Source organism: Pseudonocardia sp. ICBG601, assembly GCF_020496245.1.
The window spans coordinates 1-96,459 of record NZ_JAHLJA010000031.1 but is presented as its reverse complement, the minus strand read 5'-3'; the positions used below and the strand labels follow the sequence as shown (position 1 = coordinate 96,459).

Annotated in this window: 88 protein-coding genes, 2 tRNA genes and 11 pseudogenes; 49 read left to right on the top strand and 52 right to left on the bottom strand. The window is 72.3% G+C overall.

The window, feature by feature from the left end:
- Both KPL57_RS11545 and KPL57_RS11540 read left to right on the top strand, forming a co-directional pair.
- Window positions 1-2,320: hypothetical protein (locus KPL57_RS11545; protein ID WP_226351593.1), on the top strand; the 2,320-nt coding region annotated here is incomplete at its 5' end.
- A complete protein-coding gene (locus tag KPL57_RS11540; protein WP_226351592.1) occupies window positions 2,320-3,438 on the top strand; it encodes a peptidyl-prolyl cis-trans isomerase in 1,119 nt (372 codons plus the stop codon). The genes KPL57_RS11545 and KPL57_RS11540, both read left to right, overlap by 1 nt.
- 32 nt (window positions 3,439-3,470) lie before the next feature.
- Here the strand turns inward: KPL57_RS11540 and KPL57_RS11535 are convergent, their stop codons facing one another.
- Window positions 3,471-4,268, bottom strand: coding sequence for a transposase family protein (locus KPL57_RS11535; RefSeq protein ID WP_226350737.1), 798 nt, complete (start codon window positions 4,266-4,268; stop codon window positions 3,471-3,473).
- 214 nt (window positions 4,269-4,482) lie between these two features.
- Between KPL57_RS11535 and KPL57_RS11530 the strand changes: the two genes are divergently transcribed.
- Entirely contained in the window at window positions 4,483-5,427 is a 945-nt protein-coding gene (locus tag KPL57_RS11530; protein WP_226351591.1) for a fumarylacetoacetate hydrolase family protein, read from the top strand.
- A gap of 225 nt (window positions 5,428-5,652) precedes the next feature.
- Window positions 5,653-6,601 (top strand): annotated as a pseudogene (locus KPL57_RS11525) (IS5 family transposase).
- A 197-nt stretch (window positions 6,602-6,798) separates the two neighbouring features.
- Here the strand turns inward: KPL57_RS11525 and KPL57_RS11520 are convergent.
- From KPL57_RS11520 to KPL57_RS11495, 6 genes are all read right to left on the bottom strand, one after another.
- Window positions 6,799-8,010, bottom strand: a complete 1,212-nt coding sequence (locus KPL57_RS11520; protein ID WP_226351590.1) for an MFS transporter — start codon at window positions 8,008-8,010, stop codon at window positions 6,799-6,801.
- An 11-nt stretch (window positions 8,011-8,021) separates the two neighbouring features.
- Window positions 8,022-9,158 (bottom strand): GNAT family N-acetyltransferase, encoded by a 1,137-nt coding sequence (locus KPL57_RS11515; protein ID WP_226351589.1) that lies wholly within the window; start codon window positions 9,156-9,158, stop codon window positions 8,022-8,024.
- A 45-nt stretch (window positions 9,159-9,203) separates the two neighbouring features.
- Window positions 9,204-10,370, bottom strand: coding sequence for a 50S ribosomal protein L11 methyltransferase (locus tag KPL57_RS11510; RefSeq protein WP_226351588.1), 1,167 nt, complete (start codon window positions 10,368-10,370; stop codon window positions 9,204-9,206).
- A 191-nt stretch (window positions 10,371-10,561) separates the two neighbouring features.
- Window positions 10,562-11,347, bottom strand: coding sequence for a hypothetical protein (locus KPL57_RS11505; RefSeq protein ID WP_226351587.1), 786 nt, complete (start codon window positions 11,345-11,347; stop codon window positions 10,562-10,564).
- Between the two features lie 72 nt (window positions 11,348-11,419).
- Complete coding sequence (locus KPL57_RS11500; RefSeq protein ID WP_226351586.1) at window positions 11,420-12,634, bottom strand: ATP-grasp domain-containing protein; 1,215 nt, start codon at window positions 12,632-12,634, stop codon at window positions 11,420-11,422.
- Between the two features lie 263 nt (window positions 12,635-12,897).
- On the bottom strand, window positions 12,898-13,695 hold the full coding sequence (locus tag KPL57_RS11495; RefSeq protein ID WP_226351139.1) for a transposase family protein: 798 nt from the start codon (window positions 13,693-13,695) through the stop codon (window positions 12,898-12,900).
- Window positions 13,696-13,921: 226 nt separating this feature from the next.
- On the opposite strand from KPL57_RS11495, the gene KPL57_RS11490 reads away from it, so the two are divergent.
- A complete protein-coding gene (locus tag KPL57_RS11490) occupies window positions 13,922-14,347 on the top strand; it encodes a hypothetical protein (protein ID WP_226351585.1) in 426 nt (141 codons plus the stop codon).
- A 10-nt stretch (window positions 14,348-14,357) separates the two neighbouring features.
- On the opposite strand, the gene mobF is transcribed toward KPL57_RS11490, so the two are convergent.
- The 11 genes from mobF to KPL57_RS11435 all read right to left on the bottom strand — a co-directional run bounded on the left by mobF (window position 14,358) and on the right by KPL57_RS11435 (window position 26,099).
- Complete coding sequence (gene mobF / locus KPL57_RS11485) at window positions 14,358-18,767, bottom strand: MobF family relaxase (RefSeq protein WP_226351584.1); 4,410 nt, start codon at window positions 18,765-18,767, stop codon at window positions 14,358-14,360.
- A gap of 232 nt (window positions 18,768-18,999) precedes the next feature.
- Window positions 19,000-19,890, bottom strand: a complete 891-nt coding sequence (locus KPL57_RS11480) for a hypothetical protein (RefSeq protein ID WP_226351583.1) — start codon at window positions 19,888-19,890, stop codon at window positions 19,000-19,002.
- Window positions 19,887-20,564, bottom strand: a complete 678-nt coding sequence (locus KPL57_RS11475; protein WP_226351582.1) for a hypothetical protein — start codon at window positions 20,562-20,564, stop codon at window positions 19,887-19,889. Before KPL57_RS11475 ends, KPL57_RS11480 begins: the two co-directional genes overlap by 4 nt.
- Window positions 20,561-21,526 (bottom strand): hypothetical protein, encoded by a 966-nt coding sequence (locus KPL57_RS11470; protein ID WP_226351581.1) that lies wholly within the window; start codon window positions 21,524-21,526, stop codon window positions 20,561-20,563. Before KPL57_RS11470 ends, KPL57_RS11475 begins: the two co-directional genes overlap by 4 nt.
- Window positions 21,523-23,457 carry a type IV secretory system conjugative DNA transfer family protein gene (locus tag KPL57_RS11465; protein ID WP_226351580.1) on the bottom strand — a complete coding sequence of 645 codons (1,935 nt, stop codon included), beginning with the start codon at window positions 23,455-23,457 and terminating at the stop codon, window positions 21,523-21,525. The genes KPL57_RS11470 and KPL57_RS11465 overlap by 4 nt, the downstream gene beginning before the upstream one ends.
- A gap of 1 nt (window position 23,458) precedes the next feature.
- Entirely contained in the window at window positions 23,459-23,965 is a 507-nt protein-coding gene (locus KPL57_RS11460) for a hypothetical protein (protein ID WP_226351579.1), read from the bottom strand.
- A gap of 5 nt (window positions 23,966-23,970) precedes the next feature.
- On the bottom strand, window positions 23,971-24,555 hold the full coding sequence (locus KPL57_RS72010) for a WhiB family transcriptional regulator (protein WP_374203698.1): 585 nt from the start codon (window positions 24,553-24,555) through the stop codon (window positions 23,971-23,973).
- Window positions 24,552-24,941, bottom strand: a complete 390-nt coding sequence (locus KPL57_RS11450; RefSeq protein WP_226351578.1) for a hypothetical protein — start codon at window positions 24,939-24,941, stop codon at window positions 24,552-24,554. The genes KPL57_RS72010 and KPL57_RS11450 overlap by 4 nt, the downstream gene beginning before the upstream one ends.
- A complete protein-coding gene (locus KPL57_RS11445; RefSeq protein WP_226351577.1) occupies window positions 24,938-25,240 on the bottom strand; it encodes a hypothetical protein in 303 nt (100 codons plus the stop codon). The genes KPL57_RS11450 and KPL57_RS11445 overlap by 4 nt, the downstream gene beginning before the upstream one ends.
- A 293-nt stretch (window positions 25,241-25,533) precedes the next feature.
- The gene (locus KPL57_RS11440; protein ID WP_226351576.1) at window positions 25,534-25,764 is read right to left on the bottom strand and encodes a hypothetical protein; all 231 of its coding nucleotides are present in this window, start codon (window positions 25,762-25,764) and stop codon (window positions 25,534-25,536) included.
- Window positions 25,764-26,099, bottom strand: coding sequence for a helix-turn-helix domain-containing protein (locus KPL57_RS11435; RefSeq protein WP_226351575.1), 336 nt, complete (start codon window positions 26,097-26,099; stop codon window positions 25,764-25,766). Before KPL57_RS11435 ends, KPL57_RS11440 begins: the two co-directional genes overlap by 1 nt.
- 162 nt (window positions 26,100-26,261) lie before the next feature.
- Here KPL57_RS11435 and KPL57_RS11430 point away from each other — a divergent pair, with 162 nt between their 5' ends.
- Window positions 26,262-26,597 (top strand): helix-turn-helix transcriptional regulator, encoded by a 336-nt coding sequence (locus KPL57_RS11430; RefSeq protein ID WP_226351574.1) that lies wholly within the window; start codon window positions 26,262-26,264, stop codon window positions 26,595-26,597.
- 144 nt (window positions 26,598-26,741) lie between these two features.
- Window positions 26,742-28,130, top strand: coding sequence for an XRE family transcriptional regulator (locus KPL57_RS11425; RefSeq protein ID WP_226351573.1), 1,389 nt, complete (start codon window positions 26,742-26,744; stop codon window positions 28,128-28,130).
- 12 nt (window positions 28,131-28,142) lie between these two features.
- Here KPL57_RS11425 and KPL57_RS11420 read toward each other — a convergent pair whose 3' ends face one another.
- From KPL57_RS11420 to KPL57_RS11395, 6 genes are all read right to left on the bottom strand, one after another.
- Window positions 28,143-29,054, bottom strand: a complete 912-nt coding sequence (locus tag KPL57_RS11420) for an aminoglycoside phosphotransferase family protein (protein ID WP_226351572.1) — start codon at window positions 29,052-29,054, stop codon at window positions 28,143-28,145.
- A gap of 45 nt (window positions 29,055-29,099) precedes the next feature.
- Complete coding sequence (xerC, locus tag KPL57_RS69585) at window positions 29,100-30,425, bottom strand: tyrosine recombinase XerC (RefSeq protein ID WP_226351571.1); 1,326 nt, start codon at window positions 30,423-30,425, stop codon at window positions 29,100-29,102.
- A gap of 111 nt (window positions 30,426-30,536) precedes the next feature.
- Window positions 30,537-30,612: transfer RNA gene (locus KPL57_RS11410), tRNA-Arg, on the bottom strand.
- Window positions 30,613-30,681: 69 nt separating this feature from the next.
- Window positions 30,682-30,771 (bottom strand) — tRNA-Ser (locus tag KPL57_RS11405).
- A gap of 99 nt (window positions 30,772-30,870) precedes the next feature.
- Complete coding sequence (locus KPL57_RS11400) at window positions 30,871-32,877, bottom strand: acetoacetate--CoA ligase (RefSeq protein WP_226351570.1); 2,007 nt, start codon at window positions 32,875-32,877, stop codon at window positions 30,871-30,873.
- 59 nt (window positions 32,878-32,936) lie between these two features.
- The gene (locus KPL57_RS11395; protein ID WP_226351569.1) at window positions 32,937-33,980 is read right to left on the bottom strand and encodes an aldo/keto reductase; all 1,044 of its coding nucleotides are present in this window, start codon (window positions 33,978-33,980) and stop codon (window positions 32,937-32,939) included.
- Window positions 33,981-34,070: 90 nt separating this feature from the next.
- Between KPL57_RS11395 and KPL57_RS11390 the strand changes: the two genes are divergently transcribed.
- Window positions 34,071-34,688, top strand: coding sequence for a TetR/AcrR family transcriptional regulator (locus tag KPL57_RS11390; protein ID WP_212567615.1), 618 nt, complete (start codon window positions 34,071-34,073; stop codon window positions 34,686-34,688).
- Here KPL57_RS11390 and KPL57_RS11385 read toward each other — a convergent pair.
- Window positions 34,660-35,361, bottom strand: a complete 702-nt coding sequence (locus KPL57_RS11385; protein WP_075309056.1) for a dienelactone hydrolase family protein — start codon at window positions 35,359-35,361, stop codon at window positions 34,660-34,662. The two genes, KPL57_RS11390 and KPL57_RS11385, sit on opposite strands and share 29 nt — an antisense overlap.
- Before the next feature lie 60 nt (window positions 35,362-35,421).
- Between KPL57_RS11385 and hisC the strand changes: the two genes are divergently transcribed.
- Window positions 35,422-36,474: a histidinol-phosphate transaminase gene (gene hisC / locus KPL57_RS11380; RefSeq protein WP_226351568.1), complete on the top strand. Its 1,053-nt coding sequence runs from the start codon at window positions 35,422-35,424 to the stop codon at window positions 36,472-36,474.
- Between the two features lie 10 nt (window positions 36,475-36,484).
- On the opposite strand, the gene KPL57_RS11375 is transcribed toward hisC, so the two are convergent.
- Window positions 36,485-37,159, bottom strand: a complete 675-nt coding sequence (locus KPL57_RS11375; protein ID WP_020621680.1) for a response regulator transcription factor — start codon at window positions 37,157-37,159, stop codon at window positions 36,485-36,487.
- A 216-nt stretch (window positions 37,160-37,375) separates the two neighbouring features.
- On the opposite strand from KPL57_RS11375, the pseudogene KPL57_RS11370 reads away from it, so the two are divergent.
- Together KPL57_RS11370 and KPL57_RS69580 are read left to right on the top strand one after the other, a co-directional pair.
- A pseudogene (locus tag KPL57_RS11370) lies at window positions 37,376-38,285 on the top strand (IS5 family transposase); the annotation flags it as partial.
- A 338-nt stretch (window positions 38,286-38,623) separates the two neighbouring features.
- The gene (locus KPL57_RS69580; RefSeq protein ID WP_226351567.1) at window positions 38,624-40,252 is read left to right on the top strand and encodes a glycoside hydrolase family 16 protein; all 1,629 of its coding nucleotides are present in this window, start codon (window positions 38,624-38,626) and stop codon (window positions 40,250-40,252) included.
- 67 nt (window positions 40,253-40,319) lie between these two features.
- Here the strand turns inward: KPL57_RS69580 and KPL57_RS11360 are convergent, their stop codons facing one another.
- Genes KPL57_RS11360 through KPL57_RS11345 form a run of 4 tightly spaced genes read right to left on the bottom strand, consistent with a single transcriptional unit; the run spans window position 40,320 to window position 44,938 of the window.
- A complete protein-coding gene (locus tag KPL57_RS11360) occupies window positions 40,320-42,383 on the bottom strand; it encodes a M3 family metallopeptidase (protein WP_226351566.1) in 2,064 nt (687 codons plus the stop codon).
- Window positions 42,384-42,409: 26 nt separating this feature from the next.
- Window positions 42,410-42,934 carry a GNAT family N-acetyltransferase gene (locus tag KPL57_RS11355; RefSeq protein ID WP_226351565.1) on the bottom strand — a complete coding sequence of 175 codons (525 nt, stop codon included), beginning with the start codon at window positions 42,932-42,934 and terminating at the stop codon, window positions 42,410-42,412.
- Window positions 42,931-43,410 carry an SRPBCC family protein gene (locus KPL57_RS11350; protein ID WP_226361376.1) on the bottom strand — a complete coding sequence of 160 codons (480 nt, stop codon included), beginning with the start codon at window positions 43,408-43,410 and terminating at the stop codon, window positions 42,931-42,933. The genes KPL57_RS11355 and KPL57_RS11350 overlap by 4 nt, the downstream gene beginning before the upstream one ends.
- Window positions 43,403-44,938 carry a GMC family oxidoreductase gene (locus KPL57_RS11345; RefSeq protein ID WP_226351563.1) on the bottom strand — a complete coding sequence of 512 codons (1,536 nt, stop codon included), beginning with the start codon at window positions 44,936-44,938 and terminating at the stop codon, window positions 43,403-43,405. The genes KPL57_RS11350 and KPL57_RS11345 overlap by 8 nt, the downstream gene beginning before the upstream one ends.
- A 19-nt stretch (window positions 44,939-44,957) precedes the next feature.
- Here KPL57_RS11345 and KPL57_RS11340 point away from each other — a divergent pair, with 19 nt between their 5' ends.
- Window positions 44,958-46,214, top strand: a complete 1,257-nt coding sequence (locus tag KPL57_RS11340) for a M18 family aminopeptidase (protein ID WP_226351562.1) — start codon at window positions 44,958-44,960, stop codon at window positions 46,212-46,214.
- Here the strand turns inward: KPL57_RS11340 and KPL57_RS11335 are convergent.
- Both KPL57_RS11335 and KPL57_RS11330 read right to left on the bottom strand, forming a co-directional pair.
- Window positions 46,211-46,624 (bottom strand): YccF domain-containing protein, encoded by a 414-nt coding sequence (locus KPL57_RS11335; protein WP_226351561.1) that lies wholly within the window; start codon window positions 46,622-46,624, stop codon window positions 46,211-46,213. The genes KPL57_RS11340 and KPL57_RS11335 overlap by 4 nt on opposite strands.
- 83 nt (window positions 46,625-46,707) lie before the next feature.
- On the bottom strand, window positions 46,708-47,061 hold the full coding sequence (locus KPL57_RS11330; protein WP_226351560.1) for a hypothetical protein: 354 nt from the start codon (window positions 47,059-47,061) through the stop codon (window positions 46,708-46,710).
- A gap of 30 nt (window positions 47,062-47,091) precedes the next feature.
- Here KPL57_RS11330 and KPL57_RS11325 point away from each other — a divergent pair, with 30 nt between their 5' ends.
- On the top strand, window positions 47,092-47,526 hold the full coding sequence (locus KPL57_RS11325; protein WP_226351559.1) for a hypothetical protein: 435 nt from the start codon (window positions 47,092-47,094) through the stop codon (window positions 47,524-47,526).
- A gap of 79 nt (window positions 47,527-47,605) precedes the next feature.
- Here the strand turns inward: KPL57_RS11325 and KPL57_RS11320 are convergent, their stop codons facing one another.
- Window positions 47,606-48,136 carry a DinB family protein gene (locus tag KPL57_RS11320; protein ID WP_226351558.1) on the bottom strand — a complete coding sequence of 177 codons (531 nt, stop codon included), beginning with the start codon at window positions 48,134-48,136 and terminating at the stop codon, window positions 47,606-47,608.
- A gap of 36 nt (window positions 48,137-48,172) precedes the next feature.
- Between KPL57_RS11320 and KPL57_RS11315 the strand changes: the two genes are divergently transcribed.
- The 5 genes from KPL57_RS11315 to KPL57_RS11295 all read left to right on the top strand — a co-directional run bounded on the left by KPL57_RS11315 (window position 48,173) and on the right by KPL57_RS11295 (window position 50,356).
- On the top strand, window positions 48,173-48,631 hold the full coding sequence (locus KPL57_RS11315) for an SRPBCC family protein (protein WP_226351557.1): 459 nt from the start codon (window positions 48,173-48,175) through the stop codon (window positions 48,629-48,631).
- A 53-nt stretch (window positions 48,632-48,684) separates the two neighbouring features.
- On the top strand, window positions 48,685-49,107 hold the full coding sequence (locus KPL57_RS11310) for a DUF6194 family protein (RefSeq protein ID WP_226351556.1): 423 nt from the start codon (window positions 48,685-48,687) through the stop codon (window positions 49,105-49,107).
- A gap of 9 nt (window positions 49,108-49,116) precedes the next feature.
- Entirely contained in the window at window positions 49,117-49,311 is a 195-nt protein-coding gene (locus tag KPL57_RS11305) for a hypothetical protein (RefSeq protein ID WP_226351555.1), read from the top strand.
- Between the two features lie 35 nt (window positions 49,312-49,346).
- A complete protein-coding gene (locus KPL57_RS11300) occupies window positions 49,347-49,847 on the top strand; it encodes a hypothetical protein (RefSeq protein WP_226351554.1) in 501 nt (166 codons plus the stop codon).
- 77 nt (window positions 49,848-49,924) lie between these two features.
- Window positions 49,925-50,356 (top strand): GNAT family N-acetyltransferase, encoded by a 432-nt coding sequence (locus tag KPL57_RS11295; RefSeq protein ID WP_226351553.1) that lies wholly within the window; start codon window positions 49,925-49,927, stop codon window positions 50,354-50,356.
- Window positions 50,357-50,502: 146 nt separating this feature from the next.
- On the opposite strand, the gene KPL57_RS11290 is transcribed toward KPL57_RS11295, so the two are convergent.
- From KPL57_RS11290 to KPL57_RS11280, 3 genes are all read right to left on the bottom strand, one after another.
- Window positions 50,503-50,841 carry a MarR family winged helix-turn-helix transcriptional regulator gene (locus KPL57_RS11290; protein WP_226351552.1) on the bottom strand — a complete coding sequence of 113 codons (339 nt, stop codon included), beginning with the start codon at window positions 50,839-50,841 and terminating at the stop codon, window positions 50,503-50,505.
- Between the two features lie 95 nt (window positions 50,842-50,936).
- Complete coding sequence (locus tag KPL57_RS11285; RefSeq protein ID WP_226351551.1) at window positions 50,937-51,317, bottom strand: hypothetical protein; 381 nt, start codon at window positions 51,315-51,317, stop codon at window positions 50,937-50,939.
- A 107-nt stretch (window positions 51,318-51,424) separates the two neighbouring features.
- Window positions 51,425-51,811: an alpha/beta hydrolase gene (locus KPL57_RS11280; protein WP_308252846.1), complete on the bottom strand. Its 387-nt coding sequence runs from the start codon at window positions 51,809-51,811 to the stop codon at window positions 51,425-51,427.
- Between the two features lie 208 nt (window positions 51,812-52,019).
- Between KPL57_RS11280 and KPL57_RS11275 the strand changes: the two genes are divergently transcribed.
- The gene (locus KPL57_RS11275; protein WP_374203696.1) at window positions 52,020-52,850 is read left to right on the top strand and encodes a transposase family protein; all 831 of its coding nucleotides are present in this window, start codon (window positions 52,020-52,022) and stop codon (window positions 52,848-52,850) included.
- Between the two features lie 8 nt (window positions 52,851-52,858).
- On the opposite strand, the gene KPL57_RS11270 is transcribed toward KPL57_RS11275, so the two are convergent.
- From KPL57_RS11270 to KPL57_RS69570, 7 genes and pseudogenes are all read right to left on the bottom strand, one after another.
- Window positions 52,859-53,236 carry a hypothetical protein gene (locus KPL57_RS11270; RefSeq protein WP_226351550.1) on the bottom strand — a complete coding sequence of 126 codons (378 nt, stop codon included), beginning with the start codon at window positions 53,234-53,236 and terminating at the stop codon, window positions 52,859-52,861.
- 1,290 nt (window positions 53,237-54,526) lie between these two features.
- Window positions 54,527-55,351 (bottom strand): MFS transporter, encoded by an 825-nt coding sequence (locus KPL57_RS11265; protein WP_264197983.1) that lies wholly within the window; start codon window positions 55,349-55,351, stop codon window positions 54,527-54,529.
- Window positions 55,326-55,649: a hypothetical protein gene (locus tag KPL57_RS66265; protein ID WP_264197990.1), complete on the bottom strand. Its 324-nt coding sequence runs from the start codon at window positions 55,647-55,649 to the stop codon at window positions 55,326-55,328. Before KPL57_RS66265 ends, KPL57_RS11265 begins: the two co-directional genes overlap by 26 nt.
- Before the next feature lie 240 nt (window positions 55,650-55,889).
- Complete coding sequence (locus KPL57_RS11260; protein WP_226351549.1) at window positions 55,890-56,318, bottom strand: RidA family protein; 429 nt, start codon at window positions 56,316-56,318, stop codon at window positions 55,890-55,892.
- A 124-nt stretch (window positions 56,319-56,442) separates the two neighbouring features.
- A complete protein-coding gene (locus tag KPL57_RS11255) occupies window positions 56,443-56,616 on the bottom strand; it encodes a hypothetical protein (RefSeq protein WP_226351548.1) in 174 nt (57 codons plus the stop codon).
- A gap of 448 nt (window positions 56,617-57,064) precedes the next feature.
- Window positions 57,065-57,256 carry a hypothetical protein gene (locus KPL57_RS69575; RefSeq protein WP_226351598.1) on the bottom strand — a complete coding sequence of 64 codons (192 nt, stop codon included), beginning with the start codon at window positions 57,254-57,256 and terminating at the stop codon, window positions 57,065-57,067.
- 124 nt (window positions 57,257-57,380) lie between these two features.
- Window positions 57,381-57,791: pseudogene (locus tag KPL57_RS69570) on the bottom strand (EamA family transporter); the annotation flags it as partial.
- Between KPL57_RS69570 and KPL57_RS11240 the strand changes: the two are divergent.
- Together KPL57_RS11240 and KPL57_RS11235 are read left to right on the top strand one after the other, a co-directional pair.
- Window positions 57,790-57,927 (top strand): annotated as a pseudogene (locus KPL57_RS11240) (hypothetical protein); the annotation flags it as partial. The pseudogenes KPL57_RS69570 and KPL57_RS11240 overlap by 2 nt on opposite strands.
- A gap of 527 nt (window positions 57,928-58,454) precedes the next feature.
- Window positions 58,455-58,982: an aminotransferase class I/II-fold pyridoxal phosphate-dependent enzyme gene (locus KPL57_RS11235; protein WP_308252845.1), complete on the top strand. Its 528-nt coding sequence runs from the start codon at window positions 58,455-58,457 to the stop codon at window positions 58,980-58,982.
- Here KPL57_RS11235 and KPL57_RS11230 read toward each other — a convergent pair.
- Window positions 58,971-59,809 (bottom strand): IS5 family transposase gene (locus KPL57_RS11230; RefSeq protein WP_226351546.1). Its coding sequence is split into 2 segments (ribosomal slippage): window positions 58,971-59,062 and window positions 59,062-59,809, totalling 840 coding nucleotides; the frame shifts between segments, so codons are not numbered across the junction. The genes KPL57_RS11235 and KPL57_RS11230 overlap by 12 nt on opposite strands.
- Between KPL57_RS11230 and KPL57_RS11225 the strand changes: the two genes are divergently transcribed.
- The gene (locus KPL57_RS11225; protein ID WP_226351545.1) at window positions 59,808-60,140 is read left to right on the top strand and encodes a hypothetical protein; all 333 of its coding nucleotides are present in this window, start codon (window positions 59,808-59,810) and stop codon (window positions 60,138-60,140) included. The two genes, KPL57_RS11230 and KPL57_RS11225, sit on opposite strands and share 2 nt — an antisense overlap.
- Before the next feature lie 393 nt (window positions 60,141-60,533).
- Window positions 60,534-60,851: pseudogene (locus KPL57_RS11220) on the top strand (winged helix-turn-helix transcriptional regulator); the annotation flags it as partial.
- A 54-nt stretch (window positions 60,852-60,905) separates the two neighbouring features.
- On the opposite strand, the pseudogene KPL57_RS11215 reads toward KPL57_RS11220, so the two are convergent.
- Window positions 60,906-61,619, bottom strand: a pseudogene (locus KPL57_RS11215) (MBL fold metallo-hydrolase).
- Between the two features lie 30 nt (window positions 61,620-61,649).
- Here KPL57_RS11215 and KPL57_RS11210 point away from each other — a divergent pair.
- Window positions 61,650-62,729, top strand: coding sequence for a Xaa-Pro peptidase family protein (locus KPL57_RS11210; RefSeq protein ID WP_226351597.1), 1,080 nt, complete (start codon window positions 61,650-61,652; stop codon window positions 62,727-62,729).
- Here the strand turns inward: KPL57_RS11210 and KPL57_RS11205 are convergent.
- From KPL57_RS11205 to KPL57_RS11190, 3 genes are all read right to left on the bottom strand, one after another.
- The gene (locus tag KPL57_RS11205) at window positions 62,716-63,876 is read right to left on the bottom strand and encodes an ABC transporter permease (RefSeq protein WP_226351596.1); all 1,161 of its coding nucleotides are present in this window, start codon (window positions 63,874-63,876) and stop codon (window positions 62,716-62,718) included. The two genes, KPL57_RS11210 and KPL57_RS11205, sit on opposite strands and share 14 nt — an antisense overlap.
- A gap of 42 nt (window positions 63,877-63,918) precedes the next feature.
- Window positions 63,919-64,857: an ABC transporter ATP-binding protein gene (locus KPL57_RS11200; protein WP_226351544.1), complete on the bottom strand. Its 939-nt coding sequence runs from the start codon at window positions 64,855-64,857 to the stop codon at window positions 63,919-63,921.
- 2,121 nt (window positions 64,858-66,978) lie between these two features.
- Window positions 66,979-67,644: a response regulator transcription factor gene (locus KPL57_RS11190; RefSeq protein ID WP_075306083.1), complete on the bottom strand. Its 666-nt coding sequence runs from the start codon at window positions 67,642-67,644 to the stop codon at window positions 66,979-66,981.
- A 105-nt stretch (window positions 67,645-67,749) separates the two neighbouring features.
- Here KPL57_RS11190 and efp point away from each other — a divergent pair, with 105 nt between their 5' ends.
- The 11 genes from efp to KPL57_RS11140 all read left to right on the top strand — a co-directional run bounded on the left by efp (window position 67,750) and on the right by KPL57_RS11140 (window position 77,568).
- Complete coding sequence (gene efp / locus KPL57_RS11185) at window positions 67,750-68,310, top strand: elongation factor P (protein WP_020625794.1); 561 nt, start codon at window positions 67,750-67,752, stop codon at window positions 68,308-68,310.
- A gap of 1 nt (window position 68,311) precedes the next feature.
- Entirely contained in the window at window positions 68,312-68,731 is a 420-nt protein-coding gene (nusB, locus tag KPL57_RS11180) for a transcription antitermination factor NusB (RefSeq protein ID WP_020625793.1), read from the top strand.
- A gap of 653 nt (window positions 68,732-69,384) precedes the next feature.
- Entirely contained in the window at window positions 69,385-69,831 is a 447-nt protein-coding gene (locus KPL57_RS66250; protein ID WP_264197979.1) for a P1 family peptidase, read from the top strand.
- Window positions 69,804-70,601 carry a P1 family peptidase gene (locus KPL57_RS66245; RefSeq protein ID WP_308252844.1) on the top strand — a complete coding sequence of 266 codons (798 nt, stop codon included), beginning with the start codon at window positions 69,804-69,806 and terminating at the stop codon, window positions 70,599-70,601. Before KPL57_RS66250 ends, KPL57_RS66245 begins: the two co-directional genes overlap by 28 nt.
- Window positions 70,598-72,214: an ABC transporter substrate-binding protein gene (locus KPL57_RS11170; RefSeq protein WP_226351543.1), complete on the top strand. Its 1,617-nt coding sequence runs from the start codon at window positions 70,598-70,600 to the stop codon at window positions 72,212-72,214. The genes KPL57_RS66245 and KPL57_RS11170 overlap by 4 nt, the downstream gene beginning before the upstream one ends.
- 1 nt (window position 72,215) lies before the next feature.
- Window positions 72,216-73,178 (top strand): ABC transporter permease, encoded by a 963-nt coding sequence (locus KPL57_RS11165; protein ID WP_226351542.1) that lies wholly within the window; start codon window positions 72,216-72,218, stop codon window positions 73,176-73,178.
- Complete coding sequence (locus tag KPL57_RS11160) at window positions 73,175-74,092, top strand: ABC transporter permease (RefSeq protein ID WP_226351541.1); 918 nt, start codon at window positions 73,175-73,177, stop codon at window positions 74,090-74,092. The genes KPL57_RS11165 and KPL57_RS11160 overlap by 4 nt, the downstream gene beginning before the upstream one ends.
- Window positions 74,092-75,099 (top strand): ABC transporter ATP-binding protein, encoded by a 1,008-nt coding sequence (locus tag KPL57_RS11155; RefSeq protein WP_226351540.1) that lies wholly within the window; start codon window positions 74,092-74,094, stop codon window positions 75,097-75,099. The genes KPL57_RS11160 and KPL57_RS11155 overlap by 1 nt, the downstream gene beginning before the upstream one ends.
- Window positions 75,092-75,862 (top strand): ABC transporter ATP-binding protein, encoded by a 771-nt coding sequence (locus KPL57_RS11150; RefSeq protein WP_226351539.1) that lies wholly within the window; start codon window positions 75,092-75,094, stop codon window positions 75,860-75,862. The genes KPL57_RS11155 and KPL57_RS11150 overlap by 8 nt, the downstream gene beginning before the upstream one ends.
- Window positions 75,859-76,824, top strand: a complete 966-nt coding sequence (locus tag KPL57_RS11145; RefSeq protein ID WP_226351538.1) for a P1 family peptidase — start codon at window positions 75,859-75,861, stop codon at window positions 76,822-76,824. Before KPL57_RS11150 ends, KPL57_RS11145 begins: the two co-directional genes overlap by 4 nt.
- A 120-nt stretch (window positions 76,825-76,944) precedes the next feature.
- Window positions 76,945-77,568 (top strand): TetR/AcrR family transcriptional regulator, encoded by a 624-nt coding sequence (locus KPL57_RS11140; RefSeq protein WP_226351537.1) that lies wholly within the window; start codon window positions 76,945-76,947, stop codon window positions 77,566-77,568.
- 5 nt (window positions 77,569-77,573) lie between these two features.
- Here the strand turns inward: KPL57_RS11140 and KPL57_RS11135 are convergent, their stop codons facing one another.
- Genes KPL57_RS11135 through KPL57_RS11125 form a run of 3 tightly spaced genes read right to left on the bottom strand, consistent with a single transcriptional unit; the run spans window position 77,574 to window position 81,003 of the window.
- Entirely contained in the window at window positions 77,574-78,770 is a 1,197-nt protein-coding gene (locus tag KPL57_RS11135; RefSeq protein WP_226351536.1) for an amidohydrolase, read from the bottom strand.
- Complete coding sequence (locus tag KPL57_RS11130) at window positions 78,767-79,486, bottom strand: gamma-glutamyl-gamma-aminobutyrate hydrolase family protein (RefSeq protein WP_226351535.1); 720 nt, start codon at window positions 79,484-79,486, stop codon at window positions 78,767-78,769. The genes KPL57_RS11135 and KPL57_RS11130 overlap by 4 nt, the downstream gene beginning before the upstream one ends.
- An 11-nt stretch (window positions 79,487-79,497) precedes the next feature.
- Window positions 79,498-81,003 carry a CoA-acylating methylmalonate-semialdehyde dehydrogenase gene (locus tag KPL57_RS11125; RefSeq protein ID WP_226351534.1) on the bottom strand — a complete coding sequence of 502 codons (1,506 nt, stop codon included), beginning with the start codon at window positions 81,001-81,003 and terminating at the stop codon, window positions 79,498-79,500.
- A gap of 299 nt (window positions 81,004-81,302) precedes the next feature.
- On the opposite strand from KPL57_RS11125, the gene KPL57_RS11120 reads away from it, so the two are divergent.
- Window positions 81,303-82,886, top strand: a complete 1,584-nt coding sequence (locus KPL57_RS11120; RefSeq protein ID WP_226351595.1) for a PucR family transcriptional regulator — start codon at window positions 81,303-81,305, stop codon at window positions 82,884-82,886.
- Between the two features lie 144 nt (window positions 82,887-83,030).
- On the opposite strand, the gene KPL57_RS11115 is transcribed toward KPL57_RS11120, so the two are convergent.
- Window positions 83,031-83,522, bottom strand: coding sequence for a transcriptional regulator (locus tag KPL57_RS11115; RefSeq protein ID WP_020625790.1), 492 nt, complete (start codon window positions 83,520-83,522; stop codon window positions 83,031-83,033).
- A 601-nt stretch (window positions 83,523-84,123) separates the two neighbouring features.
- On the opposite strand from KPL57_RS11115, the gene pyrR reads away from it, so the two are divergent.
- From pyrR to KPL57_RS11060, 13 genes and pseudogenes are all read left to right on the top strand, one after another.
- The gene (gene pyrR / locus KPL57_RS11110) at window positions 84,124-84,717 is read left to right on the top strand and encodes a bifunctional pyr operon transcriptional regulator/uracil phosphoribosyltransferase PyrR (protein WP_226351533.1); all 594 of its coding nucleotides are present in this window, start codon (window positions 84,124-84,126) and stop codon (window positions 84,715-84,717) included.
- On the top strand, window positions 84,714-85,658 hold the full coding sequence (locus tag KPL57_RS11105) for an aspartate carbamoyltransferase catalytic subunit (protein WP_226351532.1): 945 nt from the start codon (window positions 84,714-84,716) through the stop codon (window positions 85,656-85,658). Before pyrR ends, KPL57_RS11105 begins: the two co-directional genes overlap by 4 nt.
- On the top strand, window positions 85,655-86,947 hold the full coding sequence (locus KPL57_RS11100; protein ID WP_226351531.1) for a dihydroorotase: 1,293 nt from the start codon (window positions 85,655-85,657) through the stop codon (window positions 86,945-86,947). Before KPL57_RS11105 ends, KPL57_RS11100 begins: the two co-directional genes overlap by 4 nt.
- Window positions 86,944-88,038 (top strand): annotated as a pseudogene (gene carA / locus KPL57_RS11095) (glutamine-hydrolyzing carbamoyl-phosphate synthase small subunit); the annotation flags it as partial. The gene KPL57_RS11100 and the pseudogene carA, both read left to right, overlap by 4 nt.
- A 680-nt stretch (window positions 88,039-88,718) precedes the next feature.
- Window positions 88,719-92,030, top strand: coding sequence for a carbamoyl-phosphate synthase large subunit (gene carB, locus KPL57_RS11090; protein ID WP_226351530.1), 3,312 nt, complete (start codon window positions 88,719-88,721; stop codon window positions 92,028-92,030).
- The gene (pyrF, locus tag KPL57_RS11085; protein WP_226351529.1) at window positions 92,027-92,860 is read left to right on the top strand and encodes an orotidine-5'-phosphate decarboxylase; all 834 of its coding nucleotides are present in this window, start codon (window positions 92,027-92,029) and stop codon (window positions 92,858-92,860) included. Before carB ends, pyrF begins: the two co-directional genes overlap by 4 nt.
- A 484-nt stretch (window positions 92,861-93,344) precedes the next feature.
- Window positions 93,345-93,660: pseudogene (mihF, locus tag KPL57_RS11080) on the top strand (integration host factor, actinobacterial type).
- 33 nt (window positions 93,661-93,693) lie between these two features.
- Window positions 93,694-94,284 (top strand): guanylate kinase, encoded by a 591-nt coding sequence (gene gmk / locus KPL57_RS11075; RefSeq protein WP_226351594.1) that lies wholly within the window; start codon window positions 93,694-93,696, stop codon window positions 94,282-94,284.
- A 38-nt stretch (window positions 94,285-94,322) separates the two neighbouring features.
- Window positions 94,323-94,591, top strand: a pseudogene (gene rpoZ, locus KPL57_RS11070) (DNA-directed RNA polymerase subunit omega).
- 9 nt (window positions 94,592-94,600) lie between these two features.
- A pseudogene (locus KPL57_RS66240) lies at window positions 94,601-94,795 on the top strand (flavoprotein); the annotation flags it as partial.
- Between the two features lie 76 nt (window positions 94,796-94,871).
- Window positions 94,872-95,462, top strand: a pseudogene (locus tag KPL57_RS66235) (phosphopantothenoylcysteine decarboxylase); the annotation flags it as partial.
- A 79-nt stretch (window positions 95,463-95,541) separates the two neighbouring features.
- Complete coding sequence (locus KPL57_RS66230; protein WP_308252843.1) at window positions 95,542-95,820, top strand: phosphopantothenoylcysteine decarboxylase; 279 nt, start codon at window positions 95,542-95,544, stop codon at window positions 95,818-95,820.
- Window positions 95,821-95,837: 17 nt separating this feature from the next.
- On the top strand, window positions 95,838-96,459 hold a 622-nt coding region (locus KPL57_RS11060), incomplete at its 3' end, for a hypothetical protein (RefSeq protein WP_226351528.1).

Genomic DNA, 96,459 nt, shown 5'->3' with positions numbered 1-96,459 from the left:
GTCCCGGGTGAAGGTCGAGACCGGGGTCGAGTCGTTGCTGCCGTCGTCGGACCCGTCGGTGCAGCGCTACACCGAGCTCGCCCGCTCCTTCGGTGGCGACCCGATCGTCGTGCTGCTGCGCGCCCCGCAGGCCCCCGGCCTGCTCGACCGGGACGTGCTGCCGCGCGTGCTCGGCCTCGAGGGGCAGCTGTCGCAGCTGCCCGACGTCGCCTCGGTCTACGGCCCGGCGACGACGCTGAACCAGCTGGCGTCGCAGTCCCAGAAGCTGCTCGCCGAGCTCACCGGACGTCGCGACGGGCTGCAGCGCGCCGCGGCGATCACCGCCCGGCAGCGCGGCGAGGACCCGGCCGCCGCCGCGAACGCCGCCGTCGCGGCGTTCGACGCCCGGTACGGCCCGCTGATCGTGCAGGGCCTGCCGGTGGGTCTGCCGACCCTGCGCAACCAGCGCTTCATCGACCACTCGATCATGGGTTCGGGCGGTGAGCCGCGCCCGCAGTGGCGCTACGTCGTCCCCGACAACCGCTCGCTGGCCGTGCTGGTCCGCCCCCGCGAGGGGCTCGACCAGGCCGGGACCGAGCAGCTCGTCGCCGCGGTGAACGACACCGTCGCCCGGGCGCAGCTGCCCGCCGAGGCCACCGTCTCCGGCGTCCCGGCCATCACCGCCTCGCTCGGCGTCGCGGTGGACCGGGAGGCGCCGGTCCTGGGCGCGGTCGCAGTCGTCGCGATCGGGCTCTGCCTGTTCCTGATGCCCTGGACCCGGCGGCGGCGACGGCTGATCCCGCTCGCGGTGACCCTCGCGGCGACCGCGGCGACGCTGGCCGTGCTGGGCTGGATCGGCCGCCCCGTCTCGCTCGGGGTGGTCGCGTTCCTGCCGGTCCTGGTGGGGCTGGGCAGCTACTACCCGACCTACTTCGCCCGCGGGGCACGGCCGCGCACGGTCGTCGTCGTCGCGGCGGGGACGGCGGCCGGGTTCGGTGCGCTGGTGCTCTCGCCGCTGCCGTTCGTGCGTGACCTCGGGTCGACCCTGGCCCTGGGCGTCGCGTTCGCGGTGGCGCTGGGCTGGTTCGTCTACCGGCCCGGTGGCTGGGCCGGCCCGGACCGGCCCGCGTCCGCCGCGCCGGCCGACCCCGCGACCGATGCCGCCGCCGACCCGGCCGACCCTGCCGACACGGACCCGGCCGCCCCCGACGCCGACCCGGCCGACGCCGGTGCACCCGCCGGCGACGACGCGGCGGCGCCGGACGGTCCCGGGCCGGTCGCCCGCCCGGGCCGGTCGCGGCTGGTCGCCGTCGTCCTCGCCGGGCTGGTCGCGGTCGGCGGCTGGGCCACGCTGCCCTTCCTGCCCCTGCAGACCAGCGTCGACGCGTTGTCGGCCGGGCTGCCCGCCGTCTCCGACGCCACCCGGGTGGAGCAGATCCTGGGCTCCGGCGGCGAGCTCGCCGTCGTCCTGCGGTCCACCGACGGGAAGGGCGACGTGCTCACCCCGCAGGCGTGGACGTGGATGACGACGGCCCAGCAGTCGATCGTGCGGCTGCACGGCGACCAGGCGCGGCCCGCGCTCTCGGCGCCCACGCTGCTGTCGTTCCTCGGCCCCACCCCGGACCAGGAGCAGATCCGGGCCGGCGTCCGGCTGCTGCCGCCGTACCTCACCGGCGCGGTGCTGCGGCCCGACGGCCAGGTCGCGGTGCTGTCCTTCGGCGTCCGGCTCGACGACCTCGACCGGCTCCGTGGGCTGACCGACGCGATCACCGCCGAGCTGCCCCCGGCCCCGCCCGGCTTCGTCGCCGAGGTCTCCGGGCTGCCCGCCGTCGCGGTGCAGGGCTACGAGCTCGTCTCCGCCGACCGCTACCTCGCCGGCACCGCCGGCCTGGTCGCCGCGGCGCTGGTGCTCGGGGTCGGGCTGCGGCACCGGCGCGACGCGCTGCGCGCCGCACTGGCCGCCGTGCTGGCGACCGGCGCCAACCTGTTCCTGCTCTGGGGGTTCGGCATCCCGCTGAACCCGCTCACCGTCGCGCTCGGGTCGCTCACCGCCGCCGTCGGCTGTGAGTTCACCGTGATGACCTGCGACGCCGTCCGCACGCGCGACCCGCGCCTGCGGACCGCGGTGACCCTCGCCGCCCTCACCTCGGGCACCGGGTTCGCCGTGCTGGCGTTGTCCGACCTCGCCCTCATGCGCGAGTTCGGGCTGCTCCTGGCGTTGTCCGTACTGCTGTCCTACCTGGCCGCACGGGTCGTGGTGCGGGCGTTCCCGCCCGCGCACGGCCCGGCCGACCCCGCGCGGAGTACCCCCGCCCGGGAGAAGCTCGTTGGAGTGATGTGATGCGAGTCAAGTCCACACTGGCGTGGATCGCCGGCGCCGCCCTCGACCGGGTCCGGACCACCTGGACCGGCCGGATCGTGGCGGGAGTCCTCGTCCTCGCCCTCGTCGCCGGGGTCGGCGGCGGGGTCTGGTGGAAGATGCAGCAGGTCCCCGACGGCGCGGCGCTGGCTGTCGGCGACCGGGTCGTGACCGTCACCGACCTCGACGACCGGGTGCAGACCCTGCGTGCGCTCTACGGCGTCCAGCCGCCGGTCGAGGACCCGGTGAAGATGGACGGCTTCCGCCGCGACGCGGCCAAGGCCGTCGCGCTGAGCATGGTGCTGGAGGACCGGGCGACCGAGCTGGGCGTCGGCGTCGCGGACGCGAAGGTCCGCCAGACCCTCGACCAGTACATCACCCAGCAGCTCGGCAACGGCCCCGGTGCGCGCGACGACTTCGTCAAGGTCCTCGGCAACGTCGGCACCACCGAGGACAAGGTGATGAACGAGGTCCGCCAGCAGATGGTCGTCGGGGAGCTGTTCGACAAGGTCACCAAGGACGTGACCGTCACCGACGACGACCTGCGTGCCGAGTTCCCGAAGTATGCCCAGCGGCTCGGGACCCCGGAGAAGCGCGAGCTGTCCAACATCGTCGTCGCCAGCAAGGAGGCCGCCGACAAGATCGCGGCCGAACTACGGGGCGGCGCCGACTTCGCGACCGTCGCGCGGGCCACCACGATCGACAACGCCACCCGCGCGAACGGCGGGGCGCTGGGCCCGATCAGCGCCGACCAGCTGCAGCCCGACTACGCGAAGGCCGCCTTCGGCAGCCCGGCCGGCCAGGTGTTCGGCCCGGTGCAGAACCAGTTCGGCTGGAACGTCGGCCGGTCGGGGGCGGTGACACCGGGCGTCCCGGCGAACTTCGACCAGGTCAAGGACCGGCTCCGCGAGCTGGTGCTGTTCGACCGCCGGATCGGCCTCTGGGGTCAGTGGATGACCGACTCGCTGGCCGACGGCGACGTCCGCTACGCCGATGACTACCGCCCCGCCGACCCGGACACCGCGCCCACCGGCGCGAGCCCGGGCCTGCCCTCGGGCACGCCGCAGACGGTCCCGCCCGCGCCGGGCGGCGGCGGGTGAGTGAGCCTTTTTCAACCTGACGTTTGTGCTGGTCAGGTAGCTGTGATCATGAGGGTCTGGACCGCGGCGACGAGCTGGGTGGCCTGGTTGGGGCTGGAGCGGATCTTGCGGAGGATCTTCCAGTTCTTCAGCTCGGCGTTGACCCGTTCACCGGGTGCCCGTCGTCGGGCGTGGGCGGCGTTGACCGCTTTCTGATTCGCTGACAGGGGCCGGTACCGGCCGGTGTCGAGGTCGCGGCGGCGGCGTCGGTGGGGGACGGTGATCGCGGGCCCGCCGCCTTGGTAGGCGGTGTCAGCGATCGCCCGCACCCCGGCGGTGTTGACCGCGTCGATGATCCCGTGGGCGCGGGCGGCACCCATGTCGTGCCGGGCTCCGGGTAGCGGTGGGGAGATCCACACCAGCCTGCCGACGGGGTCGGCGATGACCTGCACGTTCAGGCCGTGGCACTTGTGTTTGCCGGAGTAGAACGCCCGGTCGTAGCCGGATGTCATGCCGACCCGGTCGATACGCAGCAGCGTGCCGTCCAGGATCACGAACGCCTTCCCAGCGGCGACGGTGATGGCCTGTTCCAGGGTCGGGGCGAGCGCGGCGAGCAGACCGATCGCCTCGGTCAGGTACCGGTACACCGTCGCGGTGCTCACCGCGAACCCGCAGGCCAGGGCAGCGTAGGTCTCGCCCTTACGCAGGTAGGCGAGCACCAGCAAGGCCTGCCGACCGGCTGAGAGCCGGCGCCAGCGTGTTCCACGCTGACGCCGATGCCCCCGGAGAAGATCAGCAAGATCACGGACGCTACGGCTGGACACGTTCATCCCGGATGGGTAGGACAGCACACGGGGCTCCTGGCAGACGACGGTTCGACACCCATCCGTCTACCAGGAGCCCCACCCCGGCCGGCCTTCACGCCCCTGACCAGCACAAACGTCAGGTTGAAAAAGGCTCAGTGGGGCACCGCCAACGCCATGAACGAGTTCGTGGCGCGCCGGTCGTTCAACGACGTCGACAAGGGCCTGTTCGTGGCCCCGCCGGTGTGAGCGGGGGATCGCGATGCGCATCGCCACGGTCGAGCAGCCCGACGGGGTCGTCCGCTGCGGCGTCGTCGACGGGGAGACGCTGCGCCGCTTCCCCGCCGGGACGACGGTGCTGGACCTGCTGCGCACCGGCACCCTGGCCGAGGCCGGGGCCGCGGCCGACGACCCCGTCCCCCTCGCCGGGCTGCGGCTCCTGCCGCCGGTCCAGGCACCCACGGTGCGGGACTTCGTCGCCTTCGAGGAGCACGTCGAGGGGATGGCGGCGGGCGCAGGAGTCGGCGCCGAGTGGTACCGGGCACCGACGTTCTACTTCACCAACCCCTACGCGCTGGTCGGCGCGCACGACGACGTCGCGGTGCCGCCGGGCTGCGAGCGCCTCGACTTCGATCTGGAGGTCGCCGCGGTGATCGGCCGCGGCGGCGCCGACATCGCCCCGGGCGACGCGGGGGCGCACATCGCCGGCTACACCGTGCTCAACGACTGGTCGGCGCGGGACCTTCAGTTCCGCGAGATGGCCGTGCGGCTCGGCCCCTGTAAGGGCAAGGACTTCGCCACGACGCTCGGCCCCGTGCTCGCCACCGCCGACGAGCTGGAGCCGCACCGCGACCCCGACGGTTTCCTCTCGCTCGGCATGACGGTCTCGGTCAACGGGGACGTCGTCGGTCGCGACCTGCTGTCCAACATGGGCTGGCCGTTCGAGGAGCTCGTGGCCTACGCCAGCCGCGGCACCGAGGTGCGTCCCGGTGACGTCCTCGGCTCGGGGACCTGCGGTAACGGCGGCTGTCTCGCCGAGCTGTGGGGGCGGGGCCGTACCGACCTCCCCGCTCTGGCCCCCGGCGACGTCGTCGAGATGACCGTCGACGGCCTCGGCACCCTGCGCAACACCGTCGTACCCGGCCGCGCCCCGCACCTGATCCCCGGCGCGCGGCCCCGGCCGCGTCGCCGTCCCGTCCCCGGCTGACCCCACACCGTCGAGAGGCCTCTGCCGGTCGAGTGGCCCGGACCACGAACAGGCCCCACCGGAGTCCGGTGGGGCCTGTCGTGTCGTGTGCGCCCGAAGGGATTCGAACCCCTAACCTTCTGATCCGTAGTTGGCGCGCCCGCACCCGCAGGACTGGATCCCCAGGTGCGAGCTTGCTCCCCTGGCGACAGAGCAGGCATCAGCGGCATTAGAGCGTGTTTGGAAATGGTGGGTGTGTCGGGATGGTCGACACGGCTGGGGTGCTCCATCGTGGTCGGCATGCAGGAACGACCGCGCCGGTACCCCTCGGACACCAGTGATGCCCAGTGGGTGGTGATCGAGCCGTTGTTACCGCCGCTCGCGCGGCGGGGGCGGCCTGTTGCTCATGCTCGTCGGGACGTGCTGGACGCGATCTTGTATGTCGTGCGGACCGGGTGTGCCTGGCGGGCGTTGCCGGTGGACTTCCCGCCCTGGCAGACCGTCTACTGGTACTTCAACCAGTGGGAACAGCAGAAGGTCACCGAGAAGATCCTCCCGGTCGTGCGGGGGCAGTTACGTATCGCCGAGGGCCGTGATCCGGAGCCGAGTGCGGGGATCATCGATTCCCAGTCGGTCAAGGGCGCCGACACCGTCGGCCAGGACTCCCGCGGCTACGACGCCGGGAAGAAGACAGGCGGACGGAAACGGTTCATCGTGACCGACACCCTCGGTCTGCTGCTGACCACGATGGTGTGCTCGGCCTCGGTACAGGACCGCGACGGCGCCAAGCCGATCCTGCTCAACCTCTACCTGCGCACCAGGGTGCGGTTCGTCTACGCCGACGCCGGCTTCGCCGGGCGACTGCTCGACTGGGCCGCCACGATCCTGCAGACAACGATCGAGATCATCCGCAAGCCACCCGAGCAGCGCGGATTCACCGTCCTCCCACGAAGGTGGGTGGTCGAACGGACCCTGGCCTGGCTCACCGCACACCGACGCCTGGCCCGAGACTACGAACGCCACCCCACCACATCCGAAGCCATGATCCGCTGGGCCGCGATCAACACCATCACCCGCCGCATCGCCCGTGGATACCCCGCCACCCGCCAGCAGAAACACACGACACCCTCAACCCACTAGAATTTCCAAACACGCTCTGAGCGTCCTGGAACTCGATACCACCGATGCCGACTAATTGACCTTCAACGCTCGCCCCGACCAGATGCACCAAGCTGACCTCTAGTTCATGCATCGAATACCCGAAGCTCTCGCTCTCTGTGTACCGAAATTCGGCCAAGTCGTTGTCGAGCGCTTGGATCAGTGCGACGACCATTGGATCGCGGGCGGCCACCGGGCGGACTTCGGTTCTTGTGGGCTGGTCCATCATCATGATCAAGTGATCATCTCATGGTTCAGTCGGTGCCCGCGGCGCGGTGCCGCCGCGACGAAGGTGGCGCACCACACGAGCGCCGTAACGGATGCGATGCCGAACATCAGTCCGTACCCCCCCGTGAGGTCGAACGCGATGCCTCCCAGCCAGGTTCCGGCCGCGGCGCCGAGCGCGCTACCGACCTGTACGAGGCCGGATACCCGCCCGAGTACAGGTCCCGCGAACATGTCGCCGGTTCCGGCGCTGCGGGCACCGATCACCCCGCCAACCACGAGGCCCAGTCCGGCAGACAGGACTGCGACCAACCACTGCGCCGGAAGCTGCGCGGCCCCGATGAGCAGCGCGATGTAGGCCAACCCAGCGGTCACCCCGACGCGCTCCCGCCCCCACCGGTCCGATGCTGCCCCTGCGGTGAGCTGTCCCGCGATGTAGCCAAGCGACGCGATGCTCAAAATGAACCCGGCGGAAGCCACCGAATAGCCGGAGGTCACCAGGAATGGTGCCAGGTGCTGGAAGACGACGAAGTCGAGCACGCTCGCGGCTACAGCGGCGATGAACAGGAACCAGAACGCTGGGAACGCCAAAACAACACCGATCCCAACGATTCTTGCCGGGGCCGCTTCAGGCCCGTCGGCTCGAACAGAGGTGGGTGTACGTCGATGTAACAGGAGGAACGCCAGCGCGACGACGCCGGCGACGATCCCGGCGACCAGGTAGGCAACCCTCCAGCTGTATGCGGAGATGATCTGGCCGAGCAGGTTGAACAACAAGAAGTTCCCAAGCCCAACGCACGCATAGGCTAGGCCGAGCGCTCGGCCGCGAAACTCGGTCGGGTACGAGTTCGACACCATGACCTGGGCGGCGACGATCAGCACGGTCGTCGCTGTCGCGAGCACGAGGACGTACAGAACATAGAAGTGCCACAGCGCCGTCGCCCGCGACGCCATGCTGAGTCCCACGCCGACGATGATGAACCCGGCGGGCACGGCTCGCCCTGGCCCGTACCAGTCGACGAACCTGCCCACGAGCGGCGCGGACAGCGCGCTGCATAGCAAGTAGACCGAGTACATGCTCGATGCCTCACCGCGGGTAATTCCAAGGTCGCGGGTGAAGGCGAGCGAGAACAGCGAAAAGCCTTCGACTAGCCCGAAGATCGTGCCCAGGGCCAGCCCGCCCAGCAACGCCGTCTGCCAGAAGGACAGGCGCTCCCGCAATCCCGCCGCCATTAGGCGCCGCCCACAGCGAACCGCGGCGGCCCTGTGAAAATCTCGGGAATCTCCAGCTTGTTGCTCTCGTATGCTTCTGCGATCCGATTGCGGGTGCGGCAGTGCTGATCCAGGCTGGCAATTCCCTCGCGGACGAGCTCGCGACCGTCCGGGCCAACGCCAGTGAACCAACTGACCAACGACTGCGGATGGAATCCCATCCGGACCTTGAAGCCGTACATGCTGCGACCCATCTCGATCCGCCTCACGCCGAGGCGTTCGGCGAGCTGCAGGGTCTGAGCGTATAGCGCGTAGTAGGTACCAAGTTCTTTATGGTGGTCGTAGTTGAGTCCTGCGATCCAGGCGTAGAGCGTGTCTTCGAAGTGCATCAGGACGAAGCCGCCGAGCAGTTCATCATTCAGCCAGATGCTCACGAAATACACGTACTCACGCAGATTCTCGAATATGCTGTACAGGTTCTCCGGCGGGTTGATCGTCGCGACCCCGTGTCGGGCGCACACGTCCTCGACGAGCTTCGCGAACCGCTCGACGTCGCCGGACTCGATGGTCGTTCGGATGTGCGCGCCCGACCTGAGCGCCTTCGTAGACAGCCTGCGGAACTCCCGGCGGAACTTCTGGCTCCGCAGTGTGTCCAGGTGCGCCTGTGCTGTGCCCGCGAAGTCGACGCCGCTGGTTGCTTCGGTGTAGACGGGGCTGAAGCCACGCTTCTCCAGCTCGGAGCCAAGCGGGTCGGACTCGGGGACTCCGGGGAAGCCGAAGACAGGCACGCCGAGGTGGGTCGCGACCTCACCCACGGCGCCGACCAGGTCGTCGACGATCTCTGCGGGGTCGATGACCGAGCAGACTCCGTTAAAGTAGGAGTACCACGAGTGCCCGACCAGCATCCGCGTGTGCAGGATCGGGTGGTCAAAGTCGTAATCGGGGCCGTAACCGACGTAGTGTGGGTCTTCCTGCACCTCGTAGAACGGTGCGACGGCATCGAGGCGGCCGTCGGTCCGGTGGCAGAAGTGGCGGGCATTGAACAACGGCGCCGGCGGCGCCGTCTCGTACGCTGTCAGCCACTGATGACTGTGGAAGACCGACCCTCCCGCTCGGATTACGACATCGTTCCATTCCTCGGCATCCACGTCGTTCATCGAGTCGTGCACAGTCCAGCCTGAAACCACTGTCACTCCTTACATCTATCGGGGGCGCAGGATCCCGATGTCCTCGAGTACCTCAGCTAGGAGCGCGACGGCCAATTCCATGCCTGCCCGAGCGGCGGGACCGGCCGGGATGCGCGCGGCCGCCAACTCAGCTGGCGTTTTCCCCGTGGAGAGCTCACCACCGAGAGCGTGCATGTCGCGGCCCACGGTGCGCACGTGCTCCTCCCCCTGGACCGACCAGAACTCGTCGGGCATCAGCCGCAGTCGCGAGCAGTAATCCGTCCACACGGCCGTGTCGTGGATCTTGCGGACCGGGCCAGCTCGCCATAGACCGTCTAGATCGAGCCTGGTGAGCGGTGCTGCGTAGGCGATCCCGGGCCTGCCAGGGACGAGGTTCATAGTCGAGCAGAAGTACGTTGTCCGACCGTCGGTCCGACGCGTGCCCGACAGTTGGTCAACGATGTCATCCGGGTCAGATCCGGTGATGCTGGCGATCCGCTCTGCGGTGATTGCATCCCGCAGCCGCATCGGCACCGCGGAGTCGGCGGCGATGGAGATCGCGTGCTGCGGAAAAGTCTCGCGAAGTTCAGCGAGCACCTCGGGCTCGGCTTCGCCCATGCTCTGAAACCGCATCGTCACCCGTCGCGGCGGTCCTGCGGCCAGCTGCTTCCAGAACGTCCGGATCAGGTCGAGTCCGTCCGGGCCACCGTTCCCGGCCGTCGGGTAGGGCATCCCGGAGGGCACGGGGACGCCCGGAAGATTCGTTATCACGTGATCGAACTCGGCAAGGTCTACGTCGGAAAAATTCCGAACCTCGGTGGTGACCTCAGCGCCGCCAGGGTTGAGCGCGCAAGTCATCTCGGTAGCCCGCACCGCGTCTGGGAGGACGTCGATCGCGCGGACCGAACCCGCGGTCCGCACGGCGGCCGCCGTCGCGACCCCAGAGCCGGAGCCGATGTCGAGTACGGCGTCCCGCGGTGTTGCGGCGAGGACAGCTTGAGTGAACCGGAGTGAGTCCTCGCCCAAGTGGACCTCGTGCTCGGTGCTGTAGTCGCGGTCAGCGGCGATCAGCAGCCCGGCGAAAGCGCTCAGGCGCCACCGCCCGGTGCGGTAGACGCCGCCATTGGATGCCACGAGGCCAGCGTCGACCAACGCGCGCCCGATATCGTCACGGATCGACGGATGCCCGACGTCGAAGCCCATGTGCAGCAGTCGAGCCAGCTCGTCACGAGGGTATGGCGCAGCTCCCCCTGGGGAGGCGTCGGTCAGCGCCTCCCCAGCGAGCCACGGTTCCCACGTATTGAGACACCGACGACGGCGCCCGTCGAGCAGACCAGGCAGGTCTACTCCCCGGAGCACTTCGGCGACAGTAGAAACCGCGGGGGACCCGACGATCATCCGAAGTGCCGCTCGTGGGCCTCCGGGTACAGGTCCTCCATGCTGGAATGGTCAACGGGCTGGGTCAGGTCCGACTCGGTGGCGAATGTGTAGCAAACGATCATACGCTCGGCGTCCTCGGAAAGCGGCGCGACCCGGTGCAACGCGGTGTCGGCCTTGAGCAGGTACGCATTGCCGACCCCCGGGTGTCGGCGGACCAACGGACCCTTCGCGACGAGTTCGTCTACCCGCGGGTTCTCACGATCCCACGGGGCGCGCGCGATGAAATCGACACTGCCGCCGATTGTCTCGTCCGGGATCTTGAAGATCCAAACGAGCGCCCAGGTGTAGTCGTCCCAGTGCCATCCGTGCACGTCTCCGGCCTCGTGCAGCCGGGCAGCGATGTACTCCTCGGGAGTGTAAGGAACCGGCAAGACGGTCTCACCGACGATCTGCTCGAGGTAGCTTCGTAGCCCGCGGCTGTGGAACAACTCCGGGACGACGGCGCTGCCAGCCGCAAGCGCGTCACGGTCGAGGTTGGAGTACTTGCGCGGAGTGTGGCCGCTCTGGGCAACGACGATGTCGCGCCGCTTCGCCTGTTTGTTGAATAATTCCTCGACCTCGCCGAGGGCGGTGTCGAATACCCAAGGCGGGGTGAATTCGACAACCTCGGCAAAGTCGGTCTCCTGATAACTGCGACGCAGATCGAAGATCTGTGACTGCATCGCTTCAGACGCGAAGTGCTCGTCAATGGCCTCACGGATGGTGTCCAGCGACTCCCGGATCGTGGCGACTACAGGCATGCCTCTCCTTCGCTTCCTCAGTTTCACGGATACGAGCGAGCAAGAATCACTCGCCGAATGCCGGTGTCGACATTAGTACGTCTTCGGCAAGGAGTCTTTCTTCTTCGCACTACCAGGAGGTGAACAGATGGCGTCGGCGGAAGGATCGCAGGTGATAGCCAGTCCGCTCTCGAAGTTGTCGAGGTGCCGCTGACAGCAGTCGGCAGATTCCGCTCGGACAACGGCAAATCCGATGCGATCGAGGAAGGCGTGCGGCGGCGTTCGGAGCACGGTTCCGAGTTCCACCTCGCGCGTGAAATCGTACAGCCAAGGAGCGGACCTGATCTTCGGGTCCAGATAGAGGCCCGCCAGCCTGCTCTCCGCCACGGGGTAGAAGAAGCGGATCGCGGCGGCCGCCAGCCCGCCTCCTTCGGTCCCCTCGGGCATGTCAGGGAGGTCCATCCCGCATACTGCGGCGGCGGCCTCGACAACCTGGTCCCGTCCGGTTGCCAGGCGTACGAGCAGTGGAATCAAGTCCCCACCGGGCCTCGCTCCGATCTCAATCACGCGCGGTCCAGTACGGGTCAGGCGCAGCTCCGTGTGGGTCGCACCCCAGGTGATCTCGACGGCAGCATGCGTGGCTTGAACTACGGAGACGATCGCCGAGTCGTCCGCGGTCACCGGCTCCCTCGGCGCGACCACGTGCCCAATCTCCTCGAAGTACGGTGCAGGCCCGAGGGACTTTCGTGTAACAGCCAGGATCTCGGGGACGCCGTCGCGGACCACGCACTCCACCGAGATCTCTGGCCCATCCAGATACTCCTCGACCAGGAGTCGCCCACCAGTCGAGCCATAGACGCCGTGTCCAGAGTTGGCGGCGACGGCGTAGGCAGCGTCGAACTCAAAGTCGGCGTCAACCCGGATCACGCCGATGCTCCCGGCGAGAGCCTGTGGCTTTAGCACTACTGGGTAGCCGAGCTCCTGGGCTGCGGCACGCGCCGCGTCACTGGAGTCGACCCGAATGCTTCGGGCTGACGGGACGTTGCCGGTTTTCAACCGCGCACGCATCTCGGCCTTGTCTCGGCACGCACGGGCGGTCGAGATCGAGTTGACACGAAAACCAGCGCCTGCACCGACCTCTGCCGCCGTCTCGACCGCAAACTCATCGTAAGTGAATATTCCGTCGAAACAATTGAGGTTTCGACGGACATACTCTAAAACGACTGCCGGATCGCGGTGATCAATGCCGACGTGTCTGTCGACAACCGCCTTCTGCGATTCGCTGGCAGAAGCGTCGAGTAGTGTCACCCGAAAATTACGTGCCAATGCTTCGAGCGAATATCCCCGGTAAACCGGATCGCCAGCACCTAAGAGCAACAGCCTCGGCAACATCTTCCACTCCAATACCATCTAATGCTTTGCGATCCCCTAGCCCCAGCGAGTGAATCTACACGCCGGGCCGTCAGGGCGCGAAGGGCTGTGACATAGAACATTTCAAGCCGCAGGTATCCGGACCCGGCGTGGTAACCGGCCCCTCCGCGAGTGAGCCTTTCCCAACCTGTTTGTGCTGGTCAGGCGGTGGTGATCATGAGGGTCTGGATCGCTGCGACGAGCTGAGCAGCCTGGGAGGGGCTGGAGCGGATCTTGCGGAGGATCTTCCAGTTCTTCAGCTCGGCGTTGACCCGCTCACCCGGTGCCCGCCGTCGGGCGTGAGCGGCGTTGACGGCCTTCTGATTCGCTGACAGGGGCCGGTACCGGCCGGTGTCGAGATCGCGGCGTCGGCGTCGGTGCGGGACGGTGATCGCGGGACCGCCGCCCTGGTAGGCGGTGTCAGCGACCGCCCGCACCCCGGTGGTGTTGACCGCGTCGATGATCCCGTGGATCCGGGCAGCGCCCATGTCGTGCCGTGCCCCCGGTAGCGGCGGGGAGATCCACACCAGCCGACCCGCGGGGTCGGCGATGACCTGCACATTCAGCCCGTGACACTTGTGCTTCCCGCTATAGAACGCCCGGTCATAGCCCGAGCCCATGCCGACCCGGTCGATACGCAGCAGCGTCCCGTCCAGGATCACGAACGCCTTCCCGGCCGCGACCGTGATGGCCTGCTCCAGGGTCGGCGCGAGCGCAGCGAGCAGCCCGATCGCCTCGGCGACATACCGGGACACCGTGGACTTCCCGACTCTGAATCCGCTGGCCAGGTCGGTGTAGGTCTCGCCCTTACGTAGGTGCGCGAGCACGAGCAGGGCCTGGCGGGCCGGGGTCAGGAGCCGCCACCGGGTCCCGATCCGGCGACGATGTCCGCGCAGCAGCCCGGCCAGGACACGAACCGTGCGAGTGGACATCGACATCCCGGATGGGTAGGACAACACGCGGGGCTCCTCGGTAGGCGGTGGCGCGACAGCTATCCGTCTACCAGGAGCCCCACCCATCTCACGACAAGCCACGCACCTCACACCCCTGACCAGCACAAACAGGTTGGGAAAGGCTCAGTGGGCTGCAGGTGAGGCCCCAGCAGGTCGACAGTTGGTGGCTGAGACACGACGGTCCGGGGCGTTACCATCATCAGCGTCGGTGGTTTCTGTCACCCTGGGGTGCATGGTGGCGACTGCTGAGCAGGTAGCGCGGATCCCGGCGGGGAACCTGCGGGTGCCCCGCGGCGAGTTCGCCGCGGTCTGGGCCGCCGCGAAGGACCGAACCACGCAACAGGGCGAACGTGGAGTCCAGGACTGGTACGCCGCCGGTGTCGTGGCGACGTGCCGGTGGCTGGCCGGTGCTCCGCACCGCACGTCGTGGGGCCAGGTGCAGCAGCCGGCGGCCCCAGTGACCCGTTCGCGTGCGACGGCCTATGAGGAGCTGATCGAGGCCGAGTGCATGGCGGTCGAGCTGCTCCCGGTACGCCAGCCCGACCTCGTCGCAGACCGCCCGGGCTGGTGTGAGGGGATCCGGGCGACGCTGTGGTGGGCCTGGCGGGGCGAGGGCCCGGCTCCCCTCGCCGTGCCCCGCCAGGCCGACACCGACTGAATCAGACCTGCTACCGGTCGCTGTACTCGTCGACCTCGTCGTCCGCCGTGCTGTCGTGCTCGGCCACTGTGTGGTCGTCGGTGTGCCAGCAGTTCAGCTCGGCGGCGCGGGCGAGGTCCTCGCCGGTGTCGCGGTAGCGGATCTCGTCCAGGACCCGGCCGGCGTGGTCGAGGTGCCCCGTCGTCTCGGCGGCGTCGGGGACCCGGACGACGTCCTCTCCGCTGGGTCGTGGTTCGCGCTCTGCCCGTTCCCGGACGTCGTCCCATCCGGCGTCGGCAACCGGGGCCGCGGGGGCTGTGCGTTCGTCATCTGCGGTGTGGGGCCGCTGATCGTGGTCGGTGTGGTCGATGTCGTCCTCGGTGATCTCGCGGTGGGCGTCGTCCTCGGCGATCGCGGCCTCGTGGGCGGCCTTCCACTCCTCAGCGGTGGCCTGCTGGGCGGGGTCGTCGTCGGCGTCGCGTGCGGACAGCTCGGCCTTGGACAACTCGGCCTGCACCCGTGTTTGAGAGGTGTGGGCGAGCCAGGCGGCGCGGGCGTCGTCGATCTGCTGGAGCTGCTCGGCGCGGGCGTCGAGCACCGCGGCCAGGGCGGTCGCCTGGTTCGCCTCGTCGAGGATCCGTTGCCGCTCGGCGGGGTCGGTGAGGGCGTCGGCTTCGGCGCGGCGCAGCGCGGCGGTCTGCTGGTGGGTGGCGGCGCTCTGGCGGGTTCCGGCGAGTTCGTTCGCGACGTAGCGGGGTGCGGCGGCGAGTTCGCGCTGGTAGGCGCGGATGCGGGCGCGGAGCTGGCCGTTGGACAGTTCCAGGTGCTCGCGGTCGATCTCCGGCCGGCCCAGAGTCCGCCACGCGGAGCGGTAGGCGGCGAACTCCTCGACCTGCCCGGGCTTGGGCGCGGGTCCGAGGGCGTCGTCGGGGTCGTCGTGGCCGCGCATCTCGCGGTAGGCGGCGACGCGGCCGACGGCGGCGCTCCACTCGGCCTGCTGGTCGGCGTCGGCCGGGCACGCGCCGAACGCGGAGACTGCCCAGGCGGGTGGGTCGGCGGCGGCGTCGCGGCCGAGGGTGGCGGCGCGGTCGTCGGCGGCGCGAGCGAGGGCGGTGAGGTAGTCGTGCCATTCGGGGTTGTCGGTGTGGGGTGTCCATTCCGCCCAGGTGTCGCCGACAGGGTCGAAGCGGTGGCCCTCGCGGATGCGGGAGTACAGGACGTTGGTCAGGTTCCGCGCCCCGGTCAGCGGGCCGCGCTCGACGGCGTCGACGAGCACGGCCTGGGGGTCGAGGCCGGCGAGTTCGGCCCGGCGCAGCACGCGGGTCAGCGAGGCGGCGCCGTCCTCGGCGGCGATCTGGGCGCGTTGGTGGTCGGTGAGGGCGCCGTGGGCGACGAGTCGGTCGAGGTGGTCGCGGGTGCGTTCGGTCGCGGTCAGCTGGGCGGCGTCGGCGAGCAGCTCGGCCGCGGTCCGGGCGCTGGCGGCGTTCTGCGCGGATTCGGTGGCAACCGCGACGGCGGAGCGGGACAGGGAGGTTTCGGTGGTGTCGAGGATCGCGGCGAGGGTGGCGACGGGGTCGCGGTGCAGGGCGTGCCGCGCGGTGCCGTCGGCGGGGTCCTCGGGTGCGGTGCGGGTGGTGACGTGGGCGGTGTTGGTCTGCCGTCCGCGGGACATGCCGACGTAGAGGGCGGCGGGGCCGGTGCCCGGGGTGACGACGGTGTGGGTGGTGTCGACGGTGGTCCCCTGGGCGGCGTGCACGGTGGCGGCGTAGCCGAGGGCGAGGTCCTCGACGACGTAGGACGCGGGCAGGACAAGCCTCTGCCCGAGCCCGCCGGCCCCCTCTGCCTCGGCGGCGGCGCCGTCGGTGCTGGTGTCGGTGGTGACCTCGATGGCGCCGTCGTCGCGGACGGCGGTGATGCGGTAGGTCTCGCGGTTGATCGGGCCGCGGCGGTTTCCGTGGCGTCCGGCGAGGTGCCAGGCGTTGCGGCGGGCCTGCACGAGGTCCCCGACCCCGGCCACGACACCTTGACGGCCGAGCCAGACGCCGTCCTCGGCGACGCGGCCGAGGCGGACCAGCTCGGCGCGCAGCTGGGCAGAGACGCGGGCGGCCTGGTCGTTGGTGTCGACCAGCAGCAGCGAGTGGTGTCCGGCGAGGGTGTCGGCCAGCCACCCGCGGGCGGCGGAGGCTTCGGCGTCGTCGCAGGTTCCGGAGTCGAGGATGCGGCCGTGCTGGTGGTAGGTGCGCAGCACGGTGTCGTCTCCGGCGCGCAGGCGCAGGCTCGCCTCCTGCTCCCATGGGTGGGTGAAGCGGCGGGCGTCGGTGAGCTCGTAGCGGGACCCGGCGGTGGCGAGCAGGTCCATGCCGCCGCCGGCGCCGACGGCGGAGAGCTGGCGGTGATCGCCGACCAGCAGCAGCTTCGCCCCAGCAGTGTCGGCGTGGCGGTGGATCGCGGCCAGCGCAGCGGTGTCGGTCATCGCGGACTCGTCGACCACCAGCAGATCCCCCTCACCCAGCCGCCACGCCTCGTCCTCGTCCCGGGTTCGGCCGGTGTGGAGGCGGTCCTGGGTGGCGAGCCAGGCGGTGACGTTGCGGGCGTCGAGCCCTTCGCCGGTGAGGACCTCGGTCGCCATCTGGCTCGTGGCGAGCCCGAACACCCGCCCCACCGGCCCCGACCCGCCGCCGTCGGCGCGGTCTCGGAGGGTGGGGTCGGTCCAGGCGCGGGCCAGGGTGCCGACGACGAAGGACTTCCCGGTCCCGGCCGGGCCGACGAGGGTCTCGATCCGGGCGCCGGAGGTGAGGATGCAACGCACGGCGGCGGCCTGGTCGACGCCCAGCTCGATGCCCTCCTCACCGAGCCGGTCGAGGAACCGGCGGGCCGCGCGGACCGGCAGCGCCGCCCCGTCCCGGGCGGCGGTGGCGGCGAGGAGGAACCGTTCGGTGTGGACCTGCTCCGGTGTCGCGTACAGCGCGCCGCCCGGGGCCTGGTAGGCGGACTGGCCGTTGGCGAGCAGCAGGTCGTCGGGGAGCAGCTCGGCGGCGGGTTTCGCGGTGTCCATCGTCAACGAGTGGTGGAGGGCGGCGTCGGTGAGCTGGTCCAACAGGGCTGCGATCTCGGCGCCGTCGGAGACGCCGAGGTAGTCGGGCAGGGCGGCGTTGACCGCCCGGGTGAGGTCCGCGGTCGTCCAGTGCGTCTTGCGGTTCCCGACCTCGGTCAGCGCGAGTTCGATCACCGCCCGCGGGTCGAACGTCATCGGCTCCACACCCTCGCGGCGCGCGGCCAGGGCAGTGTCGGCGATCCCGGCCAGACCGCCCTCGATGTCGGCGCGCAGCCGGACCTCGACCCGGGAGAGCAGGTCGTCGCGGGACTCGCCGTCGTGGGACTTCCCGGACCTCGTGAGCAGGGTCGCCTGCTGGGTGAGGCGCTCGTGCTCGTAGCCGTTCGGGGCGCGCCCGTAGCGGGCCTCGAACGCCTCGACCAGGTCGGCTGCCTTCGCCGTCAGGGCGTGGCGACGGCTCGACAGCAGTGACATCGCCTGCGCCGGGACCCCGACCACTTCGCGGGCCTTGCCGTCGGGGCGCATCGCCAGCAGCACCCCGATCGTCGCGGTCAACCGCTCCTCACAGGTCCGTTCCCCGACCGCGGCCGCGCCCGGGCGCCACCGGTGGATCGCGCGGGAGTCCAGGGTCCGCCAGGTCCCGTCCGGGCACTCGACGCGGTTGAGGATCGTGTTGTGGATGTGCAGCTGCGGATCCCGATCCCGGGAGTCGTGCTGGAAGAACGACGCCACGGTGAACGCGTGCGCGTCCACCCACCGTCCCGCCGCGCCGCCGTGGTGCCCGACCCGGGAATAGCCGGCCTTGTCCTGCAAGTAGGCCAGGGCGGCGTTGTTGCCCGCCCAGATCGCATCCTCGACCGCCTGACGAAACTCGCCCCACGCCGCCGCCGTGGCCTCGTCGCCGGCCTGGCGGGCGGCGACCTCGCGGGCCTCGAACGCGGTGTGCAGCAGCGTCACCGACTTCTGCACGCTGAACGTCGCATCGAGGAACGCGACGTTGTGCCGGGCCGCCTTCCCCGCCTCGGTACGCAGCTCGGCGCGGCGTTCCGCCGCGGCGTCCGGCTCGCGTTCCAGCGCCGCCGCGTACAGGTCGTCCTCGGACAGGTACTTGCGTCCGGTGTGTCCCAGGGTTGGGACGCTGTCCCACTGGGAAGGATCGCGGAACCCGGCGTCCCGGGGGTCGAGGAAGCGTTCGTAGAGGGCGCGCATGTCCTGGGCGTCGACCAGGCCGGTGAGGCCGAGGCGCTCGGCCCCGGCGCCCCACCACCGCCCCGGCGGCTCACCCTCGGCGACCGCACCAGTGTAGTAGTTCTCCCGCCCCGTTGCGACCTCCTTCAACAGGTACTCCGGGCTGTAGCCGTTGACGACCTTCAGCACCCCGACCACCCCGAAACGATCATGAAACCGGTCGCGGCCCGCACGGGAGCGGCGTCGGGGTTCGCGGTCCGGCCGCAGGCCGGACCGCACCCTCGGATCGTGATGCCAAGGTGTGCTGCCTTTGATCTTGGGGTGCTCTTGCTCTGTTCGGTGTAGTCGCTCTCGGTTCTGGTCTTCTGCTCGCTCTCGCTGCTGGTGCTGCTCGTCTCGATGTGGGTGCTGCTGGTCTGGCTGCTCGGGTTCATGGCTGAGTCCTGTTCTGGGGCTCGTCGGGGACGAGGTGCAGGCCGCTCGCGGCCTGCGTGGGGGTGTCGCGGAGCTGCTGGAGCGCTCGGGCGGCGGTGCCCCGGCCGACGTCGGCCATCTCCTGCAACTCGCGCACGGTCGGGAGGTCGCCGTGGCGCTGGCGGTGGGTCGCGGCGGTGGTGCGGGCGCGCTGCTGCGCGCTCGCACCACTCCCGCCCGTTCCACCGGCCCCGGAGCTGTCCGGCCGGACGGCGGGGCGCGGCGCCGGGTGGGACACCGGCCGCGGCGGGCCCGGGATCACCGGCCCGTCCAACGCGGGCGGGACACCCGGGCCGCGTCCCACCCCGTCGGGGTGTTCCACCGGTGTCCGGCCGGACCGGTCAGGCGAGGGAACGGTGATGGTCGCCCGGACCCGCGGCCCCGGCCCGGCGTCGGGCTCCGGGGCGGCCGTGGCGGTGTCGGCGAGGAGGTAGAGCAGGTGCGCGACGACCGCGGCGGCGACCGCGGGCCACGCCCCGACCCCGAACCGCAGCCCAGCCGACACCTCCAGCTCGCCGCCCGCGGTCACCGCGTCCGAGGCGAGGTAGACCGCCTGCGCCAGACCCGAGAGTCCGGCGGAGACGACCACCACGCTCCAGGCGTAGCGGGCCGCCGAACCGGCCAGCCGCGCCGTCGCCGCGTAGGCGACCAGGTCCAGGCCGTCGGTTATCAGCGGGTAGATCCACGCCACCCCGACCGGCACCCGCGCGGGCACCGCGACCTCGAACAGGCCATGCGCAGTCGCCACCGCCGCGCCGAGCGCGACGGCCAGCCCCGGCAGCCACACGGCCGTCCGGCCCCAGCGCCCCGCGCTGCTGCTCGTGCTGCTCGTGCTGTTGGCGCTCATCGGAGGACACCTCCGATCGGGCCGGTCGCGGCCGGGGCGGGTTCGGGCGGCGACTGCTCGCGGCTGCATGCCCACCAGTCGGTGATCGCGGCCGCGTGCTCCAGACCCGGCACCGGGACCGGTGCCCCGCCCGGGGCGCTCCAACCGGGGCGGGTCTGGTGGCGCTCGATCGAGCACGACCCCGCGCTCTTACGGACCCGGGCGACGACGCCGGGGCGCTGGCGGTCGTGCCAGTCCCCCGCCCCGGCCACCGAGGCGTCAGGGCCTTGGTAGGCCGCGCACCAGGCGTGCATGAGCCACAGCAGTTCCTCGACGACGTCGGGGTGCCACAGCCAGCACTCCGGCAGCACCGATGCCCCGTCGGGGTAGCGCAGGAACACCGCCCCCAGCCACACGGTCAGCTCGTCGAGCAGCCCGGCGACGTCGGCGGGCTCGGTGGGGGCGAGCAGCCACGACGGGGCGGTCGCCTTCTGCCAGCGCCCGACGACCGCGGCCAGGGTGTCCGCCGTACGCGCGGCCATCTCCTCCAACCGCTCCACCCGCTCCACCACCGGCTCCAAGCCGTCGACCCGCCGGTGAAGCTCGTGGACCTCGCGGGCCAGACCGGCCACCACGACCTCCGACGCCCCAGGGGTGGGCCCGGCCGGGTTCTGCGGGAGCGGGGGCGTGCTCATCGCTCCCACCCCGCCCCGTCCACATCCACCGACGACGGCCGTCCGGTGGGCGGGGTGTCGTCGTGCTCGACGGCGACGGCGGCGGCCTGGGTCTGGCGGACCAGGTCCGCGACGCGACGCATCTCGGTCTCGGTCAACGGCCGGATCCCGCCCTCCGCACCGTCGTCGAGGGTGAACCACAACCCACCCACCGACCCCGCCACGCCGCCCCGGTCCGGGCCGTCGGCGCGGTCGGGGTTCTCGTCGCGCTCGACGGCGTCGATGACCTCGCTCCAGTGCTCGGCGTGCAGCATCGACTCGATGTCGGCCACGTCCCGCACGACGTCGTGGCCGGAGTCGTGGTCGGGGTTACGGTCCGGGGTGTCCACCGGTGCCTCCTGCTCGTCGCGCGTCTCGTGTGCCCGGCGGTCGCCGGGGTGGTTCTGCTCGCGTGGGTGCTCGTCGAGCGCGGCGACCTCGGCCGCGGCCTCGGCGGTGGCCTGGTGGGCGTCGTGGACGGCGCACGCTTCGCGGTGCGAGCGCTCCCGGCCCTCCCGGGCGAGCGTCACGAGCCGCGGCTGCGGGTCACAGCCGGTGGTGTTGGTCAGCTCGTCGAGCCCGACCGTGTGGGCGCGGTAGCCCCACATCTCGGCGTCGGAGTGCAGCCCGGCCAGCCGGGCCGGGTCGGTGATCGCCGACGTCCCCCGGGCCTCGCGTAGCGCCGCGACCGCGGCGGAGTCGGCCCGGGTGCGGGCGGCGGCGACGGTCTCGCCGCCTGCGAAGTCGACCCACCCGAAGCGGGCGCGGGCGTCGTCGAGGTCGAACTCGTCCAGCCGCCACCCCGACGACGGCCGGCCGTGCGCACCGGTGGCGTCACGCAGGTAGGAGGCCACGACCTGTTCCGCGTCCGCCCGCCCACCGGGCAGCTCGGCGGCCAGCCGCTCCACCGCCTGTCCGGGGGTCCACATCTCGTAGCCGCTCATCGGGTCCACCGCCCGTCACCCGCGCCACCCGCCGGGCCGGCCGGACGACCACCGTCGGGGCCGGGTTCGTGCAGCACGGTCGCCCCGGCGGCCTGGTCGTGCTCGGTGTCGCGGCGGATCGCGCGGAGCTCGGCGAACATCGCGTTGGACGACCGCACCCGCTCCGCCGCCTCCCCGAACCGGCCCGGCCAACGGCCGGCGAGCACGGTCAGGGCATGTTCGAGCTGGAGGTCCGCCCAGGCTCGGGCAGTCTCGCTGCGGCGGTGCCAGCGGGTCTCCGCCTCGATCCGCCGCAGCAGCCGAGCCCGACGCCGCACGTCGCGGCGCTTCCACGCCATCTGAGCGCGGCCGATCACCGGCGCGATCCCGCGCCGGATCACCACCACCCGCCCCGCCGGCAGGTTCGCGATCTGCGCCGGCGCCAACACCGGGACCTTGCGCACCGACCGGGACGCGACCCGACCGTGCTCATCGGTCGTCGACACGCGCTCGTCGCGCTCCCCGGCCAGGGTGGACCAGAACTCCAGATCCGCCTTGTCCCGCGTCCCACCGAAGATCATCACCGCGGCGGTGTTGTTCAGGATCGTCGCGGCCTTGTGCTCACCCCACCGGGCCAACAGCTGGGCGCGGGACTGGAACGCACACAGGATCGTCACACCCCGCCCGCCCATGTCCGCGGTCCACGACTCCAACGGGACCGGACTGATCAGGGCGGCCTCGTCCAGGAACAACCCCAGCGGCGGATCGAGCCGGCCCTTGGGCTGTCCGGCGGCGAGCCGTCGGGCCTCGCGGGCGATGTGCCCGGTCAGCGCGCAGACCAGGGGTGCGGTCTGGGCCTCCTCGGCGCCGAGCAGGAACACCGTCGCCCGGTCGTGGAGGAGGCGGGCGACGTCGAAGCCCTCCCCCGGCTCCGCAGCCGCCGCGGCGGCCGGGTGGGTGAGCCACCCGAGAGCCGGCATCACGCTGGAGGTGATCGAGGAACGAGTCCGCTCGTTCGTGGTCAGGAACTGCATGACGTCCTGCTCGAACGCCGTCACCCCCGACCGACGCAGCAGCGCGGGGACCTCGCGGCCGGCCGTGTCGGGATCGGCGACCCAGCCCAGGACGTCGGCCATCCGCTTGTGCCCGAGGGCGGCGGCGTGCAGCAGCGCGGCCAGGACGCGGCGGGCCTGACCGTCCCAGAACTCCCGATCCCCACCCGCCCCGGACGCGACGGCGGCGAGCATGTCCGTGGCCCGCTCGGTGGCCGTGACGGGGTCAGCGCAGCCGGTGAACGGGTCGAACGTGATCGTGCTGGCCCGGCCGCCGAGGCCGGCGGGGTTGAACACGAACACCTCACCCCGGTCCTGGCGACGCAGCGGCGCGCACAGGTCGAGCAGATCGGTGCGGGTCGAGGTCACCAGCGCGGCGCCCGGGGCGTCGAGGACACGCCCGGCCAGCCAGCCGGTCTTGCCGGTGCGGGGGCCGCCGACGACGATCACGACGTCCTCGACCAGCGCCCACACCCGCAACACGCCGGTGCGGCACAGCTCCACCGCGGCCTCGCTCGTGGCGAGCCGGAGCCGCTGCCACCGCGGGAGCCCTGCCAACGACGGCCGCACCGTGCCGGTGCGACGGCGAACCGCGAGGGTCCCGGCGTGGCGGACGATGTCCAGCGACGAGGCCACCCCGACCTTGCGGCGCGACCGCGCGGCCCATCGGGACACCGTCGCCGAGGAGCGCGACCAGCGGTGCCATACGATCACCCCGGCCAGGCCGACCACCGCGACAAGCGCGGGCCAGGACAGGGCGGTGACGATCGTCGCCGCCGGGAGCAGCGCGACCACCGCGAGACCGGCGGCCAGCGCGCGGGCGCCACGCGCCCAGGCGAGCAGAGCACCCGCCGCGAAGACGGCGAGGACGAAGCTGGTGGAGCTGAACAGAACGCTCATCTCAGTCGTCCCATCCGGTCCGGGCCGCCCACGCCGCGATGTCCGCGCGGTGCCGGGCACAGCCCTCGGCGTGCCCGGACTCGACGTCGGTCGGATGCGACCCGTAGGGCCCGGTGTCGGTGACACGGGCGGAGCAGCTGGTGCAGCGCCACGACACCGACTCCCACCGCGGCGCAGCAGCTCCGCCGCGTTCGGCGACGTGCTCGAACGCCAGCACCTCCGGCTCATCCAGCCCCTCGAACCCGAGCACCGACGCGACCTCCGCCCACGAGCGTCCGGCGCCGCGGGCGTCCAGGGCGTACTCCCGGCCCTGCGCAGCGGCGACCCGCCGGACCTGCACCGCCGCCCGCAACCCCGCGAGCGGATCCGACAGGACCAGGCGGGTCACGCTCGTGTCGCCGATCGGCTCGCGGGTCTCACGGGTGCCGAACCACTCCACCGCCATGGACCGGATCAGGTCCCGGACCCGCCACACCCGACGCTCCGCGTCGGTCGGCTCACCGAACACGCCCATCACCGCTCACCCCCGACCCGCGCAGCCACGGCGACGCGGTGGTCACGACGCAGCTCGGCCTCCCACCGCTCCGCGGTGCGCCGCGTGACCCCGCACTGCACGGCCACCAGACCGGGCTCGGCCCCGGCCGCCAGCGCGGCCCGACCGGCGTCGCGGTGCCGTGCACCCCGCACCGACACCGGCACCCGAACCCCGACCGGTCGGCCGCGCCGGGCCCGGCCGCGGTGGCGCAGCGCGGTGCGCTGCGCCTCGGTCAACCCGCCCGCGATCCCGTGCGACTGCTCCGCGAGGGCCCAGGTCCGGCACGCGGCCAGGACCGGGCACCCCGCGCACACCGACAGCGCCCGCCGCTCCTCGGCGACCAGGGCCGCACCGGCGGCCGCGGTCGGGAAGAACAGCTCCGGGTCGGCCTCCCGGCACGCCGCCAGGGCCCGCCAGTCCACGTCCTCGCCCCGTGCGGGGCCCAGGTCTACGCTCGTCATCTCGCCTGCCTCCATGTACTGGTTGGTGAGAGCGGCCCGGCGGTCGTGTTCCGCCAAGATCCCGTCGCCGGGCCGCACCATCTGCTTGCTGCTGTCGTTCACTGCGTGTTCCTCTCCGGCCCGCGTGCGGGCGCCTCGAACAGCCCCGGCAACGCGTCCTCGGCCTGCCGCCGCTCCTCCCGGTCCGCCGCCGAGTCCCGCCCCACCCCCGCGCCGGGCACGACGTCGACCAGGTGCGCGAGCCGGACCGGCAACGGCCGGTTGTCCAGCAGGCACACCGCGACCTGACGCGACGGGCACTCCTGCCGACGCACCACCGGCCACCCACACCCCGGGCACCGACCCGCCCCGACCACGTAGTGCTCGACCACGACCTGCAAACGGTCCGTCCGCCCGGTCGGGCGCAGCAACCGCGGGTCCAGGTCCTCGGGCTGCGCAACCCGCTCGCGGACCGTCCACTCCGGCGACGGCGTGGGGCGGGCGCTCACGCCGACCACCCGGTGCCCTCGTCCAGCGACACCCCGGCACCGGCCGCGGTCAGCCCGTAGCGCAGCCCCGCCGCCTCGATCGGCTCCGGGACCCGCCCCATGTGATCCGGGCAGAGCACCGAGCCGTCGGTGTGGGAGAACTCCGGCGACCGGCCGGCGCGGGCGGGCCACCCCAACGGCGGGGCGTCCATGACGGGGCCGGGGCAGCCCGGGCACACCAGATCCGTCACGTCGATCAGGTCGGTCGGGTCGTCGGCCAGGTCCACGACGGGCGGGCCGGGCAGGAAGATCACGCTCACGCTGGCCTCCGAAGAGGTCGAGGAGGGTCGGCCGGTCTGGCCCCCCGGTGGCGGCGTCCCGTCCGTCACCGCGCCATCAGGCGCGCACGGCCTCCGAGGCTCGGACTCAAGGGCCGGCCGAAGGTCGGTCGCGCAGCGACGCGTAGCGCCAGCGGAGCGCCCTTGAATCTGAGTGAGGCCGGGCCAAACTCGGGTCGGACGGCCCTCCGCCCCGCCGAAGGCGGGTCCCTCCGGGTTCTCGGCCCGCCCGGCCGTGAGGGCGAGGTCTCCCGCTCCGGGCTCGACGGCCGCGGTCACGACCCGGCCCCCACGGTCTCGGCGCCGTTCAGTGCCGGCGTCGCCGCCTGGTCGAACGCCGAGACGAACGTCGAGATCGCGTCCGGCAACCCCGAGCCGACCGGCGTGGCGACGAACAGCACCAACGCGATCAGGGAGAACGCGACTGCACCGGCGGCCACCCGCGCCTTCGCGCAGATCACCGCACCGGCGACCATGAACAGGATCAGCACCCCGACGCTGCCCATCAGCCCGCCCCGCCCACGATCGTGACGTCCGCGGCCGCGGCCCGGGCGAGCGCTGCGACCTGGTCGTGCCGCCACTGCTCGGTCCAGGAGCCGAGGTCGATGCAGCGCCCGGTCGTGAGGATGTCGGCCACCAGACGCTCCAGGACCGCTCCGGGGACCACGTAGCGCCCACCGATCTTGAGTCCGGGAAAGGTCCCCCGCCGCAGGTGCCGGTACAGCGTCGACTCGTCAAGCCGGAGCATCGCCGCGGTCTCCGCCGCGGTGTAGAAGGCGGGCCTGCTCGCCGTCGCGTCGGCGGCCGGAACCTCCGCCGTCGAGGTCTTCGTCGTATCCACTCGTGCCTCCCCTGTCGTGGCCTGCCAGCCGATCCAGCAGTGCCAGTTTCACGCTCATATTGAGCGTAGATTGATAGTTCGTCAACACGGCTTCGCGCGTGAAGTGCGCGCGGTACCGCGCTCTCGCTACGCTCGCCGCACCTCGACAGGGTGGGAGCGCACGTGAATCAGGACTGGTCCGCCGTGTCGGACGCGATCAAGGTCCGCCTCGACGAGCGAGGCATGACGATGACCGATCTCGCGTCGAAGTCGGGGGTCTCGCTGACGACCGTCCGAGAGCTGGTGCACGTCCTGAACACCCGTCGGCGTCAGCCCAGGACGCTGGTCGCCCTCTCCGTGGCGCTCGGATGGCCTGCCGAGCATCTCGGCACCGTGCTCCGCGGCCGTCGGACCGGCGACGATCCGCGGCACGACGACCCCGTGGACGTTCGCGGGGAACTCCGCGACCTCCGACGCCGGGTCGAGGCCCTCGAACGCGCCGTCGACATGACGTCCTGACCCGTTCATCCCGCTCACCTCCCGGAGCTGCCGCGTCGGTTGTCCTGACAGGAACCAGAGTGGATTTCCGGATTCACCCGCGACAGGGCGCAGTGGGGGGCACACTCGGTCAGACGGCGCACTGATCCGGGGGGTGACCGGCGCGTGGCGAACGAGCGGCTGTCCTCGTTGCTGATCAAGGCGGGTTTCCTCGACCGTGCCGGGACGATCGGCCGGAAGCGGTTCGCCCGCGCCGTCAGCGAGTCCCCGGCCGCGCGGGCCGCCGGCCGGAGCTACTCCCACACCTACGTGAGCCGGTGGATCGCCGGGACGGTCCCTCGTGACGACGCGACGCGGACGGCGATCGCGCAGGCGGTGGGCGCTGCGCTCGGACGCACGGTCGCGCTCGACGAGCTCGGATTCCGTCGGCCGACGACGGCGGACCCGCAGGCAGGTCTCGCCTACCCCGGCTCGGCGGAGGACGGGGTCGTGGCGACCGCGCAACTCCTCGACGCCGATCTTGCGAGCGCGCCCGTGGTGCTTAGTGCACCGACGAACGTCGCGGCCTGGAACGAGGCGTCGGTCTCCTGGCTGGTGGGGTCACAACCACCGGTCGGCGATCGCGCCGAGGGCCCGTCGCGCATCGGGCTGTCCGACGTTCAACGGCTCCGGACGATGCGCGAGACCTTCGACCGTCTGGACAGCACGTTCGGCGGCGCACACGCCCGGAACTCACTGGTGCAGTACCTCCGCACGGAGCTGCCGCTGCTCCTGCGGGCCGCAGGCACCGCAGACGTGCGGCGCGCCCTGTTCGCAGCCGCCGGAGAATCGACACAACTGGCCGCATGGATGGCGTACGACGCCGGGCTCCACGGACTCGCGCAACGCTATTTCATCCAGGCACTCGGACTGGCCGACGCCGGAGAGGATCGTCTGCTCGCAGCGAGCATTCTGGACGCGATGAGTCATCAGGCGAGTTTCCTCGGTCGCTATCGCGAGGCCGCGAACATGGCGCGGGCTGCCCGCCTCGGGACCGACTCGATCGGCATTCCGATCCTCACATCGCATTTCCACATCATGGAGGCCCGGGCGCTGGCGCGGATCGGTGACGCCGACGCGTGCGACCGCGCGATGGGATCGGCGGTACAGCATTTCGAGCGGCACCGGGCCGGGGACGAACCCGCCTGGATCGGCTATTTCGACCAGGCCGAGATCGCAGCGGAGATGGCGCACTGCCACCGAGACCTCGGCCGCGCCGACGTCGCGGTGGAGCACGCGCAGCGGGCGCTCACGTCCGCGTCCGGCGACTACGTCAGGAGCGACTTCTTCGTGGCGATGGTGCTCGCCGACTCCTTGATCGACCGGGGCGATCTCGACGAGGGCTGCAGGGTCGCGGCGGACGCCCTAGAGGTCGGCGAGGGACTCCGGTCGGCACGGTGCAGCAGCTATGTGGATGAGTTCAGGGAACGGCTGGTCCGGCACCGGCGCAGCACGGCGGTGCGGACCTTCGCCGACTCCGCTCAACACTTTCGGCTCTGGCGACCGTCGGAATGACGGTCCGCGTGATCAGTAGGCTCCCCAGTCCGTTCGGGGAGCGCCGTTCCGGATGTCGGAGATGCGACGGCCGGCCTCGCGCGCAGTCGCCTGGGACTCCGTGGCCTTCTTGCTCAGCCACGAGGTCATCGCGATCTCACGCATGTCGGCCAAACACTCGAAACCGGACCACTGAGTGACGTCGTATCCATAGGCACGGACGAAGTCCGCGTACTCGGATCGACTGTGCCAGCCGAGACGCGTCGCGAACAACGCCGTCTGGATCAGATCCCACTCGCGTGGTCCGGTGGCGAAACTGTCGAGGTCGATCAGCACCGGATGTCCGGCGGTGTCGACGAGCACGTTTCCCACATTCGCGTCCCCGTGAATGGCCCCGTACGGCAGTTCGAACGGCAACCGCGGGAATGCCTCGCGCGCCCACTCGATCCGTTCCCGGAGGAAGCAGGCGTCGTCCGGCGCGAGCCCCGGGAAATCGGGCAGGTCGGCCCCGGCCGGCCCGAACGGTTCGATCTCCGGGAGGTCGAGGCCGTCGGGCGTCGGGAGCTGGTGGAGTCGGCGGATGACGGCGGCGACGTCACTGATCGGCGCGTACGTCGTTCCCGGGGCGACGGACTCCCAGAAGGTGACGGCGCAGCCGTCGACCTCGACCGGCTGCTCGACGTCGACCGCGCGGGTCGCCGGGAACCGTTCAGCCGCCAGCCAGCGGGCGACCCGGATCTGCTTCTCCGCGGTGGCGAGCGGTGCCGACGGCGACGCGACCCGCGCGATGAGGTTACCGGCGATCCGGAACACGGCGTTGGAGCCGATCCTGATCAGCTCGACAGGGCCACGCGGCAGGTCCGCCCGGTCGACGGCCTTGGCCAGAACGCGGCGGGCGAGCGGTTCGGTGAACGACGACGGGGCGCCCGTCGCGAGGTCTGCCATGCCGTCGTCTCCGCTTCGGCCGGACCGGATCGGTTCAGCCCAAGCCTACGCAGGCTCGGCGACATCGCCAGCGCTGCGCGGTGGCCTGCGGACCACCGGCATCCGGCCGCCGATCACGCCGGCCGCACCCTCGTCCGCGGCCGTGACCCATGCTGCGTAGTGCCGCAGTGTGGTAGTGCCGTCGCCGTGGCCGAGTCGTCCGGCGACGGTGCGGAGGTCAACACCCGCGGTCAGGAGTTCGGTCGCCGAGTAGTGGCGAAGCTCCTTCAAACCGGTGTCGATGTCGAGCTTGGCGACCAGCCGCGCGTACCGCCGGGTGAGCGACGAGGGGTCGCGGGGGCGGCTCATGTCCGGCGTCGCCGAGAACAGCCATGTCCGGTCGGTCACGGTCAGCCCGAGCAGGGCGAGCCGTTCCGCGCAGTCCGCGCGGTGCTGGCGGAGCAGCTCGACGGTGGGCGGGTCGATCGAGACCCGGCGCATCTGGTGGGTCTTCGTGTCCTTGACGACCATCCCGCCGGGGACCCGGACGTAGTTCTCGTCCAGGCGGACGACGCCCGCAGTCAGGTCGATGTCCTCCCACTGGAGTGCGACGACCTCGCCCCGGCGGGCTCCGAGCACCGCGGACAGCCAGACGTAGAGACCCCACTCCGCAGCCGCGTCCCAGGCCGCCTCGACGATGCGGGCCATCTGCGCGCTCGTCGGCGGGCGCGGCTGCGGCCTCGCCTTCGACGGCGGCCGGACCGACGGCATGGGGTTGAACGCGATCCAGCCCCAGCGCACCGCGGCGCTGCACGACCCGGAGAGGATCGCGTGGATCGACCGCACACTCGACGCCGCGTAGGGCTTGCACACGTGCCGCTTGCAGCCCGCGACCGCGCAGTCGTGCGGGCCCTCGGCCGCGTGCTTCTCGACGAACGGCCGGCCGTTGCACAGCGCTCGGCACCTCCGCAGGCGGCTGTAGAGCGTCTCCAGGCGCTGCGACGCCTCCCGGACGAACAGCACCAGCGGGACGTCACCGAGGTTCGGGAGGATGTACATCCGGATCTGGGACTCGTAGGTCATCCGGGTGGTGGCGTCGATCTCGTGCTGCTGCATCCAGCGTTCGAGCAGCGCTCCGACGGTGGCCTTGGTCCGCGCGACCTTCAGTTCGTCCGCGTCTGAGAGGAGCCGGGTCCGGATCTTCTCGGCCTCGCGGTAGGCGGCCTTCTCGGCGCGGTCGCCGTCGCCCTCGATGTCGACGCTCTCGCACAACACGATCCGCTCGCCGGTCGAGGGATCCTCACCGGCCGACACACGGACCTCGTAGCACCGGGCCCGGCGGCGGATGCTGCCGCGCTGGCGCTTGACGGGGGCGTCGGATCGGCTGGCCACGTGGCGGAAGCTAGCAAGGTTCGTGGACCGGTTCGTGGACCGCGATCAACTTCTACCGGCGAAAAGAGATCCGGCTCTGACCGTTGTCGCTGGTCAAAGCCGGATCTCGTGTGGTGCGCCCGAAGGGATTCGAACCCCTAACCTTCTGATCCGTAGTCAGATGCTCTATCCGTTGAGCTACGGGCGCGTTGCTGTTTCCAGCGTAGCAATCTTCAGTTGTCGGCCGGCGACCGGTGTATCGACCGCCGTGCCGGTGCGGAGGCTCCGGGATTTGAACCCGGGATGGGGGGTTACCCCAAACCGCATTAGCAGTGCGGCGCCATAGACCAGACTAGGCGAAGCCTCCCCGGTGCCTGACGGCCACCAGCGAGGACAACACTACACGCGCGTTCCGATCCTCCCGAACCGGGGTCCCCCTGACCGAGGGACCCCGGTCCGGCGCAGGTCAGGCTCCCGCGAGGGCCACGAACGGGGTCAGCGCGTCCGGGTTCTGCAGCGCGCCGGCCGACACCGCCTTCTCCGGTGCGGTCCCGGAGAGGATCTTCTTCACCGGCACCTCGCACTTCTTGCCGTTCAGGGTGCGCGGCACCGCGTCGACGACGACGAACCGGTCCGGCACGTGCCGCGGCGAGAGCTCCTTGCGCAACAGGGTGCGCAGGGTGGGCTCGACGTCGTCGAGGGTGGTGCCGTCGTCGAGCACCAGGAAGCAGAGCAGGGTGCCCTCCTCGCGGGCGCCGAGCGCGGTGGTGTCGATCACCAGCGAGTCGGCGACGCCCTCCACGTTCTCGACGACGGCGTAGAAGTCCGCGGTGCCCATCCGGACCCCGCCGCGGTTGAGGGTGGAGTCCGAGCGGCCGTAGATCACGTAGGAGCCGCGCGGGGTGCGGCGGACCCAGTCGCCGTGGCGCCAGTTGCCGGGGAAGTCCTCGTAGTAGGACTCGCGCAGCCGGGTGCCGTCCGGGTCGTTCCAGAACATGACCGGCATCGACGGGGTCGGCGTGGTGATGACCAGCTCGCCGACGTCGTCGAGCAGGTCGGTGCCGTCCTCGGCCCAGGACCGGACGTCGGCGCCGAGCGCCGCGCAGGACAGCTCCCCCAGCCAGACCGGCACGGTCGGGGCGCTGGTGAGGAACGCGGCACACACGTCGGTGCCGCCGGAGACCGAGCAGATCTGGATGTGCGCCCCAGCGGCCTCGCCGATCCAGCGGAAGCCGTCGACCGACAGCGGGGCGCCGGTGGAGCCGAGCGCGCGCATCGCGGAGAGGTCGTGGTCCTCGCCGGGACGCAGGCCGGCCTTCATGCAGGACTGCACGTACGGGGCGGAGACGCCGAACAGCGCCACCCGGTGCTTCGCGGCGAGTGCCCACAGCGCGCCGAGGTCGGGGTGGCCGGGGCTGCCGTCGAACATCACGATCGTCGCGCCCACGAGCAGGCCGCCGACCAGGAAGTTCCACATCATCCAGCCGGTGGTGGTGAACCAGAAGAACCGCTCCCCCGGCTCGAGCCCGTGCTGCAGGCGCATCGCCTTGAGGTGCTCGACGACGATCCCGCCGTGCCCGTGCACGATGCCCTTCGGCAGGCCCGTGGTGCCGGAGGAGTAGAGCACCCAGAGCGGGTGGTCGAACGCGACGGCGGTGAACTCCAGCGGGCCGGTCTCTGCGGTGAACTCGGCCCAGGTCGTCGTGCCGTCGAGGGCGGCGTCGGGGTCGAGGTAGGGCACGAGGACGGTCGCGCGCAGCGTGGGCAGCCTGGCCTGCAGGTCGGCGACCTTGTCCCGGACGTCGAAGCCCTTGCCGTTGTAGCGGTATCCGTCGACGGCGACGAGCACGGCGGGCTCGATCTGGGCGAAGCGGTCGTGCACCGCGCGGGCGCCGAAGTCCGGCGAGCACGACGACCAGATCGCCCCGAGGCTCGCCGCGGCCAGGAAGGCGACGAGGGTCTCGACGCTGTTGGGGGCGAGCGCGACGACCCGGTCGCCCCGGCCGACCCCGGCCCGGGCGAGCCCGGCGCGGGCGCGGGCGACCTGGTCGCGCAGCTCGGCGTGGGTGACGGTGCGCTCCAGGCCGTCCTCTCGGACGAACTCGACGGCGACGTCGTCGTCGGCGCGGCCCGGGCCGGGGGTCAGGGCGTGCTCGGCGTAGTTCAGCGTCGCGCCGGGGAACCACTGCGCGCCGGGCATGTCCCGCGAGCCGAGCGTCGCCGTCGGGAGGTCGTGGAACAGCACGCCGCAGTACTCGGCGACGGCCGACCAGAAGCCCTCCAGGTCGGTCACCGACCAGCTGTGCAGCTGCGCGTAGTCGGTGACGTCGGTCAGCGGGGCGCCCCGCTCGTCGCGCGCCCAGGTGGCGAAGCGGACGATCTCGGTGTCGCCGGTCCGCGTCGGGTCCGGGCTCCACAGGAGCTCGGGGACCTCCGGGTCGGTGACGGTCTGCGGTGACGGCACGGGCGACATGACCCGAGCATCCCCGACGGCACCGGCCACGCACCAGTGGTCCGGTCCCACCGGGACGGTCAGGCCGCACCGACGATCGGCGGCGCGAGCCGGGCGAAGCCCTCCTGCCGCTCGTAGGGGAAGTGCGGGTACGGCGCGGGCCGACGGGACACCGCGTCCAGACGGGCCAGCTGGTCGTCGTCGAGGCGCCACCCGACGGCGCCGAGGTTCTGTTCCAGCTGTTCCGGGTCCCGGGCACCGATGATCACCGAGCTGACCGTCGGCCGGGTGGTGAGCCAGTTCAGCGCGATCTGGGGCACCGTCGCGCCGGTCTCGGCGGCGATCGCGTCGAGCACATCGACGACGTCGTGGAGCAGGTCGTCGGGCACCGGCGGGCCCGCCTCGGCGGTGGCGTGCAGGCGGCTGCCCGCAGGCAGCGGGGCGCCCCGGCGGATCCGGCCGGTCAGCCGCCCCCAGCCCAGCGGGCTCCAGACCAGCGCGCCGACCCCCTCCTCGCGGCCCAGCGGCATCAGGTCCCGCTCGTAGTCGCGCCCGACCAGCGAGTAGTAGACCTGGTGGGCGACGGGCCGTGCCCACCCGTGCCGGTCGGCGAGGTCCAGGGCCCGCACGAGCCGTCGCCCGGGGAAGTTGGAGACGCCGGTGTAGCGCACCTTCCCCGCGCGGACCAGCTCGTCGAGGGTGGAGAGGACCTCCTCGGGCGGGGTGCCCGCGTCGTAGGCATGCAGCTGGAACAGGTCGATGTGGTCGGTCCGCAGCCGACGCAGGGCGTCCTCGACGGCCCGGACCAGGCGCGGCCGGGAGGTGCCGGCGTCGTTCGGGCCGGGGCCGGTGGGCAGCCCCGCCTTGGTCGAGATCAGCACCTCGTCGCGGCGGTGCGCGACGGCCGCGCCGAGCACCTCCTCCGAGGCTCCCGCGGAGTAGACGTCCGCGGTGTCGAACAGGGTCACCCCTGCGTCGAGACAGCGGTCGACCATCCGGCGCGCATCGGCGACGTCGACCGATCCCCACGCCCCGAACAGCTCGCCGCTGCCGCCGAAGGTGCCCGCGCCGAGGCTCAGCACCGGGACCTGCAGCCCACTGCGTCCCAACCGTCGGTACTCCATGACCGTCTCCCCCCTAAAGGAACTGTGGTTCCGTTTGAACGTACCACGCCAAACGGGACCCTGGTTCCGTCAAGGGCTAGGGTGGGCGCCGTGGCACCGGAGATGAGCAGACCGGGGGGCCGGACCGCGCGGGTCCGGTCGGCCGTGCTGGCGGCGGCGGGCGACGCCCTGATCGAACTCGGGCCGACCGGGCTGGACCTGGCAGAGCTCGCGCGGCGGGCCGGGGTCGGCAAGACGACGGTCTACCGGCGCTGGGGCAGCGTCGCGGCGGTGCTCGAGGACATGGTGTCGGACATGGTCGAGACCTCCGCACCGCGCGCGGACACCGGCTCCCTCGACGGCGACCTGCTCGCCAACGCCGAGCTCGTCCGCGCCACGCTGGCCGACCCGCGGCAGGGCAGGCTGCTGACCGCGCTGATCTGCGCCGCCGTCGGCGACGCGGGGACGGCGCGGGCGCTGCGCGGCTTCTACGACGCCCGCACCGCCGCCTGGGAGCCGTGCGTCACCGACGCGGTGGCCCGCGGCGAGGTGCCCGACGGCACCGATCCGGCCGCCGTGGTGCGGGCGGTCTCCGCCCCGCTCTACCACCTGCTCCTGACCCGCGGCGCACTCCCGGACGCCGACGACGCGCGGCGGGCCGCCGTCGTCGCCGGGGTGGCCGCGCGGGCCGGGGCGTTCGTCAGCGCAGGTGCGCGTCGAACCAGTTGAGGACCCGCTGCCACGCCTCGGCGGCGGACTCCGGGTCGTCGTCGAAGCGGTAGCCGGTGCTCGGGTAGACGACGACGTCGGTCGCCTTCCCCGAGGACGCGGCGGCGTCGCGCAGGCGGGCGACGGCGTCGGTGTCCGACGCCTCGGAGTAGATGCCCAGCCAGGGGCAGGTCAGCTCCGGCGCGGTCTCCACCAGCGCGGGCAGGCTGGACCACGGCGAGGACTCGATCCCGCTGCCGGCGACGGTGATCGCCGCGCCGAGGGTGCGGTTCGCCGCCACGTGCAACGCGACCGTGCCGCCGAGGTCGAAGCCGAGCACGCCCATCCGGTCGGCCTCGAAGCCCTGGTCGCCGAGCCAGCCGAAGGCGGTGTCGCAGTCGTCCATGACCTGGCGCGGGTCCAGGCTGCCGACGTGCTCGGCCACCGCGGCCTCCGAGCCGTCGGCGAGGTCGCCACCGGCGTCCGCGTCGCGGTAGAGGTGCGGCGCGACGGCCAGCCAGCCGTCCGCGGCGAGCCCGGTGACCAGCAGCCGGATCGAGTCGGTGACCCCGCGCGCCTCCTGCAGCACCACGATCCCGCCGCGGGCGGCACCGTCGGGTTCGGCCACGGTCAGGCGCAGCTCGCCCCCGTCGGTCAGCGGCACGCCCTCGGTCCGGACAGCGGTGGTCGTCATGTCGTCACTCAACCAGAGCACCGGCCCGCGTTTCGACCCCCGACGGATACCGTTGCCGTCATGACGCTCATCCGCCCCGATCTGGACACCCTGCCCGCCTACGTGCCGGGCCGCACCGTCCCCGGGGCGGTCAAGCTCGCCAGCAACGAGGTGGCCGCGCCGCCCGCTCCGGCGGTGCTGGCGGCCGTGGCCCGTGCCGCCGCAGGTGGCAACCGGTATCCGGACCTCGGCGTCGTCGAGCTGACCGGCCGCATCGCCGACCTGTACGACCTCGCGCCGGAGCGGGTCGCGGTCGGCTGCGGCTCGGTGACGCTGTGCCAGCAGCTCGTGCAGATCGGCTGCCTGGGCCCCGGTGACGAGGTGCTGTTCGCCTGGCGTTCGTTCGAGGCGTACCCGATCGTGACCCAGATCGGCGGGGCGGAGATCCGCACCGTCCCGCTGGACGCCGCCTACCGGCACGACCTCGACGCGATGGCCGCCGCCGTCACCGAGCGGACCCGGGTGGTGTTCGTGTGCAGCCCGAACAACCCGACCGGCCCGGCCGTGCACCGCGACGAGTTCGTCCACTTCCTGGGCGCCGTGCCGCCGGACGTGCTGGTGGCGCTCGACGAGGCCTACGCCGAGTTCGTCACCGACCCCGACGCCGTCAGCGGCCGGCCGCTGCTCGACCAGCACCCGAACCTGGTCGTGCTGCGCACCTTCTCCAAGGCCTACCGGCTGGCGGGACTGCGGGTCGGCTACGCCCTGACCTCCACCGAGATCGCGACCGCGCTGCGCAAGGTGGCGCCGCCGTTCGGGGTCAGCTCGATCGCCCAGGCGGGTGCCGTCGCCGCACTGGAGCACCGGGAGGAGATCCTCGCCGACTGCGCCGCCGTCGTCGCGGAGCGGGACCGGGTGGCCGCCGGGCTGCGTGGGTCCGGGTTCACCGTCCCGGAGAGCCAGGCCAACTTCGTGTGGCTGCCGCTCGGGGACCGGACCGCGGCGTTCGCGACGCACTGCGGCGAGCGGAAGGTGATCGTGCGCCCGTTCGCCGACGACGGGGTGCGGGTCACGGTGTCCACGCCGGAGGAGAACGACATGCTCCTCGACGTCGCGTCGTCCTTCGGGCCCTGAGAGCCGGTGCTCAGCCGTCCAGCTGGTAGCCCAGCCCCCGGATGGTCCTGATCCGTTCGGGACCGATCTTGCGCCGCAGGTAGGACACGTAGACCTGCACCAGGTTGGCCGACACCGGTTCGGTCCAGGCCCGCCGGCCCAGGTCGTCGAGCGCGACCGGCTCGCCCGCCCGTTCGGCCAGCGCGAGCAGCAGCGCGTACTCGGTCGGCGACAGCGCGACCCGGCGGCCGTCGACGAAGACCTGTCCGGCGTCGACGTCGACGGACAGGCCGCCGTGGCCGAGCACCGTCGGCGCCGGCAGGCCCGCGGCGGCACGCAGCCGGAGCCGGATCCGGGACGCGAGCTCGTCCGGGACGAACGGCCGGATCAGGAAGTCGTCGCGGTCGCCGCGCAGCATGCCGATCACCCCGGCCCGCCGTTCGCGCGGCACGACGGTGATCACCGGGGTCGGTGGCGACTCGGACTGGACGGCGCCCAGCAGCACCGAGGGTTCGGGGCCGGGCAGCTCCATGTCGAGCACGAGCAGGTCCGCGCCGCGGGAGCGCAGGGTGTCCAGTAGCTCGATGCCGTCGGCGACGACGACGAGATCCACGCCCTCCGCGGCGAGGTCCTGACGCAGCCCGCGGCCGAGCGCGGCGGTGCCCGCCGACGGCGGCAGCGCCAGCAGCACGCAGAGCGCGCGCATCTCGGAACGCGGTGCGGGGATCGGGAGGGACGGCGTGACGGGGGGAGCGTGATCGTTCACAGATCCTGCGGAGGTCGGGGAGCGGGGAGGTCGTGCGGGGAGCACCGGGGAGGCACGGCCACTGTTCCGCGACCGGTAGCCCGTCACAATCGGCTAACGGTGCGACGTACCGTGACCGTGTAGCCCGAATGGGTGCACCTGAGAGCGTGTTTGGAAATGGTGGGTGTGTCGGGATGGTCGACACGGCTGGGGTGCTCCATCGTGGTCGGCATGCAGGAACGACCGCGCCGGTACCCCTCGGACACCAGTGATGCCCAGTGGGTGGTGATCGAGCCGTTGTTACCGCCGCTCGCGCGGCGGGGGCGGCCTGTTGCTCATGCTCGTCGGGACGTGCTGGACGCGATCTTGTATGTCGTGCGGACCGGGTGTGCCTGGCGGGCGTTGCCGGTGGACTTCCCGCCCTGGCAGACCGTCTACTGGTACTTCAACCAGTGGGAACAGCAGAAGGTCACCGAGAAGATCCTCCCGGTCGTGCGGGGGCAGTTACGTATCGCCGAGGGCCGTGATCCGGAGCCGAGTGCGGGGATCATCGATTCCCAGTCGGTCAAGGGCGCCGACACCGTCGGCCAGGACTCCCGCGGCTACGACGCCGGGAAGAAGACAGGCGGACGGAAACGGTTCATCGTGACCGACACCCTCGGTCTGCTGCTGACCACGATGGTGTGCTCGGCCTCGGTACAGGACCGCGACGGCGCCAAGCCGATCCTGCTCAACCTCTACCTGCGCACCAGGGTGCGGTTCGTCTACGCCGACGCCGGCTTCGCCGGGCGACTGCTCGACTGGGCCGCCACGATCCTGCAGACAACGATCGAGATCATCCGCAAGCCACCCGAGCAGCGCGGATTCACCGTCCTCCCACGAAGGTGGGTGGTCGAACGGACCCTGGCCTGGCTCACCGCACACCGACGCCTGGCCCGAGACTACGAACGCCACCCCACCACATCCGAAGCCATGATCCGCTGGGCCGCGATCAACACCATCACCCGCCGCATCGCCCGTGGATACCCCGCCACCCGCCAGCAGAAACACACGACACCCTCAACCCACTAGAATTTCCAAACACGCTCTGAGAGTGCGGTTGCTCTGTTCGGCCCAGCAATACTGCCGAAATGGCGGGATCTTGCTCTTCGGCGCTCTCCGACGACCTGTCGGCGCGGAGACGCAACCACCCTTCTCAGCGAGGGTGTTCACAGTCGGTCACCCTACCTAGAGTCCCCCCTCATGCGACGGAAGAGTTCCGCTGCGGCTGATCAGGTCGACCCCCGCGACCTGATCGCGCGACTCGCCGCCGAGCACAGCTCCCCCTCTGTGCCGTCTCCCCGGGGCAGGCATGCCGCGTCCTCCGCCCCGGCGGACGACACGGCCCGATCGGCCGTACCCGCGGCCACCCAGCTCATGGACCGGGTGAGCGCCTCCGGGCGGCACCGCGTCCTCGACGACGACGACCGCGACGCCCGCTCCGGCTCCGACCCCGACGACACCGGTGCCGCCGTCACGGCGGACTCCCCCACCGGTGCCGCGGCGACGGATGCCGGGCGGATCACCTGGGCCGACACGGCCGACCCCGGCCCGTGGGCACCACGCAGCCGCACGACCGGCACCGGGTCCCACGCGGTCACCGGAACCGGGGCGCACACCGTCACCGGGACCGGGCCGCACGCGGTCACCGGGACCGGGGCGCACGGTGCCACCGGGGACACCGCGGTGGCCGGGGACGCGACGGTCACCGGGACGGGCGCGCACGCCGTGCCCGCCACCCGGACGCCGGGCCGTCGCGCACGGCGGGTCGGGTCGTCGTCGGCGGCGGGGCTGTCCGGCGTGGAGCTGTTCGGCGGGGCTCCCTCCCCGTCGACCTCCCCCGTGCCCGACGGGCCCGAGACCCTGCAGGCCGAGGTGCCCGCGCCGCGCACCGAGGTCGACGGCGGGGTCATCGCCGGGCTGCACGAGCCGGACGGCTCCGGTTCGCTGTCGGGGACGGGCTCGGTCGTCGCGATCGACCGCGCCCGTCCCACCCGCTCCCGCATCCGCCGGTTCGCCCCGCTGGGCGTCGGCGCCGCCGCGGTGCTCGCCGCGACGATGGTGCTGACGCTGCTGCAGCCCGGTACCGAGGACCCGTCGCTGTCCGCGGCGATGGTCAACGACTCGTCGCGCCGGTCGGCGTCGGACACCACGCTGTCGGCCGGGCCGGTGCTGGCCAACGGGGGCGGCTCCGCACTCGGCGACGCCGCGCAGGGCGCGTCCGGCCAGATCGGTCAGGCACTGGCCGCGCAGGAGGCCGCCGAGCGTCGTGCCGAACAGCGCCGTCGCGAGGCCGCCGAACGGGCACGGGCCGCCGCGAACTCCGGCGGGTCCGGTGGTGCCCCCGCCGGTCCGATCGGCGGCGCCGTCCAGGTCGCCGGCGACGGCATCCAGGCCGCGCTGAAGATGGGCTGGCAGGCCATCGGCGGCGACGAGTTCCTCGGGTCCACCCTCGGGAGCAACTGGTCGCCCTACAACGGCGAAGGCCACGACGGCCAGGGCAAGCGCACCTCCGACGCGATCTCGGTGGAGAACGGCAACCTGGTCATCCGCGGCGACTCGCAGGGCAACACCGGCGGCATGGCCTGGGGCACCCCGCAGAAGTACGGCAAGTGGGAGATGCGCGCCCAGTTCCCCAAGGGCGACAAGCAGTACCACCCCGTGCTGCTGCTGTGGCCGAGCGAGGTCTCCTGGCCGGAGGGCGGCGAGATCGACTTCGCCGAGACCACCAGCGCCAGCGACGACGTGTCCTTCTTCCTGCACTACGGCAGCTCGAACTCGCAGAAGGACGCCAAGAAGCAGATCGACATCACCCAGTGGCACAACTACGCCGTGGAGTGGACCCCGGACGCGATCGTCGGCTACATCGACGGCGTCGAGTGGTTCCGCTCCGAGGACCCGAGCACGTTCCCCCCGGGTCCGATGCACGCCACGATCCAGCTCGACTACTTCCCCGACGGCGGCTCGCCGGAGCCGTCGGAGATGCGCGTCGCCTGGATGCGTCAGTACAAGTAGCGCTCCCCACCCGACCGCCCGCCGCCCGGCGCTCCCCACCGGACGGCGGGCGGTCGTGTGTACCGGGTCAGCCGGCCAGGCCGCGGCGCGCCAGCAGCGGCGCGATCTCCGGGTCGCGGCCGCGGAACGAGCGGTAGGCCTCCATCGCGTCGACGGCGCCGCCGCGCGACAACACCTCGCGACGGAACCGGTCGCCGTTCTCCCGGCGCAGTCCGCCGTGCTCGCCGAACCAGGCGACGGTGTCGGCGTCGAGCACCTCGGCCCAGATGTAGGAGTAGTACGCCGCCGCGTACCCGCTGCCGCCGAACACGTGGTTGAAGTACGTGCTGCGGTAGCGCGGCGGGACCAGCGGGTGCGCGGCCCCGGCCGCCTCCAGCGCCTGCTGCTCGAACGCGAGCACGTCGGTGATCCCGGCGGCCTCGGCCGGGGACAGCCGGTGCCACGCCTGGTCCAGCAGCGACGCGGCCAGGTACTCCGTCGTCGCGAAGCCCTCGCCGTACCCGCGCGCGGCCTGCGACGCGGCCAGCAGCTCGTCGGGCAGCGGCTCGCCGGTCACGTGGTGACGGGCGAACGAGGTGAGGACCTGCGGGTCCTCCAGCCACATCTCGTTCACCTGGCTGGGGAACTCGACGAAGTCGCGCGGCACCGAGGTCCCGGAGAACGTCGGGTACTCCACCTCCGAGAACAGCCCGTGCAGGGCGTGCCCGAACTCGTGGAACAGGGTGCGGACCTCGTCGAGGGTGAGCAGCGCGGGCTCCCCGGCCGGGGGCTTGTTCAGGTTCAGCGTGTTCAGCACCACCGGCCGCGTCCCGAGCAGCGACGACTGGTCGACCAGCGAGTTCATCCACGCACCGCCCCGCTTCGACGGCCGCGACCACAGGTCGGCGCCGAACAGCCCGAGCGGCTCGCCGTCGCTGTCGGCGTCGAGGTTCGTTCCGCCTGCGCTGCTCTCCCGGACCTCCCACCACCGCACGTCCGGGTGGTAGGCGGGCAGGTCGGTGCGCTCGGTGAAGGAGATCCCGTACAGCTCGGACGCGGCGCGGAACACGCCGTCGGTGAGCACCCGGTCGAGCTCCAGGTACGGGCGCAGCGCCGCGTCGTCGACGGCGTAACGCTCGCGGCGCACCCGCTCCGCCTCGAACGCCCAGTCCCACGGCTCCAGGTCGCCCTCGACGCCGCCGGCAAGCTCCGCGGCCTCCCTTTCGGCGTTGGCGACCGCCGCGGGGACCAGCGACTCCAGCATCGCGACCGCGGCCTCCGCGGTCCCCGCGGTGGCGTCGTCGATCACGTACGACGCGTGGTCGGGGTACCCGAGCAACGCGGCCCGCTCGGCGCGCAGCCGCACGATCGCCAGCACGATGTCGCGGGTGTCGTGCTCCCCGGCCTGCCCGCGGGTCGTCGAGGCGCGGAACAGCTCCTCGCGCAGCGACCGGTCGGTCAATACCGCGAGCGCGGGCTGCGCGGTCGGCAGGACCAGGGTGATCAGCCAGCCGTCGTCGTGGCCGCGTTCGGCCGCGGCGGACGCGGCGGCGGCGATGGCGTCCTCGGACAGGCCGTCGAGCCGGGACCGGTCGGTGACGTGCACGGCCGCGGCGTTCGCCCCCGCCAGCAGCGCCGCACCGAACCGGGTGGTCAGCCCGGACAGCTCCGCGTTCAGCTCGCGCAGCCGAGCCTGCTCGTCGGGGCCGAGCCGGGCCCCGGCGCGCACCATGTCACGGTGGTGGCGCTCCAGCAGCCGCAACGACTCGGCGTCGAGACCGAGGTCGTGACGACGGGCGTGCAGCGCGTCGATCCGGGCGAACAGCCCCGGGTCCAGCGCGATCGCGTCGGCGTGCGCGGCCAGCATCCGCGCGACGTGGGCCTCGATCTCGCGCACCGCGGGCGAGGAGTCCGCCGAGACCCGCGTGTAGAACAGCCGCGCCACCCGGTCCAGCGTGGCGCCGGAGCGCTCCAGGGCGACGATCGTGTCGTCGAAGGTGGGCTCGCCCTCCCCCGCGACGATCGCCGCCACCTCCGCGCGCTGCTCGGCCGTCCCGGCCTCGAACGCGGGCAGGTAGTGCTCGTCGGTGATCCGGGAGGTGTCGGGCAGACCCCACGGCAGCGCGCTCGGGGCGAGGAACGGATTGCTCATGGGCCCGACCCTACGGCCGGGGACCGTCAGGAACCGGCCAGTTCGCGACGCATCGCGAGCCGCGGCCACACGTCGAGACCGCGCGCGGCCTCCTGCTCCCGGATCGCCCGCAGCCCCGGGCCGGGCGCGATCAGCTCACGGAAGCCGAGCCGCGCCCAGTACGGGCCGTTCCACGGCACGTCCCGGTAGGTGGTCAGGGTCAGCGCGGGCAGCCCGCGGTCCCGGGCCCAGCCGGCGAGGTGCTCGACCAGCCCCTCCCCGATCCGCCGTCCGCGCTGCGACGGCAGCACCGACACCTGCTCGACGTGCGCGCAGCCGTCGACGAGATCGGCGATGAGGTAGCCGACCAGCGGCCCTGCGTCCCCGGTTCCGCCTGCGCTCCTCTGGGCCACCCACGCCCGCCCCGCCACCACATAGGCAGCCAGCACCGCGGCCGGTGGCGGATCGTCGGCGGCGACGACGTCGAGCCCGATCGCCCGGAAAGACTCCCCCGCCGCGCGCTCGATCTCACGCAGGGTGGGCACGTCGGCGACGCGGGCGGCACGGATCACGCCTGCGGATCCTCCACCACCGCGCGGATCCGTTCCAGGGTCGTCCGCATCCCCGCACGGTTGGTGCGCCCGCGGGCCCACCCCACCAGCGCCCAGTAGACCCGGGTGGCGGCCGAGGGCTCCATCCGGAAGGACTCGGTGACCTCGGTTCCCTCGGCGCCGTCCGGAGCGGTGGCCGGGGTGAACCGGTAGTGCCAGTGGATGACCCGCCGGTCACCGGGCAGGAGCACGACGAAGCCGAACTCGCGGCCCGGCTCGCAGGCGGTGATCTCGCACGTCGACCAGTAGGTCGGTCCGCGGCCGTTGCGGACGACCTTGCCGCGGAACCGGACGCCGACGGCCGGGCCGGTCGCGCCGTCCAGCCACTGCGCGTCGACGGTCTCGGGTGAGAACCGGCCGGTGTTGCGGATGTCGGAGACCAGCTCCCAGATCCGCTCGGGCGGTGCCGTCATGTGGACGGTGACCTCGTCATGCACGACGTTCCCCCTCGGTGCCGCATACCAGGTCGGCGGCGCGCTCCCCGATCATGATCGCGGTCGCGGCCGGCCCGCGCCGCGGCACGCGGGGCAGGACGGAGGTGTCCGCCACCCGGAGCCCGCCCAGGCCGTGCACCCGCAGGTCGGAGTCGACGACGGCGTCCGGTCCGGTACCCGCCGAAGCGCTGCCGGACAGGTGCACCGAGGTCGTCAGGTGGTCGCGGATCCAGCCGTCGAGCCGGGTGTCGTTGCCGAGCTCCCAGCCGGCGGGGCCGCCGTCGTCGGGGCCGGCTCGGTCCCAGCCCGCGGCGCGCAGGACGTCCGCGGCGATCCGCACCGCGGCCCGCATCCGGTGCCGGTCGGAGGTGGTGCGCAGGTAGCGGAAGTCCAGCCGGGGCGGGTCGTCGTGGTCCGGGGAGGTGATGGCGAGCATCCCGCGGCTGTCCGGGCGCTGCACCGCGCACATCAGGTGCGCGGGCCCGCCAGGCGCGAACGGGTGCGCGAACAGCAGGATCTCCAGGTCACCGGCCGGGTCGGTACCGGAGTCGAGGTGGAGCGCGGCCTGCGCGGCGACGGCGTCGGCGGGCGGGTCGGGCAGGCCGCTGCGCAGTGGCAGGAACACCGCGGGATGGTCCGACCAGCCGCGTCCGACCCCGGGCAGCTCGTGCACCACGGCGACGCCCGCGGCCCGCAGCGTGTCCTCCGGGCCGATCCCGGAGCGCTGCAGCAGCGCCGGGGTGCCGACCGCGCCCGCGGTCACGACGGTCTCGGCCGCGTGCAGGGTGCGCCCGCCGACACGCACCCCGGTGACCCGGCCACCCTCGATCACCAGGGTCTCGGCCGGGGCTCCGCCGAACACGGTCAGCGTGTCCGTGCCGCCGCTCGCTGCGCCTGCGCTCCTCCCGGCCGACTCCGCGTACCCCCACGGCGGGGGCAGGTAGGCAGTGGCGGCGCTGACCCGGCGCCCCTCGACGGCGTTGGTCGGGATCGGGCCCGCGCCGGGCGGGCCGCCGGCGTTCTTGTCCGGCTCCTCGGGATGGCCGAGCACGAGGCAGGCGGCCAGGAACGGGTCGGTCGTCGCGGCCCGCAGCCGGCCCGAGGGGCGCGAGATGCGCAGCGGGCCCGCGTCGCCGTGCCGGTCGGAGGTGCAGAAGTCGAGGTCGCGCTCCAGCCGCCGGTAGTACGGCAGGACGTCGTCGTAGGACCAGCCGGGGACGCCCCAGTCCGCGAAGTCCGCCGGGACGGCGCGCACGAAGTAGCCGCCGTTGATCGCACCGGAGCCGCCCAGCACGCGTCCCCGCGGCACGGTGCACTCCCGCCCCTGGCACAGCGTCGCCCGGTAGGCCCAGTTGAGGACGTGGCCGGGCGCGGTCGCGGCGAGCGACGCGATCGGCATCGAATCCGGCGGGACGACGACGGCACCCGCCTCGACCAGGGCCGTACGCACCCCGCGCTCGGCGAGCCGGCCCGCGAGGGTGCACCCCGCGGATCCCGCGCCCACCACCACCACGTCGAACCCGTTGGTCATTGCTGCCAGGATGCCTCACGTGACCGACGCTGCACGTGACCTCGCCTCGTTCCTCACCGCGAGCCCGTCGCCGTACCACGCGGTGGCCGAGGCCGTCCGCCGGTTGTCCGCCGCGGGCTTCGCCGAGCAGCGCGAGGACGAGCCGTGGGCCGACGGGCCGGGCGGGCGCTACCTGGTGCGCGACGGCACGATCCTGGCCTGGTGGCAGCCCACGTCCGGGCCGGGCGCCCCACTGCGGATCTTCGCCGCGCACACCGACTCGCCCGGGTTCAAGGTCAAGCCGAACCCCGACGTCGGCGTCGCCGGGTGGCGCCAGGTCGGGGTCGAGGTCTACGGCGGCGCGCTGTGGAACTCCTGGCTCGACCGCGACCTCGGCCTCGCCGGGCGCCTCGCGCTCTACGACGGCCGCGTCGTCCCGGTCCGGGTGGACCGGCCGCTGCTGCGCATCCCGCAGCTGGCGATCCACCTCGACCGCGGCGTGAACCAGGGCCTGACCCTGGACCCGCAGCGGCACCTGCTCCCTATCTGGGGTCTCGGCGACCCGGACGGCGGCGACCTGGTCGAGTTCCTCGCCGTGCGGGTCGGCGAGGACCCGGAGGACGTCGCGGCGCACGACCTGTTCACCTACGACCTCACCCCGCCCGCCACCCTGGGCCGCGACGACGAGCTGCTCGCCGCCCCGCGGCTGGACAACCGGGCCTCGGTGCACGCCGGGATCAGCGCGCTGCTCACCGCGGTCGAGCGGGACCCGGGCACCGTCCCGGTGTTCGTCGGGTTCGACCACGAGGAGATCGGCTCGGCCAGTGCGACCGGCGCCGCCGGGCCGCTGCTGGAGACGGTGCTGACCCGGCTGGCCGGGGGTTTCGACGAGCGGCACGCGGTGTTCTCGCGGTCGCGCTGCCTGTCGGTGGACGTCACGCACGCCGCGCACCCCAACCACCTGGACAAGCACGACCCGGACCACCTGTCGGTGCCGAACCGGGGGCCGTCGCTGAAGGTGAACGCGGTGCAGCGCTACGCCACCGACGCGCCGGGCGCGGCCGCCTGGAAGCGGGCCTGCCGCGCCGCGGACGTGCCGAGCCAGGTGTTCGTCTCCAAGAACACGGTGCCGTGCGAGTCGACCGTCGGGCCGATCATGGCGACCCGGCTGGGCATCCGGACGGTCGACGTCGGCATCCCGGTGCTGTCGATGCACTCCGCGCGCGAGCTGTGCGGGGTGCACGACCCCGGCCTGCTGGCCCGGGCCGGTGTGGAGTTCCTGACCGACGCCGGCTAGACCTGCGCGGCGACCCGGGAGCCGGGCACGTAGACGTCGGTGTCGATGATCCGCGACCCGAGCGGCAGCAGCGACACCGGGATCAGCTTCAGGTTCGCCCAGGCCATCGGCAGGCCGATGATCGTGACGGCCAGCGCGATCGCGGTCACGACGTGGCCGATCACCAGCCACCAGCCGAACAGCAGGATCCACAGGACGTTCCCGATCGCCGACGCCGCACCGGCCCGCGGGTCGCGCACGGCCTCACGGCCGAACGGCCACAGCGCGTAGAGCCCGATCCGGAACGAGGCGATGCCGAACGGGATCGTCACGATCAGCAGACAGGCGATGATCCCGGCGGCCGTGTAGGCGAGGAACAGCCAGAAGCCGGAGAGGACCAGCCAGACCACGTTCAGGATGAGGCGGAGCATGGGTCCAGCATGCCCGAGGTGTCCGGTTCCCCCCTCCGGGATGTTCCGGAGGCCGACCCCGGTTTCCGGTGGGGCGGCATTCCTCACGTCCGACCCGTGACCTCCTCGACGACGCTCTCCCCCGTGCCCGGCCGGGACTCCCAGGCCCAGGTCTCGTGCGAGCGGAGCCGGCCGTCGTCGAGGACCTCGAGGCGGGCCTCGCACCGCCCCGAGCTGGACGCGCCGTCGACGGACACGTGCACGTAGCGGAAGCTCAGCCGGTCGCCCTCGCGGGTGCCGGCCAGGCGGCCGAGCCGGACGTCGCCACCGGAGTACTCGGCCCACACCAGGCCGTCGGACTCGTGGTAGTCGAACACGGTGGCCCGGCCGACCTCGCCGTCGCCGGAGTTGCTGACGCCGGCGAACCGGCGGCCGTCGACGCTGGGTGCGGTGCTCATGTCCCGATCCGACCACGGGAGGATGGCGGGGTGGAGTTCCCCGTGACGTTCCTCCCGCCCCTGGTGCGGACCTGCACCGACTCGGGTGAGGGCCCCTGGAACGAGCTGCTCGGGATCATCGCGCCCCGGGATCCGGACGAGGAGACCCTCCTCGCCGCGTTCGACGTCGTCACCGAGGACCTCTTCGGCGGCTGGACCGCCGACCGCGTCGTCGTGTTCGCCCTCGACGACGGGCTCGCCGCCCACCATCCGCTGCTGTTCGTCGTCGACGAGCGGACCCTGCACGACGACGGCTTCCCGATCGTCGCGGCCGACCTGCGCCAGGATCCCGGCCGAACACTCCGGATCGCCGCCGCCGATCTGTGGTCGATGGAGAACAACGTGTCGACCGCGAACATGGAGTTCGCCGACTTCGCCGACCACGCGCAGCTGCAGCCCGACCGGGTGTTCCGCGGCTTCTGCTGACGATCGCCACCGTCGGACGGTGAACTCCACCGTCCGACGGCCCCGCCCTACGACGACCCGCGTTCCGCGGAACGCGGCCTCACACGCCGGTGCTGCCGTCGATCCGTTCCCGCAGCAGGTCGGCGTGCCCGACGTGGCGCGCGTACTCGGCGATCACGTGGGTCAGGATCCACACCACCGACACCGCGTTCCCACCGAGGGACCCGGTGCCGTCCGGCCCGGCCTCCTCGACGACCCGGCGGGCCCGGGCGACCTCTGCCTCCCAGGCCGCGCGGGCCTCTGTGAGGTCCGCGCTCCCGAGCTCGAAGCCGCCGTCATGGCCCGTTCCGGACTGCCGCGGGTACAACGACGGCACGTCCTCACCGCCCAGGACCTGGCGGAACCAGTTCCGCTCGACGGACGCCAGGTGCCGGACCAGCCCCAGCAGCGTGAGCGACGACGGCGGCACCGACGCCTCCCGCACCTGCTCGCCGGTCAGTCCCTCGACCTTGCCGATCAGGGTGGCGCGGTAGAAGTCGAGCCAGGCCGTGAGCGTGGTGAGGGCGTCGGCCTGCATCGGGGGATGGGCGCGGTCGGTCATGTCCGCGATCGTGACAGCGGGGTCCGACATCTTCCGATCCCGGCCGGGCGATGGTCCACTGCGGTCGTGACCGACATCCCGCCCACCGTGGTGCGCAGCAGCCGGACCGTCGCCGCCGACCCTGCGACGATCTTCGAGCTCATCGCCGACCCCGCCCGTCAGCCGTCCTGGGACGGCAACGACAACCTCGCCGAGGCAGCGGACGGGCAGCGGGTCCGCGCCGTCGGCGACGTCTTCTCCATGCTGCTCACCCAGGGCGCGGTGCGGGAGAACCGGATCGTGGAGTTCGTCGAGGGGCGGCTCGTCGCGTGGCTGCCGTCGGAGCCGGGGAAGCCGCCGCCCGGGCACCTGTGGCCCTGGGAGCTGGAGCCCGTCGGCGACGGCACGACCCGCGTGACCTGCACCTACGACTGGACCGAACTCGACCCGGACGACGCGTTCCGCCAGAAGCGCGCCCGCGCCACCACCACAGACCAGCTGCGGGCGTCACTGGACCTGCTCGCCGCCGTCGCCGAGAAAGAGTGATCCGAGACACTGTCGCCGGACGAACGATCATGGAAAGGTGCTCGTCTGGCGGCATGGACGCCGAGCAGGTCATCGCCGTACTCGCCGGGTTCCCCGGCACCCGGATCGTGGAGGGGAACGGGGGCGCGTTCGCGATCCACGACCCGGATCACGACTACGAGCAACGCCCCCGCCAGGGCTGGGCGACTGTCGTGCGGTCCGACGTGAACGACACCGCCTCCAACCTCGACCAACCCGGCGCGTTCCGGCTCAACATCGGGCTGCCGACCGCCCGATACCGAGAGCTGTTCCCAACCGATCCGGGCACCGACCCGACGTCCCGCGACGTGCTGTTCCCGCACCCGGTCTACGCCGCCTACCACTGGGTGGCGGTGGTGGAGCCGGAGACGACCTGGCCGCTGGTGCGGGAGCTGCTCGACGTGGCGCACGACTTCGCCGTCCGGAAACACGCCAATGCGGCCCGGCGACATTCCTAGGCTGCCCTGGTGAAACGTCGGCTGATCACGATGCGCGTCGCCCAGGACGATCTGGCGTTGTCCCCCGGGAAGGCCACCGAGGTGGAGCTGGGGAGCCCGCTGGACTCGTTCGGGCAGGAATGGCTGATGGCCTCGCACACCGTGACCCTGCTCGACGACGGGACGGCGCGGCTGACCTTCGTGCTGGAGCGGCGGGGCTGGTAGCGATGACCTGCGGCGGATCCGACGAAGGGAGAACCGTGGACCCCAGACCACACCGCGTCGTCGAGCGCAGACGGTGGCTCTACTACCTGCTCGTTGGCCTGTGTTTCGGTGTCGTCGACTTCTACTTCCACACCTTCATCCAACGGTGGACCGGTCTGGGCGTCTTCTTCCTCGGGCTCGGAGTGTGGCTCGTACCGCTGCTGCCGGTCGTTCTGAACGAGTCGGCGGTTACCCGCAGGACGAGCCGGGCCGTCGCGGCGGGCATCGCGGTGTGGCTCGCCGCCATCGTGGCGTACTACGCCTACCTCGGGTTCAATCTCGTCGTCATCGGTCGTGCCAGCAGGCCCGAGATGCATTTCACCAGTCATACCGATCCGTACTACTGGTCGAACGTCTCGTACCTCTTCGGTGACGAGGTGCTCGGCGGGATACTCGAATGGTCTCCCGTCGCCGTCGTGGGCGGCGCGGCGATCGGATGGCTCGTGTCCACGATGTATCTGAGAACAACGCGGGCGCACGGGGAAGCACTGTCGTGATGGGTGGCCGTCCGTCCACGTCCGACTTGCTCCTACGGCCTGCGAAACCCGACGACATCGAGACGTTGCATCGATTCGTGGTCGAGCTGGCCGACGAGGAGTCGTTTCCGGGGGACGTGATCGCGAAACCCGCCGACCTGGCTGCTGCACTGTTCGGCCCATCCCCTCTTGCGGAGTCGGTCGTGGTAGCATTGGGCGATCAACTCGTCGGGTTCGCGATATTCTATCCGACGTACAGCACGATTCTCGGGCGGCCCGGTATCCATCTCGAGGACCTGTATGTCGATGGGGCTTTCCGCGGCCGGGGGATCGGCGAGGCCCTCCTCGGACACCTCGCCGATCTCGCGACCGAGCGTGGCTGCGGACGCCTGGAGTGGTGGGTACTCCGCACGAACGTCAGCGCGATCCGCTTCTACGAACGTCTGAATGCCCGGGGACTCGACGAGATCGAGGTCATGCGGCTCGACGGCGGCAGTCTTTTCGAGTTCGGATCCCGGCGCACGGTATAGAGCCGTTCCGGAGGCGTTCGGTCACCGCACAGGGGCCGTGCCCGGTGGAGGAAGCTCGGACGACCGTTCCTGACACCGGAGTAGGTTGCCTGACACAACCAGGACGGCGGTGGGGTCAGGCACTCTCCAGTCGGAACTGTCCTCCCTCATGCCTCCATCGCGTAGGAGCTGTCCATCAGCTCGACCATGGCCTGCTGGAACTCGTGGCGCTTCGTGTCGCTCCATCCGGGTGTCAGCCGAACGAAGGTCTCCTCCTGCCAACGATGCGCGTCGTCCACCATCGAGCGCCCCGCCGAGGTGACCGATGCTTCGCGTCGTCGAGCGTCGCCCGGCGCGACGACCATGGTCAGGTACCCGGCCTTCGCCGCGCTCCCGATCAACCGTGATGCACCACTTTGGTCGAGCCCGATCTCACGTGCAACGTCGTTCACGGTTGCGGGAAGGCCTCGCTGACGGAGTGCATGGACTGCTTCGCAGACCAGCACCAACCGTCCCTGCTCCCCACCTGCGTCGGCCGGGAAGGACCGACGGGCCCAGTGCCGGACGAAGTGAAACAGGACCTGCCCCGGCCCCTGGCTCGTCACTCGGTCGCTGCCATCTCGCGGTCGTTGCAGGCCAGCTCCCGGGCGCCCTCGAGATCCGGCAACCTGAGCGCAGCGGTGACCTTTCCGTCGGACACGCGGAAGACCGTCGCCACCCGCCTGACCTCCTCGCTGTCGGGCCAGGTGGCGTCCTCCTCGACCACCATCAGCTGCTCGCTGACCGGGTGCCAGGACCGAGGGACCAGCGTGATCCCTGACCGCCCCACCCACTCGGCGAACTGCTCAGGCGTGATCGGACCCGCACCCTTCGGGCCCATGACGACGACCGGATCTCCTACGGCTCGCGCGGATCGCTGCAGGTCGCCGGCGTTGACGCTGGCATGCCACTCGTTCACGGCTGCTTCGAGGCTTGGCTCCACGCACCGTACTCTATGCGTTTCGCATATATTCGGCCAGGCGGCTACGACGAGCTCACGTGTGGGTTGCGGTCATGGCTGTGGTCAGGACCGCCTGCCGTCTCGCTGCGTCACGCGTCGACGAGAGGCCCGAGGAAGCCGCGCAGCGCCTCGGCGAGCTGCTCCGGTGCTTCTTCCGCCATGTGGTGTCCAGAATCGATCACGCCACCGGACAGATCGTTCGCCCACGTTCGCCACACCGTGAGGGGATCTCCGTAGAGCTTCTCCATGTCGTCGCGGCTGGACCACAACACGAGCGTGGGGCAGGTGAGCCGGCGTCCCGCTGCCTGATCGGCGTCGTCGTGTGCGCGGTCGACACCGAGACCGGCCCGGTAGTCCTCCACCATGGCTCCGACCGTCGCGGGGTCGTGGATGGCCCGCTGGAACTCCGCGTAGGCCTCAGGGCCCATCTGGTCGATGCTGCCGCGGTACCAGGCGTCGGGGTCAGCGAGGATCACACGCCCGACCTCGGGCTGAGCGAAGAAGAACCAGTGCCACCACTCCGCCGCGAATCGCGCGTTGCAGCGGGCCAGTGAGGTGTTCTCAGTAGGGCCGTCGTCGCTGGTCAGGGATGTGGTGTAGCGGCAGGCCTGTGGGGTGGGTGCAGGGCCTCGGTAGGGAAGATCGGTCCGTTCGAAGATCGCTACTTCCGTACCGAGGTCCTGCGTGTCTGATCCTGTCACCTACACCGGTGTGCTCCCCGTCGCAGCCTCGACCGTGGACTACCTGGCCCGGCTTCTCGCTGGTGAACGGGCCCGTCGCGGGACCCGTCGCGGACGACGAGTGCTGGAGGTGTCCGCGCAGGCGGTGATGGTGCTGCGCTGGTTCCTCGACGCCACCCGCGTCACCCGGTTAGCTCGCGACAGCGGGATCAGCCGCGCGACCGCCTACCGGTACCTGCACGAGGGCATCGACGTCCTCACCGCGGCCGCGCCCGGCCTGCACGGCGCTCTGCTGGCCGCCCGCGCGGCCGGGTACTCCCGGGTACATCTGGACGGCACCCTGATCACCACGACCCGCAGCAGAGCACTCGGCCCCACCCCAGGAGTGGACCTGTGGTGGTCGGGTAAACACCGCTGTCACGGTGGGAACATCCAGGTCATCACCGCCCCCGACGGGTGGCCACTGTGGAGCTCACCGGTCCGCCCAGGTCGGGAACACGACCTGACCTGCGCTCGTGCCCATCCCGGACTCCTCGACCGACTCGCCGAGTTCATCGATGACGACCACGCCGTGCTCGCTGACCTGGGCTATGAAGGCGAGTCCGACCGACTCACCGTCCCGATCAAGACCCGATCCGGGGCCGGGCTCTGCCCGGACCAGCGCACGGTCAACGTGCTGCACTCCGCGACCCGAGCGATCGCTGAACGAGGAAACGCCCTGCTCAAGAACACCTTCCGAGCGTTGAGACACCTCAGCCTCTGCCCACAACGGATCGGCGCGATCACCGCAGCAGCGCTGGTCCTACTCCACACCGAGCACAACCGAACAACATGATCAACAAGCTAGTGAGAACACCTCAGTGTGGCGGTCTCCAGCGCGATCTCCCCTCCGGCGAGGATCGCGAGGAATGTGCTGCCCGGCTGCGCGAGCCGGATGACGCTCACGACCAGCAACATGTTCGTACCGGTGTAGACCACCAGACACGCAGCGATCTCGACGATCGCCCACCAGGAGTCGAATCCGCCGGATCCGGGAAAGATCAGTGTGACCGCGTAAACCAGGTAGACGGCCAGGACGAGGCCGTCGACGTCGAATAGAGCTGTCGATGCGGTGGAGTTCCTGCGGGTCGGAACACGCGGAAGTACAGATGTGTGTAACTGGCGATCACCGTGGCCGCTGCCAGCATCGGCGGTAGCAACAACGCGCCCGCGAATGTCCACACCGAACTCAGGTCGACGTATCTGGTCTCGGCGATGCGCCGCCGTAGTCGTTCGGCACGCAGTGAGATCTCGGCGTGGAACCCGCTCAAGATCACCAGTGTGCCTGCGATCAGCCATGCCGACAGATCGCGTGGGACGCCGCCGAGGACGATATCGACGGTGAGTAGGCACACAGCGGCGAGCTCTACCGCGACGAGTGGCGCTCGGACGCCGATCGGAAGTGACCACAGCTGCCACGCCGCCAGCCACGACCGGAGCGCACTCCGGTCGGTGTCTCGCGCGGCGGATGAGGTCACCGAAATCCCCGAATCGTAGATCGTTTTCTCTCGTGTCAGCATAGACGTCGTCCAGCGGTTTCATCCCTGCTCAGTCGTGTCGCTCTCACTGATCTGCTGGGCGCCACCCGGGCTCGAATGACCCGCCAAGATCAACTAAGGCGCTGACGTGGTGATGCTTCTCGCCTACCCTGTCGAGGTCGCCGCGAGGCGGGGCTCGGTGCCTCGGCGGCTCGCCGTCGGCGGACGGTTGGCGACTGGGCCGTTCGCAGTAACCCGACAGAAGGGGCTGCCCGGAGAGGGGGAGTCGTGCGTAACTGGAACTGGTGACGGAGCGCGGTTCGGTGTAAAGATTCTCCACTCCATCGAAAAGGGGGCGTAATGCGCAACTGGAACTGGTGACTGCAGTGGTTCAGCGGAACGGTGTCTGCGATGAGGGGTGGGTGGCGAGCGTGCGCAACTGGAACTGGTGAATGCGATGACGCGTTGGTCACGATGGTCTGGGAGGTGTCGACATGCGTAACTGGAACTGGTGAGGCGTGGATGCAACGACGTGTCGAAGAAGTGGGCGGGGAGGTGTGGGCGATGCGCAACTGGAACTGGTGAGGTGACCGAGTCGGGGCGGGTGTCGAGCCATCCGGCTGTCGGCGCCGGCGGGGATCGTCGGAAAGGGGAATGCGGGATGCGCAACTGGAACTGGTGAGCGCTGTGATCGACGGACACGAGCGGAGAGGGGAGATGGCTGTGCGCAACTGGAACTGGTGACGTGGTACTGCCGTCCGAGATCGGGAAGAGGCAACTCGTGATATGAGGCTTATTCAGGGTGATCATGGAGCGAGGCGCTTCCCCAGGTCAGCGTCTCAACGCAGCAGTCTGTTGAGCGTCCCTGAATAAGCCTCTATGTAGCCGTGTACGGATCTGAAGCACGCGCCGGCGACGTCCGGCCGGGGAAGGCGCGACGCGCGACGTCGATGAGGTGGCGGGGAGCCGTGAGTCGTCCGCGGCGACCCGCCCCTCAGAGCGCTCGCGCGGGCCGCGACATGGCCACGGCTGCGAGCCCAGCCGAGGCCACCGCGGCGGTCACCGCCACCGCCACGGCGGGGGAGGACCACTCGGCGAGCAGACCGGCAGCGAGAAGACCGAGCCCCTGCGCGCCGATCAGCCCAGCGGCCGCGAGGCCGGTCGCGCGCCCCCGCGCCTCGGCCGGGGTCCGGCGTACGAAGCCGGCCTGTGCCTGGATCAGCGCGGCGGCCACGGCCGCGCCGCTGAGTGCCCACAACACGGTGATCGCCGCGACCGACGGCGCGAGCGCGCTCACCATCAACGGAACGCCGGCGGCCACGGCGAGCGGGAGCATCCACCGTTCCCGGGTCCGCTGGGGGACCCAACGCGTGAACACGATCGCCCCCAGGACACTGCCGGCCGGGATGGCGGCCAGGAGCAGCCCGACGGCGACCGGCCCGGCGCCGAGCTGCGCGGCATAGGGAGCAGCGACCCCCTCCGGGGCGATGTAGGTCCCGGCCAGCCAGACCACGACGGCTAGCGTGCGACGCGAGGGGTCCGCGAAGACCGTGCGCGCTCCGGCAGCGATGTCGCCCGACCAGGAACGGACCGCACCGGCGGCAGGGACAGGCGCGGGACGAGGCGCGACCCCGTAGGCCAACACCGCCGCGGACAGCAGGAAGGTCACCGCGTTCATGACCAGCGCGGCGTGCGGACTCAGCAGGGCCAGCAGCGCTCCGCCGGTCGCGAACCCGGCAACCTGCGCGAGCTGGCCCGTAACCTGACGGACGGCGTACCCGCGTTCGAGCAGGTCACCGCGCAGGATCTCCGGCAACAACGCCCCCTGCGCGGCGCGAGTGCGGTGAACCCGCCAGCACCAGGACCACGATCAGGGCACACAGCACGGGCAGTGGGAGGCCGGGCCACGCCATCGGCATGACGAGCGCCGCTCTGGTGAGGTGACTGCCGATCATGACCCGCCGACGCGGGTACCGGTCGGCGACCCAGCCCAACAGTGCGCCGCCCAGCAGCGCAGGGAGGAAGGTCAACGCGTACACCGCCGCCGACAGGGCCGCTGAGCTGGTGCGCTCGTAGACCAGCACCGAGAACGCCACCCGAGCGAGCTGGTCGCCCAGGATCGAGACGACCTCGGCAGACCAGAGCGCACGGAACTCGCGAAAGCGTGAAGACCTCGGTCAGGCGCCGGGGCCTCGGCACGGCGGCTGCGGAGTCGGCATCGTTCATAGTCGGCCTGCTGACCATGTCACGAACAGCAACGCGTCGGACACTCAGGGTTCGAGCAAGCACACTACTAGGCGATCAACGATCGCGAACAGTCGACCACCGACCCCGGGACGTCGGCGCCGGAGCAGGAACTAGTCGCGCACCGCGGCGACCGCTTCGATCTCGACGAGCTGATCGTCATAACCGAGCACGGTCACCCCCATCAGGGTGCTGGGTGGGTCGTGGTCACCGAAGGCGTCACGGACCACCTCCCAGGCGGCCACGAGATCGGCCTGCTCGCTGGACGCGACGAGCACCCGGGTGCTGATGACGTCACTCAGCGACGCGCCGCTCTCGGCCAACGCGGTTCTCATGTTCTCGACGGCGTGCGCTGCTTGGCCTGCGACGTCCTCGACCGCCGCGGTCGAGCCGTCGGCGTGGAGGGGGCAGCTACCCGCCAGGAAGATCAGTCGTGCGTCCGCGGGCGCGGTCGCGCGGCATAGGCGTACTCCGCCACGTCGGACAGGCGGGCAGAACGGATCAACCTCACGATCGTGGTCATCGGCGACGACCCTAGCCACGTCTGCCGATCCGCGCGGTCCGATTTCAGGCTCCGCCGAGCAGGTCAACCGGTGTGCGCGACGAGCGTGGGGACGGCGTCGGTCGTCGCCGGTTCGGAACCGGGCCTCCGTGGCCGCGGTGCGCTCATCGAAGGTCCAGGGCGGGGGTGATGAAGTCGCGGTAGTAGGCGACGACCGTCGAGCGGGGGATGTCGGGCCGGGTGAGCCACCAGCGTCCGAGCTGTTCGCCGACCCCGCTGATGGCGTAGGCGAAGGCGAGGCTGCGCTCGTCGTCGAAGGTCCCGAGGTGCCGGACCATTCCCGCGATCCGCGTGATGGTCTGCTCACGCAGCTCCGTGAGCTGTGCGTTCAGTTCCGGGGACAGGGCGGTGCTGGGGTTGAACAGCAGTGAGTCGCCGTGCTGCGGGGGCCCCGCGGCTCGACGCCGACCCCCTCCCGGCAGTGAACGGTGCGTTCGCACGGTGGACCCGCCTGACGTCGGCCTCACCGCCCGACCCTGTCGTCCGAGTGGGCGTGCCCACGCGACGTCGACGATGGCCGTGTGTGTGCGTGATCGGACGGCGACGAGCGCGCACGCGATGACCGCGCCGCCGCCGAGGAGTGTCGGCCAGGTGATGCTCTCGTGGAGGATCAGCGCCGCCCAGCCGATGCTCATCACGGGCTGGGCGAGCTGGATCTGGCTGACCTGCGCGCGAGTGGTCCGATCGCGAGGCCGCGGTACCAGGCGACGAAGCCCAGGAACATGCTCACGACGCCAGGTAGGCGAAGGCGAGCCACTCCGCCGGCGTTCCGGTCGGCGGCTGGTCGACGACCGCCCATCCGGTGAGGAGGATGGTCACCGGCGCGGCAGCGAGCAGCGCCCAGGAGATCGTCTGCCAGGCTCCGAGGCGGCGGGACAGGATCCCGCCCTCGGCGTAGGCAAGGGCACAGACGATCACGGCTGCGAACAGCAGGACGTCGGCGGCCTGCAGCTGTCCGACTGTATTTCCCTGGACCGCGCGCGAACAGCACGGCGGCGACCGCCCCGACTGCCGAGGCGACCCAGAACACGCGACCGGGTCGTTCGCCCGTGCGAACGACGGAGACGATCGCAGTGGTGGCGGGCAGGAGTGCGATGACCACCGCCCCGTGGCTCGCGGGCGTCTGCGTCAGCGCGATCGAGGTGAGTAGCGGGAAGCCGAGCACCGCACCAGCTGCCACGACACCGACGCCGATCCACTCCCGTCCGCGTGGACGTGGGGACTGCGAGAACCAGAGCGCCAGACCTGCGAGCAACGCAGCAACCACCGCGCGGTCGCTGCCGACGAACAGCGACGACAGGTGCCCGGACCCGACGGCGAGCCGAGTCAGCGGGACGGTGAACGAGAAGGCGAGGACACCGAGAAAGCCCCAGCTCAGGCCGGGACGAGCCGGCACGACGAACCGCGGTAGCGGACGGCCGGGAAACGTAGTAGCGCTACTATCCTCACTCATGAATCAGCGTAGCAGCGGGCTGGTCGAGGCGGCTCTGGAGACGTGGATCTCCTCCGCCGCGCCGGGTGCGCGCCTGCCGTCGACGCGCGAACTGACGGCGCACCACGGCGTCAGTCCGGTTACGGTTCAAGCGGCTCTGCGATCGCTGGTGTGTCGTGGGCTCATCGAGACCCGCCCCGGCGCCGGGACGTTCGTCGTGCCCAGTGCACCCGTGAGCGCGACCGGTGGACCTCTCCTGGCAGACCGCCACCCTCGGGGCGGCAGGAGCACTCCCGCCGCCGCGTCGAGTGCTCTCCGCACGGTCCGCAGCGATGCGATCTCTCTGCACTCGGGTTATCCCGACCGCAGCCTGCTCCCCGAACGCCTCCTGCGGCCGGCAGTTGCCCGGGCGGGCCGCGGCGACGCGGCACTCGAACGCACCGGGTCGGCGGGGCTCGCGGGGCTCCGCGGCTGGTTCGCCGCCGAGATCGCCGCCGAGATCGCCGCCCAGACGCCCGCCGACGGCACCGGCCCCTCGGCGCGGGACGTGATCATCGTGCCCGGCAGCCAGCTCGGCCTCGCCGTCCTGTTCCGCAGCATCGCGGGACCGGGCGGCGCGATCCTCATCGATCGCCGACCTACTGGGGAGCGATCCTCGCCGCTGGTCAGGTCGGCGTCACTCTCGTGCCCGTTCCCGCGAGCACCGAGGGCCCCGACGTCACCGCTCTCGAGCGCGCCTTCACCGAGACCGGCGCGCGCGGCTTCTACGCGCAGCCCAACTTCGCCAATCCCACTGGTGCGCGATGGTCCGCCGCACGCGCCGCCCACGTCCTCGAGATCGTCCGCACGCACGGCGCGTTCCTCATCGAGGACGATTGGGCCCACGACTTCGGCATCACTGCTGACCCCGTACCGGTCGTCACGAGGGACGACTCCGGGCACGTCGTCTACCTGCGCTCCCTGACCAAGAGCGTCTCGCCGGCCATCCGCGTGGCCGCGCTCGTCGCCCGCGGCCCGCTCCACCATCGCCTCCTCACGGAGCTGCAGTCCCAGTCGATGTACGTGAGCGGACTGCTTCAGGCCGCCGCCTTCGACGTCGTGACGCAGCCCGCATGGCAATCACACCGCCGTGCCCTCCGCAAGCAGCTCCGCGCCCGACGGGACCTCCTCGTCGCCGCGCTCAGAGCGTGTTTGGAAATTCTAGTGGGTTGAGGGTGTCGTGTGTTTCTGCTGGCGGGTGGCGGGGTATCCACGGGCGATGCGGCGGGTGATGGTGTTGATCGCGGCCAGCGGATCATGGCTTCGGATGTGGTGGGGTGGCGTTCGTAGTCTCGGGCCAGGCGTCGGTGTGCGGTGAGCCAGGCCAGGGTCCGTTCGACCACCCACCTTCGTGGGAGGACGGTGAATCCGCGCTGCTCGGGTGGCTTGCGGATGATCTCGATCGTTGTCTGCAGGATCGTGGCGGCCCAGTCGAGCAGTCGCCCGGCGAAGCCGGCGTCGGCGTAGACGAACCGCACCCTGGTGCGCAGGTAGAGGTTGAGCAGGATCGGCTTGGCGCCGTCGCGGTCCTGTGCCGAGGCCGAGCACACCATCGTGGTCAGCAGCAGACCGAGGGTGTCGGTCACGATGAACCGTTTCCGTCCGCCTGTCTTCTTCCCGGCGTCGTAGCCGCGGGAGTCCTGGCCGACGGTGTCGGCGCCCTTGACCGACTGGGAATCGATGATCCCCGCACTCGGCTCCGGATCACGGCCCTCGGCGATACGTAACTGCCCCCGCACGACCGGGAGGATCTTCTCGGTGACCTTCTGCTGTTCCCACTGGTTGAAGTACCAGTAGACGGTCTGCCAGGGCGGGAAGTCCACCGGCAACGCCCGCCAGGCACACCCGGTCCGCACGACATACAAGATCGCGTCCAGCACGTCCCGACGAGCATGAGCAACAGGCCGCCCCCGCCGCGCGAGCGGCGGTAACAACGGCTCGATCACCACCCACTGGGCATCACTGGTGTCCGAGGGGTACCGGCGCGGTCGTTCCTGCATGCCGACCACGATGGAGCACCCCAGCCGTGTCGACCATCCCGACACACCCACCATTTCCAAACACGCTCTCAGAACGCACGCCTCCGACGCGACGATCGAGGGAATCCCTGCGGGCGGCCTCAACCTCTGGGTCCGTCTCCCGGACGGGACCGACCTCGCCCGCTTGACACAGGACGCGGAGCTGCGCGGCCTCGCCGTCGTCGCGGGGAACGAGTGGTTCCCCGCCGAGCCCACGGCCCCGTACGTACGCCTCAGCTTCGCAGGCCCGAACCCTGACGCATTCGACCAAGCGGCGATCATCCTCGGTGAGGTCCTCGCGGAGCAGCGCTGATGGGTCGAGAACGTCCTGACCAGCGGGGATCCGGCCGGGCACCGAGTGGGCAGACTCCTACCGGTCGCTCGCGCAGCAGTTCGGGCTCACCGTCGACGCGCTGGGCCCTACTTCGGCGACGAGGCACTCATGGACGCTCTGGCCGACTCCGCGGATCTGACGACCCTGGTCGGTACCGGTGACCGCTACCCCGGACCGGTTTGCCGCATGATCTGGCGGCTTCACGAGCGCCGAGGCAGCCGTGCGACCGGCGACGGCGATTCTCCTCGGCCACGACGCCTTGGCTACCTACGATGACGGAGGTGTCGAACAGTGACCAGGCCTCGGCGGTCGACGAGGGCGGCCGACCCCTCCCCACCGGCGGGCACGACGCCGTCCACCAACGTCTGTCCGTTGAACGAGGTGCTGGACCGGGTCAGCGGGAAGTGGGCGATCGGTGTGCTCACGCTCATCGGTGCGGAGGAGGTCGCGCGGTTCACCGAGCTCGAGCGAGGCATCCCGGGCATCAGCAGGCGGATGCTCACGTTGACGTTGCGGAACCTGGAGCGGGACGGGCTGCTGACCCGCACGGTGTACGCGACGGTGCCGCCCAGGACGGAGTATCGGCTGACCGAGGCCGCCCGGGAACTCGCGCAGACCCTGTCTCTCCTCACCGACTGGGCCGAACGTCACCGGACGCACGTCCAGGTGTCCCGGCTCGCCTACGACGAGGCCGACCGAGGCCGCAGGACCGTGATCGCCGCCGACGACGAACGCCGGGTCGGCTCACGACCCGAACGCCGCCACGAACTGCTCCACCGACGTCGCCCGGTAGACGGTGTTCGTCCGCTGCACGTCGGCCAGCGGGGCGTGCGACGCCGGGAGTAGCGGTGCCCCGGGTACACCGTCGGGTTGCCCTTCAGCCCCGCCAGCTGCTGCAGCGAGTGGTACATCTGCGCGGTGTCGCCGCCGGGAAGTCGGTGCGCCCGCAGCCCTGCAGGAACAGGGTGTCCCCGGCGACGAGCCGGTCGCCGTCCGGGTCCGGCACCAGGAAGCACTGCGAGCCCGGGGTGTGGCCGGGGGTGTGCAGCAGCCGGATCGCGACGTTCCCGACCTCGACGACGTCGTCGTGGTCGTGCGGGGTCAGGTCGGTCGCCGACAGCCCGGTCACCGGGTCACGTAGTCGGCCTCGGCGCGCTGCACGTGGATCGGCACCGGGTGCGACCCGATCAGCTGCGCGACGCCGACGAGGTCGAAGCCCATCATCGTGCCGCCGACGTGGTCGGGGTGGTGGTGGGTGGCGAGCACCCCGGTCAGGCGCATGCCGTCGGCGTCGAGGGTCGCGACCAGCTCGTCGGGGGAGTAGGCCGGGTCGACGACGACGGCCTCGCGGGTCTCGTCGTCGCCGATCAGGTACGAGAAGTTGACCATCTGGGTGGCCACCTGGTCACCCACGGCGTAGTCCTGGCCCGACAGCAGCTGGCGGAAGTAGAGACCCATGGCCGCGACCCTAGACATAGGGTTCGGGGCATGTCCCACCCCGCCCGGCGCGACACCCTCCGCGCCCTGCTCCCCGCCGCCGGACTGGACGCGCTGCTGGTCACCGACCTGCTCGACGTCCGGTACCTCACCGGGTTCACCGGCTCCAACGCCGCCGCGGTGATCGCCACCGACCCGGGGGAGGACCTGCTCTGCACCGACGGGCGCTACCGCGTCCAGGCCGCCGAGCAGTGCCCCGGCCTGGAGATCCTCGTCGAGCGGCCGAGCGCCCCGGCGGCCGCGGCCCGCGTCCGGGCCGGGCGGACCCTCGGCTACGACTCCGCCACGCTCACCGTCGACGGCCTGGCCGCCGTGCGCGACGCCGTCCCCGGCCGCCGGCTGCGCCGGGCACCCGGCCTGGTCGGGCGGCTGCGCGCGGTGAAGGACGCCGACGAGGTCGAGCGGATCGCCGCCGCCTGCGCGCTGGCCGACACCGCGCTGCGCGGCCTGCTCGACGGCGGCGGCCTGCGCCCGGGACGCACCGAGGCCGACGTCGCGCGCGAGCTCGACGACCGGATGCGCCGCCTGGGCGCCGACGGCCCCGCCTTCGACACCATCCTCGCCGCGGGCCCGCACTCCGCGGTGCCGCACCACCGCCCCACCGGCACCGAGCTGCGCCGCGGCGACCTCGTCAAGATCGACTTCGGGGCGGCGCTCGACGGCTACCACTCCGACACCACCCGGACGTTCTGCCTGGGCCCGGCCGCGGACTGGCAGCGTGAGCTGCACGCCCTGGTCGACGCCGCGGCGGCGGCCGGGCGGGCCGCCCTGGTCGACGGGGCCTCGGTGGCCGCCGTCGACGCGGCGGCCCGGGACGTCGTCACCGCCGCCGGCCACGGCGAGCGGTTCCCGCACGGGCTCGGGCACGGGGTCGGGCTCGCGGTGCACGAGCCGCCGTGGCTCGCGACCACCGCCACCGGCCGGATCGACGCCGGCACCGTCGTGACCGTCGAGCCGGGCGTCTACCTCGACGGGCGGGGCGGGGTGCGGATCGAGGACACCCTGCACGTGGCCGCGGGCGGCCCGGCCAGGGCACTGACCGGGCTGCCCCGCGAGCTCATCGAGATCTGAGCGCCTCCCGCCACGGCACCGTCGCCCCGATCCGCAGCACGGACCGCTCGTACACGCGGGCCCCGGCGCGGGCCAGCAACGCCACGGCGACGATCATGACCAGCGCCGAGCCGGCCACGTGCCAGGCCGAGACGGTGCCCTGGGCGACCATCAGCGGCATGAGCATCGCCGGGAACGGCGGGATCCACGACAGGATCTGCAGCGCCGTCGCGTCCGGCGAGCCGAGGTACCAGAACGAGGCGCCGTACATCGCGAACATCAGCATCATCAGCGGCCCGGTCGTCGAGTTGACGTCCTCCTGGCGCGACACCAGCGACCCGGCCGCGGCGTAGAGGACGGCGAAGAAGGCGTAGCCGAGCACGAACCAGGCCAGCGCCGCGCCGAACACCCCGACCGCGGTACCGGTGATCGTCAGCAGCCCGGTGGCGAGCCCGGTCGCGATCCCGACGACGCCGTAGAGCAGCAGCTGGACCAGCCCGACCGCACCGATTCCCACGACCTTGCCCCAGAGCAGGTCCAGCGGGCGGATCGTGGACAGCAACAGCTCCACCACCCGGCTGGACTTCTCCTCGACCACGCCCATCGCGACGGTCAGCCCGAAACCGACGATCTGCATGAACATCACGATCAGCACCGCGAACGACAGCGCCGACCGCTGCCCGGCCTCCGGGTCGGTGGGGTCGAGTGCGTCGACGGTCAGCCTGGCGGGCGGGGTCGCGGCGGCCAGCTGGGACGGGGTCACGCCCACCACGGCGAGCCCGACGCCGGTGGCCCGGTCGGCCAGCGCCGCGTCGAGGACGGCTCGGGTCGCCGGGTCGAGCTCGGAGTCGACGACGGCCGTCGCGCCCGGTCCCGATTCGTCGCCGAGCAGGGCGACGTCGAGGTCCCCGGCGGCGACGGCAGCCCGGCCGTCGCCGGCGGAGGCGATCTCCCGGACGTCGACGGGTGACCCGAGCCGCTCCGCGGCGGAGGTGACGGCCGCGGCCAGTGCCGGGTCACCGGCGACGCCGACCGAGGGCCGGTCGTCGCCCGTGCCGAACAGCGAGAAGGCGATCATGCTGCCCGCGATGAGCAGGAGCATGATCGCGTTGCTGACCCAGAAGCTGCGTTTGTGCACCTGCACGCGGAACTCGCGACGGGCGACCAGCGCGATGGCGCGCGCGCGCGGGCAGGGTGGTGGACGGGGCGCTCATGCGACGACCTCCCGGTACAGATCGGTCAGCGACGGGGTGGTGACGGTGAAGCCGTGCACCGGACCGGTGGCGAGCGCGGCGGCGAGAACCCGCTGGTCGTCGACGCCGTCGCCGAGTGCCAGGACGGTGCGGCCGCGCTCCTCGGCGAGCACGGTGACCCCGGCCAGCCCGTGCGCCCAGCCGGGCCGGGCGGCGGGGGCGCGCACCTCCAGCCGGGTGCCGCCACCGCGCCGGACCTCGCCGACGGTGCCGACGGTCCGCATCCGGCCGGCCACGAGGATCCCGACCCGGTCGCAGAGCCGCTGCACCAGGTCGAGCTGGTGGCTGGAGAACAGCACCGGCACCCCGGCGCGGGCCTTCTGTCGCAGCACCTCGCTCATCACGTCGACGGCGACCGGGTCCAGCCCGGAGAACGGTTCGTCGAGCACCAGCACGGCCGGGTCGTGCACGAGTGCCGCGGCCAGCTGGACGCGCTGCTGGTTGCCCAGGCTGAGCGCGTCGACGGTGTCGTCGAGCCGGTGGTCGACGCCGAGCTGCTCGGCCCAGCGCAGCACCGCCCGGCGCGCAGCGCCCCGGGCGACGCCGTGCAGCTCGGCCAGGTAGGCGAGCTGCTCACCGACCTTCATCTTCGGGTACAGCCCGCGCTCCTCGGGCATGTAGCCGATCGTGCGGCGGACGTCGAGGTCGATCGGGCGCCCACCGAGACGGACCTGCCCGGAGTCCGCCGCCAGCACGCCCAGGGCGATCCGCATCGTCGTCGTCTTCCCGGCGCCGTTGGAGCCGACGAAGCCGAAGATCTCGCCCGGGCGGACGTCGAAGGTCACCCCGTCCAGGGCGACGGTGCCGCCGTAGCGCTTGGTCAGCGCGTCGATCTCGAGTGTGGCGCCGGTGTCCGCCACCGGCCCGGCCCGGAGCTGCTGCTGCTGTGTGGTCATCGGTCCCTCCCCCGCTGTGGGGACCGACGCTACGAGCCGGGGGTGCCCTCGCGGATCGGCGCGAAGGACGAGATCGGTGCCGCGGCGGGGTCGTCCTCGCGGACGAGCGGGCTGCGGGGCAGCACCGCGCGGACCGTCCACCCCTGACCGTCACCGGGGCCGGTGTACAGCTCGCCGCCGACAGCGCGACCCGTTCCCGCATCCCGAGCAGGCCCAGGCGGGAGCCGGTGTCGTCGGGTCGGTGGCCGGGCACCGGGCCGTCGTCGTCGACCTCCACGACGAGCGGCTCGGCGGCGCCGCCGTGGACGACCCGCACCCGGGTGGGGGTGGGCCCGGCGTGGCGCAGGGTGTTGGTCAGTGCCTCGGTGACGATGCGCCGCGCGAACAGCTCGGCCTCGCCGGCGTCGCCGTGGGGGAGCCCTCGACGGTCACCGCGACCGGCAGCCCTGCCGCGCGTGACGGCGCGACCAGGCCTCCTGCGCGGCGGGGGACAGGTCTGCGCCGTCCGGGTCCGGGCCCCAGGTCGGCGAGGCGGGCAGCGCCTCGGCGACCCGGCGGACCGAGTCGCGATGTGCCCGAGCGCCTCGGCGCGGGCCGCCGGGTCGGCGGCGAGCCGCGCCGCCCCGGCCTGCACTGCCACCGCGGAGACGTGGTGGGCGACGACGTCGTGCAGGTCGCGGGCCACCCGCAGGCGTTCGCGGGTGAGCGCCTCGCGCACGCCCGGCCTCGGTGAGCGCGCGTCGCCGGGTCGCGGTGTCGAGCCGGTGGTGGCGGACCGCGACCCCGGCCGCCCACAGCGGCACCACGGCCAGGAAGCTGAGCACGACCACCGACGCCGGGGTCCCGAGCCGGTGCCACACCCCCGCGAGGGTGCCCCCGGTGAGGACGACCAGCGTCGACACCGCCACTGCCACCGCGGACGTCACGACCGGCGCCGTCGACGCCGCGCCCCACACCAGGAGTATCCAGGTGGCCTCGGCGAACGTGTTGGAGCCGTCGAGCATGGTCGCGACGAACGACGCGACTCCGGCGAGCAGCAGCGCCGGCACCGGCGCGGTCCGCCACCACGCGACGAGTGCGAACTGCACCGCCACGACCAGCGCTGCGGCCGGGTTCCCCCACGGCAGCTGCAGCAGGCGCAGGAACCCGTCGACGACCACCAGCCCGGTGTCCACGTCGCCCGCCGAGGAAACGAGCGCACCGATCAGCAGAGCCGGGACGACGAACGCGACGAGCGCCCACAGCCCGGCCCGGTCGGGCAGCGGCACCCGGCGACGCCGCGCGGACGCTGCCGGGGCCGGGACCGGGGCCGGCAGCGGGATGACGGGTCCCGGCTCGGCGGTGGCGGCGGGGGCGCGGAGCACGCCCAGGACCCGGCGCATCGCGGCCAGCACGGACCGGGCCCGTTCCCGCACCGCCCGCAGGTCGGCCTCGGTCGCGTCGGGCCCCAGCGCCCCGGCCTGGGCGACCAGGCGGCGCAGACCGCTGAGCACACCACCGCCGATCTCCTCGGCGATCCGGGACCGCTCGGCGTCCAACGCGGTGCCGTGCTGCAGCCGGTCGGTCTCGGCCCGTTCGCGGTCGGCGCGCAGCGCCGCGGACCGGCTCCAGCGCCCCGCGACGGTGGCGATCACCAGCATCGGCATGACCACCATCGCGCCGCCGACGATCAGCCCGGCGTCGGTCGCCACGTCCGGCGAGACCGGTAGGCGCAGCAGCCCGGCCAGTCCGAGCGAACCGAGCCAGGGCAGGGCCACCCACGCCGCAGCGTCGACCGGTCCGCGCTGCGGCGCCCGTGCGACGGAGAACGCGAGCAGCGGCCACACCAGCGCCGCGGCCCCGCCGAGGAACGCGATCCCCGGGGCGGAGATCACGGCCAGGGCCAGGTAGGCACGCCGCGGCCGCCGGCGGCGCAGCAGCATCGCCGCGGCCGCCGCCAGGCTCAGCCCGACCGCCAGGGCCACCTCCAGCGGCAGCGGCAGCCGGTGGACGTAGCCGTAGCTGTTCACGACCAGGGTCGTCACCATCTCCTGGGCGACGAGGATCAGCGCCAGCACCGCGAGCGCGACGTCCCCCGCGCGGCTCCCGGGCAGCGGTGCCGGGGGAGCATCCCCGCCGGGCTCAGCCGTCGGCACCGGCCGCCCCCACCAGCCCGTGCTCGTAGGCGAACACCACGAGCTGGACCCGGTCGCGCAGCCCCAGCTTGGTGAGCAGGTTCGACACGTGGGTCTTGACCGTCGTCCCGCCCAGCACCAGCCGGTCGGCGATCTCGGCGTTGGACAGCCCGGCGGCGACCAGCCCGAGCACCTCCCGCTCCCGCTCGGTCAGCGCGGCGGCGGGCCCGGCCTGCGCGGGCGGGTCGGTCGGGACGAACGAGCCGACGAGCCGCCGCGTGACCGACGGCGCGAACAGCTCGTGCCCTGCGTGCACGGTGCGCACCGCGACCTGCAGGTCCTCCGGCTCGACGTCCTTCAGCACGAAGCCGGACGCGCCGGCCCGCAGGGCGTCGTAGACGTGGCGGTCCAGGTCGAAGGTCGTCACCACCAGCACGCGGATGCCGGGGTCGCGCAACGCCCGGATCCGCCGGGTCCCCTCGATGCCGTCGGTGCCGGGCATCCGGACGTCCATCAGGACGACGTCCGGACGCAGGGTCTCGGCCAGCTCGGCGGCCTCCGCGCCGTCCCCTGCCTCCCCGACGACGTCGATGTCCGGTGCCGCCGCCAGCACCGTCCGCAGCCCCGCCCGCACCACGGCCTGGTCGTCGGCCACCACCACCCGCACCGTCATGGCGCCCATCCTGGCAGGTCGCCCGCCCCTCGGGCGGGCCGGTGAACCCGGTGGCGGTACCCTGACCGACGCACGAATCCGAGATCCGAGCAGGAGAGCGCGCACGTGGCGACCACGAACGACCTGAAGAACGGCCTGGTCCTGAACATCGAGGGCCAGCTGTGGACCGTGACGGCGTTCCAGCACGTCAAGCCCGGCAAGGGCGGTGCGTTCGTTCGCACCACGCTGAAGAACGTGATGTCCGGGAAGGTCGTGGACCGGACCTTCAACGCGGGCACCAAGGTCGACACCGCGACGGTGGACCGCCGCGACATGACCTACCTGTACCGCGAGGGCACCGACTTCGTCTTCATGGACGCCGACACCTTCGACCAGATCCCGATCCCGGAGAAGGCCGTCGGCGACGCCGCGCGCTACCTGCTGGAGAACGCCACCGCCCAGGTGTCGCTGCACGAGGGGGAGCCGCTGTTCGTCGAGCTCCCGACCTCGGTCGAGCTGGTCATCTCCCACACCGACCCGGGCCTGCAGGGCGACCGCTCCACCGGCGGCACCAAGCCCGCGACCCTGGAGACCGGCGCCGAGATCCAGGTGCCGCTGTTCCTGGAGAGCGGCACCAAGGTCAAGGTCGACACCCGGGACGGCCGTTACCTCGGCCGCGTGAGCTGAGGTGCGCGCACGCACCAAGGCCCGTAAGCGGGCACTGGACATCCTGTTCGAGGCCGAGGCCCGCGGTGAGGACGCGCTGTCCGTGCTCACCGCGCGCCGCGAGACCGACGACGCGCCGCCCGTCCAGGACTACGCGGCGCGGCTCGTCGAGGGCGTCGCCACCCACCAGGAGCGGATCGACCAGCTGATCGCCGAGCACGCCGAGGGCTGGGACGTCGACCGGATGCCCGCGGTCGACCGTGGCCTGCTGCGGCTCGGGATCTACGAGCTGCTGTGGGTCGACGACGTCGACGACCCGGTCGCGATCACCGAGGCCGTCGAGCTGGCCCGGACGCTGTCGACCGACGACTCCCCGCGCTACGTCAACGGGGTGCTGGGCCAGATCTCCGACATCGCCGAGCACCTGCGCGCCACCCTGTAGACCCCGGCCGCTCGGTGCCGGTGCCCGAGCGGTCCCGGGCGGACGGTGGCCGCGTCCCCTCCGCCCCGGGACCCGGGCGTGAGCCCGGTGCGTCCTCGGAGCCGACCGCGCCGCCCCCGACGAGCACCGTCGCGGCGACCGGCGCGGTCGGCCCTGCACGTGTGCGCCCGACCCCGTCCCTGGATTGCAGCCGACGCGAACGGTGACGTCGCGGTAGAGCGCGCCGGTCGTCGCCGACGTCCGACTCCGCGGCGCTGTTCGGTCGCGGCCCCCACCTGCTGGTCGCCCCCAGGACACGATCCCCCCCGGCCCCGGCGGTGTCCGCCGCCGGCCTGCCGATGCCCCTGCGCAGCCAGGCCCCGCAGCTGCCGCTCGACGGGCGACGCGTCGATCCCGCCACCTGGCGGCCCGTCGCCGTGTCGACGGCGGACGAGCCCCGGCGATGAGTACGCACGGCCGCTGCCCGCCGCCGGTCGTCCTGGGATCTGCCGTACCCGGTCGTCCCGACCGGGCCCCGAACCAGATCGAGAACGGCGGCAGGCGCGCGCTCGTCTGATCGATCGTTCAAAGTTGGTAACCTGACGGAAACAGCTCTGAGCTGCAATGAAGGGCGCCGTTGACGGCCATCGAACAGTTCTTTATCGTCCTGTTCAATGAATGAGAAGCGTGCTTCCGAGGTGGTGCGAGGCCCGGTGCGTGCGCGGGATCTCGGGGTCGCGGTCGGGACCGGAACGCCCGGCCCCGCCAACGCGATCACCGACGTCCCCGGTACCCGGGTCGGGCACTGCACGCTGACGGCGGGACCGGGGACGGACTCCGCGGAGGTGCACACCGGGGTCACCGTGGTCCTGCCGCACGACGACGGGATCTGGAGCCGGCCGGTCTTCGCGGGGAGCCACCGGCTCAACGGCAACGGCGAGCTCACGGGACTGCAGTGGGTGCGCGAGAGCGGAATGCTGACTTCGCCGATCGGGCTGACCAACTCACACAGCGTCGGGGTCGTGCGCGACGCGTTGGCGCGGGTCGAGGTCGCTCGGCGAGCCCCGGGGAGCTGTTCTGGGCCCTGCCGGTGGTGGGGGAGACCTGGGACGGCGTCCTGAACGACATCGACGGCTTCCATGTCCGAGCCGAGCATCTCGAGCGGGCCCTCGCATCCGCCGTGCGCAGCGGCGACGGCGCCGCCGTGGCCGAGGGAAACGTCGGAGCCGGTACCGGCACGATCTGCCACGGCTTCAAGGGCGGGATCGGGACGTCCTCCCGCGTCGTCGTCCTGGACGGGACCGCCGGCTACACGGTCGGGGTCCTGGTGCAGGCCAACCACGGCCGGCGTGACCGGCTCCTGGTCGACGGTGTCCCGGTCGGCCGTCTGATCGACGGGCGGGAGATCCCCGTTCCGATCCCGTCCGGGGCGACGGTGCCGGTGGAGGGCGGGGGCTCGATCATCGTCGTGGTGGCGACGGACGCGCCCCTGCTCCCGCACCAGTGCGACCGCCTCGCGCAGCGAGCCTCGCTGGGCGTCGCCCGCGCCGGGGGCGTGGGCGAACACTTCAGCGGCGACCTCGTCATCGCCTTCGCCACCGGCAACCGGCTGCGCAAGAGCGAGTACGGCGCAGCGGCACCGGTGACCCAGACGCTGACCATGCTGTCCGACGGCGGCATCGACGCGTTGTTCGCGGCCACGGTGGAGGCCACCGAGGAGTCGATCCTCAACGCACTCGTGGCCGCCAGGACCGTCACCGGACGCGCGGGCGTACGCGCCCACGCGCTCCCGCACTCCCGGCTCGTCGACGTGCTCGTCGAACACGGCCGGCCCCTCGCCCCCGTTGCCGTCCGTCCGGACCGCCCGCCACTGCCCGAGGAGATGTCATGAGCCCACCCGACCTACCGCCCGCCGGGGTCGGCATCGGCCGCCGGACCGTGCTCCGGACGCTGCTCCTCGGCGGTCTCGGCGTGGCCGCACCAGGAGCGCTGGCCGGCTGTGCACGGCGGATGGACGCCGTGGCCGGCGCAGGTCCGGTCACCGCGGTGCGCGGCGGCACGGTCGTCTGGGGCAAGCCCCTCGAGGCCCTCGCGCTCAACCCGACGACGTCGTCGGTCGGGGCCTCGTGGGAGCTGATCCAGGTGGTCTACGAGCCGCTGGTCGAGCTCGACGACGACCTGGGCGTGGTTCCGGCGCTCGCCCAGAGCTGGGAGAACCCGGCGCCCGGCGAGTGGGTGTTCACCCTCCGCAGCGGTGCCAGGTTCTCCAACGGCCGCCCCGTCGACGCCGACGACGTCGTGGGCACCTTCGCCCGCCATCTCGATCCGGCGAAGCCCACCGCGTTCGCCAGCTACATCGGGGGGACCGGCACCACGGTCAGCAGGGTCGACGACCGTCGGGTTCGGTTCGTCCTGGGTGCCCCGCGTGAGATGTTCCTGTCCGCGCTGAGCGCGGCCGTGGCCGTGATCCTGCCGATCCGGGAGATCGGTGCCGGCGAGGTCACCCCGGCCACCGAGATGCTCGGCACCGGCCCGTTCATGGTCGAGAGCCACCGCCAGGACCGGGACTGGGTCCTGGTCCGCAACCCGTTCTCGTGGCGTCCCCCCACGGCGGACCGCCTCGAGGTCCCCATCATCCTCGACACCAACGCGCGGATCGCGGCGCTGCGCAACGGCAGCATCGACATCGCCACCTTCGACGAGCCCGACGCGGCGCTGCTGCTCAGCGACGTCCCCGCGGTCGCCGTGCAGGTGCAGCCGCGCACCGACTTCTTCGTCCTCACCCTCAACGCGGTCGGCGACACACCCTTCACCGATCGCCGCGTCCGGCAGGCGGTTGCCCACGGCATCGACCGGGAACGGATCAGACAGGTCGCCCTCGCCGGCGTCGGTGCCGTCACGGGCCCGGTGTCGGCGACGTTCCCCGGAGCCCTACCGACGACGGTGCACCGGGACACCGCGAAGGCCAGGACGCTGCTCGCCGAGGCGGGCCGGACCGACCTGCACTTCGAGATCATCTACGGCGGCCCCGTCGCCGGCGGGATCGCCCAGATCATCCAGCAGGACCTGGCCGAGATCGGAGTGACGGTGCGGGCCACCCAGCTGGAGGCGGCGGTGCTGAACCAGCGCTCCTGGGTGAGTACGCCCGCCCGGATGGACGCCGCCGTCAGCTTCTACGCCGCCTTCGGCGGGCCGTTGATGGCGATGCGCAACTGGAGCCCGGAGCTCGCACCCTTCACCGCGGGCTTCCAGGAGGACGATCCCTCGGTCACCGACCTCGTCACCCGGGCGTGGTCGGCGTCCGGCCCGTCGGCGGACGCGGCGGTACGCCGGGCGTCGCCCGCTCTCGAGGAGCAGGCGAACACCATCCCGCTGGTCACCAAGCCCGGGATCGTCGCCTATCGGGCGGACCGGGTGGCACCGCGGATCAGCCGGCTCGACGGGAACCTGGACGTGATGCAGTACGCCGGTGCGCTGAGCCGGGTCCGGACCGGGGGTGCCTGAGATGCCCCGACTTCTCGGGTTCGTCCTCCGTCAGGTCGGCTCGGCGCTGCTGACCGTCCTCGTCTCGGCGGTCCTGGTCTTCTCGGCCCTGCACCTGGTGCCCGGCAACTACGTGGACGTCCTGCTCGGCCCCCAGGCCACGCCCGCCGAGCGGGCGGCGGCGGTGAGCGAGTACGGGCTCGACAGGTCGATCGTCGTGCAGTTCGCCACGTGGATGGGGAACCTGCTGCGCGGCGATCTCGGCACCTCCCTGCGCAGCGGCGAACCGGTACTCACCGAGATCCTCGACCGGGCACCGATCACCCTCGAGCTGGCGGCGCTGGGCTGCCTGTTCACCGTGCTCCCCGGCATCGCGCTGGGCGTGTGCGGCGGGATCGCCGCCCGCAGGCGCACCGCCGCCGCCACCCGCCTGGGGAACGCCCTGCTGCTCAGCCTGCCGGAGATCCTGGTCGGCGGTGTCCTCGTCGTCCTCATCACGACCTACGTCGTGCCGTTCACGGTGGGGGTGTGGCCGGACCCGTTCACCGACCCGGCCGGCAATCTGGCGGCCGCGGTGCCGCCGGCGATCGTGATCTCCCTCTTCGGCGCCGGGTTCCTGATGGCCACGACCCGGCGCGCCGTCGCCACGGTGCTGCGGGAGCCCTACGTTCGCGCCGACGAGATCCGTGGCGTCGGGGCCCGCACCGTCTACCGGCGGCACTTGTGGCGCAACATCTCCGCCCCGGTCGTCACCGTGGTCGGGGTCTACCTCGCCTCCGTGCTCACCGGCGCGGCGATCGCCGAGCAGATGTTCGCGCTCAACGGGATCGGCAGCTACCTGGTCAGTGCGGCCGACCAGCGCGACTACCCCGTGGTGCAGGGGATGGTGCTCGTGGTGACGGTGGTCTTCGTCCTCATCAACATGATCATCGACATTCTCTACGGGGTCATCGACCCGCGGATCGGACGGAGGGGGACGGCATGACCGGCTCCAGGGACCAGACCTCCACCGCGGTGCCGCCCCCGACCTCCGGTCCGGCGCCGACCGGCGTCGCCGGACCGGTGCCGTCGGCGCTGTCGGTGCTGTCGGCCCTGCGCGTGCCGTTCCGCGGTGATCCCCTCGGCCGGCTCGGCCTCGCCCTGCTGGTCCTCCTGCTGGCCCTGGGGATCCTGCATCCGCTGCTGCCCCTGGGCGACCCGTCGGCCTCCGTCGGCCCCCGGGTCGCGGGTCCCTCGGCGAGCTTCCTCCTGGGGACCGACGAGCTGGGCCGCTCGCTGCTGCCCCGCGTCGCCTCGGCGATCGGCGTGACGATCGTCCTGTCCACGGTCGCGGTGCTCGTCGCCACCGTCATCGGGGTCGCGCTGGGGTGTCTCGCCGCGTACTCGCCGCGGTGGGTCGACCAGCTGGTGAGCCGGTTCAGCGACGTGCTGTACAGCTTCCCGACCATCCTGATCGCCGTACTGATCTCGGTCGTCGTCGGTTCCGGCCGGACCACCGCCGTCGTCGCGATCGTGGTCGTCACGCTTCCGACGATCATCCGGGTCGCCCGGGTCGAGGCGCTGCGGATCGTCGAGCTCGACTTCGTCACCTCGGCCGAGGTCGCCGGCGCCCGGCTGGGCCGGGTCACCGTCTTCCACCTGCTGCCGAACATGCGGGAGGCGGTGATCGTGCAGGCCACGTACTCGATCTCGCTGGGAATGCTGGTCGAGGGCGGCATCAGCTTCCTCGGTCTCGGTGTCCAGCAACCCGACACCTCACTCGGTGCCCTGCTCGGCGCCGGTCGGACGTACCTCACGGTGACGCCGTCGTACGTGCTCATCCCCGGCCTCGTACTCGGGCTGGCCGTCCTCGCCTTCAACCTGGTGGGCGACTCCCTGCGAACGGAGAGGAGCACGTGATGCCGCGGTGCGCCCACACGATCCTGGAGGGCCGCGATCTCGTCGTGGAGTACCGGATCCGCGACGAACCGGTCCGTGCCCTCGACGACGCCTCGCTCACGGTGGCCCGCGCGGAGGTGCTCGGCATCGTCGGGGAGAGCGGCTCGGGCAAGAGCACGCTCGGTCTGGCCCTGTCCGGTGCACTGCCACGGGAGGCCCGGATCCACTCCGGCGAGGCGTACGTGGAGGACCACCCGGTCTCGGGGACGGGGGAGCGCGCGCTGCGGGAGCTGCGACGGCGGCGGCTCGGCTTCGTGTTCCAGGATCCGATCGGCACGCTCGACCCCACCGCCCGGGTGGGCCGCCAGGTGCGGTGGGCCCTCGAGCGCGGTGCCGCGGGTCGATCCCGGTCGACGACCTCCGACGACGTCCACGCCCTGCTGGCCCAGGTCCGGCTGCCGGAGCCGAGGGCCGTCGCCCGGTCCTACCCGCACCAGCTCTCCGGAGGGATGGCCCAGCGGGTGTCGATCGCGATCGCCCTCGCCAACCGACCTGCCGCGGTGATCGCCGACGAACCCACCGCGGCGCTCGACGCATCGATCCAGGCCGAGATCCTGGAGCTGCTCGTGGACCAGGCCCGTCGGCACGACACCGCGGTGGTGCTGATGAGCCACGACCTGCCCGCGGTACGCCGGTACTGCGACCGGGTCGCCGTGATGTACGGCGGTCGTGTGGTGGAGGAGGGGCCGACGGCCCGGCTGTTCGAGAACCCGGCCCATCCCTACACCCGCGCCCTGCTCGCCTCCGCCCTCGGCCGTGAGCAGCCCGGTTCGCGGGTGGAGGCGATTCCCGGTCAGCCGCCGGTGCTGCGGGCCGCCGCGGCGGGATGCGCCTTCGCTCCCCGCTGCGACTCGGTCCTGCCCGACTGCAGCGCGACCCGGCCCGAGGTGCACGACGTCGACGGGGTGCGGACGCTGTGCCATCTGCCCGCCGTGCCTGTCCACCGGAAGGACAGGTCCCATGCCTGACGTGCCGCCCGTCGTCGAGCTCGACGACGTCGACTTCGGTTACGCCGCGGGCCCACCGTGGGCGCGGGTGCACAAGCCGGTACTCGAGGGCTTCTCGCTCCGGATCGAGCCCGGTGAGACGGTCGGCCTGGTCGGTGAGTCCGGATCCGGGAAGAGCACCGTCGGCAAGCTGTGCCTGGGTCTGCTGAGACCCGCGTCCGGACAGGTCCGCTTCACGGGGGCCCCGATGCGGAGACTGGCACCGGGCACGCTCAGCGTGGTCCTGCAGCATCCGCAGACGGCGTTGAACCCGCGGCTGAGCGTCGAACGTTCGGTCGCGGAACCGCTGGTGCTCGCGGGGGTCGAGCGGGACCGGCGGCGGCACCGGGTACGGGAGATGCTCGAGCAGGTGGGGCTCGACCCGACGTTCGCCGGCCGGTACCCGGGTGAGCTCTCGGGCGGGCAGCGCCAGCGGGTGAGCATCGCGCGGGCACTGGTCACCGAGCCGCGGTTCGTGCTGTTCGACGAGGCGGTCAGCGCCCTGGACGTGTCGGTGCAGGCACAAATCCTCAACCTGGTCCGGTCGTTGCAGGACGCGCGGCGCTTCGGCGCCATCTTCATCTCCCACGACCTGCGGGCGACCCGCTACGTCGCCGACCGGATCCTCGTCATGCGTGCCGGGACGATCGTCGACCAGGGGAGCGCCGAGCGGTTCTACACGACCGCGGAGCACGACTACACGCGCAGACTCCAGCTGGCCAGCGACATCGGGGACAGAACATGATCGACGGAATCCGGATCGGTCACTGGACCGACCTCGACGCGGCGACCGGCCTCACCGCGTTCCTGCTCCCCGACGGCGCGGTCGCCGCCGCCGCCGTCCGCGGCCAGAGCACCGGCACCCTCAACACACCGGTCTTCGAGCCGGCCGGGGCGGCCGACCACGCCCGGGCGATCGTCCTGACCGGCGGCAGCTGCTACGGGCTGGCCGCGGCGGCGCACCTCACACAGCTCCTGGGAGGCCCGGTGCCGCGTCCCGAGCCGGTGCCCTTCGTCCTCGCAGCGGTGATCTACGACCTGCCGCTGGGGCAGGTCGCGTGGCCCACCCCCGCCGCCACCGAGCACGCGATGGCGGTCGCGGTCCCGGCGGGGACCGAGGACGTGGGCACCGTCGGAGCCGGCACGGGAGCGACCGCCGGATCTCTCGACGGTCCGGGCAACGCCATGAAGGGCGGCTTCGGCCGTGCCCACCGCAGCACCGCCGAGGGCGCCACGGTGGCGGCCTGGGCGGTGGCGAACCCGGTGGGCGACGTCCTGGACGAGGACGGCAGGGTGCTCGCCGGCCTGCGACGTGCGGGCCGCCAGGTCCGGGTGGTGGACGCACTGGCCGCGCAGGAACGGCCGACGCTGAGCTGGGGGCAGGCCACCACACTCGTCGTGGTCGCCACCGACGCCCGCCTGGACAAGCGGGCCGCCTGGCGGCTGGCCCACGCCGGGCACAGCGGCATCGCGCGCACGGTGTCACCCGCCGCCACCGGCGTCGACGGGGACACCGCCTTCGCCGTCGCGACCGGCAGGGTGCCGGTCACCAACGTCGCCCCGTTGGAGGCGGTGGCCGTCGAGGTCACCGCCGCGGCCGTCCGGGACGCGGTACGCGCCGCCACCACGTTGCCCGGCGTCCCGGCCGTCCGTGACGTCGTCGCCGACACCGGCACCGGCACCGGCACCGTTGCCGCAACGGTGTGAGGTGACCACGTGGAGGATCGGACGGATCCCGATCCTCCACGTGGGTCGGTGCGGAGTGCGTGGCCGTACACGAGCAGTGACCCCGGATCCCGGGGCCCGACGATGGGCGATACTTCATCGATGGCACGCCGCAAGAACCAGCAGGCCCGCCGGGACGAGTTCATGGCCGCGACCCGCAGGGTGATCGTCCGTGACGGCCTGAGCGCCGTCACGGTGCGCACCATCGCGGCCGAGGCAGGTCTGTCCACCGGGCTCGTCAGCTACTACTTCCCGGACATCGACGAGCTCTACCAGACCGTGTACGGCGACGCGGTCGACCGGTTCGCGACACGTCGGCGGCGGACGGTGGACGCCATCACGGATCCGCGGGAACGTCTGGTGGCGATGATCCGCTCGGGGCTGCCCGTCGACCCCGACGACGAGCTGTGCATCCTGCTCTACGAGTTCAGCGCCCTGGTGCGGCGCAACCCCATGGTGCAGGTGCTGCGTCGCTCGCTCTACGAACGACAGGTCTCGATCTACGAGTCGATCCTCGACGTCGGCCAGGGGCTCGGTGTCTTCACGCTGGCCCAGCCGTCGACGGCGACGGCCCGCAGCATGGTGTCGTTGGAGGACGCGTTCGGCTACCACGCGGTCGCCAGGGTCTCGGTGAGCCTGCAGGATGCGCAGGACCATCTCCTGGGCTACGCGACCATCGCCACGGGATGCCGGCTGGCGGCGGTCGCGGGCACCGGGCCCGGCTGAGGACCTCACGCCTCGGCGACGGGTCCGGAGGGTTCGCGGGCATCTGCTCGTCCGGTCAGCAGCCGCTGCCGGACCGACGGCGTGGTGGCGGCGTCGATCACGGTCGCGGCGAGCAGCAGCGCCCCGTCGAGCGCCACCCTGTCCCCGGGCGCGCCTCCGGCGAGCTCGGCGAACGGTTCGGTGTGCGAGCTGACGTCGTAGTCGCCCAGGCTGACCATGGGGTGGATGGCGGGTACGAGCTGGGAGACGTTGCCCATGTCTGTGGAGCCGCCCCGCGAGGCGTGCTCCTCCGGATTCCGGCCGATCGCGGCAGCGTTGTCCCGGTACAGGGCACGCAGGTCGAGATCCGACCGCATGTCCGCATAGGGATGACGCCCGACCGTGGCCCGCAGCTCGGCCCCCGCGGCGAGCGCGCCGGCCTCGGCGCACCGGGTGATGATCCCGACCGCGCGCCGCAGCGAGTCGAGATCGGCCCCACGGGCCATCCAGGTACCGGCGGCGCGGCCGGGGATGATGTTCGCGGCGACCCCGGCCTCACGGACGAAGCCGTGGATCTGCTGCTCGGGCTCGAGCTGCTGCCGGGCCAGGCCGATCGCGGTCAGCATCACGGTCATCGCGTCGAGCGCGTTCACCCCCATGTGCGGGGAGATCGAGGCGTGCGCCTCGCTCCCCTCGAACTCCACCCAGACCGCGTTCGAGGCGTAGGAGTTCATGCCCAGCAGCTCACGGGTGGACGGGTGGATCATCATCGCCGCGTGCGTCCCCTCGAACACGCCCGCGTCGATGAGGTGCTGCTTGCCGCCGCCGCTCTCCTCCGCCGGGGTGCCGAGCAACCGCACCTGCAGGCCGAGATCGTCGGCGATCGGGGCGAGGGCGGCGAACGCCCCCGCCGACGCCGCCGCGATGACGTTGTGCCCACAGGCGTGACCGATCCCCGGCAGCGCGTCGTACTCGGCGCAGAGGGTCACGGACAGGTCGCCGCTGCCGGCGGTGGCGGAGAGCGCGGTCGGGAGACCACCGACGCCGACGGTGGGATCGCACCCCGTCCACGCCTGCGCCGCCTCGGCCACCCAGGCCGCAGCCCGCGTCTCCTCGAAGGCGAGCTCCGGGCGGGAGTGGATGCGCCGGCTCAGCCCGACGACGTCCCGCTCGATCTCGCCGATGCGCTGGGTGGCCGCCTCCTTCGCCCGCGCGGCGGTCACGCCGTCACCGCCGTCGCTCGCCGCGTGACGGCAGCGGCGAACCACCGCACCGGTGCGGCCTGCACCTCGTCCTCACGACCGGTCGCCTCCGGATGCCACTGCACGGCGAGCACGTCGTGCTCGGCGTCGGAGAACGCCTCGACGACCCCGTCGTCGGCCACCGCGTCCACGGTGAGCCCCGCGCCGAGCCGGTCGACCGCCTGGTGGTGCCCGGAGGCGATCAGCAACCGGTGCGCACCGACCTCCTCGGCCAGCAGCGACCCCGCGCGGAGCGCGACCTCGTGCCACGCCCACCGGGGGCCGGCCGCGGTCGAGTCGCGGTGCAGCACCGTTCCCGGGGGCAGGTCGGGCACCAGCGTCCCGCCGCGGACGACGTTGAGCACCTGCAGCCCGCGGCAGATCCCGAGCACCGGAACGCCGGCGGACAGCGCGGCCTCGGCGAGCCCGCAGTCGAGTGCGTCCTGGTCGGGCTGCACGCCGTAGACCTCGGCGCACGGCTGTGCGCCGTAGCGCACGGGGTCGATGTCGTTCCCGCCGGGCAGCACCAGGCCGTCGAACCCGTCGAGGTCGGTCTCCCGGACGAGCACCGCCTCGAGCCCCCGGGCGGCGATCATCGCCACGACGTCGTGCAGCAGCCGGCGTGCGGAGGCGTCGCGGGGGTCGGTCGTCGACGAGTCGAGCCGGTCGGGGACGGCGATACGCAGGGGCCTTCGCATGGTGGGGCCTCTCAGGTGTTGGTGGGGAAGCCGAGGTTCAGCCCCGCGTGGCTGGGGTCGAGCCAACGGGTGGTGACGACCTTGGCGCGGGTGAAGAAGTGCACGCCCTCGGTGCCGTGGGCGTGGGTGTCGCCGAACAGGGAGTTCTTCCAGCCGCCGAAGCTGTAGTAGGCCATCGGGACGGGGACCGAGACGTTGACGCCGATCATGCCGACCTCGACCTCGTTCTGGAAGCGGCGGGCGGCGCCGCCGTCGTTGGTGAAGATCGCGGTGCCGTTGCCGTAGGGGTTGGCGTTGATCAGTTCCACGGCGTCGGTGTAGGTCGCGACGCGCACCACCGACAGGACCGGGCCGAAGATCTCGTCGGTGTAGACGCTCATGTCGGGGGTGACGTGGTCGAGCAGGGTGGGGCCGACGAAGAAGCCGGACCCGTCGGCGTCGAACTCGCCCTGCCTGCCGTCGACGACGACGGTGGCGCCCTCGGACTCGCCGGCGTCGATGTAGCCCGACACCCGTTCCTGGGCCGCCCGGGTCACGAGCGGTCCCATGTCGCAGGAGCGTCGGCCGTCGCCGGTGCGCAGGTTGCGGGCGCGGTCGGCGATCTTCGCGACGAGGGTGTCGGCGATGTCGCCGACGGCCACCAGCGCGGAGACGGCCATGCAGCGTTCGCCGGCGGAGCCGAACCCGGCGTTGACGGCCTGGTCGGCGGCGAGGTCGAGGTCGGCGTCGGGGAGGACGACCATGTGGTTCTTCGCCCCGCCGAGTGCCTGGACGCGCTTGCCGTGGGCGGTGGCGGTCTCGTAGACGTGGCGGGCGACCGGGGTGGAGCCGACGAAGCTGATCGACTTGACGTCCGGGCTGGTCAGCAGGGTGTCGACGGCGGTCCTGTCGCCGTGCAGGACGTTGAACACGCCGTCGGGCAGGCCGGCTTCCGACCAGAGCTCGGCGATCCAGAGGGCGGCGGAGGGCACCTTCTCCGACGGCTTGAGCACCACGGTGTTGCCGGTGGCGATCGCGATGGGGAAGAACCACATCGGGACCATCGCCGGGAAGTTGAACGGGCTGATGATCCCGACGACGCCGAGTGGCTGGCGGATCGAGTGGACGTCGACGCCGGTGGAGGCGTTCTCGGTCGCCGAGCCCTTGAGCAGGTGCGGCATGCCGCAGGCGAACTCGACGACCTCCTGGCCGCGGGCGACCTCGCCGGCGGCGTCGGAGAGGACCTTGCCGTGTTCGGCGGTGATGAGTGCGGCCAGCTCCGGGGCGCGGGCGTCGAGCAGCTCGCGGAAGCGGAACATGATCTGGGTGCGCTTGGCGAGGCTGGTGTCACGCCAGGCGGGGAACGCGGCCTTCGCCGCGGCGATCACCGTGGCGGCCTCGTCGGCGCTGGCGAGGGGCAGGTGCGCGGTGACCTCGCCGGTGGCGGGGTCGGTGACCTCGCAGGTCCGCCCGGAGGTGCCCTCGACCCGTGTGCCCGCGATCCAGTGGTGGAGCGTCTTCTGCAGCGTGCTCGTCATGATCCTCTTCCGTGTCGGGGCCGTGGTCGGACGACGGACGCGGCGTCGCCGGTCGTCCGCCGTCGGATCCGCTCCATGTCGTCGGACCCGGGTCTACCCGCAGACGAGCCGGAGAGCGACCTGCACGACGTCACCGCGGTCGTCGGGGCGAGTCGCTCGGCCCCGTTCGCTGTTGCCCACCGCGGCGGGCCGTACGGATCGTGGTGTCCGGACCGGTCGTGCCACGACCGTCACTGTGTCGGCAGATCGGCCGAGGAATGGTCACTGTGTCGGGGTCCGGCTAGGTTGGGGCGGTGCGGATGTCCCTCCGGGAGGTGCTGGAGCTCCCCTCGGTGCTCCGGGGCCGGCCGCGCGTGCGCGCCGGCTCGGCCGCTCTCGGGGCGGAGGTGCGCTGGGTGCACGTGAGCGAACTCCCCGACGTGGCGGGAACGTTGACCGGCGTCGAGCTGGTCCTGTCGATCGGGGTGGTGCTGTCCGAACCGGGCACCGACCTCGTCCGGTACCTCGACTCTTTGCGCGCCAGCGGGGCGGTCGGTCTGGTGGTGGAACTGGGCCGGCACGTGGAGCGGCTGCCCGAGGAGCTGGTGCAGTACGCCCGCTCCGTGGGGTTCCCCCTGGTCGAGCTGCGGTCGACGGTGCGTTTCGTGGAGATCACCGAAGCCGTGCACGGCCGCGTCATGCACGAGCAGTTCGCACGTCTGGACCTGACGCGCCGGGCACACCGGGTGCTCGGACCGCTGGGGGTCGAGGGCGCCCCCGTCGACGTGATCCTGGCCCGCTGCGCGGAGCTGGTCGACCGGGCGGTCGTGCTGGAGGACCTCTCCCACCGGGTCATCGGGTTCGCGGGCGCATCCGCACCGGAGGACATCCTGCGCGACTGGACGGCGCGCTCACGGCAGGTCCCGCCGGCGGCGGACACGATCCGGGGCGGGCCGGAACGGTGGATGGCCATCCCGGTCGGGCTCCGCCGCGCCCGGTGGGGACGTCTGGTGGTGCCCACCCGGGTCGACCAGTTCGAGGCCGAGGACGTGGCACTGGTCCTCGAACGGGCGGCCGAGGCGGTGACGATCACCCGTCTGGTGGGCGGGCCTGCCGAGGAGCTCGAGGTGATGGCCGTCGAGCGGCTGATCCGGGACGTCATCGGCGGTCACGGCGGCGACGAAGCGGCCGTCGGGGCCAGGGCACAGGCCCTCGGCTTCAGCCCGGCCGGGGAGATCGCGGTGCTGATGGCCCGCGGGCGTGGCGGGGACGGCGGGCCCGATGCCGAGCTCGTCGAGCAGTTCGGCGCGGCGGTGCACCGCATCCAACGAACGGCCCTGGTCGGACGGGTCCGCCGCAACCTGGTCGTGGCTCTGCTCGACGGGGGCGACGGGGTCGACGACCGGTTGGCGAGCGAGCTCGGAGCGGGTGCGGTGGCCGTCCTGGCGCTCGGGCCCCCGGTGCGACGATGGCGGGAGCTGGCCGAGGCCCTCACCGAGGCCGAGCAGATCGCCGGCATCGCCCGGCCCACGCGGCCCGGTGAGGCGGTCCGGGTGTCGCGCGGGCGGCACCTCGGTGTCCGCAGGCTGCTGTGGCAGCTGCGCGGCGAGGTACGACTGCACGCCTTCGTCGACGAACAGCTCGGACGGGTCCTCGCGCTTCCCCACGGACGACGTGAGGACACGCTGCGCATGCTCGAGTCCTACCTGGACTGCAACGGGGTGATGGCGGTGTTCGCCCGCTCGCTGCACCTGAGCCGGGCCGGGGCCTACGCGCGGCTCGACACGCTGCGTCGTGTGCTCGGCGCGGACCTCGGCGACGCGGAGGTCCGGACCGGACTGCACCTGGCGATGCTGGCGCACCGGGCCGCGACCGGTGACCAGCCGGAGCCGACCCCACCGTGAGGTGCGTCGCGCGGCACACCGGCCCCGCGCGCGGTGGCCGGGCACCGCGGGACGAGGACGGCGGCCGGGGGACTGTGCGAAAACCCCGGCCGCCGTCGTGCCGGTCGCGTCACCCTTCCCCTGGGACGCGGCCGGCGGGGCAGATCATCCCACGTGCTGTCCGGGGCGTGCCTCGGGAGGCAGGACACCCCAGTCGATCAGCTGGTCGGTCAGCTCGCCGGGGGACATGTCGTAGATGATCGCGAGCGACCGCAGGTCCTCGGCGCGGATCGAGAGCACCTTGCCGTTGTAGTCGCCGCGCTGGCTCTGGATGGCCGCGGCGTAGCGGGCCAGCGGACCCACCTTGTCCGCGGGCAGCTGCTGCAGCCGCTCCAGGTTGATCACGATCTTCGTGGCGGGCTCGCTGCCGGACGGGATGCGGCCCTCGGGGAGCAGCTCGGCCACCGGGACGCCGTAGAAGTCGGCCAGCTCGGCCAGCTTCTGCACGGTGACCGCACGGTCCCCGCGCTCGTAGGAGCCCACGACGACCGCCTTCCAGCGTCCCCCCGACTTCTGCTCGACGCCGTGCAGGGAGAGCCCCTGTTGCTGCCTGATCGCCCGGAGCTTGCCCCCGAGCGCCTTGGCGTAGTCGCCCATCGATCTCCTCGTTCCTGACGGTCCGTACCGGTGAGGACGGACCGGCGGTCACCGGCGGTGCACCGGTGGCGTGGTCGCGCCTGCCGCGTCATCGCCCCTGTGGGTGGTCCCGTTCGGGGCGGCAGCTCCGGCGGGGGGCCGGCCTCCCGGCCGTCCCGTGCGTCGCGGCGCTGCTGCACGCGTGCTGATTGATGCTGAGTGATTGCTGATTGATACGGAGAGTAATCCTCCGGGTCCGGTCCGGCGTGGTCAAGCTCGACCCCCTGCTCGGGGGGTTGACGAGCGGTTTCCCACACGAACGGGGCAGTCCACGTCCCTCGACAGCGGTAGCGCAGGGTGCGGGTGCCGACTCCGCCACCCGCCCCTGTGGGTGCGCCTGGGCGGAATCGGGTATCGCAAGTCCCGCCCGGACCGGCCGTTGACCATCGCGCATCGTGACAGGAACGTGACCTCCAACGAGTGATGCCGCTGTGGCGCGGCTCGCGGTGTGACGCGCTGCGGCCGTCCCGCGCGGCACCTGCCGGGTTGATAGGTTGACGCACAGCTCTTGCACGACCGTCCTTTAAGACCCGTCCGGTGAGGCGGGGAAGGAGACCACCTCGTGGCGCAGAACCGCCGCGGGGACGCCGACGCGCAGCAGCCCGCACGGGAACTGCTGTCCGCCGCCGACGTCACCCGCACCGTCGCGCGCATCGCGCACCAGATCATCGAGAAGACCGCGTTCAGCGCCGAGGACCCCGACGGGCTCGTGCTGATGGGCGTCCCCACCCGCGGCGTGCACCTGGCCCACCGGCTCGCCGCCGCGATCACCGACTTCGCCGGCGCCGTACCGGCGGTCGGCTCGGTCGACGCCACCCTCTACCGCGACGACCTGCGCCGCGGCCCGGCCCGCGCGCTGGAGTCCACCGCGGTGCCCGAGGGCGGTGTCGACGACCGGCTCGTCGTACTCGTCGACGACGTCCTCATGTCCGGGCGCACCACCCGCGCCGCGCTCGACGCCCTGCGCGACGAGGGCCGCCCGCGCGCGGTGCAGCTCGCCGTGCTGATCGACCGCGGCCACCGGGAGCTCCCGATCCGCGCCGACTACGTCGGCAAGAACGTCCCGACGTCGCGCTCGGAGCAGATCCTGGTCTCGCTGACCGAGATCGACGGCGGCGACGGCGTCTGGATCACCCAGGGAGAGGGGGACAGGTGAGGCACCTGCTCTCGGTCGCCGACCTCGACGCCGCCGAGGCCACCGCGCTGCTCGACACCTCCGACCGGCTGCGTCAGGCGCTGCTCGGCCGTGAGGTGCGCAAGCTGCCGACGCTGCGCGGCCGCACGGTCATCACGATGTTCTACGAGAACTCCACCCGCACCCGGGTGTCGTTCGAGATCGCCGGCAAGTGGATGAGCGCCGACACCGTGAACGTGTCGGCGTCGGGCTCGTCGGTCTCCAAGGGCGAGTCGCTGCGCGACACCGCGCTGACGCTGTCCTCGATGGGTGCGGACTGCGTGATCGTGCGCCACCCCGCGTCGGGGTCGGCGCACCGGCTGGCGCACTGGGTCGATGCCGATCGGGCCGTCACCGGCACGCCCACCGCGATCGTGAACGCCGGCGACGGCACCCACGAGCACCCCACCCAGGCGCTGCTCGACGCCGCGACCCTGCGCGACCGGCTCGGCGGCATCGCCGGGCGCCGGATCGGGATCGTCGGCGACGTCCTGCACTCGAGGGTGGCGCGGTCCAACGTGCTGCTGCTCGCGACCCTCGGCGCCGAGGTCGTGCTCGTCGCGCCGCCGACGCTGCTGCCCACCGGCGTCGAGTCCTGGCCGTGCCGGGTGGCGCACTCCCTCGACGCCGAGCTGCCCGCGCTCGACGCGGTCATGATGCTGCGCGTGCAGTCCGAGCGGATGCACGGCGGCTTCTTCCCCTCCGCGCGCGAGTACGCGGTGCGCTTCGGGCTGTCCGAGGATCGCGCGAAGCTCCTGCCCGACCACGCGGTCGTCCTGCACCCCGGCCCGATGATCCGCGGCATGGAGATCGCCCCCGCGGTCGCCGACGCCCCCAACGCCGCCGTCCTGGCCCAGGTCCGCAACGGCGTGCACGTGCGGATGGCCGTCCTCTACCACCTTCTCGCCGGAGCTCCCGAATGACCGACCTGCTGATCCGCAACACCCGGCCCTACGGCGGGGCCCCGGTCGACGTGCTCGTCACCGACGGCGTCGTCGCCACCATCGGAACCGGGCTGACCACGCCCGAGGTCGCCGAGGTCCTCGACGCCGACGGCGCCGTGCTCCTGCCCGGCTTCGTCGACCTCCACGTGCACCTGCGCGAGCCCGGCGGCGAGGAGTCCGAGACCATCGAGACCGGCAGCCGGGCCGCCGCCCTCGGCGGGTTCACCGCCGTGTTCGCGATGCCGAACACCACCCCGGTCGCCGACTCCGACGTCGTCGTCGAGCACGTGCGTCGGCGCGGCGAGGAGATCGGGCTGGTCGACGTGCACCCGGTCGGCGCGGTCACCGTCGGCCTCGGCGGCGAGAAGCTCGCCGAGCTCGGCACGATGGCCGCCTCCCGCGCCGCGGTGCGGATGTTCTCCGACGACGGCCGCTGCGTGAACGACCCGCTGATCATGCGCCGGGCGCTGGAGTACGCCTCCGCGCTCGACGTCGTCATCGCCCAGCACGCCGAGGACCACCGCCTCACCGGCGGCGCCCAGGCGCACGAGGGCGCCGTCGCGGCCCGGCTCGGGCTCGCCGGATGGCCCGCGACGGCGGAGGAGACGATCGTCGCCCGGGACTGCGCGCTGGCCCGCGAGGCCGGGGCGCGGCTGCACGTCTGCCACATCTCCACCGCCCGCACGATCGACGTGCTGCGCGCGGCCAAGGCCCAGGGCGTGCGGGTGTCGGCCGAGGTCACCCCGCACCACCTGCTGCTCACCGACTCCCGGCTGACCGGCTACGACCCGGTGAACAAGGTCAACCCGCCGCTGCGCACCGCCGACGACACCCGCGCGATGCGCGAGGCGCTGGCCGAGGGCGTGATCGACGTCGTCGCGACCGACCACGCCCCGCACGCCGCGCAGTACAAGGACACCGAGTGGCAGGCGGCGAAGCCGGGCATGCTCGGCCTGCAGACCGCGCTGTCGGTGCTGGTCGAGACGATGGTGGAGCCGGGCCTGCTGGACTGGCACGGCGTCGCGCGGGTGCTCTCGGAGCGCCCCGCGGAGATCGGGAACCTGCCCGACCAGGGCCGTCCGATCGCGGAGGGGGAGCCGGCGACGTTCGCGCTGGTCGACCCGGACGGGGTCTGGACGGTCCGCGGTGCGGAGCTGGCGAGCAAGGCGGCGAACACGCCGTACGAGGGAATGCGGCTGCCCGGAACGGTGGTCGCGACGGTGCTGCGGGGACGCATCACCGCGCAGGACGGGAAGGTTGTGCAGTGACCGCGCTTTTGGTTCTCGAGGACGGACGGATCTTCCGCGGTGAGGCCTACGGCGCCACCGGGCAGACCCTGGGTGAGGCCGTGTTCACCACGGCCATGACCGGCTACCAGGAGACCCTCACCGACCCGTCGTACCACCGACAGATCGTGCTGCAGACCGCACCGCAGATCGGCAACACCGGCTGGAACGACGAGGACGACGAGTCCTCCGGCATCCAGGTCGCCGGCTACGTCGTGCGCGACCCGGCCCGGCGGCCGTCGAACTGGCGGGCCACCGGCACCCTGGAGGACGCGCTGCGCACCCAGGGGGTCGTCGGTGTCGCCGGGATCGACACCCGCGCCGCGGTGCGCCACCTGCGTGAGCGCGGCGCCATGCGGGCCGGGATCTTCTCCGGCGACGCGATCGCCCCGGACGACGAGCTCGTCGAGCGGGTGCGGCAGTCCCCGCCGATGGAGGGCGCCGACCTCTACGGCGCCGTGACCACCGCCGAGACCTATGTGGTGCCCGCGGTGGGGGAGCGGCGCTTCGTCGTCGCCGCCCTCGACGTCGGCATCAAGTTCAACACCCCGCGGATGATGGCCGCCCGCGGCATCGAGGTGCACGTGCTGCCCGCCTCGAGCACCATCGAGACGGTCGAGTCGCTGCGCCCGGACGGCTTCTTCCTGGCCAACGGCCCCGGTGACCCGGCCACCGCCGACGGTCCGGTCGCGCTGGCCCGGCAGGTGCTGGAGCGCCGGATCCCGCTGTTCGGCATCTGCTTCGGCAACCAGATCCTGGGTCGCGCGCTGGGGCGCGAGACCTACAAGCTCCGCTACGGCCACCGCGGCGTGAACATCCCGGTCGTCGAGCACGCCACCGGGCGGATCGCGATCACCTCGCAGAACCACGGGTTCGCGGTCGCCGGGTCGCCGGGGGAGGAGTTCGACACCCCCTACGGTCGGGCGCAGATCAGCCACTACTGCCCGAACGACGACACCGTCGAGGGCATGACCGGGCTGGACTTCCCCGCCTTCTCCGTGCAGTACCACCCCGAGGCCGCCGCGGGCCCGCACGACGCCGCGGACCTGTTCGACCGGTTCGTCGCGCTCATGACCGAGCACCCGGTCGGCTACGCCGGCGTCGCCGGGCAGCGGCCCGAGGGCACCGCGCCCGCGCCGTACCCGCAGCCCGAGTCCGACCCCGTGTCCGTGTCCGAGCCGGAGCCCGCGCCCGCGCCGGGGATGACCGCCCAGCCCGACCCGGCCACGCCGCCGTCGGCGACCGCGGCCCCGTCGGTCGACCTGCGGCCCACCCCGCCCGCTCCGTCACCGGGCCCGGCCCCGGCCGCGGGCGGGTTCGAGCCGGGCAGCCCGGAGGCCCCGCACGGCGGGGGCCGGCCCGGCCCGGCGGCCGTCGAGCACCCTGCCGACGAGCACACCACCCGGCTGCCCGTCACCCCGCCGACCGGGACCCCGGTCTCCGGCCGCGACGAGATCGAGCCGCCCACCAGCCGGATGCCCGCCCTCGGTCGTCCCGCCACCCCGGACCCGCTGACGGCGCCGTTCTCCGACATCGAGGACGCGCTGCGCCGCGACGGCGGCACACCCGCCCACCCGGGCGCCACCGCGGACCCGGACGCGACGGACGTCCCGGCCGACCCGGCACCGGGCGCCGACCCGGTGTCCGGCCGCGCCCGGCCCGTCGACGACCGCCCGTGGCCGCCGCCCCACGCAGCCCCATCCACCCCGCAGCACCCGGACCGGCACGACCAGGCCCGGCAGGAGGACCACTGATGCCCCGCCGCGACGACATCGACCACGTCATGGTGATCGGCTCCGGGCCGATCGTGATCGGCCAGGCCTGCGAGTTCGACTACTCCGGCACCCAGGCGTGCCGGGTGCTGCAGGCCGAGGGCATCCGGGTCTCGCTGGTCAACTCCAACCCGGCGACGATCATGACCGACCCGGAGTTCGCCGACGCCACCTACGTCGAGCCGATCACCCCGGAGTTCGTCGAGAAGGTCATCGCCGCCGAGCGCGACAACGGCACCCCGGTCACCGCGATGCTCGCGACCCTGGGCGGACAGACCGCGCTCAACACCGCGATCGCGCTGCACGAGAACGGCGCCCTGGAGCGGCACGGCGTCGAGCTGATCGGCGCCGACGTCGACGCCATCGAGCGCGGCGAGGACCGGCTCAAGTTCAAGGACATCGTCATCGGGGTCGGCGGCGACGTCCCCCGCTCGCGGGTCTGCCACTCGATGGAGGAGGTCCGCGCCGCCGCCGACGAGCTGGGTCTGCCCGTGGTCATCCGGCCGTCGTTCACCATGGGCGGTCTCGGCTCGGGCATGGCGCACTCGGCGCAGGACCTGGAGCGTCTCGCCGGCGCCGGGCTCGACGCCTCCCCGGTCACCGAGGTCCTCATCGAGGAGTCCGTGCTCGGCTGGAAGGAGTACGAGCTCGAGCTCATGCGCGACCACCACGACAACGTGGTCGTCATCTGCTCGATCGAGAACATCGACCCGATGGGCGTGCACACCGGCGACTCGATCACCGTCGCCCCGGCGATGACGCTGACCGACCGCGAGTACCAGCACATGCGCGACGTCGGCATCGCCGTGCTGCGAGCCGTCGGCGTCGACACCGGTGGCTGCAACATCCAGTTCGCGATCCACCCCGAGACCGGGCGCCTGGTCGTGATCGAGATGAACCCGCGCGTCTCGCGGTCCTCCGCGCTGGCGTCGAAGGCCACCGGCTTCCCGATCGCCAAGATCGCGGCGAAGCTCGCCGTCGGCTACACCCTCGACGAGATCCGCAACGACATCACCGGCGAGACCATCGCCGCGTTCGAGCCGTCGCTGGACTACGTCGCGGTCAAGATCCCGCGGTTCGCCTTCGAGAAGTTCCCCGGGGCCGACCCCGAGCTGACCACGACCATGAAGTCGGTCGGCGAGGCGATGGCGCTGGGCCGCTCGTTCCCCGAGGCGCTGGGTAAGGCTCTGCGCTCGATGGAGCGGGACCGGGCCGGGTTCTGGACCGCCCCCGACCCCGAGGGCGAGCCGGAGTACACCGTCCCGGTCGACGGCCGCATCTACGAGGTCGAGCGCGCCCTGCGCCGCGGCCAGTCGGTCGACGACGTCGCCAAGGCCTCCGGCATCGACCCCTGGTTCGTCGACCAGATCGCGCTGCTGGGGGAGATCCGCGCCGAGCTCGAGGCCGCACCCGTCCTCGACGCCGACCTGCTGCGCCGGGCCAAGCGCCACGGCCTGTCCGACCGTCAGCTCGCCGCCGTGCGCCCCGAGTTCGCCGGCGAGGACGGCGTGCGCACCCTGCGCCACCGGCTCGGCATCCGGCCGGTCTACAAGACCGTCGACACCTGTGCCGCCGAGTTCGCGGCGAAGACGCCCTACCACTACTCGGCCTACGAGACCGACCCCGCGGCCGAGTCGGAGATCGCCCCGCAGACCGAGAAGCCGAAGGTGCTGATCCTCGGCTCCGGCCCGAACCGCATCGGGCAGGGCATCGAGTTCGACTACTCCTGTGTGCACGCGGTCATGGCGCTGCGTGCCGCCGGGTTCGAGACCGTCATGGTCAACTGCAACCCGGAGACGGTGTCCACCGACTACGACACCGCCGACCGCCTCTACTTCGAGCCGCTGACCTTCGAGGACGTCCTGGAGGTCGTGCACGCCGAGCAGGCCTCCGGCACCGTCGCCGGGGTCATCGTGCAGCTCGGCGGGCAGACCCCGCTGGGGCTCGCCCAGCGCCTCACCGACGCCGGGGTGCCGGTCGTCGGGACGTCCGCGGCCGCGATCGACCTGGCCGAGGACCGCGGCGCGTTCGGCGAGGTCCTGCACAAGGCCGGCCTGCCCGCCCCGGAGTTCGGCATGGCCACCTCCTTCGAGCAGGCCAGGGGGATCGCCTCGCGGATCGGCTACCCGGTGCTCGTGCGGCCGTCCTACGTGCTCGGTGGACGCGGCATGGAGATCGTCTACGACGAGGCGACCCTGGCCGGCTACATCGCCCGCGCCACCACCATCTCCCCGGACCGCCCGGTGCTGGTCGACAAGTTCCTCGACGACGCCATCGAGATCGACGTCGACGCCCTGTGCGACGGCGAGGAGATCTACCTCGGCGGGGTCATGGAGCACATCGAGGAGGCCGGGGTCCACTCCGGTGACTCCTCCTGCACGCTGCCGCCGATCACGCTGGGCTCCTCGGTCCTGGCGAAGGTCCGCGAGGCCACCGCCGCCATCGCGCACGGCGTCGGCGTGCGCGGGCTGCTCAACGTCCAGTACGCCCTGCACGGCGACGTGCTCTACGTGCTGGAGGCCAACCCGCGGGCGTCGCGGACGGTGCCGTTCGTGTCCAAGGCGACGTCGGTGCCGCTGGCCAAGGCCGCCGCCCGGATCATGCTCGGCGCCACCATCGCCGAGCTGCGCGCCGAGGGCCTGCTCCCGGCCACCGGCGACGGCGGAGCGCTGCCCGCCGACTCCCCGGTCGCGGTCAAGGAGGCGGTGCTGCCGTTCAACCGGTTCCGCAACACCGCGGGCCAGGGCGTCGACCCGCTGCTCGGCCCGGAGATGAAGTCCACCGGCGAGGTCATGGGCTTCGACTCCGCCTTCGGCCCGGCCTTCGCCAAGTCCCAGGCCGCCGCCTACGGCTCGCTGCCCACCTCGGGCACGGTGTTCGTGTCGATCGCCGACCGCGACAAGCGGGCGATGGTCTTCCCGATCCGCCGCCTGGCCGACATGGGCTTCCAGGTCCTGGCCACCGAGGGCACCGCGGAGATGCTGCGCCGCAACGGGATCGACGTCACCGTGGTGCGCAAGCACAGCGAGGGATCCGGCCCGGACACCCCCACGATCGTCGACACCATCCTCGCCGTGGACGTCGACCTGATCGTCAACACCCCGGTCGGGAACCCCGGCCCGCGGGTGGACGGCTACGAGATCCGCGCCGCCGCGGTGTCCCGCGGTGTCCCGTGCATCACCACGGTGCAGGGGACGCGCGGCAGCGGTGCAGGGCATCGAGGCGCTCGCCTCGGTGGGCTCGGTGTGCGGTCGCTGCAGCAGGCGCACGCGGCGCTGAAGGCCAAGGCGTGAGCGTCGCCGCCCGGCTCGGCGAGGCCGTCGCCGCCCACGGGCCGCTGTGCGTCGGGATCGACCCGCACCCGGCCCTGCTGGCGGCCTGGGACCTCACCGACGACGCCGACGGCCTCGCCGCGTTCGCCGACCGCTGCCACACCGCGTTCGCCGGGGCGGTGTCGGTGGTGAAGCCGCAGTCGGCGTTCTTCGAGCGGCACGGCTCGGCGGGTGTCGCGGTGCTGGAGCGGCTGCTCGCCGGGTACGCGGGCACGGGCACTCTGACCCTGCTCGACGCCAAGCGCGGGGACATCGGCTCCACCATGGACGGCTACGCCGACGCCTACCTGCGCGTCGGCGCGCCGCTCGGGGCGGACGCGCTCACGTTGTCGCCCTACCTGGGGTTCGGGTCGCTGGAACCGGCCCTGACCGCGGCCGACGAGGCCGGGCGCGGGGTGTTCGTGCTGGCCCGGACGTCCAACCCGGACGGCGCCGCGGTGCAGTGCGCCACGGCGCCGGGCGGGGTGTCCGTCGCCCAGCAGATGGTCGACGATGCCGCCGCGCGCAACGCCGACGCACGGCCCGGCGGGGCGGTGGGGGTCGTCGTCGGCGGCACCCACGACCACGGCCTGGACCTGAGCGCGCTGAACGGTCCGGTGCTGGTGCCCGGGCTCGGCGCCCAGGGCGCGAGCCCGGCCGACGTGGTGGCGCGGTTCGCGGGCACCACGGGCCCGGTGCTGCCGGTGTCGGCCCGCGGGGTGCTCCGGGCGGGCCCCGACCCGTCCGCGCTGCGTGACGCCGCGCACGCCCTGAGCGAGGAGCTGGCCTCGGCGACCGCCGGATCGCACTGAACCGGACCGGCCGACGTCGGTGTGCGGGGGACCGGTGCCACGTCCGGCACCGGTCCGCTCACCGACGGCGACCGTGGCCGTCGGCGACGCCGGACGCGCCGGGAGGGCGTCCGGCGGTCCGTCGTGCCGGTCGGGAGCCCCCCGGCGCACCGGGACGTCGATCGGGCGCGCCCGACCGTGTCGGTGAGGCGCGCCTCCGGCACGCCCACTGCGCCGACCCGCCGTCCGGCGGAGCCGGGTGGCGGTGGTGTGGCGGGACCGCCGGCGTGCCGTTGATCACCTCCGCACGGCCGAAACCGGAGGTGGGACCCCCATTGACGCTTCCGTGGAGGTCGTGGGTACGTTCGATCGCACCAGCCGGGACGTCCCCCGGACGGGTAGGTGCGACCCGCCGCCCGATCGCTGACGCGACACCCCGGCGCGAGCCGGGATCACGGCGGCGAGAACGACGAGAACGACACAGGAAAGTACGGAGGAACCAACCGTGGCCCTTCCCCAGCTGACCGAGGAACAGCGCGCCGCCGCGCTGGAGAAGGCTGCGGCCGCGCGCCGGGCCCGGGCCGAGCTGAAGGACCGCCTCAAGCGCGGCGGCACCCACCCTCGAGGAGGTGCTGAAGAAGGCCGAGACCGACGAGGTGCTCGGCAAGATGAAGGTCTCGGCGCTGCTCGAGGCGCTGCCGAACGTCGGCAAGGTCCGTGCCCAGCAGATCATGGAGGAGCTGGAGATCGCGACCAGCCGCCGCCTGCGTGGCCTGGGCGACCGTCAGCGCAAGGCGCTGCTCGAGCGCTACCCGAGCTGATCCGGGCGTCCCGTGACCGACACCTCCTCCGTCATGTCCTCCGGCCGGACCGGCCCCGCCCGCGGGCGGCTGCTCGTGCTGGCCGGGCCGTCCGGGGTGGGCAAGAGCAGCGTGGTCGCGGGACTGCGCGAGGCGCTGCCGGAGCTGCTGTTCAGCGTGTCCGCCACGACCCGGCCCCCGCGGCCGGGTGAGGTGGACGGCCGTGACTACCACTTCGTGTCCCGCGAGGAGTTCGACGCGCTCATCGAGCGCGGCGAGCTCCTCGAGTGGGCCGAGGTGCACGGCGGGCTGCAGCGCTCCGGCACGCCACGGGTACCCGTCCAGCAGGCCCTCGACCAGGGCCGTCCGGTCCTGGTCGAGGTCGACCTGCAGGGCGCCCGGTCCGTCAAACGGGTCGTGCCCGAGGCCGTCACCGTCTTCGTCGCGCCGCCGTCGATGGAGGAGCTGACCCGTCGGCTCACCGACCGCGGCACCGACACCCCCGAGCAGCGCGAGCGCCGGCTGCGGACCGCCATCGAGGAGATGGACGCCCAGGGGGAGTTCGACGAGGTGGTCGTCAACGACGACCTGCAGGCCGTGATCGGCCGGTTGGTAGCATTGGCGGTCGACCGCGGCGCCGTCTGAGTGCCCCAGGTCCCCCTCGTTCTTCAGGAGTCCACCACGTGAGCACGCCCACCGGCACCTCCACCGCCCCCGAGGGCATCACCTACCCGCCGATCGACGACCTGCTCGGCCAGGTCAGCTCGAAGTACGCGCTGGTCATCTACGCGGCCAAGCGCGCCCGCAGATCAACGACTACTACTCCCAGCTCGGTGAGGGCCTGCTCGAGTACGTCGGCCCGCTCGTCGAGCCGGGCCCGCGCGAGAAGCCGCTGTCGATCGCGATGCGCGAGATCCAGGCGGGGATGCTCGAGCACACCGAGGGCGAGTAAGACCTCTCGATGGCTCCTCCCGAGGTGCTCCTCGGCGTCTCCGGCGGCATCGCCGCCTACAAGAGCGCCGAGGTGCTGCGCCGTCTGACCGAGTCCGGCCACGCGGTGCGGGTGATCCCCACCGAGTCCGCGCTGCGGTTCGTCGGCGCCGCGACGTTCGAGGCTCTGTCCGGGCGGCCGGTGGCCACCGGGGTGTTCTCCGACGTCCACGAGGTGCCGCACGTGGCCCTGGGCAAGGGTGCGGACCTCGTCGTCGTCGCCCCCGGCGACCGCGGACCTCATGGCCCGCCTGGCACACGGCCGCTCCGACGACCTGCTCACCGCCGCGCTGCTGACCGCCCGCTGCCCGGTGGTGCTGGCGCCCGCGATGCACACCGAGATGTGGGAGCACCCCGCGACGGTCGACAACGTCGCGCTGCTGCGCGCCCGCGGCACCGTGGTGATCGAACCCGCAGCGGGCCGGCTGACCGGCGCGGACACCGGCAAGGGCCGGCTGCCCGACCCGGCCGAGATCGTCGATCTGGCCCGGCTGCTGCTGGAGCGCCCGGACGCGCTGCCGCGTGACCTGGAGGGCCGCCACGTGGTGGTCAGCGCCGGTGGGACCCGGGAGAACCTCGACCCGGTCCGGTTCCTCGGCAACCGCTCCTCCGGCGGCAGGGCTGGGCGCTGGCCCGGGTCGCCGCCCAGCGCGGCGCGCGGGTGACGCTCGTCGCCGGGCACACACGCGGACCTCGGCGCCCCGGCCGGGGTGGACGTCGTCGCGGCGGGGACCGCCGTCGCGATGGAGGCCGCCGTCCGCGGCGCCGCCGCCGACGCCGACGCGGTGGTCATGGCCGCCGCCGTCGCGGACTTCCGGCCGGTCGACACGGCTGTCGACAAGATCAAGCGCGGTGACGCCGAGCCGGCGCCGCTGCGGCTGACCCCAGAACCCCGACATCCTCGCCGGGCTCGTGGCCGACCCGCCACGGCCGGGTCAGGTGGTGGTCGGGTTCGCCGCCGAGACCGGCGACGCCGACGGCGACGTGCTCCACCACGGCCGCGCCAAGCTCGCCCGCAAGGGCTGCGACCTGCTCGTGGTGAACGCGGTCGGCGACGGCAAGGCCTTCGAGACCGCGGACAACGCCGGCTGGCTGCTCGCCCGCGACGGCGGCGAGGAGGAGCTGCCGTTCGGCTCCAAGGCGCTGCTCGCCTCCCGCATCTGGGATGCGGTCACCCCGCGCCTGCGCTGAGCCCCGCACACGACGACGTGCCCGCACCGAGAGCTTCCGGTGCGGGCACGTCGTCGTACGGCCCGGCTCAGTCCTCGTCGAAGAACGAGCTGCGGGTCGGTGTCGCCTCGGCGGAGGAGGAGTCGGACCCCTCGCCCGACCCCTCGTCCGACGACGGCGTGGCCGACGAGGTCGACCGCGGCGTGGAGGTGGACGGCGTCGCCGAGGAGGTCGACCGCGGGCTCGTGGTCGACGGCGACGAGGTCGACGGGGTCGACCGCTCGCTGCTGCTGCTCGGGGTCAGCGAGTCCTCCGAGGACCCGGAGCGCTCGGTGCCGGAGGTCGAGACGTACCGGGACATCGCCCAGCCGCCGTACTCGGGGAGCTCGACGAACCCGTCCTGGGTGTCCCCGGTCGAGGTGGTCTCCCCGCGCTCGCACACACCGACGATCGGGGCGTCGGTCTCGGGCTCGGAGCGGACGTTGACGCTCTGGGTGCAAGTGCCGGTACCGGCGGCCGACGCGGTGCCGGCAACGATCCCGATGGTAGTGACGCCGGCCACGGCCAGGGCGCCGAGGACGGCAGCGACGCGTCGCGAGTTCGGCTTCATCGTGGAACAACCTCCGTGCCGCCGGGGCCGGGGAGGCCACCGTGCGGATC

Bases quoted from the DNA above. Each gene is read 5' to 3' on its own strand.
- gmk (WP_226351594.1), top strand. From the start codon at position 93,694: ATGTCCTCCGGCCGGACCGGCCCCGCCCGCGGGCGGCTGCTCGTGCTG.
- KPL57_RS11225 (WP_226351545.1), top strand. From the start codon at position 59,808: ATGCCGACCACGATGGAGCACCCCAGCCGTGTCGACCATCCCGACACA.
- KPL57_RS11345 (WP_226351563.1), bottom strand. From the start codon at position 44,938: ATGACCAACGGGTTCGACGTGGTGGTGGTGGGCGCGGGATCCGCGGGG.
- KPL57_RS11440 (WP_226351576.1), bottom strand. From the start codon at position 25,764: ATGGGCAGCGTCGGGGTGCTGATCCTGTTCATGGTCGCCGGTGCGGTG.
- KPL57_RS66250 (WP_264197979.1), top strand. From the start codon at position 69,385: ATGAATGAGAAGCGTGCTTCCGAGGTGGTGCGAGGCCCGGTGCGTGCG.
- KPL57_RS11115 (WP_020625790.1), bottom strand. From the start codon at position 83,522: ATGGGCGACTACGCCAAGGCGCTCGGGGGCAAGCTCCGGGCGATCAGG.
- KPL57_RS11360 (WP_226351566.1), bottom strand. From the start codon at position 42,383: ATGAGCAATCCGTTCCTCGCCCCGAGCGCGCTGCCGTGGGGTCTGCCC.
- KPL57_RS11330 (WP_226351560.1), bottom strand. From the start codon at position 47,061: ATGAGCACCGCACCCAGCGTCGACGGCCGCCGGTTCGCCGGCGTCAGC.
- KPL57_RS11505 (WP_226351587.1), bottom strand. From the start codon at position 11,347: ATGCCTGTAGTCGCCACGATCCGGGAGTCGCTGGACACCATCCGTGAG.
- carB (WP_226351530.1), top strand. From the start codon at position 88,719: ATGCCCCGCCGCGACGACATCGACCACGTCATGGTGATCGGCTCCGGG.
- KPL57_RS11125 (WP_226351534.1), bottom strand. From the start codon at position 81,003: ATGACGAGCACGCTGCAGAAGACGCTCCACCACTGGATCGCGGGCACA.
- KPL57_RS11310 (WP_226351556.1), top strand. From the start codon at position 48,685: ATGGACGCCGAGCAGGTCATCGCCGTACTCGCCGGGTTCCCCGGCACC.
- KPL57_RS11255 (WP_226351548.1), bottom strand. From the start codon at position 56,616: ATGGTCCGGCACCTCGGGACCTTCGACGACGAGCGCAGCCTCGCCTTC.
- KPL57_RS11540 (WP_226351592.1), top strand. From the start codon at position 2,320: ATGCGAGTCAAGTCCACACTGGCGTGGATCGCCGGCGCCGCCCTCGAC.
- KPL57_RS11170 (WP_226351543.1), top strand. From the start codon at position 70,598: ATGAGCCCACCCGACCTACCGCCCGCCGGGGTCGGCATCGGCCGCCGG.
- KPL57_RS11480 (WP_226351583.1), bottom strand. From the start codon at position 19,890: ATGAGCGCCAACAGCACGAGCAGCACGAGCAGCAGCGCGGGGCGCTGG.
- KPL57_RS11515 (WP_226351589.1), bottom strand. From the start codon at position 9,158: ATGAACGACGTGGATGCCGAGGAATGGAACGATGTCGTAATCCGAGCG.
- KPL57_RS11130 (WP_226351535.1), bottom strand. From the start codon at position 79,486: ATGCGAAGGCCCCTGCGTATCGCCGTCCCCGACCGGCTCGACTCGTCG.
- KPL57_RS11120 (WP_226351595.1), top strand. From the start codon at position 81,303: ATGTCCCTCCGGGAGGTGCTGGAGCTCCCCTCGGTGCTCCGGGGCCGG.
- hisC (WP_226351568.1), top strand. From the start codon at position 35,422: ATGACGCTCATCCGCCCCGATCTGGACACCCTGCCCGCCTACGTGCCG.
- KPL57_RS11100 (WP_226351531.1), top strand. From the start codon at position 85,655: ATGACCGACCTGCTGATCCGCAACACCCGGCCCTACGGCGGGGCCCCG.
- KPL57_RS11160 (WP_226351541.1), top strand. From the start codon at position 73,175: ATGACCGGCTCCAGGGACCAGACCTCCACCGCGGTGCCGCCCCCGACC.
- KPL57_RS11395 (WP_226351569.1), bottom strand. From the start codon at position 33,980: ATGGAGTACCGACGGTTGGGACGCAGTGGGCTGCAGGTCCCGGTGCTG.
- KPL57_RS11465 (WP_226351580.1), bottom strand. From the start codon at position 23,457: ATGAGCGTTCTGTTCAGCTCCACCAGCTTCGTCCTCGCCGTCTTCGCG.
- KPL57_RS11155 (WP_226351540.1), top strand. From the start codon at position 74,092: ATGCCGCGGTGCGCCCACACGATCCTGGAGGGCCGCGATCTCGTCGTG.
- KPL57_RS11375 (WP_020621680.1), bottom strand. From the start codon at position 37,159: ATGCGCGCGCTCTGCGTGCTGCTGGCGCTGCCGCCGTCGGCGGGCACC.
- KPL57_RS11145 (WP_226351538.1), top strand. From the start codon at position 75,859: ATGATCGACGGAATCCGGATCGGTCACTGGACCGACCTCGACGCGGCG.
- KPL57_RS11490 (WP_226351585.1), top strand. From the start codon at position 13,922: ATGGTGGCGACTGCTGAGCAGGTAGCGCGGATCCCGGCGGGGAACCTG.
- KPL57_RS11530 (WP_226351591.1), top strand. From the start codon at position 4,483: ATGCGCATCGCCACGGTCGAGCAGCCCGACGGGGTCGTCCGCTGCGGC.
- KPL57_RS11210 (WP_226351597.1), top strand. From the start codon at position 61,650: ATGTCCCACCCCGCCCGGCGCGACACCCTCCGCGCCCTGCTCCCCGCC.
- KPL57_RS11400 (WP_226351570.1), bottom strand. From the start codon at position 32,877: ATGTCGCCCGTGCCGTCACCGCAGACCGTCACCGACCCGGAGGTCCCC.
- KPL57_RS11140 (WP_226351537.1), top strand. From the start codon at position 76,945: ATGGCACGCCGCAAGAACCAGCAGGCCCGCCGGGACGAGTTCATGGCC.
- KPL57_RS11320 (WP_226351558.1), bottom strand. From the start codon at position 48,136: ATGTCGGACCCCGCTGTCACGATCGCGGACATGACCGACCGCGCCCAT.
- KPL57_RS11165 (WP_226351542.1), top strand. From the start codon at position 72,216: ATGCCCCGACTTCTCGGGTTCGTCCTCCGTCAGGTCGGCTCGGCGCTG.
- KPL57_RS11475 (WP_226351582.1), bottom strand. From the start codon at position 20,564: ATGAGCACGCCCCCGCTCCCGCAGAACCCGGCCGGGCCCACCCCTGGG.
- KPL57_RS11510 (WP_226351588.1), bottom strand. From the start codon at position 10,370: ATGGGCTTCGACGTCGGGCATCCGTCGATCCGTGACGATATCGGGCGC.
- KPL57_RS11335 (WP_226351561.1), bottom strand. From the start codon at position 46,624: ATGCTCCGCCTCATCCTGAACGTGGTCTGGCTGGTCCTCTCCGGCTTC.
- KPL57_RS11200 (WP_226351544.1), bottom strand. From the start codon at position 64,857: ATGACCACACAGCAGCAGCAGCTCCGGGCCGGGCCGGTGGCGGACACC.
- KPL57_RS11385 (WP_075309056.1), bottom strand. From the start codon at position 35,361: ATGACGACCACCGCTGTCCGGACCGAGGGCGTGCCGCTGACCGACGGG.
- KPL57_RS11470 (WP_226351581.1), bottom strand. From the start codon at position 21,526: ATGAGCGGCTACGAGATGTGGACCCCCGGACAGGCGGTGGAGCGGCTG.
- KPL57_RS11150 (WP_226351539.1), top strand. From the start codon at position 75,092: ATGCCTGACGTGCCGCCCGTCGTCGAGCTCGACGACGTCGACTTCGGT.
- KPL57_RS11420 (WP_226351572.1), bottom strand. From the start codon at position 29,054: ATGGCAGACCTCGCGACGGGCGCCCCGTCGTCGTTCACCGAACCGCTC.
- KPL57_RS11190 (WP_075306083.1), bottom strand. From the start codon at position 67,644: ATGACGGTGCGGGTGGTGGTGGCCGACGACCAGGCCGTGGTGCGGGCG.